The sequence below is a fragment of the Kingella bonacorsii genome (genome assembly GCF_016623605.1).
Taxonomy (GTDB): Bacteria; Pseudomonadota; Gammaproteobacteria; order Burkholderiales; family Neisseriaceae; genus Kingella_B; species Kingella_B oralis.
Genome location: NZ_JAEHNZ010000002.1, coordinates 168,829 through 281,309 on the forward strand (window position 1 = coordinate 168,829; position 112,481 = coordinate 281,309).

Annotated in this window: 121 protein-coding genes and 4 tRNA genes (2 of these 125 only partly in view); 40 read left to right on the top strand and 85 right to left on the bottom strand. The window is 53.7% G+C overall.

Annotated elements, in window-relative coordinates:
* Positions 1-247, top strand: partial view of a bifunctional demethylmenaquinone methyltransferase/2-methoxy-6-polyprenyl-1,4-benzoquinol methylase UbiE gene (gene ubiE, locus JDW22_RS05640; RefSeq protein ID WP_200522247.1) — the final stretch only. Its footprint begins 491 nt before the window's first position; only the last 247 of its 738 coding nucleotides appear in the window; its start codon lies beyond the left edge, outside the window; the stop codon is at positions 245-247.
* A 193-nt stretch (positions 248-440) separates the two neighbouring features.
* A complete protein-coding gene (prmC, locus tag JDW22_RS05645; protein ID WP_200522249.1) occupies positions 441-1,268 on the top strand; it encodes a peptide chain release factor N(5)-glutamine methyltransferase in 828 nt (275 codons plus the stop codon).
* On the opposite strand, the gene JDW22_RS05650 is transcribed toward prmC, so the two are convergent.
* The gene (locus JDW22_RS05650; protein WP_200522251.1) at positions 1,230-1,418 is read right to left on the bottom strand and encodes a hypothetical protein; all 189 of its coding nucleotides are present in this window, start codon (positions 1,416-1,418) and stop codon (positions 1,230-1,232) included. The two genes, prmC and JDW22_RS05650, sit on opposite strands and share 39 nt — an antisense overlap.
* A 157-nt stretch (positions 1,419-1,575) precedes the next feature.
* Complete coding sequence (locus JDW22_RS05655; RefSeq protein ID WP_200522253.1) at positions 1,576-3,822, bottom strand: nitric-oxide reductase large subunit; 2,247 nt, start codon at positions 3,820-3,822, stop codon at positions 1,576-1,578.
* Positions 3,823-4,200: 378 nt separating this feature from the next.
* Between JDW22_RS05655 and nirK the strand changes: the two genes are divergently transcribed.
* The 3 genes from nirK to JDW22_RS05670 all read left to right on the top strand — a co-directional run bounded on the left by nirK (position 4,201) and on the right by JDW22_RS05670 (position 7,512).
* A complete protein-coding gene (nirK, locus tag JDW22_RS05660) occupies positions 4,201-5,730 on the top strand; it encodes a copper-containing nitrite reductase (protein WP_003798935.1) in 1,530 nt (509 codons plus the stop codon).
* Positions 5,731-5,867: 137 nt separating this feature from the next.
* On the top strand, positions 5,868-6,602 hold the full coding sequence (locus JDW22_RS05665; protein WP_200522255.1) for a formylglycine-generating enzyme family protein: 735 nt from the start codon (positions 5,868-5,870) through the stop codon (positions 6,600-6,602).
* 157 nt (positions 6,603-6,759) lie between these two features.
* Positions 6,760-7,512: a Nif3-like dinuclear metal center hexameric protein gene (locus JDW22_RS05670; protein ID WP_003798931.1), complete on the top strand. Its 753-nt coding sequence runs from the start codon at positions 6,760-6,762 to the stop codon at positions 7,510-7,512.
* A gap of 140 nt (positions 7,513-7,652) precedes the next feature.
* Here JDW22_RS05670 and JDW22_RS05675 read toward each other — a convergent pair whose 3' ends face one another.
* The 5 genes from JDW22_RS05675 to JDW22_RS05695 form a co-directional block, all read right to left on the bottom strand.
* Positions 7,653-8,711 (bottom strand): porin, encoded by a 1,059-nt coding sequence (locus JDW22_RS05675; protein ID WP_200522257.1) that lies wholly within the window; start codon positions 8,709-8,711, stop codon positions 7,653-7,655.
* A 364-nt stretch (positions 8,712-9,075) separates the two neighbouring features.
* Positions 9,076-10,089: a phosphate acyltransferase PlsX gene (plsX, locus tag JDW22_RS05680; RefSeq protein ID WP_200522258.1), complete on the bottom strand. Its 1,014-nt coding sequence runs from the start codon at positions 10,087-10,089 to the stop codon at positions 9,076-9,078.
* 212 nt (positions 10,090-10,301) lie between these two features.
* The gene (locus tag JDW22_RS05685) at positions 10,302-10,841 is read right to left on the bottom strand and encodes a phosphoribosyltransferase (protein WP_200522259.1); all 540 of its coding nucleotides are present in this window, start codon (positions 10,839-10,841) and stop codon (positions 10,302-10,304) included.
* A gap of 139 nt (positions 10,842-10,980) precedes the next feature.
* Positions 10,981-11,160 (bottom strand): 50S ribosomal protein L32, encoded by a 180-nt coding sequence (gene rpmF / locus JDW22_RS05690; protein WP_081446130.1) that lies wholly within the window; start codon positions 11,158-11,160, stop codon positions 10,981-10,983.
* Positions 11,161-11,197: 37 nt separating this feature from the next.
* Complete coding sequence (locus JDW22_RS05695; protein ID WP_200522260.1) at positions 11,198-11,698, bottom strand: YceD family protein; 501 nt, start codon at positions 11,696-11,698, stop codon at positions 11,198-11,200.
* A 59-nt stretch (positions 11,699-11,757) separates the two neighbouring features.
* Here JDW22_RS05695 and JDW22_RS05700 point away from each other — a divergent pair, with 59 nt between their 5' ends.
* Positions 11,758-12,342, top strand: coding sequence for a Maf family protein (locus JDW22_RS05700; RefSeq protein WP_200522261.1), 585 nt, complete (start codon positions 11,758-11,760; stop codon positions 12,340-12,342).
* A 546-nt stretch (positions 12,343-12,888) separates the two neighbouring features.
* Here JDW22_RS05700 and ribD read toward each other — a convergent pair.
* From ribD to JDW22_RS05715, 3 genes are all read right to left on the bottom strand, one after another.
* Positions 12,889-13,971, bottom strand: coding sequence for a bifunctional diaminohydroxyphosphoribosylaminopyrimidine deaminase/5-amino-6-(5-phosphoribosylamino)uracil reductase RibD (ribD, locus tag JDW22_RS05705; RefSeq protein WP_200522730.1), 1,083 nt, complete (start codon positions 13,969-13,971; stop codon positions 12,889-12,891).
* Positions 13,972-14,218: 247 nt separating this feature from the next.
* Positions 14,219-14,863 carry a hypothetical protein gene (locus tag JDW22_RS05710; RefSeq protein ID WP_200522262.1) on the bottom strand — a complete coding sequence of 215 codons (645 nt, stop codon included), beginning with the start codon at positions 14,861-14,863 and terminating at the stop codon, positions 14,219-14,221.
* 92 nt (positions 14,864-14,955) lie between these two features.
* On the bottom strand, positions 14,956-15,681 hold the full coding sequence (locus tag JDW22_RS05715; protein ID WP_200522263.1) for a YebC/PmpR family DNA-binding transcriptional regulator: 726 nt from the start codon (positions 15,679-15,681) through the stop codon (positions 14,956-14,958).
* Positions 15,682-15,952: 271 nt separating this feature from the next.
* On the opposite strand from JDW22_RS05715, the gene lptF reads away from it, so the two are divergent.
* The 6 genes from lptF (at position 15,953) to JDW22_RS05745 (ending at position 21,726) form a co-directional block, all read left to right on the top strand.
* Entirely contained in the window at positions 15,953-17,059 is a 1,107-nt protein-coding gene (gene lptF / locus JDW22_RS05720) for an LPS export ABC transporter permease LptF (RefSeq protein ID WP_200522264.1), read from the top strand.
* Between the two features lie 319 nt (positions 17,060-17,378).
* The gene (lptG, locus tag JDW22_RS05725; RefSeq protein WP_200522265.1) at positions 17,379-18,446 is read left to right on the top strand and encodes an LPS export ABC transporter permease LptG; all 1,068 of its coding nucleotides are present in this window, start codon (positions 17,379-17,381) and stop codon (positions 18,444-18,446) included.
* A 97-nt stretch (positions 18,447-18,543) separates the two neighbouring features.
* The gene (gene rsfS, locus JDW22_RS05730; protein ID WP_200522266.1) at positions 18,544-18,936 is read left to right on the top strand and encodes a ribosome silencing factor; all 393 of its coding nucleotides are present in this window, start codon (positions 18,544-18,546) and stop codon (positions 18,934-18,936) included.
* A 91-nt stretch (positions 18,937-19,027) separates the two neighbouring features.
* Positions 19,028-19,966 (top strand): tetratricopeptide repeat protein, encoded by a 939-nt coding sequence (locus JDW22_RS05735; RefSeq protein ID WP_200522267.1) that lies wholly within the window; start codon positions 19,028-19,030, stop codon positions 19,964-19,966.
* A gap of 203 nt (positions 19,967-20,169) precedes the next feature.
* Positions 20,170-20,640, top strand: coding sequence for a 23S rRNA (pseudouridine(1915)-N(3))-methyltransferase RlmH (rlmH, locus tag JDW22_RS05740; protein ID WP_003798892.1), 471 nt, complete (start codon positions 20,170-20,172; stop codon positions 20,638-20,640).
* Between the two features lie 51 nt (positions 20,641-20,691).
* Positions 20,692-21,726, top strand: a complete 1,035-nt coding sequence (locus JDW22_RS05745; RefSeq protein WP_200522268.1) for a TraB/GumN family protein — start codon at positions 20,692-20,694, stop codon at positions 21,724-21,726.
* Positions 21,727-22,067: 341 nt separating this feature from the next.
* On the opposite strand, the gene JDW22_RS05750 is transcribed toward JDW22_RS05745, so the two are convergent.
* Together JDW22_RS05750 and JDW22_RS05755 are read right to left on the bottom strand one after the other, a co-directional pair.
* Positions 22,068-23,711: a phosphatase PAP2 family protein gene (locus JDW22_RS05750; RefSeq protein ID WP_200522269.1), complete on the bottom strand. Its 1,644-nt coding sequence runs from the start codon at positions 23,709-23,711 to the stop codon at positions 22,068-22,070.
* Positions 23,712-23,729: 18 nt separating this feature from the next.
* Positions 23,730-23,816 (bottom strand) — tRNA-Leu (locus tag JDW22_RS05755).
* Positions 23,817-23,964: 148 nt separating this feature from the next.
* Here JDW22_RS05755 and tig point away from each other — a divergent pair.
* The 6 genes from tig to JDW22_RS05785 all read left to right on the top strand — a co-directional run bounded on the left by tig (position 23,965) and on the right by JDW22_RS05785 (position 29,804).
* Complete coding sequence (gene tig, locus JDW22_RS05760; RefSeq protein ID WP_200522270.1) at positions 23,965-25,272, top strand: trigger factor; 1,308 nt, start codon at positions 23,965-23,967, stop codon at positions 25,270-25,272.
* Between the two features lie 243 nt (positions 25,273-25,515).
* Entirely contained in the window at positions 25,516-26,136 is a 621-nt protein-coding gene (clpP, locus tag JDW22_RS05765) for an ATP-dependent Clp endopeptidase proteolytic subunit ClpP (protein ID WP_200522271.1), read from the top strand.
* Between the two features lie 365 nt (positions 26,137-26,501).
* Complete coding sequence (fba, locus tag JDW22_RS05770) at positions 26,502-27,566, top strand: class II fructose-bisphosphate aldolase (RefSeq protein ID WP_200522731.1); 1,065 nt, start codon at positions 26,502-26,504, stop codon at positions 27,564-27,566.
* A 253-nt stretch (positions 27,567-27,819) separates the two neighbouring features.
* Positions 27,820-28,221 carry a hypothetical protein gene (locus JDW22_RS05775; RefSeq protein WP_200522272.1) on the top strand — a complete coding sequence of 134 codons (402 nt, stop codon included), beginning with the start codon at positions 27,820-27,822 and terminating at the stop codon, positions 28,219-28,221.
* 368 nt (positions 28,222-28,589) lie between these two features.
* Entirely contained in the window at positions 28,590-28,769 is a 180-nt protein-coding gene (locus tag JDW22_RS05780) for a hypothetical protein (protein WP_200522273.1), read from the top strand.
* Positions 28,770-28,880: 111 nt separating this feature from the next.
* Positions 28,881-29,804 (top strand): ankyrin repeat domain-containing protein, encoded by a 924-nt coding sequence (locus tag JDW22_RS05785; protein WP_200522274.1) that lies wholly within the window; start codon positions 28,881-28,883, stop codon positions 29,802-29,804.
* Positions 29,805-29,899: 95 nt separating this feature from the next.
* Here JDW22_RS05785 and ubiG read toward each other — a convergent pair whose 3' ends face one another.
* Complete coding sequence (gene ubiG, locus JDW22_RS05790) at positions 29,900-30,616, bottom strand: bifunctional 2-polyprenyl-6-hydroxyphenol methylase/3-demethylubiquinol 3-O-methyltransferase UbiG (RefSeq protein ID WP_200522275.1); 717 nt, start codon at positions 30,614-30,616, stop codon at positions 29,900-29,902.
* A 67-nt stretch (positions 30,617-30,683) separates the two neighbouring features.
* On the bottom strand, positions 30,684-31,178 hold the full coding sequence (locus tag JDW22_RS05795; RefSeq protein ID WP_040559199.1) for a disulfide bond formation protein B: 495 nt from the start codon (positions 31,176-31,178) through the stop codon (positions 30,684-30,686).
* Between the two features lie 92 nt (positions 31,179-31,270).
* On the opposite strand from JDW22_RS05795, the gene queC reads away from it, so the two are divergent.
* A complete protein-coding gene (gene queC / locus JDW22_RS05800; protein ID WP_200522276.1) occupies positions 31,271-31,927 on the top strand; it encodes a 7-cyano-7-deazaguanine synthase QueC in 657 nt (218 codons plus the stop codon).
* A gap of 201 nt (positions 31,928-32,128) precedes the next feature.
* Here queC and JDW22_RS05805 read toward each other — a convergent pair whose 3' ends face one another.
* The 26 genes from JDW22_RS05805 to JDW22_RS05930 form a co-directional block, all read right to left on the bottom strand.
* Complete coding sequence (locus JDW22_RS05805) at positions 32,129-33,292, bottom strand: 3-phenylpropionate MFS transporter (protein ID WP_200522277.1); 1,164 nt, start codon at positions 33,290-33,292, stop codon at positions 32,129-32,131.
* A 44-nt stretch (positions 33,293-33,336) separates the two neighbouring features.
* Positions 33,337-33,777: an SMI1/KNR4 family protein gene (locus JDW22_RS05810; protein ID WP_200522278.1), complete on the bottom strand. Its 441-nt coding sequence runs from the start codon at positions 33,775-33,777 to the stop codon at positions 33,337-33,339.
* A gap of 249 nt (positions 33,778-34,026) precedes the next feature.
* Positions 34,027-35,478 carry an NADH-quinone oxidoreductase subunit NuoN gene (gene nuoN / locus JDW22_RS05815; RefSeq protein WP_200522279.1) on the bottom strand — a complete coding sequence of 484 codons (1,452 nt, stop codon included), beginning with the start codon at positions 35,476-35,478 and terminating at the stop codon, positions 34,027-34,029.
* 8 nt (positions 35,479-35,486) lie between these two features.
* The gene (locus JDW22_RS05820) at positions 35,487-36,989 is read right to left on the bottom strand and encodes an NADH-quinone oxidoreductase subunit M (RefSeq protein WP_200522280.1); all 1,503 of its coding nucleotides are present in this window, start codon (positions 36,987-36,989) and stop codon (positions 35,487-35,489) included.
* Positions 36,990-37,060: 71 nt separating this feature from the next.
* Entirely contained in the window at positions 37,061-39,070 is a 2,010-nt protein-coding gene (nuoL, locus tag JDW22_RS05825) for an NADH-quinone oxidoreductase subunit L (RefSeq protein ID WP_200522281.1), read from the bottom strand.
* Positions 39,071-39,182: 112 nt separating this feature from the next.
* Complete coding sequence (locus JDW22_RS05830; RefSeq protein ID WP_200522282.1) at positions 39,183-39,593, bottom strand: VOC family protein; 411 nt, start codon at positions 39,591-39,593, stop codon at positions 39,183-39,185.
* Positions 39,594-39,705: 112 nt separating this feature from the next.
* Entirely contained in the window at positions 39,706-40,077 is a 372-nt protein-coding gene (locus JDW22_RS05835; RefSeq protein ID WP_200522283.1) for a hypothetical protein, read from the bottom strand.
* 97 nt (positions 40,078-40,174) lie between these two features.
* Positions 40,175-40,480, bottom strand: a complete 306-nt coding sequence (gene nuoK / locus JDW22_RS05840) for an NADH-quinone oxidoreductase subunit NuoK (RefSeq protein ID WP_200522284.1) — start codon at positions 40,478-40,480, stop codon at positions 40,175-40,177.
* Entirely contained in the window at positions 40,477-41,130 is a 654-nt protein-coding gene (locus tag JDW22_RS05845; RefSeq protein ID WP_200522285.1) for an NADH-quinone oxidoreductase subunit J, read from the bottom strand. Before JDW22_RS05845 ends, nuoK begins: the two co-directional genes overlap by 4 nt.
* Positions 41,131-41,185: 55 nt before the next feature.
* The gene (locus tag JDW22_RS05850) at positions 41,186-41,725 is read right to left on the bottom strand and encodes an Sbal_3080 family lipoprotein (protein ID WP_200522286.1); all 540 of its coding nucleotides are present in this window, start codon (positions 41,723-41,725) and stop codon (positions 41,186-41,188) included.
* Positions 41,726-41,815: 90 nt separating this feature from the next.
* Complete coding sequence (locus JDW22_RS05855) at positions 41,816-41,968, bottom strand: hypothetical protein (RefSeq protein ID WP_200522287.1); 153 nt, start codon at positions 41,966-41,968, stop codon at positions 41,816-41,818.
* Positions 41,969-42,010: 42 nt separating this feature from the next.
* Positions 42,011-42,304: a YciI family protein gene (locus tag JDW22_RS05860; RefSeq protein ID WP_200522288.1), complete on the bottom strand. Its 294-nt coding sequence runs from the start codon at positions 42,302-42,304 to the stop codon at positions 42,011-42,013.
* 61 nt (positions 42,305-42,365) lie between these two features.
* Positions 42,366-42,725, bottom strand: coding sequence for an EthD domain-containing protein (locus JDW22_RS05865; RefSeq protein ID WP_200522289.1), 360 nt, complete (start codon positions 42,723-42,725; stop codon positions 42,366-42,368).
* 30 nt (positions 42,726-42,755) lie between these two features.
* A complete protein-coding gene (gene nuoI, locus JDW22_RS05870) occupies positions 42,756-43,235 on the bottom strand; it encodes an NADH-quinone oxidoreductase subunit NuoI (RefSeq protein WP_200522290.1) in 480 nt (159 codons plus the stop codon).
* Between the two features lie 112 nt (positions 43,236-43,347).
* Positions 43,348-44,424 (bottom strand): NADH-quinone oxidoreductase subunit NuoH, encoded by a 1,077-nt coding sequence (gene nuoH / locus JDW22_RS05875; protein WP_200522291.1) that lies wholly within the window; start codon positions 44,422-44,424, stop codon positions 43,348-43,350.
* Positions 44,425-44,426: 2 nt separating this feature from the next.
* Entirely contained in the window at positions 44,427-46,703 is a 2,277-nt protein-coding gene (gene nuoG / locus JDW22_RS05880) for an NADH-quinone oxidoreductase subunit NuoG (RefSeq protein WP_200522292.1), read from the bottom strand.
* A 164-nt stretch (positions 46,704-46,867) separates the two neighbouring features.
* Entirely contained in the window at positions 46,868-47,053 is a 186-nt protein-coding gene (locus JDW22_RS05885; protein ID WP_289006643.1) for an AbrB/MazE/SpoVT family DNA-binding domain-containing protein, read from the bottom strand.
* 143 nt (positions 47,054-47,196) lie between these two features.
* The gene (nuoF, locus tag JDW22_RS05890) at positions 47,197-48,492 is read right to left on the bottom strand and encodes an NADH-quinone oxidoreductase subunit NuoF (RefSeq protein WP_200522293.1); all 1,296 of its coding nucleotides are present in this window, start codon (positions 48,490-48,492) and stop codon (positions 47,197-47,199) included.
* Between the two features lie 48 nt (positions 48,493-48,540).
* Positions 48,541-49,014 (bottom strand): NADH-quinone oxidoreductase subunit NuoE, encoded by a 474-nt coding sequence (gene nuoE / locus JDW22_RS05895; RefSeq protein ID WP_003798846.1) that lies wholly within the window; start codon positions 49,012-49,014, stop codon positions 48,541-48,543.
* A complete protein-coding gene (gene nuoD, locus JDW22_RS05900; RefSeq protein ID WP_200522294.1) occupies positions 49,014-50,270 on the bottom strand; it encodes an NADH dehydrogenase (quinone) subunit D in 1,257 nt (418 codons plus the stop codon). Before nuoD ends, nuoE begins: the two co-directional genes overlap by 1 nt.
* On the bottom strand, positions 50,263-50,850 hold the full coding sequence (locus tag JDW22_RS05905; protein ID WP_200522295.1) for an NADH-quinone oxidoreductase subunit C: 588 nt from the start codon (positions 50,848-50,850) through the stop codon (positions 50,263-50,265). Before JDW22_RS05905 ends, nuoD begins: the two co-directional genes overlap by 8 nt.
* Before the next feature lie 9 nt (positions 50,851-50,859).
* Complete coding sequence (locus tag JDW22_RS05910; RefSeq protein ID WP_003798841.1) at positions 50,860-51,339, bottom strand: NuoB/complex I 20 kDa subunit family protein; 480 nt, start codon at positions 51,337-51,339, stop codon at positions 50,860-50,862.
* Positions 51,330-51,698 (bottom strand): NADH-quinone oxidoreductase subunit A, encoded by a 369-nt coding sequence (locus JDW22_RS05915; protein ID WP_200522296.1) that lies wholly within the window; start codon positions 51,696-51,698, stop codon positions 51,330-51,332. Before JDW22_RS05915 ends, JDW22_RS05910 begins: the two co-directional genes overlap by 10 nt.
* Before the next feature lie 326 nt (positions 51,699-52,024).
* Entirely contained in the window at positions 52,025-52,441 is a 417-nt protein-coding gene (locus tag JDW22_RS05920) for a GFA family protein (protein ID WP_200522297.1), read from the bottom strand.
* A 57-nt stretch (positions 52,442-52,498) separates the two neighbouring features.
* A complete protein-coding gene (locus JDW22_RS05925) occupies positions 52,499-52,918 on the bottom strand; it encodes a bacteriohemerythrin (protein ID WP_200522298.1) in 420 nt (139 codons plus the stop codon).
* A gap of 37 nt (positions 52,919-52,955) precedes the next feature.
* Positions 52,956-53,654, bottom strand: a complete 699-nt coding sequence (locus JDW22_RS05930; protein WP_200522299.1) for a bacteriohemerythrin — start codon at positions 53,652-53,654, stop codon at positions 52,956-52,958.
* 244 nt (positions 53,655-53,898) lie between these two features.
* Here JDW22_RS05930 and JDW22_RS05935 point away from each other — a divergent pair, with 244 nt between their 5' ends.
* On the top strand, positions 53,899-55,920 hold the full coding sequence (locus JDW22_RS05935) for a site-specific recombinase (protein ID WP_200522300.1): 2,022 nt from the start codon (positions 53,899-53,901) through the stop codon (positions 55,918-55,920).
* A 176-nt stretch (positions 55,921-56,096) separates the two neighbouring features.
* On the opposite strand, the gene JDW22_RS05940 is transcribed toward JDW22_RS05935, so the two are convergent.
* Positions 56,097-56,567: a hemerythrin domain-containing protein gene (locus JDW22_RS05940; protein WP_200522301.1), complete on the bottom strand. Its 471-nt coding sequence runs from the start codon at positions 56,565-56,567 to the stop codon at positions 56,097-56,099.
* Positions 56,568-56,677: 110 nt separating this feature from the next.
* On the opposite strand from JDW22_RS05940, the gene JDW22_RS05945 reads away from it, so the two are divergent.
* Complete coding sequence (locus JDW22_RS05945; protein WP_200522302.1) at positions 56,678-56,875, top strand: hypothetical protein; 198 nt, start codon at positions 56,678-56,680, stop codon at positions 56,873-56,875.
* 25 nt (positions 56,876-56,900) lie between these two features.
* Here JDW22_RS05945 and JDW22_RS05950 read toward each other — a convergent pair whose 3' ends face one another.
* The 16 genes from JDW22_RS05950 to JDW22_RS06025 form a co-directional block, all read right to left on the bottom strand.
* The gene (locus JDW22_RS05950) at positions 56,901-57,407 is read right to left on the bottom strand and encodes a TlpA family protein disulfide reductase (protein ID WP_200522303.1); all 507 of its coding nucleotides are present in this window, start codon (positions 57,405-57,407) and stop codon (positions 56,901-56,903) included.
* Positions 57,404-57,799, bottom strand: a complete 396-nt coding sequence (locus JDW22_RS05955) for an acyl-CoA thioesterase (protein WP_200522304.1) — start codon at positions 57,797-57,799, stop codon at positions 57,404-57,406. The genes JDW22_RS05950 and JDW22_RS05955 overlap by 4 nt, the downstream gene beginning before the upstream one ends.
* Positions 57,800-58,144: 345 nt before the next feature.
* Positions 58,145-58,507, bottom strand: coding sequence for a VacJ (locus tag JDW22_RS05960; RefSeq protein ID WP_200522305.1), 363 nt, complete (start codon positions 58,505-58,507; stop codon positions 58,145-58,147).
* 5 nt (positions 58,508-58,512) lie between these two features.
* A complete protein-coding gene (locus JDW22_RS05965; protein ID WP_200522306.1) occupies positions 58,513-59,313 on the bottom strand; it encodes an MlaA family lipoprotein in 801 nt (266 codons plus the stop codon).
* Positions 59,298-59,579 (bottom strand): STAS domain-containing protein, encoded by a 282-nt coding sequence (locus tag JDW22_RS05970; protein ID WP_200522307.1) that lies wholly within the window; start codon positions 59,577-59,579, stop codon positions 59,298-59,300. Before JDW22_RS05970 ends, JDW22_RS05965 begins: the two co-directional genes overlap by 16 nt.
* A complete protein-coding gene (locus JDW22_RS05975) occupies positions 59,579-60,193 on the bottom strand; it encodes an MlaC/ttg2D family ABC transporter substrate-binding protein (protein ID WP_200522308.1) in 615 nt (204 codons plus the stop codon). The genes JDW22_RS05970 and JDW22_RS05975 overlap by 1 nt, the downstream gene beginning before the upstream one ends.
* Positions 60,194-60,327: 134 nt before the next feature.
* The gene (gene mlaD, locus JDW22_RS05980) at positions 60,328-60,825 is read right to left on the bottom strand and encodes an outer membrane lipid asymmetry maintenance protein MlaD (protein WP_200522309.1); all 498 of its coding nucleotides are present in this window, start codon (positions 60,823-60,825) and stop codon (positions 60,328-60,330) included.
* Between the two features lie 94 nt (positions 60,826-60,919).
* Positions 60,920-61,330, bottom strand: coding sequence for a hypothetical protein (locus JDW22_RS05985; RefSeq protein ID WP_200522310.1), 411 nt, complete (start codon positions 61,328-61,330; stop codon positions 60,920-60,922).
* Between the two features lie 79 nt (positions 61,331-61,409).
* Positions 61,410-62,183, bottom strand: a complete 774-nt coding sequence (mlaE, locus tag JDW22_RS05990; protein ID WP_200522311.1) for a lipid asymmetry maintenance ABC transporter permease subunit MlaE — start codon at positions 62,181-62,183, stop codon at positions 61,410-61,412.
* Positions 62,184-62,214: 31 nt separating this feature from the next.
* Positions 62,215-62,928, bottom strand: a complete 714-nt coding sequence (locus JDW22_RS05995) for a hypothetical protein (protein WP_200522312.1) — start codon at positions 62,926-62,928, stop codon at positions 62,215-62,217.
* Positions 62,929-62,966: 38 nt separating this feature from the next.
* The gene (locus JDW22_RS06000; protein ID WP_200522313.1) at positions 62,967-63,689 is read right to left on the bottom strand and encodes a hypothetical protein; all 723 of its coding nucleotides are present in this window, start codon (positions 63,687-63,689) and stop codon (positions 62,967-62,969) included.
* Positions 63,690-63,731: 42 nt separating this feature from the next.
* Positions 63,732-64,028 (bottom strand): hypothetical protein, encoded by a 297-nt coding sequence (locus tag JDW22_RS06005; RefSeq protein WP_200522314.1) that lies wholly within the window; start codon positions 64,026-64,028, stop codon positions 63,732-63,734.
* A 75-nt stretch (positions 64,029-64,103) separates the two neighbouring features.
* Positions 64,104-64,625: a hypothetical protein gene (locus JDW22_RS06010; protein WP_200522315.1), complete on the bottom strand. Its 522-nt coding sequence runs from the start codon at positions 64,623-64,625 to the stop codon at positions 64,104-64,106.
* Positions 64,626-64,675: 50 nt separating this feature from the next.
* Positions 64,676-65,485 carry an ABC transporter ATP-binding protein gene (locus JDW22_RS06015; RefSeq protein ID WP_200522316.1) on the bottom strand — a complete coding sequence of 270 codons (810 nt, stop codon included), beginning with the start codon at positions 65,483-65,485 and terminating at the stop codon, positions 64,676-64,678.
* A gap of 263 nt (positions 65,486-65,748) precedes the next feature.
* A tRNA-Asp gene (locus JDW22_RS06020) sits at positions 65,749-65,825 on the bottom strand.
* A gap of 35 nt (positions 65,826-65,860) precedes the next feature.
* Positions 65,861-65,936 (bottom strand) — tRNA-Val (locus JDW22_RS06025).
* Positions 65,937-66,207: 271 nt separating this feature from the next.
* Here JDW22_RS06025 and JDW22_RS06030 point away from each other — a divergent pair.
* Complete coding sequence (locus JDW22_RS06030) at positions 66,208-67,386, top strand: efflux RND transporter periplasmic adaptor subunit (RefSeq protein ID WP_200522317.1); 1,179 nt, start codon at positions 66,208-66,210, stop codon at positions 67,384-67,386.
* A 231-nt stretch (positions 67,387-67,617) separates the two neighbouring features.
* On the opposite strand, the gene JDW22_RS06035 is transcribed toward JDW22_RS06030, so the two are convergent.
* The 3 genes from JDW22_RS06035 to rtcR all read right to left on the bottom strand — a co-directional run bounded on the left by JDW22_RS06035 (position 67,618) and on the right by rtcR (position 70,462).
* A complete protein-coding gene (locus JDW22_RS06035) occupies positions 67,618-67,803 on the bottom strand; it encodes a hypothetical protein (RefSeq protein WP_155803243.1) in 186 nt (61 codons plus the stop codon).
* Between the two features lie 33 nt (positions 67,804-67,836).
* Positions 67,837-68,496 (bottom strand): metallophosphoesterase, encoded by a 660-nt coding sequence (locus JDW22_RS06040; protein ID WP_003798799.1) that lies wholly within the window; start codon positions 68,494-68,496, stop codon positions 67,837-67,839.
* 358 nt (positions 68,497-68,854) lie between these two features.
* On the bottom strand, positions 68,855-70,462 hold the full coding sequence (rtcR, locus tag JDW22_RS06045) for an RNA repair transcriptional activator RtcR (protein WP_200522318.1): 1,608 nt from the start codon (positions 70,460-70,462) through the stop codon (positions 68,855-68,857).
* An 86-nt stretch (positions 70,463-70,548) separates the two neighbouring features.
* Between rtcR and JDW22_RS06050 the strand changes: the two genes are divergently transcribed.
* The 9 genes from JDW22_RS06050 (at position 70,549) to JDW22_RS06090 (ending at position 77,662) form a co-directional block, all read left to right on the top strand.
* Positions 70,549-70,824: a hypothetical protein gene (locus JDW22_RS06050; RefSeq protein ID WP_200522319.1), complete on the top strand. Its 276-nt coding sequence runs from the start codon at positions 70,549-70,551 to the stop codon at positions 70,822-70,824.
* Positions 70,816-70,959, top strand: a tRNA-OTHER gene (locus JDW22_RS06055). The genes JDW22_RS06050 and JDW22_RS06055 overlap by 9 nt, the downstream gene beginning before the upstream one ends.
* A 521-nt stretch (positions 70,960-71,480) precedes the next feature.
* Positions 71,481-71,978 carry a hypothetical protein gene (locus tag JDW22_RS06060; protein ID WP_200522320.1) on the top strand — a complete coding sequence of 166 codons (498 nt, stop codon included), beginning with the start codon at positions 71,481-71,483 and terminating at the stop codon, positions 71,976-71,978.
* Between the two features lie 15 nt (positions 71,979-71,993).
* Complete coding sequence (locus tag JDW22_RS06065) at positions 71,994-72,296, top strand: hypothetical protein (RefSeq protein ID WP_200522321.1); 303 nt, start codon at positions 71,994-71,996, stop codon at positions 72,294-72,296.
* Positions 72,297-72,336: 40 nt separating this feature from the next.
* A complete protein-coding gene (locus tag JDW22_RS06070) occupies positions 72,337-73,911 on the top strand; it encodes a VWA domain-containing protein (RefSeq protein WP_200522322.1) in 1,575 nt (524 codons plus the stop codon).
* Entirely contained in the window at positions 73,880-74,428 is a 549-nt protein-coding gene (locus JDW22_RS06075; protein WP_200522323.1) for a hypothetical protein, read from the top strand. The genes JDW22_RS06070 and JDW22_RS06075 overlap by 32 nt, the downstream gene beginning before the upstream one ends.
* Positions 74,429-74,932: 504 nt before the next feature.
* Positions 74,933-75,634: a DUF6988 family protein gene (locus tag JDW22_RS06080; protein WP_200522324.1), complete on the top strand. Its 702-nt coding sequence runs from the start codon at positions 74,933-74,935 to the stop codon at positions 75,632-75,634.
* A 66-nt stretch (positions 75,635-75,700) separates the two neighbouring features.
* On the top strand, positions 75,701-77,179 hold the full coding sequence (locus tag JDW22_RS06085) for an RNA ligase (protein WP_200522325.1): 1,479 nt from the start codon (positions 75,701-75,703) through the stop codon (positions 77,177-77,179).
* A 120-nt stretch (positions 77,180-77,299) separates the two neighbouring features.
* A complete protein-coding gene (locus tag JDW22_RS06090) occupies positions 77,300-77,662 on the top strand; it encodes an ACP-like domain-containing protein (RefSeq protein WP_200522326.1) in 363 nt (120 codons plus the stop codon).
* Between the two features lie 128 nt (positions 77,663-77,790).
* Here the strand turns inward: JDW22_RS06090 and rpsI are convergent, their stop codons facing one another.
* The 7 genes from rpsI to JDW22_RS06125 form a co-directional block, all read right to left on the bottom strand.
* Positions 77,791-78,183, bottom strand: a complete 393-nt coding sequence (rpsI, locus tag JDW22_RS06095; RefSeq protein WP_003798774.1) for a 30S ribosomal protein S9 — start codon at positions 78,181-78,183, stop codon at positions 77,791-77,793.
* 11 nt (positions 78,184-78,194) lie between these two features.
* Positions 78,195-78,626 carry a 50S ribosomal protein L13 gene (gene rplM, locus JDW22_RS06100; RefSeq protein WP_003798772.1) on the bottom strand — a complete coding sequence of 144 codons (432 nt, stop codon included), beginning with the start codon at positions 78,624-78,626 and terminating at the stop codon, positions 78,195-78,197.
* Positions 78,627-78,669: 43 nt separating this feature from the next.
* The gene (locus tag JDW22_RS06105) at positions 78,670-79,464 is read right to left on the bottom strand and encodes a glycosyltransferase family 2 protein (RefSeq protein ID WP_003798771.1); all 795 of its coding nucleotides are present in this window, start codon (positions 79,462-79,464) and stop codon (positions 78,670-78,672) included.
* Positions 79,465-79,469: 5 nt separating this feature from the next.
* Positions 79,470-79,643, bottom strand: a complete 174-nt coding sequence (locus tag JDW22_RS06110) for a protein MIGRI (protein WP_003798769.1) — start codon at positions 79,641-79,643, stop codon at positions 79,470-79,472.
* A gap of 144 nt (positions 79,644-79,787) precedes the next feature.
* A complete protein-coding gene (locus tag JDW22_RS06115; protein WP_200522327.1) occupies positions 79,788-80,279 on the bottom strand; it encodes a hypothetical protein in 492 nt (163 codons plus the stop codon).
* 91 nt (positions 80,280-80,370) lie between these two features.
* Positions 80,371-80,583 (bottom strand): hypothetical protein, encoded by a 213-nt coding sequence (locus JDW22_RS06120; RefSeq protein ID WP_200522328.1) that lies wholly within the window; start codon positions 80,581-80,583, stop codon positions 80,371-80,373.
* 73 nt (positions 80,584-80,656) lie between these two features.
* Positions 80,657-81,472 carry a symmetrical bis(5'-nucleosyl)-tetraphosphatase gene (locus JDW22_RS06125; RefSeq protein WP_200522329.1) on the bottom strand — a complete coding sequence of 272 codons (816 nt, stop codon included), beginning with the start codon at positions 81,470-81,472 and terminating at the stop codon, positions 80,657-80,659.
* A gap of 174 nt (positions 81,473-81,646) precedes the next feature.
* Here JDW22_RS06125 and JDW22_RS06130 point away from each other — a divergent pair, with 174 nt between their 5' ends.
* From JDW22_RS06130 to JDW22_RS06140, 3 genes are all read left to right on the top strand, one after another.
* On the top strand, positions 81,647-81,895 hold the full coding sequence (locus JDW22_RS06130) for an NAD-dependent epimerase/dehydratase family protein (protein WP_200522330.1): 249 nt from the start codon (positions 81,647-81,649) through the stop codon (positions 81,893-81,895).
* Positions 81,896-82,342, top strand: coding sequence for an NAD-dependent epimerase/dehydratase family protein (locus JDW22_RS06135; protein ID WP_200522331.1), 447 nt, complete (start codon positions 81,896-81,898; stop codon positions 82,340-82,342). It abuts the gene before it with no gap.
* Between the two features lie 193 nt (positions 82,343-82,535).
* Positions 82,536-82,718 (top strand): hypothetical protein, encoded by a 183-nt coding sequence (locus JDW22_RS06140; protein WP_200522332.1) that lies wholly within the window; start codon positions 82,536-82,538, stop codon positions 82,716-82,718.
* 18 nt (positions 82,719-82,736) lie between these two features.
* Here the strand turns inward: JDW22_RS06140 and JDW22_RS06145 are convergent, their stop codons facing one another.
* The 11 genes from JDW22_RS06145 to JDW22_RS06195 all read right to left on the bottom strand — a co-directional run bounded on the left by JDW22_RS06145 (position 82,737) and on the right by JDW22_RS06195 (position 89,415).
* Complete coding sequence (locus JDW22_RS06145; protein WP_200522333.1) at positions 82,737-83,576, bottom strand: NAD-dependent epimerase/dehydratase family protein; 840 nt, start codon at positions 83,574-83,576, stop codon at positions 82,737-82,739.
* A 338-nt stretch (positions 83,577-83,914) separates the two neighbouring features.
* A complete protein-coding gene (locus tag JDW22_RS06150) occupies positions 83,915-84,403 on the bottom strand; it encodes a DUF6636 domain-containing protein (protein ID WP_200522334.1) in 489 nt (162 codons plus the stop codon).
* A gap of 333 nt (positions 84,404-84,736) precedes the next feature.
* On the bottom strand, positions 84,737-85,129 hold the full coding sequence (locus tag JDW22_RS06155; protein WP_040559172.1) for a toxin-antitoxin system YwqK family antitoxin: 393 nt from the start codon (positions 85,127-85,129) through the stop codon (positions 84,737-84,739).
* A 70-nt stretch (positions 85,130-85,199) separates the two neighbouring features.
* Entirely contained in the window at positions 85,200-85,388 is a 189-nt protein-coding gene (locus JDW22_RS06160) for a hypothetical protein (protein ID WP_200522335.1), read from the bottom strand.
* A 351-nt stretch (positions 85,389-85,739) separates the two neighbouring features.
* Positions 85,740-86,222 (bottom strand): DUF2269 family protein, encoded by a 483-nt coding sequence (locus JDW22_RS06165; RefSeq protein ID WP_200522336.1) that lies wholly within the window; start codon positions 86,220-86,222, stop codon positions 85,740-85,742.
* Positions 86,219-86,593, bottom strand: a complete 375-nt coding sequence (locus JDW22_RS06170; protein ID WP_200522337.1) for a DoxX-like family protein — start codon at positions 86,591-86,593, stop codon at positions 86,219-86,221. Before JDW22_RS06170 ends, JDW22_RS06165 begins: the two co-directional genes overlap by 4 nt.
* Positions 86,580-86,978 (bottom strand): hypothetical protein, encoded by a 399-nt coding sequence (locus JDW22_RS06175; RefSeq protein ID WP_200522338.1) that lies wholly within the window; start codon positions 86,976-86,978, stop codon positions 86,580-86,582. The genes JDW22_RS06170 and JDW22_RS06175 overlap by 14 nt, the downstream gene beginning before the upstream one ends.
* 109 nt (positions 86,979-87,087) lie before the next feature.
* Positions 87,088-87,549, bottom strand: a complete 462-nt coding sequence (locus JDW22_RS06180) for a hypothetical protein (RefSeq protein WP_200522339.1) — start codon at positions 87,547-87,549, stop codon at positions 87,088-87,090.
* A gap of 9 nt (positions 87,550-87,558) precedes the next feature.
* Positions 87,559-88,077, bottom strand: a complete 519-nt coding sequence (locus JDW22_RS06185; RefSeq protein ID WP_200522340.1) for a GbsR/MarR family transcriptional regulator — start codon at positions 88,075-88,077, stop codon at positions 87,559-87,561.
* Between the two features lie 132 nt (positions 88,078-88,209).
* The gene (locus JDW22_RS06190) at positions 88,210-88,860 is read right to left on the bottom strand and encodes an NAD(P)-dependent oxidoreductase (protein ID WP_200522732.1); all 651 of its coding nucleotides are present in this window, start codon (positions 88,858-88,860) and stop codon (positions 88,210-88,212) included.
* 63 nt (positions 88,861-88,923) lie between these two features.
* The gene (locus tag JDW22_RS06195; protein WP_200522341.1) at positions 88,924-89,415 is read right to left on the bottom strand and encodes a nuclear transport factor 2 family protein; all 492 of its coding nucleotides are present in this window, start codon (positions 89,413-89,415) and stop codon (positions 88,924-88,926) included.
* A 223-nt stretch (positions 89,416-89,638) separates the two neighbouring features.
* Between JDW22_RS06195 and JDW22_RS06200 the strand changes: the two genes are divergently transcribed.
* The gene (locus tag JDW22_RS06200; RefSeq protein ID WP_200522342.1) at positions 89,639-89,983 is read left to right on the top strand and encodes a winged helix-turn-helix transcriptional regulator; all 345 of its coding nucleotides are present in this window, start codon (positions 89,639-89,641) and stop codon (positions 89,981-89,983) included.
* Positions 89,984-90,134: 151 nt separating this feature from the next.
* Positions 90,135-92,183, top strand: a complete 2,049-nt coding sequence (locus tag JDW22_RS06205; RefSeq protein WP_200522343.1) for an AAA family ATPase — start codon at positions 90,135-90,137, stop codon at positions 92,181-92,183.
* A gap of 291 nt (positions 92,184-92,474) precedes the next feature.
* Here JDW22_RS06205 and edd read toward each other — a convergent pair whose 3' ends face one another.
* The gene (gene edd / locus JDW22_RS06210; protein ID WP_200522344.1) at positions 92,475-94,304 is read right to left on the bottom strand and encodes a phosphogluconate dehydratase; all 1,830 of its coding nucleotides are present in this window, start codon (positions 94,302-94,304) and stop codon (positions 92,475-92,477) included.
* Between the two features lie 209 nt (positions 94,305-94,513).
* Between edd and JDW22_RS06215 the strand changes: the two genes are divergently transcribed.
* Complete coding sequence (locus JDW22_RS06215; RefSeq protein ID WP_200522345.1) at positions 94,514-94,873, top strand: GNAT family N-acetyltransferase; 360 nt, start codon at positions 94,514-94,516, stop codon at positions 94,871-94,873.
* A 317-nt stretch (positions 94,874-95,190) separates the two neighbouring features.
* Complete coding sequence (gene zwf / locus JDW22_RS06220; protein ID WP_200522346.1) at positions 95,191-96,627, top strand: glucose-6-phosphate dehydrogenase; 1,437 nt, start codon at positions 95,191-95,193, stop codon at positions 96,625-96,627.
* Between the two features lie 68 nt (positions 96,628-96,695).
* On the opposite strand, the gene JDW22_RS06225 is transcribed toward zwf, so the two are convergent.
* The 3 genes from JDW22_RS06225 to JDW22_RS06235 form a co-directional block, all read right to left on the bottom strand.
* Entirely contained in the window at positions 96,696-98,192 is a 1,497-nt protein-coding gene (locus tag JDW22_RS06225; protein ID WP_200522347.1) for a pentapeptide repeat-containing protein, read from the bottom strand.
* Between the two features lie 69 nt (positions 98,193-98,261).
* A complete protein-coding gene (locus JDW22_RS06230) occupies positions 98,262-99,287 on the bottom strand; it encodes a lipoate--protein ligase (protein WP_200522348.1) in 1,026 nt (341 codons plus the stop codon).
* 91 nt (positions 99,288-99,378) lie between these two features.
* Positions 99,379-100,752, bottom strand: a complete 1,374-nt coding sequence (locus JDW22_RS06235) for a chloride channel protein (protein WP_235965218.1) — start codon at positions 100,750-100,752, stop codon at positions 99,379-99,381.
* Positions 100,753-101,032: 280 nt separating this feature from the next.
* Between JDW22_RS06235 and JDW22_RS06240 the strand changes: the two genes are divergently transcribed.
* Positions 101,033-101,428 carry a hypothetical protein gene (locus tag JDW22_RS06240; RefSeq protein ID WP_200522349.1) on the top strand — a complete coding sequence of 132 codons (396 nt, stop codon included), beginning with the start codon at positions 101,033-101,035 and terminating at the stop codon, positions 101,426-101,428.
* Here JDW22_RS06240 and JDW22_RS06245 read toward each other — a convergent pair.
* From JDW22_RS06245 to JDW22_RS06255, 3 genes are all read right to left on the bottom strand, one after another.
* The gene (locus JDW22_RS06245) at positions 101,419-108,777 is read right to left on the bottom strand and encodes a beta strand repeat-containing protein (RefSeq protein ID WP_200522350.1); all 7,359 of its coding nucleotides are present in this window, start codon (positions 108,775-108,777) and stop codon (positions 101,419-101,421) included. The two genes, JDW22_RS06240 and JDW22_RS06245, sit on opposite strands and share 10 nt — an antisense overlap.
* Positions 108,778-109,298: 521 nt before the next feature.
* Positions 109,299-110,219, bottom strand: a complete 921-nt coding sequence (gene ppk2, locus JDW22_RS06250) for a polyphosphate kinase 2 (protein WP_200522351.1) — start codon at positions 110,217-110,219, stop codon at positions 109,299-109,301.
* A 59-nt stretch (positions 110,220-110,278) separates the two neighbouring features.
* Positions 110,279-110,575 carry a hypothetical protein gene (locus JDW22_RS06255; protein ID WP_200522352.1) on the bottom strand — a complete coding sequence of 99 codons (297 nt, stop codon included), beginning with the start codon at positions 110,573-110,575 and terminating at the stop codon, positions 110,279-110,281.
* Positions 110,576-110,843: 268 nt separating this feature from the next.
* Between JDW22_RS06255 and secA the strand changes: the two genes are divergently transcribed.
* Positions 110,844-112,481: the 5' portion of a preprotein translocase subunit SecA gene (secA, locus tag JDW22_RS06260; protein ID WP_200522353.1), read on the top strand. 1,107 nt of this gene lie beyond the right edge of the window; the window shows 1,638 of its 2,745 coding nt (coding positions 1-1,638); it begins with the start codon at positions 110,844-110,846; its stop codon lies off the right edge, out of view.

Genomic DNA, 112,481 nt, shown 5'->3' on the forward strand with positions numbered 1-112,481 from the left:
GGAATTTTCCAAAGTGTATGAGCCGCTGAAACCTGCTTACGATTTTTATTCGTTCAAATTTTTGCCGCTGATGGGCAAATACATCGCCAAAGATGCTGATAGTTATCAATACCTTGCCGAAAGCATCCGTATGCACCCCGACCAAGAAACGCTGAAACAGATGATGATGGACGCAGGCTTTGACCGCGTGGACTACCACAATTTGAGCGCGGGGATTGTGGCGCTGCACAAAGGCGTGAAATATTGATTGAAACACACAGGCAGCCTGAAACGGGAAAACCGGTTTTCAGGCTGCCTGAGTTCATTCCGTTTCAACTTATGCGCGAACCGCCCTCTCCCATACCCTTGTTAAAGGCAGCCTGAAAACGTATCCGCAGGCTGTTGCCACGTTAAAAACCATCCACCCCCGCAGCCCTTTTTTCAGGCTGCCCAACCCCGCCATGCCCACCATCGCCCAAATCCTGCAAACCGCTCCCATCCCGCGCAACGAAACCCGCCTGCTGCTGCAACACATCACAGGCTACACCGCCAGCCAGCTCATCACGCGCGACCGCGAGCCGCTGCCCGAAGCCCAAGCCGACCAATTGCACCGCCTTATCGCACGGCGCAGCGCGGGCGAACCGATTGCCTACCTCATCGGCACGCGCGAATTTTACGGGCGCGCCTTCGCCGTTTCCCCCGCCGTGCTCATCCCGCGCCCCGAAACCGAACACCTGCTAGAAGCCGCGCTGCAACGGCTGCCTGAAAACGGCGTGTTGTGGGATTTGGGCACCGGCAGCGGCATCATCGCCGTCAGCGCAAAATGCGAACGCCCCGATGCCCGCGTGTTTGCCAGCGACATCAGCGCCGAAGCCCTGGCCGTCGCGCAACAAAACGCCGCCGCGTGGTGCGCCCCCGTTTCATTCGCACAAGGCGCCTGGTTTGCCGCCAACCAAGTTTTCAGGCTGCCGCAACACAGCGTGCACGTTATCGCCTCCAACCCGCCCTACATCGAAGCCGACGACCCGCACCTGCAACAAGGCGATTTGCGCTACGAGCCGCCCGCCGCGCTCACCGACTTTGCCGACGGCTTGGCGCACATCCGCCACATCGCCCAACACGCGCCCGCCTATCTGCGCCGCCACGGCTGGCTGCTGCTGGAACACGGCTACAACCAAGGGCAAGCCGCGCGCGATATTTTGGCGCGATTTGGTTTCTGCCAAATTGAAACGCAGCAGGATTGGGCGGGGCTAGACCGCGTAACGCTCGGGCGGGTTGAGGCAGCCTGAAAACCGATTTGCCCAGCCCGTTTCAGGCTGCCTCTGCATGGTAGCAACACACTGCAATCCAGTCGGCAACCTAATAGCGCGGCGACTCGCCGACATCGCGGTAACAATCCGCACAACACCCCGCTTAGCGGCAAGCCACAGCCGCGCCATCACTGAAATCTTTACCCCAAAGGCAGCCTGAAAACCCCTTTACCCGTTTTCAGGCTGCCTCTGCATCGCACCACCACACCCGCGCATTCAATCCACACAAAAAAGGCAGCCTGAAAACGCATTCAACTACGTTTTCAGGCTGCCTCATTCAAGCTATTTACGCCGCTTTATCACGACTAATCGACATTTTAATCACTTGCCATGCAAACAAGCACGCGCCGCCGATGAAGGTGAAATCCGCAATCGTGCGAATCCAGCGGAACAGCACCAAGTAATCCTGCTGCATGAACGCTTCGCTGCGCGCATACCACAAACCTTGGCTAATCGACGCATAGCCTTGAATAATGCCAATCGGCAACAAGCTAGACACAATCATCAACGCCAAGCCGCCGTTAAGCAGCCAGAAGCCGATGGTCATGTATTTGGCGTTGTAGGTGTAGTTTGGCTTGATGTAACAGCCCACCAGCAACACAAAGCCTAGAGCCAAGAAGCCATACACGCCGAACAATGCGCCGTGCGCGTGCACCGCAGTGGTATTCAAGCCTTGCAAGAAGAACAAGGTAATCGGCGGGTTAATCAAGAAGCCGAACACGCCCGCGCCCAGCATATTCCAGAACGCAACGGCGGTGAAGCACATCAAAGGCCAGCGCAAACGTTGCATCCAAGGCGCAGCGTGTTGGTGAGACCAATGCTCATACGCCTCATGGCCGAGCAGCACCAAAGGCACCACTTCCAAAGCAGAGAACGAAGCACCCGTTGCCATAACAGGCGTGGTAGTCCCCGTGAAATACAAGTGGTGGAACGTACCGGGCACGCCGCCGACCAAGAACAAGCTGCCGGCCACCAAAGAAGCGGCGGTTGCCGATTTGTAGCTCACCAAGCCCAAGTTGTAGAACACAAACGCCAAAGCGGCTGTGGCGAACACTTCAAAGAAGCCTTCCACCCACAAATGCACCACCCACCAACGCCAGTATTCCATAACAGGCACAGGGCTGTGCTCGCCGTAGAACAAGCCGGGCGCATAGAACGCACCCACGCCCACAATCGAAGCCACGAAAATCGCCAGCAGGTTTTTGTCGCCGCCTTGTTTGAACGCAGACACGGTGCAGCGCAGCATCAAGAACAGCCACAACAGGAAGCCCACTGTGAGCAACACTTGCCAGAAGCGGCCCAAATCCAAGTATTCATAGCCTTGGTGGCCAAACCAGAAATTGGTTGAGCCAGACATTTTGTTCAATACGAGCGAAACAAAATTGCCGGCATAAGAACCCGCCACCACGATAAACAAGGCAACGTATAACAAGTTCACGCCCAAGGCTTGGAATTTAGGGTCTTTGCCGCCGTTGATAATCGGCGCAACAAACAAACCCGCAGTCAAGAAGCCCGTTGCAATCCAGAACAGCGCAGATTGCAAGTGCCAAGTACGCGCTAGCGAGTAAGGCAAAATTTTAGACATTTCAATGCCGTAGAATGTTTGACCTTCCACGGTGTAGTGCGCCACCAAGCCGCCGAGCAAAATTTGCACGATGAACAAAATCACCGTAAGCGCAGCATATTTCCACAACGCTTTTTGCGATGGAGTCAAAGTAATTTTGGCTAATGGATCGGAAGCGGGGGCTTTGGGCGTATCGTCGTGCGAACGCAAGAAATGATAGCCCCACACCAAAAAGCCAATACCCGCCAACAAGAACACAAACGAGGCAAACGACCACATATAGTTTTCGGTGGTCGGCACGTTGTTGATTAAAGGCTCGTGCGGCCAGTTGTTGGTGTAAGTCGCTTCGGTGTTCGGGCGGTTGGTGGAAGCGGTCCACGCCGTCCAAAAGAAGAAGTTAGTCAGTTTTTGACGCGCTTCGGCATCGGGCAGGGTGTTGGTGCGCATCGCAAAGTGTTCGCGCGACTTGTTCAACGATGGCTCATCGCCATACAAACCGATGTAGTAAGGCGCAACGCTTTCAATCGCTTTGATGCGCGTATCCGACAGCTTCACGCTGCCGTCTTCCTGCACGCCGCTGTTAAAGCGGTATTCTTGAATCATTTTGGCGCGCACGGTTTCTTGTTGCACTTTATCCAGCTCGGCGTATTTTTTGCCGAAATCAGCCTGCGCGGTTAAATCCAACCATGCTTCCAATTCGCGGTGTAACCAATCGGCCGTCCAGTCGGGGGCTTGGTATGCACCGTGCCCCAACACCGAACCCAGCTCCATGCCGCCTGTGCTTTGCCATGCGGATTGACCTTTGAAAATATCGTCTTTGGTAAGCAAAACTTTGCCATCCGCCGAAACGAATTTTTCAGGAAACGGAGGCGACTGGCGATAAACTTCAACGCCAAGATACCCCAGCAGAGTGAACGTTACGGCTAACACGCCAATGAGCATGTACCATAACTTTTTATATTGTCCCATTTTGTGCTCCTTAAAAAAGTTAAATTGGACGTGGTTAAAAATTCATTATTATTGAATGTTAAAAATTGTAACACGAATAGCGCCAAAATAAGTAGCGATTTTTTCAGGCTGCCCTTATCGCGCCAAATTGAGATAGTTTCTTATCTTTCAAAGTGTTTACTTTAAACAACGCGCCATTCTCAAACCGTTCGCTTTTTTTGATTTACCGCAAATATTTTTAATAGAAAATTCAGCAAATATGAACTTTTTTATTTTTGTTGATTTATGTCAAGATGCGTTAATCCGCCTTAACTAATAATGCTTTCTAACAACAAGGCACCGCCAAAATAAGTAGGCAGCCTGGAAATAATTTTAAACCCGTGTTAAGGACACAACACCATGAAACGTCAAACTCTTGCGATGCTCATCGCTTCTGCTTTCGCTCTTTCCGCTTGCGCGCCACAGCCTGCGCCTGAGGACAAACCCGCTGCCGGCAGCGCGCCTGTTGCAGCAACTTCTGCTCCCGCCGCCGCTTCTGCGCCCGCTGCGTCTGCCGGTGCCGAAGCCGAAGTGCCTGCCAGCGAATTGCCTGTTATCGACGCTGTTTTAACCAAAGCACCCGAAGTTCCCCCTGCTATCGACCGCGACCACGCGGCTCGCGTGAAAGTGAACATCGAAGTGCAAGAAAAAGTAATGAAAATGGCAGACGGCGTGGACTACAAATATTGGACGTTCAACGGCGATGTGCCCGGTTCGTTTATCCGCGTGCGCGAAGGTGACCAAGTGGAAGTGCATTTCTCCAACCGCTCTGATTCCACTGTGCCGCACAATATTGACTTCCACGCTGCAACCGGCCCGGGCGGCGGCGCGGCGGCTTCGTTCACTGCCCCTGGTCATACCAGCGTATTCAGCTTTAAAGCATTGCAACCTGGTTTGTATGTTTACCACTGCGCGACTGCGCCTGTGGGCATGCACATCGCCAACGGTATGTATGGCTTGATTTTGGTTGAACCCAAAGAAGGCTTGCCCAAAGTGGACAAAGAGTTCTATGTGATGCAAGGCGATTTCTACACCAAAGGCGAATACGGCGCACAAGGCTTGCAACCGTTTGACATGAAAAAAGCGATTGATGAAGACGCGGATTACGTTGTATTCAACGGACACGTTGGCGCGATTGCAGGCGATAACGCGCTCAAAGCCAAAGTGGGCGAAAAAGTGCGCTTGTTTGTGGGCAATGGCGGGCCCAACCTCGTTTCTTCTTTCCACGTGATTGGCGAAATTTTTGACCGCGTGGTGGTGGAAGCTGGCACGGTAGAAAACCACAACGTTCAAACCACGCTTGTTCCCGCAGGCGGCGCGGCGATTGTGGAAATGAAACTGGATGTACCCGGCAGCTACACTGTGGTTGACCACTCCCTCTTCCGCGCGTTCAACAAAGGCGCGTTGGGTCAATTGGTTGCCGAAGGGGCGGAAAACAAAGACATCTTCTCAGGCAAAACGCAAGACTTAGTGTACCAAGGCGAGGGCGGCACCATCCAAACCGCGCCGCTCACCGCCAGCGAAGCCTCACAAGTTGCCGCAGGCGCACCCAAAGCCGCATCCAAAGAAGAGCGCATTAAAGCAGGCGAAAGCGTGTATCAATCCACCTGCTCGGCTTGCCACGGCGCAGAAGGCAAAGGCGTTGAAGGCGCGTTCCCTCCGTTGGCAGGCTCTGATTACCTGAATGCCGACCCCAAACGCGGCATCCACGCCGTTGTGAAAGGTTTGAGCGGCGAAATCACGGTAAACGGCAAAAAATTCAACAGCGTGATGCCCGCGCAAGCCTTGGATGACGAGAAAATCGCCAACGTGCTGACTTATGTGTTGAACAGCTTCGGCAACAAAGGCGGCGAAGTAAAACCCGAAGACGTTGCCGCCGCGCGTAAATAAAGCGTAGTTTTGTGAGAGATTGGCTGCCTGATGTGTGTATCACGATTCAGGCAGCTTTTTTAACGAAGGACGTTTGAGGCAGCCTGAAAATTGCGTAAAATCCACTTTCAGGATGCCTTATCACAAGGAACATCATTATGCGAACCCAACACATCATTCTCGCTATCCTATTTTCAGGCTGCCTCAGCGCGCACGCCGTGGAAATGGCAAACATCCCCGGCGGCTCTTATCGCCCGCTGTACCTCAAAAAAGACACGCCCATGATTAGCGTGAAGCCGTTTCAAATTGACAAAACGCCCGTAACCAATGCCGAATTTGCCCAGTTTGTGAAAGCCAATCCCAAATGGCAGCGCGGCAACGTGAGCGTGAAACAAGCCGAGTCAAACTACCTGAAACAATGGGACAAAAACGGCCCCAAAGCCGCCGATGCCAACAAACCCGTAACCAACGTTTCATGGTTTGCCGCCCATGCCTACTGCGCCGCGCAAGGCAAACGCTTGCCCACCAACGACGAATGGGAATTTGTGGGGCTCGCATCCGAGCTGCAAGCCAACGGCAGCAACGAACCGAGCTACAACCGCACCATTTTGAGCTGGTATGAAAACGGCAGCAAAGGGCTAAAAAACATCCGACAAAACAAACCCAATTTCTACGGCGTGTACGATATGCACGGCTTGATTTGGGAATGGACATCCGATTTCAACAGCAGCCAAATCACATCAGGCACGCTTAAAGCCGCTGATTTTTGCGGTTCAGGCGCAGTAAACAGCAGCGATCCCAGCAACTACGCCGCCTTCCTGCGTTATGGCATCCGCACCAGCTTACAACCCAATTTTGTCTTGCACAATATGGGGTTTCGCTGCGCCAAATAGTTTTCAGGCTGCCTGAAACACTTTTTCAGGCTGCCTGAACTTGTCGCATAGGTTTCAGCCCACGCGCTCAGATTGAGTAACCGCGTGGGCTTAGCTTCGCAACTCCGCTTCGCTACGCAGGCTGCCTCAACACCTCCACTCACACAAGGAACAAACCATGCCCCCACGCCAAACCCTGCTCAACTGGTGCGACCAAACCCTGCAACCCCAGCTATTCAAAGACGGCGCACCCAACGGCTTGCAAATTGAAGGCAACGACCAAATCCGCCACATCATCACCGCCGTAACCGCCAGCCAAGCCGCCATCAACCACACCATTACCCAAGGCGCAGACACCTTACTCGTGCACCACGGCTTATTTTGGCGCAGCGAACCCACCGCCATCATCGGCTGGAAAAAACAACGCATCGCCGCCCTACTCGCCCATAATATCAACCTGATTGGCTACCACCTGCCGCTCGATGCCCATCCCACGCTTGGCAACAACGCCCAACTCGCCGCCAAACTCAACTGGCAGCCTGAAAACACATTCGGCGAACAAAATCTGCTCAACATCGGCACATTGCCCGAAAACCAACGCACGCTCGCCCAGCTTGCCCAAGCTATTGAACAAACGCTGGGCAGAACACCCACCATTATAGGCAACCCCAAACAGCCGCTTACCCGCATCGCATGGTGCACAGGCGGCGCGCAATGGTATTTTCAGGCTGCCATAGATGCAAACGCAGACGTGTATCTCACAGGCGAAATCTCCGAAGCGCAATATCATCTTGCCAACGAAACAGACACAGCATTCATCGCCGCAGGGCACCATGCCACCGAACGCTACGGCATCCAAGCATTAGGTAAGGCACTCGCACAACAGTTTGATGTGAAAGTGCAGTTCTTTGATGAGCATAATCCAGCATAACAAAATGAACAAAAAGCAGCCTGAAAACTGATAAATGAAGTTTTCAGGCTGCTTTTTTATAAGAAGGTTTTACTTACCAAGTAAAAAACTCCCCACCTTCGTAGGGAGTTTTAGCATTCTAAATCCGAGGCAATATCAGATTAGAATTTGTGTTTCATACCAATGCTAACTACGTTAGCTTTCAGTTTGTCATCGCCTTTACCAGATTGCAGGTAGCCGTATTGACCATTAACGATAGTGCGTTTAGACAATGCGTAGTCAGCACCTACCAAACCTTGGTAGTATTTGCCATTACCAGCAATTTTGTCACCATTAATGTCTTTGATACCGAAACCGTAAGCAAAAGTACCTTTCAGAGTCAAAGCATCATTAAGAGTGTAAGCACCAGACAACGCCAACTCGTTTACTTTATCAGCATCAGCATTCAAAGTAGAATTAGCACGTTCTACACGTTGTGAGCGTTGGTAAGCCAAACCAGCCAACCATTTGTCGCTCTCGTAACCTGCTTGTACCAATGCTTGGTAACCGTCTTTTTTACCAGCAGCAACAGCAGCAGTAGTACCGCGTGCATATACACCAGCAACATCAGCAAAGAAACCAGAGTTTTTGTAGCTTGCGCTCAAACCATAAATGCCTTTGGCTTTATTTTTGTGCGCACCCAATGCGTCAGTGCTTTCGCCGTTTTCTTGCTCGCTAGGTGAGTAGTAAGCTTTTGCAGTGAAACCAGATAAATCAGGAGTTTCGTAGCTAACTGCAGTCGCACGACGGCTAGCGTCAGTACCACGAGTAAATGTTCCCAAACCAGCAACAGAAGAATCATATTCCCATTGGTCCAGTTTGCCATTCAACTCTTTGATTGGAGTTTGTTGGTAACCTACTTTAACAGTACCGAAGCCACCTTTCAAACCAATGAAAGAATCGCGAGTACCGAATGTACGACCGCTACCACCACCGATGTCTACTTTAGATTCAACTTGCCAAATAGCATCCAAGTTGTCAGTCAGGTGTTCATGACCTTTGAAACCGATACGTGAACCGTAATCAACGATTTGGGTAGTTGTACCTTTGTTTTTGTCTTGACCTAATTTGTTACCAAAAGTAGTTTCAACACCACCTTTGATTTGACCGTACAAAATCACATCGGCCATAGAAGCAGTTGACAATGAAGCCAAAGCCAAAGCAATCAGAGTTTTTTTCATTTCTGTATTCCTTATGTTTACTTAAACAAGTTTTGAAAAGAATTAAATGTGCTCACAATAAAACACTTTTAACCCCTGTTAAGCCCAAAATCTTATTGAGCCTTGCAGTTCGCAGTCGTTAATATAGCTATTTTGCGAAAAAAAAACAAACTTATTTTTTGTTTTTATGCTGAGCGTACTTTGGGATTTTTGGTTTTATTTTGACTATTTTGTCTTATTTTGTTGTTTAATAAAGCAATTTATAAGAATAAAATAGTGTTGTTTTTTTGCAAATTTATTTTTGCAGTGTTGCTTTTTTGTGGAATGAATGGGCGGCAGCTTGGTGTTTTCAGGCTGCCTTTGGTAGCAAGCCATTGCCTTCCAATTAGGCTGCGGCTAGTTTTTCGCTGATGCCTTGCTCAATTTTGGCCAGACTGTCGGCTTGGGCTTCTTGGTAGGCTTCTTCTAGCGCAAAGGCAAAACCTGTGGCATCGGTGCCGCCATGGCTTTTCACTACGATGCCACGCAAGCCGAGAAAGATTGCGCCGTTGTAGCGGCGTGGGTCTAGGCGGCGCTTGAAGCTGTTGAGCACGGGCAGGGCGGTGAGTGCGCTGAATTTGGTGTAGAGGTTGCGTTGAAATTCTTGTTTGATGATGCCGCCCATAAAGCCTGCTGTGCCTTCTATGGTTTTGAGTACGATGTTGCCCACGAAGCCGTCGGCTATCACAACATCAATTTGGTTGCTGTATATTTGGTTGGCTTCTATGTTACCGATGAAATTGATGGGGCTTTGTTGAAGAAGCTGAAAGGCTTGTTTGACGGTTTCTGTGCCTTTGATGTCTTCTGTGCCGATGTTGAGCAAGCCGATTTTGGGGGTGTTGTGGTTGGGATAGAGGGCGCGATAGAGTTCGTTTCCCATAATGGCAAATTGATGGAGTTGCTCGGGCGTACTGTCCACGTTGGCGCCTAGGTCTAGCATTAGGGTGAGATGGTCGTTTTCGGCGGGGAGAAATTTGGCGATGGCGGGGCGGTCTATATGGGGCAGGGTTTTGAGTACGAAGCGGGCGGTTGCCATAAGCGCGCCTGTGTTGCCTGCGGAAACGGCGGCTTGGGCGTTGCCGTCTTTCACTTGTTGGATGGCAACGCGCATGGATGAGTGTTTTTTGTTTTTTAGGGCGTACTGCGGAGCTTCGTCCATGCCGACGACTTCGCTTGCGTGAATGATGCTGATGCGCGCCATTGGGGCGTTGGCTTGTTGCAAGGCGGTTTGAATTTGGGCTTGGTCGCCTACCATGATGAGTTTGGCATCGGGGCGGCGTTGCAGGAAGTTGGCGGCGGCGGGGGCGGTTACGGCGAGACCAATGTCGCCGCCCATGGCATCTACGGACAGGGTTATCATGTTGAAGGTTTCCTTGGTGAGGGTTGGGCTTGGTGCGAGGCTGGCGCACTCGTTTTCAGGCTGCCTTTGGCGTTAGCCCTTGGTGTTTGCGGGTTACCCAGTATTCAAAGCAGGTATTGTAAAACGGTTTCAGGCTGCCTGAAACGCTTTTTGGGGGTTTCAGGCAGCCTGCGGAGCGTAGCGGAGTTGCGAAGCCAAAATGGTTTGCCGCTTTATTCTTCGTCTGAATGAACGCCTGCGGCGGCGCGGCAGTTGTGCGCTTCGATGTCGGTGGCATCCCACGGGTAGTTTATCCACCAATCTTCAATTTCTACGCCGCTAAAATAGGCAACATCATCGGGCAGCTCGGCGGTTTTGGGTTTGAGCTTGTTGTGAATTACGGCGACGCCGATTTTTTTGAAGCCGTCGCGTTCCAGCTCATCCAGCACAAAACGCATGGTGGTGCGGCTGTCGTCCACTTCGTCCACCACCAAAACGTTTTTGCCTTGCAATTCGGCCGGAATCGGGTCCAGCCATTGGATTTTCTGCACCGCATCGGTGGTTTGGCTGTCGGTTTCGTTCAGATAATAGGCGGTGGTTACGGCGTAGATGGGGATGTCAAGAAAAGTGCGCAGCATTCGGGCGGGGATAAAGCCACCGCCGCCAATGGCTATCATGGCATCGTATTTGATGCCTGCTTCGTTGATTTTTTGGGCGATGTGTTTCACGGTGCGATGGATGTCGTCGTAGGTGTACCAAATTTTTTGTGCCATGGGAATGCTCGCTTTTCTGTGATGGGATGGGATGTTTCAGGCTGCGTTGGCGTGAGAGTGGGCAGCCTGAAAATGGTTGGTACGAAAAAGCCAGCCGATATTGCTGTTGCTCAATCGCTGGCTTTTTGCGCCGCTGTGCTTATTCGCCTTTGGCTTTGGCTACTTTGCGACCACGATACATGCCGTTTGGCGAAATGTGGTGTGGGCGGTGTACTTCACCTGTTGCGCTATCTACTGACAATGCTGGGGCAGTCAACGCATCGTGTGAACGGTGCATGCCACGGCGTGAAGGTGATTTTTTATTCTGTTGAACGGCCATTTTGAACTCCTGTTAATTTAATATAAAAGATAAAAAGTTAGCCCGATTTTTTCAACCCTGCCAATGCGGCAAAAGGATTGGGTTTGCTTTGATTATTCGCTTCTAGCTGGGCGTTGCCGCATTGTTCGTGCTTGGGAGAAAACGGCAAAGCCATGAGGATTTGGTCTTCGATGAGCGAGAAAACGTCTATTTCGGGTTCTTGCAACATACCTTCGAGATCTTCGTCGGCGAGCATGGCTTCATCTAGCGTTTCTTCGTTTTCAAACAGAACAATTCGCACGTTTTCGTTTAACGCAAATCCTGTGGGTTGCATACAGCGTTGGCATTGGAGAGGTAGGCAGCCTGAAAGGGTGAGCGTTAAATAGGGGCGTTGCCATTTATCTATGCCGCCTGTTAGGGTGTAGGCGATGGATGATGACAAATCGGTGAAATCGCGCGTCCAAACGCGTTCGTCTAGTTGGTTGAGTAAGACGTTGCCTTGCAGGGTTTCTTGCTTGGCGGTGAACGCTTGGGAATCAATCAGTATTCGGTTTAACATAAACGGCGCATGATATAATTTTGTATTTGTTTCGTCAATATTTTTAAGGGAGGGGCGCGATGGCGTTGCCTGTTGTTTTGGGGTCTTCTTCGGTGTTTCGGCAGCAGCAGTTGGCGGCTTTGGGATTGGATTTTGCGGTGGGCAAGCCTGTGTTTGATGAAGCGCCTTTGGCAGGGGAGTCGGCGCGGGAAACGGCGCTGCGTTTGGCGATGGGCAAGGCAAAATCGTTGGCGGGGCAGTTTCCTGCGCATTTGATTATTGGGGCGGATCAGGTGGCGTGGTGCGATGGGCGGCAACTGGGCAAGCCGATGTCGGTTGAAAAGGCGGCGGCGATGCTGGCGGAGCTATCGGGGCGGGAGATTGTGTTTTACAGCGCGGTTTGCGTGTTGGATTCGGTTTCAGGCTGCCTTAAATCGCACGTTGATGAAACGGTGGTGCGGATGCGGATGTTGTCGGCGGGGCAGATTGCGCGTTATTTGGCGCGCGAGCCTGATGCGATTTTTTGCGCGGGGGCGGCAAAAAGCGAGGGCTTGGGGGCGGCGTTGTTGGAGCGGGTGGTGTGTTCTGACCCGAATGCGTTGATTGGGCTGCCGATTTTTTGGTTGGTGGGGGCGCTGGGGGCGTTTGGGGTGGAGGTGGTTTGAGGGGGGAGATGGATGGGTTGAGGCAGCCTGAAATGAGGAAATGGTGTTTTCAGGCTGCCTTTGGTGTGTGTTGGGGCAGTTGTGTTGTTTATAGGCAGCCTGAAAATCATGCAAGGAAGGGTTGATGCTGCGTGGGGAGCAGGGGCTTGCCCCTGCTCGTGGTAGGCGGCGAAACGCCTGCACGGGCGATGTTGAATGATGGTGGGTTATGCGGCGGAATGGGGGGTAATAATAATGAGCGAATGGGTGGTTTCTTGGGGATGGGCTGTTGTTTTATTGGCGTTTCAGGCTGCTTTGTTAGCTGCGTGCGCAGCGAAGCTGCACACCCTACGATTTGTTGCTTTTATTGCGGCAACATTGTTAAGTTGAAATTATTTAAGCGTTTTCAGGCTGCCTTGATTGCATATTAAGGCAGCCTGAAAATGTTAAATGGCGTGATGAATGCTATTGCTGATTAAATGTTGTCCACGGTGGGCAAGCGAGTTGCCCACTCTGCGTTTTCAGGCTGCCTTATGCTGTAAACAGGGTGAGGCAGCCTGAAAATGTTTACCGCTTGCGCTGCAACACCCATTTGATGTCGTCGCCCAACGTTTCTACGCTGGTGGTTTGCCATTGCGGCGGCTGGGTGAGCGTGGCTTCGTTTTCAGGCAGCCTGAAAATACCGCGTGCGCTGTCGCCGAGGATTTTTGGGGCTTGGTAGTACACGATTTCGTCCACTAAATCGGCTTGGATAAAGGCGGTGGCAAGGGTGCTGCCTGCTTCTATCATCAGTTCGCCGATTTGGTGCTGCTGGGCGAGGTGGGCGAGCAGGCGGGCGAGGTCGTTTTCAGGCTGCCTATCTATTTGCACGTTGGGACAATCGGCAAAGGGGTTAGCGGCTGTTGTGTTTTGCGTGCAAATTAGGGTATTGCCGCCGTCTTGGATGATGTGGCTGCAGGCGGGGGTGCGCAATTGGCGGTCTAGCACGATGCGCAGGGGCTGGCGGATGGTGGGGATGCGAACGTTGAGCTGGGGGTTGTCGGCAAGGATTGTGCCAATGCCTGTGAGCACGGCGCAGCTTTCGGCGCGTTGGATTTGCACGTCGGCGCGGGCGGCTTCGCCTGTTATCCATTGGCTTGCGCCGTTGGCAAGGGCGGTTTTGCCGTCTAGGCTGGCGGCGATTTTGAGTTTGACAAACGGGCGCTGGCGTTCAATGCGCGATAAAAAGCCGCGATTGAGCGCACGCGCTTCGGCTTCGCACAATCCGCTGGCAACTTGGATGCCTGCTTGGCGCAGGATGGCGAGCCCTTTGCCTGCCACGAGGGGGTTGGGGTCTTGCATGGCGGCGATAACGCGCGATACGCCTGCGCGAACAAGGGCTTCGGCGCAAGGGGGCGTGCGCCCGTGGTGAGCACAGGGTTCTAGGGTAACGTAAGCCGTTGCGCCGCGTGCCAGCGCGCCTGCTTGGGCAAGGGCGTGGACTTCGGCGTGCGGCGCACCTGCCTGCACATGGTAGCCTTGCCCAACGATTTGGCTGCCGTGCACGATGACGCAGCCGACGCGCGGGTTAGGGCTGGTGGAAAAGCGTCCTTGCCATGCGAGGGCGAGGGCGAGTTGCATGTGTTGGGTGTCTTGGGGGGTGAAGGGCATGGTTGGATTGGATGAGTGGATGGAAATAGAGGGCGGGTAGGCAGCCTGAAAACATTTTTTGGATACGGTTTTCGCTTCGCTCGTTTTCAGGCTGCCTGATGCAAACAAGAAAAACCATTTGACGTGTGTAAACAAAAATATGCGCCCTGCTCTATTGAATAACATTGAGGCAGCCTGAAAACGTGTTTACGGCTTCGCATAAAGCCAAACCCCGTTTTCAGGCTGCCTTTATTATATAGGTGTGCGCTTAGTTAAACTTCACGCTGCTTGCCAACAAGTCTTTCAACTCGTTGGCAGACATTTGCCCGCTGGTGGCGCACACCACGGCGAGTTCTTTATCGGCAGACAAATGGGCGATGCAGCTTTCGCGGGTGGTGGTGTTTTCGTTGGCTTGGGTGTAGCGGTATGCCACGCTGTCGGCGGTGGCGGCATCCACTTGCGCGTCTTTCACGCTTTGGTCGCTTTCAATTTCTTTTTTCAAATCGGCAAACAGTTTGTCGGCGGCTTTGTCAGTTTTGCCCGTTTGCACCACGGATAGGGTTAAATCGGCATCGTCGTTGTGCTGCAACAGGGTTACTTGCTCGGCGGGCACGCCTTCGGGCAGCAGGTTGCCATCGGCGAGCTTGTCTTCGAACGCGCCGCTGATGTTTTGCGGGATAACGAATTGCACTTTGTTGTCTTTGCTCGATAGCGTGGTGCCGGCGGCTTCGGATGCGCCGGCGGCGGATGCGGCGGATGCTTCGGAAGCGGATGCGGGCGCGGCGGGCGTGCTAACGGCGGCGGGCGTGGATGCGGCAGGGTTTGCAGGTTGTTGGTCGCCGCACGCCGCCAAACCGATAGCGGCGGCGATAAGCAGGGCTTGCTTTTTCAATGAAATAATTTTGGATGACATGGATGTTGTCCTTGGGGTTGTTATAAAAGGGATGGGCAGCCTGAAAACGGAAAACGCGGTTTGCGCTGTTTGTTTTCAGGCTGCCTTGGGGCTTAACCTAAATCCAACACGGCGGAGGTGTACACGTTTTGCACGTCGTCCAGGCTTTCCAGCGCGTCGATGAGTTTTTGCATTTTTTCGGCATCGGCGCCGCTCAATTCGGTGGTGTTTTGCGCGCGCATGGTTACGTCGCCGTCTTCGGATTTGAAGCCTGCTTGTTCCAGCGCGGCTTTGATGGTAGCCCAATCGTTGGGCGCGGTGATGACCTCAATAATGCCTTCGTCGTCCACAATCACATCTTCCGCGCCCGCTTCCAGCGCGGCTTCCATCAGCGCGTCTTCATCCACATTGGCAAACACCAAATAGCCTTGGTGCACGAAATTAAACGCCACGCAGCCGTCTGTGCCCAGATTGCCGCCGTTTTTGGTGAACGCGTGGCGCACATCGGCAACGGTGCGGGTTTTGTTGTCGGTCATGCAGTCCACCATCAGGGCTGCGCCGCCGATGCCGTAGCCTTCGTAGCGCAGTTCTACATAATCCACGCCTTCTAGGTTGCCTGTGCCTTTATCTATCGCGCGTTGCACGTTGTCTTTGGGCATATTGGCATCCCATGCTTTGTCCATAGCAAGGCGCAGGCGGGGGTTGGATGCGGGGTCGCCACCGCCTTGCTTGGCGGCTACGGTGATTTCTTTAATCAGTTTGGTAAAAATTTTGCCGCGTTGGGCATCGACGCGGGCTTTTTTGTGTTGGATATTCGCCCATTTGCTGTGTCCAGCCATGTTGGTCTCCGAGAGATAATTGCTTCAAAACGCGTGATTTTATCATAGAACCTTTTTTTACTGTGATTGGGCGAGACAAACTGGATTTTCAGACTGCCTTGTGGTGCTGGGGCAGCCTGAAAACGTGTAAACAAAATGCCAAGCCGTTGCCGTTTTCAGGCTACCTTAATCTGCCACCCGCGCCATCATGCCAGCAATCCTGTAAACAAAGGCAGCCTGAAAAGCCAAATTCCCGTACAATTGCCCCCATGCAAAACAGCTTACACATCCCATGATTTATCACCGTCAATTCATCAAAGAAACCACGTTCACCGCCATCGCCATCTTTTTTGTAGTACTGGCGATACTGGTGTTTACCCAAGGCATCAATATGCTCGGGCGCGCCGCCGACGGGCGCGTTGCCGTGGATGCCGTTGCCACGCTGATTGGCTTTTGGACGCTGGGCATGACCCCGTTGCTGCTCGTTTTAACCGCCTACATCAGCACGCTCACCGTGCTCACGCGCTATTGGCGTGACAGCGAAATGGCGATTTGGTTATCCAGCGGCTTGGGGTTAAGAAAATGGATACGCCCCGTGCTTACTTTTGCCCTGCCGCTGGCGTTGCTGGTGGCGGCGATGCAAGTTGCCGTGTTGCCGTGGGCGGAATACCGCAGCCGCGAATACGCCGAAATCTTGAAGCAAAAGCAAAATTTATCGCTGGTGCAAGCGGGCACGTTTAGCGAATTGGGCAAAAAAGACGGGCGCGTGTATTTTGTGGAAACGTTTGACACCGATGGCGGCATCATGAAAAACCTGTTTATCCGCGATATAGACGAAACGGGACGCGACAGCGTGGTGTTTGCCAAGGAAGGGCGTTTTGATTTGTCGGGCAACAAGCGCACGCTGGTGCTGAACAACGGCTATCGTTACAGCGGCATCGCAGGGCGCGGCGATTTTGACCAAGTGTCGTTTCAAGAGCTCAACCTTATCATCAACACCACGCCCAAAGTAGTGGATCCGATTGACCACCGCCGCACCATTCCCACCGCGCAGCTCATCGGCAGCAGCAATCCGCAATACCAAGCCGAGTTGATGTGGCGCGTGTCGCTGCCGATAACCGTGTTGCTGCTCAGCCTGCTGGCGGTTCCGCTGTCGTATTTCAACACGCGCTCGGGCAATTCGTATCATGTGTTGCTCGCTGTGGGCTTCTTTTTGGTGTACCAAAACGGCTTAACCCTGCTGCGCGACGCGGTGGAAGACGGCAAAATTAACTTTTGGCTCGGCTTGCTGCCGATGCACTTGCTGATGATTGCCTGCATTTGGGTGCTGCTGCGTATGCGCTCCATGCCCGCGAAGCCGTTTTGGCAGGGGCTGAAAGCGGCGGTGTTGGGGCGGTAGCTGCCCTAATCTGCCCAAAGGCAGCCTGAAACGACTGCTAAACTCGTTTTTAGGCTGCGCTATTCCCTCCATCCCTTTTTCAGGCTGCCTTACTCTATGCCATGAAACAGCCCCCAGAAGCAGCCTTGCCCCTTTGTCCAAATCTTTGATTTGGGTATCAGTGAGCATCTAAATCTTTGATTTAGCCATGCGAACTTATGCAAAGCCAAAGAGGTATACCGCAGCGCAACGCGCAAGGTTGAAAACCCTTTAACCCATCCACTCAACCCCATTTTCAGGCTGCCTACGCTTAAAACGCAGCCTGAAAATCCAAACCACCATGAACCTCATCACCCGCTATCTCATCAAACGCCTCGCCATCGCCTCGTGCTACGCCCTGTTCGCCATCCTCGCGCTATACAGCTTTATTGACCTCATCAGCGAAACCAGCGTGGTGGGGCAAAACCAATACACGCTTTGGGTGGCAACCCAATACATCCTGATGCAAATGCCCGCCCGCGCCTATCAGCTGATGCCGCTTGCCACGCTCATTGGCGGGCTGGTTGCGCTCAACCAGCTTGCCAACAACAGCGAGCTTGCCGTCATCAAAACCAGCGGTCTATCCACCGGAAACATCATCGGCATCATCATCAAATTCAGCGCCATTTTCGCCATCGCCACCGTGTTGCTGGGCGAATGGCTCGCACCCGAGCTTAGCCGCCGCGGCGACGAAATGAAAGCCAACGCCCGCGCGGGGCACATTGCCGCCGCCCACAACGGCATCTGGATTAAACAACCGGGCAGCATGATAAACGTTGCCTCCATGCTGCCCGACAACACCCTAGTCGGCATCAAAATCTGGCACTACAACGACCAATTCCAGCTCACCGAAGCCATCAGCGCCGAAAAAGCCACCGTTGCCAGCGACAAATGGCAACTGCACAACGCCCACAGCACCACCCTTGCCAACAACCGCGCCCAGCCCCAACAGCAAGCCGAGCGCGAATGGCAAACCGACATCGGCAAGCCCCTGCTCAACGTGTTATTAGTTAAACCCGAGCAAATGAGCTTCACCGCACTCACGCAATACATCCGTTATCTCAAAGAAAACCACCAGCAAACCCAAGCCTACGATGTCGCATGGTGGAACAAACTCATCTATCCCGTCGCCACGATGGTGATGGCACTCGTTGCCCTCGCCTTCACCCCCAATTCAGGGCGGCACAGCAATATGGGCTTAAAACTCTTCGGCGGCATCTGCCTCGGGCTGCTGTTCTTCTTCACAGGGCGGCTATTTGGCTTCACCACCCAGCTTTACGGCGTGCCCGCCATGTTTTCCGCCATCCTACCCACCGCTGCCTTTGGCTGCTGGGCAATGTATCTGATTCGCAAACAAGAGCGGCGATAGGCATACAATAGGCAGCCTGAAAATGGGTTTCAGGCTGCCTTAATCCCCCCAAATTCAGTATAATTCCCCCATTTTTCCAACCCCATAAAGACACAACATGACCGAACAAGAACAGCAAAACCTAGAACAAATGACCGCCATCGCCGTCAATGCCCTAGAAGACATCAAAGCCAAAGACATCATCGTGCTCAACACCAGCGACAAAACCTCCCTTTTCGCCCGCATGATCATCGCCAGCGGCGATTCCACCCGCCAAGTCAAAGCCCTTGCCAACAACGTCGCCGTCGATTTGAAAGAAGCAGGCTACACCATCCTCAGCAGCGAAGGGCAAGACAGCGGCGAATGGGCGCTGGTGGATGCCGACGATTTAATCGTCCACGTGATGCTCCCCGCCGTGCGCGATTACTACGACATCGAAGCGCTCTGGGGCGGCGAAAAACCCCAATTCCACACAGGCGCAAGCAAACCATGGCACGCCGCCGATAACTAATAACCTATATTCACTATTTTCAGGCTGCCTAAACACACATAGGCAGCCTGAAAACACTCTTAACCACTCGCTCGCACAAGCGATGCCCGCCATGACCCCACACCAACTCAAAACCCAACAACAACGCCATCGGCAGCAAATCCAAAACTACCAACACCAACAGCTCGCCCAAGAGCTGCAAGACACCCACGACTACACCCAACACACCCACGGCGAAACCAGCCCCCAACACGCCCAAAGCCTGCTCAACCTCGGCGCATGGCACACCGCCAACGGCGATTACGCCGCCGCCGAACCGCTGCTCAAACAAGCCGTGCACATCCAACGCCAACACAACCACCCCAACGCCCTCGCCCAAGCCCTCAACCAGCTTGCCATCAACCAACTGCACACCGCCCAAGCCGGCAAAGCCCAACGCAACCTCGAAGAAGCCCTAACCCTCGCCACCGAAGCCGACTTAACCGCCCAAATCCACGACGACCTCGGCAATGCCCTCTACACCCAAGAAAACCTTGCCCAAGCCCTGCACCACTACGAACAAGCCGCCGCCCGATTTGAACAGCTACACGGCATGCACCACCCCAAAACCGCCCAAGCCTACACCCACGCCGCCGCCGTCTACCGCCAGCAAGAGCACGCCCAAGAAGCCCTGTCCATCCTGCAACACACCGCCCAAATCCTAGAAACCACCGCCCCCGCCCACCACCCGAGCATCGCCCTCGCCCACTGCGAACTCGCCGCCGCCCACGACGCGCTCAAACACTACCTCCAAGCCGCCGAACACTACCGCCAAGCCGCGCAACACCTCGCCCGCAGCGTCGGCACCGACCACCCGCTCTACGCCAAATACCTCTGCCGCCACGCCTACCACCACCTGCAAACCCACCGGCCCGAGCAAGCCCTCACCCAGCTCCACCAAGCCCTGCTCATCTTCATGAACACCTACGAAGACGACCACCCCATCATCCACAACACCATCCAAAACATCGTCTTGCTCATGATGATGACCGGCAACGACCACCCGGATTAACCCAAAGGCAGCCTTGCCCCTTTGTCCAAATCTTTGATTTGGGTATTAAAGGGGTATACCGCAGCGCAACGCGCAAGGTTGAAAACACAACACAAAATGGCATGGCGACGGCTCGTCGCCATACATATACATAAATGTTTACCGCAACCACAGTAAGCCAACCCCGTTTTCAGGCTGCCTCATTCCCACCCCGACACCCAAACATGAACATCACCATCCTAGCCGTCGGCACCAAAATGCCCCGTTGGGTAACCGAAGCCGTCAACGAATACAGCAAACGCTTCGGGCGCGACATCCACTACACCCTAAAAGAAATCAAACCCGAAAAACGCGGCGCAGGCACCAGCAGCGCGCAAGGCATGGCCGCCGAAGAAAAACGCATCCTCGAAGCCCTGCCGCCCAACGCCCACATCATCGCCCTAGACGAGCGCGGCAAAGCCCCCACCTCCGTGGAACTTGCCGAACACCTGCGCGGCTGGCAGCAAAACGGCGCCCACCCCTGCTTCATCATCGGCGGCGCAGACGGCATGACCGACAGCCTCAAACAACGCGCCCACCTGATGCTGCGCCTGTCCAGCCTCACCCTGCCGCACGGCATGGTGCGCGTGCTGCTCACCGAACAGCTCTACCGCGCCGTCTCCATCCTCAACAACCACCCCTACCACCGCGAGTAAACCCCAAAGGCAGCCTGAAAACAGGTTTGCCCATCCCCCAAAACCACACCCATGAACAGCAAACACCTCAAACTGCTTATCGCCCTCATCGCCCTGCTGGTTCTCGCCAACATCGGCATCCAATTCTGGCAACCCCATCCCGCCACCGCCCCCCAACCGCCAAAAATCCCGCGTCAAACCACCCTCCCCGCACCCAAACAATACGCCCAAACCCCGTTTGACTGGCACAGCGTCAAGCTGGAAAGCAACCTCTGGAAAATCAGCAAAGCAGGGCAACCCGATTCCTACCTGCTCGGCACCATCCACATCGGCAAAGCCAGTGCCCGCATCAGCCCCGCCCTCGCCCAGCTGATTACCCAAAATCAAAAAATCATCACCGAAGTCGCCGACGACATCCCCGAAAGCACGCGCCAAAGCCTCGTCCAAGCCATGCTCAGCGACACCCCGCTCTCGCAGAAAATGGGCAGCCGCGCGTTTAACGCCCTCAAACAACACATCCGCAGCTACCCCAACGCCGAACCGCTCCTGCAAAGTCTGGACCAACTCCACCCGTGGGCGGTCCTGCTCAACACCCTGAGCCTGCGCGAAACCGACGAAAGCAACGAAACAGGCGCAGACAAGCTCATCACCGCCCAAGCCACTCAGCAGCACAAACCGCTCGGCAGCTTGGAAAGCCACATTGAAGCGCTCGCCTACTTTCACATCCTGCCCGAAGAGCTCATCATCGCCGGGCTGAACGACTGGGCGCAACGCCCCAAAAAAGACAACGACAAAATCATCTTCGAAGCCTATGCCCACGGCGATTTCGCCCGCATCCCCGCCCTGCTGCAAAAAGACACCGAATTCAACCCCGAAAGCAGCCTTTCCCCCGCGCAGCAGCAACAATTTGCCGACTGGTTCGTGCAACAGATGATTGTTGCCCGCAACCGCAACTGGCTACCCAAAATCCAAGCCGAAGCCGCCAAACAGCCCACCCTGTTTGCCGTTGGCACCGCGCATCTGGTGGGCAACCAAGGCCTGATTATGCTGCTGCGCCACAACGGCTACCAAGTTGAGCCGATGCCCAAGCTCGCCGTGTGGCAATAAGCATCGGCAGCCTGAAAACGAGCGCAGCCAAAACAAATGAAATGGGTTTCAGCGCAGCCAAACCCGCCGCCACAACGGCGCATCCGATGGCCTGCCCCAACGCATCAAAGGCAGCCTGAAAATCCCATCATGGGTTTCAGGCTGCCTTTGTTTGCACGCGGTTTACACATTTTGAAAAGGGAAACGGCTTGGCTGTCTTCGTTCCATTGAGCCGCGTTTCAAGTTGAAACCTTTACGAACTTGCCACCCATAGAACAGGCGCGCCGACATCCCGCCAACGCCTGATTAAACAAACTGTTTGACGGCAAACCGCCGCCGCGCCATTTGGCTTTCAGGCTGCCTTATCCCCCGCCGAACCGCTTGGGATAGCGTTTTTCGGCAAACCGCCACACCGAGCGCGCAAACAGCCGAATGATTTTCGCCGCAGCGGGGTCTTGCCGCTTGATTTGCGGCAGCCTGAAAAACAGGTCGCGCAGGTCTTGTTCGGCGTGTTGCTTTTGCCGTGCGAGCCACGCGGCAACGGCGGGGTTTTGGCTGGCCACGCGCCCGTTGCGTTCATCGGGCACAAGTCGGGCGGCGTGCCACACTTCGGCGGGGATGTTGATGATGCCGCAAGCGAGGTCGGCATCCCAATCGCGCATAGCGGAACACCATGCCAGCGCGCGCACCAGCTCGGGAAGGTGTTCGGCGCGGGTGGCGCATTGCTGGGCGCAAAACAGCAGATTGAGCGACGAGGCAAAGGTTTGGCGCATATGCTGCTGCAACTGCGCTTGCGGGTAAAGCAGGCGGGCGGGGGCACGGACGGCATCGGCCTGCATCAGCCGCAGCAGGCGGGCCACTTCCGCGTGGGCTTCGACGTAAGCGGGCAGTCGGGCGAGCTGGCGGTTGAACAGGCAGGCAAGTTGCGGCAGATCGGATAACGGCTTGGATGGAATTTCAGGCTGCCTCATATCCGCCGCGCTGTTTGCGGCAGCCTGAAACGCGCCATGTCGGTTTTCAGGCTGCCTTTGCGCGGGTTGAGCATAGCTTTGCCATTGTCGGATGATTTGCGCGGCGTGTTGCGGCGGCGTGAGCGCGTGTGAGGCTGTGCGGCAATCGGCAGCATTCGTTTTGGTTGCACTCGTTTTCAGGCTGCCGTTGAGCGGGCGGTCGCCGTCCATAATGTCGTCGTAGGCCTGCAAAAAGCAGTAGCCCGCAATCATCAGTTTGCTGCGCTTGGGATGGAACGGATATTGGCTGTACAAAATCAGGCTGACGAGCGCATAGCGCGGATGGCGGCGGGCGAACCGAGCTTGGTTGTGCAGCCAAAGCAGATGCGTTTGGTAGCCGGGCAAAGTGGCGCGGGCAAGGCGGCGGATGGGTTGCCAAAGCAGCAGCACCAACAGATTGCCCGCCACCAAATCCAGCCAGTGATGGGCGTGGATGGTGAGCGTGCTGATGTTGATGGCGGCAGCATACAGCCAAATGACAGCGCGCGCGGGGCGCGAAACATGTCGGTGCAACAGCGCGGCGGCCGTGGTGGCAAACGCGCAATGCAGCGAGGGCAGATAGTTGTGGCTCATGCCGATGGTGTGCGCAAGGCGCAGCAGCGTTTGCCCTGCGCCTTGCGGGTTTTCAGGCTGCATAAAATGAACGTGAACGGGATAAAGCTGAAATGCGATACTGGCAACCACCAGCTCGCCGGTGAGCAGCAAAAAGAAACGCCATTGCGCGGCGATGTTGAGCCGACGGGCGGCGCAAACCAAAAACAGTGGCAGGCTCAAATAAAGCCATGCGGTGGCGGGAATAAGCGGCACGGTGCTGTTTAACACCAGCGCGGGCGCGGGGTTGCGATAAGCGGCAAGGCAGCTGCTGCCGCCAAACAACAATATGAACAGCAGGGTAAACAGCAGGATAAGCGCATAAGCAGAGGTTCGGTTCATGGCGGCAAAGGCTGGGGCAGCCTGAAAATCAGGTTTCAGACAAACAAAAAGGACTGCTCGCAAAAGCAGTCCTTCAAAATTTGGTGCCCAGAAGAAGACTCGAACTTCCACGTCCTTACGGACACTAGTACCTGAAACTAGCGCGTCTACCAATTCCGCCATCTGGGCAAAGAAGCGCGCATTATAGCGGTGCAACCGGCAATGCGTCAAGCGGTATATCTGCAAACGGCGCAAAACAGATGCGAAAAGCCCAACCTTGTGCTACACTCGCGCGTTTTATTTATCCCGTCAAAAATCAACGAAAGAAAGACCAGCCATGAGCGCAGCAGTTGAAACATTAGAAAAATTGGAACGTAAAGTCATCGTATCTTTGTCTTGGTTAGACATCAACGAAGCCACCGACAAAGAGCTGAAAAAAGCGCAACGCCGCGTGAAAATCGACGGCTTCCGCCCCGGCAAAGCCCCTTTGAAAATGGTTGCCCAAATGTATGGCGCGGGCATTCAAAACGACGTGTTGAACGATTTGGCGCAACAAGCGTTCAACAAAGTGGCGCAAGAGCAAAACCTGCGCATCGCCGCCGTCACCAAAATTGAGCCCGTTGAAGGCGAAGAAAGCGCCGACGCTTTGAAAGTGGCGTTCACCTACGAAACCTTCCCCGAAATCAAAATCGGCGATTTGTCTGCCTTAAACATTGAAAAAGTGAGCGCCGAAGTGGGCGACAAAGAAGTGGACGACACCGTTGAAATCTTGCGCAAACAACGCACCCGCTATAACCGCGTGGAGCGCGCCGCGCAAAACGGCGACCGCGTGATTATCGACTTTGAAGGCAAAATCGACGGCGAGCCTTTTGCCGGCGGTTCGTCTAAAAACTATCCTTTCCTGCTGGGCAACGGCGAAATGCTGCCTGAATTTGAAGCGGGCGTGCTGGGCTTGAAAGAAGGCGAAAGCAAAGACGTGGAAGTGAACTTCCCCGAGGATTACCACGGCAAAGAAGTAGCAGGCAAAACCGCCGTGTTCACCATCACCGTGCACAATGTTGCCGAGCCTATGTTGCCCGAAGTGGATGCCGATTTTGCCAAAGCCTTGGGCATTGCCGATGGCGATGTTGCCAAAATGCGCGAGGAAATCAAGAAAAACGTGGCGCGCGAAGTGAAACGCCGCGTAGATGCGCGCAATACCGATGCGGTGATGAATGCCTTGCGCGGCGCGCATTCGTTTGATTTGCCACAGGCTTTTGTGAAAGACGAAGCGCAACGCTTGGCAGATGAAATGAAACAAAACTTCGCGCAACAAGGCTTGGATGCCGCCAACTTTGATTTGCCTGCCGATATGTTTACCGAACGCGCCGAGCAGCGCGTGGCATTGGGCCTGCTGCTGCCCGCTTTGGTGGAAGAATTCAAACTGCAAGCCACCGACGAGCAAGTGAAAGCGATTATCGCCGATGTTGCCGACAGCTACGAAGACCCGCAAGAAGTGATGGATTGGTATTTTGCCGACCGCAGCCGCCTGGCAGGCCCGACCAATTTGGCGGTGGAAGCCAATGTGGTGGATTATGTACTGGGCAAAGCCAACGTTACCGAAAAAGCATTGAGCTTTGAAGAGGTGATGGGCGCAAACGCTTAACCGCATCATCAAAAAGCACCAAGGCGATTGATTGCTTGGTGCTTTTTTGTTAGCCGCTTGGGCAGGGGTTTTGGCTTGGCTGAACCCGTTTTACCCGTTTTCAGGCTGCCTATTCTAATGTAGCTTGCCGCAAAGGCAGCCTGAAAACGCAGCCGAGCGCCTTATCCAAAAATCCATCGTTTCGCGATACGCCTGTTTTCAGGCTGCCGATTCGTTTTAACCATTCAAACCTGAGGAAAAACCATGTTAGCCGATATTCAAAACAACACCTTAATCCCCACCGTGATTGAGCAAAGCGGGCGCGGCGAACGCGCGTTTGACATTTATTCGCGCCTGCTCAAAGAGCGGATTATCTTTTTGGTGGGCCCCGTGAATGACCACACCGCCAACTTGGTGGTGGCACAGCTTTTGTTTTTGGAAAGCGAAAACCCCGACAAAGACATTTATTTCTACATCAACAGCCCCGGCGGAAGCGTTACCGCAGGCATGAGCATTTACGACACGATGAAGTTCATCAAGCCCGATGTGCAAACGCTGTGCTTGGGGCAGGCGGCGAGCATGGGCGCGTTTTTGCTGTCGGCGGGCACAAAAGGCAAACGCTTTGCCCTGCCCAACAGCCGCGTGATGATTCACCAGCCTTTGATTAGCGGCGGCTTGGGCGGGCAGGCTTCGGATATCGAGATTCACGCGCGCGAGCTGTTGAAGCTGAAAGAAAAATTGAACCAAATGCTGGCGGAACACACGGGCAAATCGCTGGAACAAATCGAGCGCGACACCGACCGCGACAATTTTATGTCTGCCCAAGAAGCGGCGGATTACGGCTTGATTGACAAAGTGATTACCACCCGCGCCGATGCGGCGTAGCGTTTTTAGGCTGCCTTGGATGGGATGCTTCGGCAGCCTGAAATGCTTGGGGCGACACGCCTGCGCTGCACACAAACACAGGCAGCCTGAAAATGGATTATCCCGTTTTCAGGCTGCCTCAATCATCGCACCCTGCGCCTGAAACGATGTCGGGCGGACACGGCAACACCAATCGGTTGCCGATACCGGCTAAAACAAACGTAGCATCATGTAGCGCAAAAGGCAGCCTGAAAACCGCAAAACGGCGTTTCAGGCTGCCTTTCGCACGGGCAAATGCCCGCCTGCCATTGTTTTCCTGCTTTCAAGCACTTATAATTGCGCCCGCATTTTCCTACATCCAACTACATTTTGAAGGAGCAAAACCCATGGCACTCGTATCCATGCGCCAATTATTGGACCACGCCGCCGAACACAGCTACGGCTTACCCGCATTCAACGTCAACAACTTGGAGCAAATGCGCGCCATTATGGAAGCCGCCAACCAAGTAAATGCCCCCGTTATCGTGCAAGCATCCGCAGGCGCGCGCAAATATGCAGGCGCGCCGTTTTTGCGCCATCTGATTTTAGCCGCCGTGGAAGAATTTCCGCATATCCCCGTGGTGATGCACCAAGACCACGGCGCATCGCCCGATGTGTGCCAACGCTCCATTCAGCTCGGCTTCAGCTCGGTGATGATGGACGGCTCGCTGCAAGAAGACGGCAAAACGCCATCTAGCTACGAATACAACGCCGAAGTAACCCGCCGCGTGGTGCAGTTTTCCCACGCTTGCGGCGTGTCGGTGGAAGGTGAAATTGGCGTGTTGGGCAATTTGGAAACGGGTGAAGCGGGCGAGGAAGACGGCGTGGGCGCGGAAGGTAAATTGAGCCACGACCAAATGCTCACCAGCGTTGCCGATGCCGTGCGCTTTGTGCGCGACACCAATGTGGACGCGCTGGCGATTGCGGTGGGCACCAGCCACGGCGCATATAAATTCACCCGCCCGCCCACAGGCGAAGTGCTGCGGATTGACCGCATCAAAGAAATCCACGCCGCGCTGCCCAACACGCATATCGTGATGCACGGTTCTAGCTCCGTGCCGCAAGAATGGCTGAAAATCATCAACGAATTTGGCGGCGACATTGGCGAAACCTACGGCGTGCCCGTGGAAGAAATTGTGGAAGGCATCAAACACGGCGTGCGCAAGGTGAACATTGACACCGATTTGCGCCTTGCCAGCACGGGCGCAATCCGCCGCTTTATGGCGCAAAACCCCAGCGAGTTTGACCCGCGCAAATATTTGAGCAAAACGGTGGAAGCGATGAAGCAGATTTGTTTGGCGCGTTATCTGGCGTTTGGCTGCGAGGGCATGGCGGATAAAATCAAGCCCGTTTCGCTGGAAAAAATGGCGAGCAAATATGCCAAAGGCGAGTTAAATCAGATTGTGAAATAGCAAGCACAGGCAGCCTGAAAACCGTTTTCAGGCTGCTTTAATCAACGGAGCGATACATGAAATTCAACCGCGACACACGTGATTTCCGAACCCCAAAGGCAGCCTGAAAAAACCCAAAGCCGTCTGGACGCAGCATGAGAATTTTGCAAGCAATCTCCCAAATGTCAAAGAGCGCGTGCGTGGCAGAGCCGCACACCCTACCCATGCAGGCTACGTTTGCTCTTTGAGATATGGGAAGAATTAGGAAAGCCAAATGTCAAATAAATTATTAATTCAAGCTCTGCAAGAGCACAACTTACCAGTTTGGGATAAACTTCACATCATCTTAGATTTAGCAGAAAAAAAGAATAATGAAATTTATCCTATTATCTTAAATTTTATGGAACAACCAGAGTTTGAAAGGTGTAAGGGCACATTAATTTATGCGCTAGAAAATTATCCTCCAGAACCTCTGTTTGAAAAAGCGATTGATTGGTTAATACATGGAGGATTTGAAGTTGCTCATGGAGCATTTAACATCATTAACAAAATATCAAAACTATCAGGTGATCAAGTTGATAATGCATATGAAACCATAAAAACCTTTTCTACAAATCATCAAAATGAGAAATGGAGAACTGAATTATTGAACGAAGTTTTAGATATGTTTGAGTAAAAATATAGCAATAAAATATCCTGAAAAATTTGATTTATACATAATCTTTACCATTATTAATTTCTTCTACTCATCCCGTCTACTTCTCCTGCCGCCCCATTCCCGCCAGTATGCCAACCGCAAGATAGCAAGCCGTAGCCCGCACAAAACCTCCAATCCCGACGTAGGGTGTGTGCGGAACGCACGCACGCGGTTTCTGTTCAAACGAACTCAGTCCCGACGCGGGGTGAGCGTCCCCTTCGGGCTACCTGAAAAAATGCAGCAAGCGTAGCGTGGATCATCGCCCAAGCGATGCACGCGCTTTCTGAACAACAAAGGCAGCCTGAAAGTGGGTTTTCAGGCTGCCTAATTATCAACATGAGACTACCATGCCCAAAAAGAAAACCCTACCCAAAGACTTCGCCGAACTGTGCCACCGCAGCAACCTAACCGAATTTGCCGCACTATTCGCCACCACCGACACCAACGCTACCGAACGCGGCAGCCTGAAAAAGCCCGCCCTCTCGTTTGCTGAGCTAACGCCCGAACAAATGCGTTGGCTACTGTAACACGGCGCAGATACTGAACAATGCGCCCGTTTCGGCGAAACGCCGCTGATTGCTCATGCAAATTACGCAGCAAGTGAACAATCCCATCAAAAACTATTTTATGAAGAAGGGTTGCGTTTTGACAACACCCCGCAGCAGTCGCTGGAAAAAATCGCCTTGCTTTTAGCCAGCCATGCCCATATCCACGCGCAAAATCATGCAGGCGATACTGCGCTACACACCGCCGCCATTCACCCCCAAGCTATCCAATTATTACTCGCGCACGGTGCGGACATTCACACCCGCAATAGGCAAGGCAACACGCCATTGCATCAAGCCTGCTTCTACCCCGAAGCTCTGCGCGTTTTACTGGAACACGGCGCTGACCCCACGCTGCCAAACCAAATGGGCGACACCCCGCTGGAAGCCGCGCTACGCGAAACGGGTTATACCAACGCTGCGTATATCGTGCCGAGTGCCGAAATTTTGCTTGCCGCGGGCATCGTGCCCAATGACAAAAGTCGGGAATTAGTGCGCCGCATCAGCGCAGATTTTGAATTTCGCCGCGCTGCCCCCGCCGCTGCGCCCCATATCGCACGCAACGAAACCGCCGTATTGCGGCTATGCGAATTATTCGGTGTTCAATCCGCGCCAGCCCGTATCCTGCATAACGGCTGTTCGCCCATTGTGCTGCAAGGCGACGATTGGGAAGCACGCTATGATTATGCTTGGCAGTTGCTCGTTCCTGCTTCCGGTCATGCCGCCACCGTGCAAGGCGAAGCCATTCGCGTTGCCGACCGCATTCGCAGCGAACTCTACCGCAACGGTAAAATGAATTGGCATCACGGCTACTCCGCCATGCTCGCCGCTCTGCCAAACTACTTGCGCCAAGGCAACCCGCTGCCCGATAGCGAACTGGCGGAAGCCGAAAATATTTGCCGCACAATCAGCGAAACTGACGACACGCTTGCCAACCGCTTGTGCGAACTGGCTATCCGCTGGGTAGCGCAAAATCCTGAACCGATTGCGTTGAAATCTGTGCCATACGATATTTGAATGCCCAACCGTTTTCAGGCTGCCTAAAACCCAGCCCAAAGCAAAACCGTGTTTCCCCTTATCAGAAACACGGTTCTTTATCGCCCATCCATTTTTCAGGCTGCCACCTTACACGCCACCATATAATTCACGCTCACATCATCCTGCAAAAAATACTGCCGCGTGAGCAAGTTAAACGACATTCCGCGCGTGTCCACCACGTCCAGCCCAGCCAGCCGCGCCATGCGTGCCAATTCGGATGGCGTGATGAATTTTTGCCAATCGTGCGTGCCTTTGGGCACAAGGTTGAGCACATATTCCGCGCCCAACACGGCGTGCAGATACGATTTGGGATTGCGGTTAATCGTGGAAAAAAACACCCAGCCATCAGGCTTTGCCAGCTTGGCGCAGGCGCGGATGATGGATGTAGGGTCGGGAACGTGTTCCAACATCTCCATGCACGTTACCACATCAAACGAATGCGGTATCTCCGCCGCCAAATCTTCCACGCTCACGCAGCGATAGGCGATGTTGTCCACGCGCTCGGCATCGGCGTGCGCCTGCGCGGTGTTTAGCGACTGCTCCGCCATGTCCACGCCCAACACGCTTGCCGCGCCGCGCCGCGCCATGCTTTCCGACAATATGCCGCCGCCGCAGCCCACATCCAGCACCGTCTTGCCCGCCAAGTGGGCGTGTTGGTCAATATAGTCCAAGCGCAGGGGGTTGATGTCGTGCAGCGGTTTGAACTCGCCCGTTTTGTCCCACCATTTATCGGCGATTTGGCTGAACTTGGCGATTTCGTTGGGGTCAACGTTGATGGTTTCGTTGGTCATTTTGGTTTCCTTGTTTAGGTTGAGGCAGCCTGAAACGCAGTAAACCCACTTTCAGGCTGCCTCACAATCATTGTTTACGCGTCCGCAGCCACATCGCCCACACAATCAGCAACACCGCCGCAAAAAACATCACGCTCCACACCGGCAGCGGCACGCCCAACACCTTATACACCTCGCCGCAAAAGCCCGAATCCCCGCGCAACAGCGGCTCATACAATTTAAACAACGGCTTGTTTTTCAAAACGAACGACAGCGGCGCACCGCAATCGGGCTGCTCGGCAGGCGGCAGCGACTGCAAATGAATCTGCTTTGCCGCCACCCAAGCGCCAAACGCCGCAGGCGCGGAAATCAACACCGCCGCCAGCGTGCGCCCAATCAGCTTGCGATGCGGCAGCGCGATGCAAACCAACGCCAGCAACATCGTTGCCACCAACGCCAAACGCTGCTGGATGCACATCACACACGGATTCATTTTCAGCACATATTGCCCAAAAAACGAGCCGCACACACCGCCCGCCGCCACCAAAAACACCGCCAACACCGTTAAACGATAGCACGGCATCGCCCGCAATTTGTTTACCAAACTCATGTTGTCGTTCCAAAATCCATAAAACGGCGAAGTATAATACCAATTTTCCCACAAGGCAGCCTGAAATGTCTCCCAACACAGCACTCGTTATCTTCTCGGGCGGGCAAGATTCCACCACCTGCCTGTTCCAAGCCATCGCCGACTGCGGCGCGGGCAACGTGCAAACCATCAGCTTCCAATACGGGCAACGCCACGCCGTCGAGCTGCAACGCGCCGCGTGGATTGCCCAAGATTTAGGCGTGCCGCACACCGTGTTGGATTTATCCGCCATTGGCAACATCACCCACAACGCTTTGATGGACAGCAGCGCGCCCATCCAGCAAGCGGGCAACACGCCCAACACTTTTGTGGACGGGCGCAACGCCCTATTTTTGCTCTACGCCGCCATCCACGCCAAAGCGCAAGGCATCCACCGCATCTACACAGGCGTATGCGAAACCGATTTTTCAGGCTATCCCGACTGCCGCGACGTGTTCATCAAATCCATGAACGTAACGCTCAACCTCGCCATGGACTACCCGTTTGACATCCGCACCCCGCTGATGTGGCTCACCAAAAAACAAACATGGGCACTCGCCGACCAACTGGGCGCGTTTGACTACATCCGCGAGCACACCCACACCTGCTATATGGGCGTGGCAGGCGGCTGCCACCAATGCCCCGCCTGCATCTTGCGCGAACGCGGCTTGCAGGAATATTTGGCGGAACGCGATAAGGCGTAGCGTTGCCCGTTGCCTTATCGCCGAAAGCCCAAAGGCAGCCTGAAAAACAAAACCGCTTGGTGTGCTGCCACGCGGTTTTTTGTCGGATAACTTGGTTTTAGCTTCGCAAGCTCCGTTTGGCGAAGTAAAGGAAGTGCCCCGCTGGCACGAAGCGCATGGTTAAAGCGACACCCAAAGCCAACCACAAAGCACAAACCATTTTCAGGCTGCCTCTTCCCCCGCCCTTTTCGGCAACACCCACAACGCCGCCAGCGCAAAAGCGCCCATCACCCCAAACGCCCAAGCGGGCTGCACCCGATACACCCATCCCGCCAGCAAAGTCAAAACCGCCACCGCCGCGCAACTCGCCAGCCCGATATACAACGCCTGCAACTTCGCCATATCCTTTTCAGGCTGCCGCACAATAAACCGCACCATCGCAAAATGCGACAAGCTAAACCCCGCCGCGTGCAACAGCTGCACCACCAGCAAGCCCGCAAAATTCAGCGTTGAAGCCATCAGCAGCCAGCGCGCCAGCGTCAGCACCGCCGAAATCCGCATCAGACGCGCAATCTCCGCGCCACCCAGCCACCACCGCGAAAAGAAAAACAACACAATCTCCGCCGCCACCGCCACGCTCCACAGCCCGCTAATCTGCTGCGGCGCAATCCCCGCCGCCTGCCAATAAATCACGCCGTAAGTGTAATACGCCGCATGGCTGCCCTGAATCAGCGACACCGCCAGCAGCATCCCCCGCGTTTCAGGCTGCCGCAACAACGCCGCAAACCCCAACGATTCCCCCTGCGCCGCCGATGCCCGATTATGCAACGCAGGCACCGCCCGCGGCAGCTGCATCAGACCATGCAACAGCAACAACGCCGCCATCAAATACACCAACCACACCGCGCCCAACTGCGCCACCACCCAGCCCGCCAGCAACGTCCCCAAAATATACGCCCCCGAGCCAAACAAACGCACTCGTCCATAATCCAAGCCAATCTGCTTTTGCCACGCACTCGCCGCCGTCTCATTCAACGGCATCTCACCGCCATTCAACGCAAAAAACAACCAAATCAACGCCACCAACAACCACGCCGCCCCCGCGCTCGCCGCAGCCACCAACAACGCCAACACACCACCCCACGTTGCCAGCCGAATTGTTGGCAACAACAAATCCAGCCGCCGCACCCGTTTGGACAGCCACAAGCCCCCCAAAAACCGAAACAAATAAGCCGACGACATCACAAACGCAATAAAAAATTCCGAATAATGATGACTCTGCAACCACAGCGGAAAAAACGGCTGTATCACGCCAAACGCGCAGTAATAGCCCAAGAAATTTAATGCCAGCCAAGAAAAAGCAGGGATTTGGAAAGATGGCTTCATGGTAAAACCTTGTTTGCAAAATTAAATTTAAATTTATTTATTCACTAGCCTTTACAAGTAAGCATCTCAATAAAATCATACAAATCAAATGACACAATATATTCACGCAAATAATCTATTGACCATATTTCCGTCTTATTAAAACATTCAGTATTGATAAAATAATAAGTATCCATTCCATCATGCGATATGGGAATAAACATCTTATTCTCAGCACCTATTTGGTTATTTTTTCTTAATTTCTTTGCGATGGTAACAACGTTTTGCCAATATGGGCATTGAGATGCTTCCTGATGTGGTAATCCATAAATTTCAAATCCATAACCAACAACCGCGCCAAAGTTCGCTAAAAATTCTCTGTATTGATAAGGAAAAATAACTTCCAGCTCTTGCTCTGCCATCTTGATGGTTTGCTCATCTACTGCGCCAAATTTGTCGCAATCTTTTAAAAGCAAATTAACTTTCTCATCATTAGCCTGATTCATGGTTTATCTCTATGCAAAAAATAGGTTAATGCACCAAAGGCAGCCTGAAACGAAATTCAACAAAACTAAATGGGAAATCAGTGGCTCGCCAACATCTTGCTTACTACCCTTACGGACAACAAACCATCGTCAAAACCATGATCGCCATTCAGATTAAGTTTTCAACTGCCCCACTCTACCCTGTCGCCTGCCCCAAATAAACTTTCAGGCTGCCTCATCACAAAAGGCAGCCTGAAATCCACTCTTCAATCAAAACGCGCGTTCCACCGCCGTTTTAATCCATTCCGTCAAATGCGCGGGCATTACGCCCCACACCAGCAACAGCAGCGCATTAACAGACAGCACCCACTTCGCCGCCAGCGTGCCGCTCATCGGCTCGTGTTGCGTAGCGTCTTCAAAATACATCACGCGCACCACGCGCAAATAATAGAACGCGCCAATCAAACTCATCACCACCGCAAACACCGCTAGCAGCGTTGCCCACGGATAAGGCGCGGCAACCAAGGCTTTGAGCACGGCAAATTTGGCGTAAAAGCCCGCCAGCGGCGGAATGCCCGCCATGCTAAACAGCGCCAACAGCATCAAAAACGCATACCACGCATGGCGTTGGTTCAAGCCCGCCAAATCGCTGATTTGGTTGCATTCGTGGTGCTCGTTGCTCACCGCCATCAGCACGCCGAAGCCCGTTAGGCTCATCAGCGTGTAAATAATCGCGTAGAACACGGCAGCCTGAAAACCAATCTGCCCGCCCACAAAGCCGAGCAACACAAAGCCCATGTGCGACACCGTAGAAAAACCGAACATCCGCTTCACATTGGTCTGCATAATCGCCGCCAAATTGCCCACCAGCAGCGACAGCACCGCCAGCGCGGCAAACAGCAACTGCCAATCGCCCTTGTTCAACACCAAGCCGCTCACCAGAATGCGGAAGGCAAAAAGGGTGGCGGCGATTTTGGGCACCGAGCCGATAAACGCGGCCACCGAAGTCGGCGCACCCTGATACACATCGGGCACCCACATGTGAAACGGCACCGCGCCAAACTTAAACGCCACCGCCGCCACGATAAACAACACGCCCAGCTTCAATAGCCAGCCGTTCACGTCGCCGCTTTGGGCAGCCTGAAAAATCTCGGCGAAATTCAGGCTGCCTGTTGCGCCGTAAACCATAGACGTACCGTATAACAAGATGCCCGAAGCCAGCGCGCCGAGTACAAAATATTTCAGCGCGGCTTCGGCAGCACGGGCGGAATCGCGTTGCAGCGCAATCATGGCATACAGCGACAGCGACAGCAGCTCCAAGCCGATATACGCCGTCAAAAAATGCCCCGCACTCATCATCACGCTCATGCCCACGCAGGCAAACATCGCCAGCGTGTAATACTCGCCTTTGAAAATACCGCGCAGCTGGTTATACGGCTTGGCGTAGACAAACAACGCCGCCGTCGCCAGATACACCGCCAGCTTGGCGGCTTGCGCGATGCCGTCGGCAATATAAAAACCGTTGAACGCGGTAACAGGTCCGCTTGTCCACACCGCCAATTGCGCGCCCGCCGCCGCCAGCATGGCGACAATGCTCAGCCCGTGCGTGATAAAGCGGTTGCTATCGCTTATCCACAAATCCAGCAGCAGCACGCCAAACAGCCCAATCAGCAGCACGATTTCAGGTGTGGCTGCACTCAAATTCAAACTTGTCCAATCCATGTTTCACCTCAAATCTTGCTGTGCGCGATTTGCGCCATTAGGTTGTCTGCCGCTTGGTGGATGACCGCGATAAACGGCTCGGGCAGCAAGCCCATGCCCAGCACGGCAACCGCCAAAATCGCCAAAATCGCAAATTCACGCGCGTTGATGTCTTTCATTTCTTTAACGGCAGGATGGCGGATGTCGCCGAAAATCACGCGCTTATACATCCACAGCGTGTAGCTCGCGCCCCAAATCAGCGTGGTCGCCGCAATCGCGCCTATCCACAGGCTGTAATGCGTTGCGCCCATAATTACCATAAATTCGCCCACAAAACCCGAGGTGGCGGGCAAGCCTGCGTTTGCCATGCCAAACAGCATCATAAACGCGGCAAACTTCGGCATCACGTTTACCACACCGCCGTAATCGGCGATGTTTCGCGTGTGCAGGCGGTCGTACATCACGCCGATGCACATAAACATCGCGGCGGAAACAAAGCCGTGCGAAATCATCTGCATAATCGCGCCCTTGAACGCCCAGCTTTCAGGCTGCCCATTGTGCATAAACAGGAAAAAGCCGAGCGTAACAAAACCCATGTGGCTAATTGACGAATACGCCACCAGCTTTTTCATATCGGTTTGCACCAGCGCAACCAAGCCAATGTACACCACCGCAATCAGGCTCAACACAATCACCACGGGCGCAAAATAGCGCGAAGCATCGGGCAAAATCGGCAAAATAAAGCGCAAAAAGCCATACGCGCCCACTTTCAGCGTAATCGCCGCCAGCACCATAGAGCCGCCGGTGGGCGCTTCAACGTGGGCATCGGGCAGCCATGTGTGCACGGGGAACATCGGCACTTTCACCGCAAACGACAAGAAAAACGCAATAAACAAAAGCTGTTGCACGCCCACCGGGATATGCTTAATCGCCTGCAAATCGGCAATCGCAAAGCTGCCACCCGCTTGATACGACAGATAAATCAACGCCACCAGCATCAGCAGCGAACCGAGCAGTGTGTAAAGAAACAGCTTCATCGCCGCATACATTCTGCGCTGCCCGCCCCACATACCAATAATCAGATACAGCGGAATCAGCATGCCTTCAAAGAAGGTGTAAAACAAAATGGCATCTTGCGCGGCAAACGCGCCGTTAATCAGCCCGCTCATGATGAGAAACGCCGCCATATACTGCGCGGGGCGTTTTTGTATCACTTCCCAGCCTGCCAGTACCACCATCAGCGTGATAAACGCATTCAAAATAATAAACAGCACGGAAATGCCGTCCACGCCCAGCGCGTAGTTCAAATTAAGCGCAGGTATCCACGCATGCAGCTCGGTAAACTGATAGCCGCCGCTGGCGCGGTCAAACTGGGTAAACAGTGGCAAGGTGATGACAAAGCTCGCGGCTGCGCCCACCAGCGCGAGTATGCGCGCCAACGGGGCTTTTTCGTCTGAACCCGTTGCCAGCACCAGCACGCCCGCCAATATCGGCAGCCAAATGGCTAAGCTGAGTAAGTTGTTGAAAAACATAGTATCGCCTGTTTTCTCTTATTGAATTTGAAAGGTTGAAAGGGGTTTGTGTTAGGAAGGCAGCCTGAAAATCACTTGAACCACAGCCCCCAAAAGAACGCGGCAACCATCACCAGCAGCCCGAACACCATCACCGCCGCGTAGGTGTAAATAAAGCCTGTTTGCGCTTTGCGCACTTGCGCCGCCACCGCACCAACCAGTTTTGCCGAGCCGTTTACGATGCCGTTGTCAATAATCAGCGTGTCGCCCACTTTCCAGAACAAATTGCCCAACACGCGCGCACCGCGAGCAAACACATTGAAATAAATCGTATCCAAATAATATTTATTATCCAGCAGCGTATAAACGGGTTTAAAGGCAGCCTGAAACTTGGCAGGCAGATTGGGCTTGGCAACATACAACAGCCACGCCGCCGCCACGCCCGCAATCGCCAGATACAACACGGGCGAAGCAAGGCTGTGCGACACCATCGCCATCGCGCCGTGAAATTCCTCTTTCATGTGGTGCATCACGGGGTGCGCTTCGTGGTTCACAAAAATCACGCCTTTAAAGAAATCGCCATACAGCAGCGGCTCAATCGTCAATGCGCCGATGATGACAGACGGAATCGCCAAAAACACCAGCGGAAACGTTACCACCCAAGGGCTTTCGTGCGGATTATCGTTGGGCGACAAGCCGTGATGATGTTCGTCGCCATGATGCGCATCGTGCTTGGCTTCGCGCCACCGTTCTTTGCCATGGAACACGATAAAGTATTGGCGGAACGCATAAAACGCGGTAACAAACACGCTCGCCAACACGGCGAAATAGGCAAAACCGCTGCCCGCCAAATGGCTCATTTTCACGGCTTCAATAATGCTGTCTTTGGAATAAAAGCCCGAGAACAACGGTGTGCCAATCAGCGAGAGATTGCCCAGCAGCATGGTGAGCCAAGTAATCGGCATATATTTGCGCAAGCCGCCCATGTTGCGCATATCTTGGTCGTGGTGCATGCCGATGATGACGCTGCCCGCCGCCAAGAACAGCAGGGCTTTGAAAAAGGCGTGCGTCATCACATGGAACATGGCAACCGAATACGCCGACACGCCTAGCGCAACGGTCATATAGCCCAGCTGCGACAAGGTGGAATAGGCAATCACGCGTTTAATATCGTTTTGGATGGTGCCGAGCAAGCCCATAAACAGCGCGGTGATTGCGCCAATAATCATAATCACCGACAGCGCGGTGGTGCTCATTTCATACATCGGCGACATACGCGACACCATAAACAAACCCGCCGTTACCATTGTTGCGGCGTGAATCAGCGCGGAAATGGGCGTTGGGCCTTCCATAGAATCGGGCAGCCAAACGTGCAGCGGGAACTGCGCGGATTTACCCATCGCGCCGACAAACAGCAGCAGGCAGGTTACGGTAATCAAATCCGTGCCCAGAAACTGCATGCCCGCCACATTGGGCAAATAGGCGAACACATCTTGATAGCGCAGGCTGCCGCCAAAATACGCCAGCACCAACCCGATGCCGAGCAAGAAACCGAAATCGCCCACGCGGTTCAACAAAAACGCTTTCAAATTGGCAAAAATGGCAGACGGTTTTTTGAAATAAAACCCAATCAGCAGATACGACACCAAGCCCACGGCTTCCCAGCCGAAAAAGAGTTGGATAAAGTTGTTGGACATAATCAGCATGAGCATGCTGAATGTAAACAAGGAGATATAGCTGAAAAAGCGTTGGTAGCCGACTGCTTCGTCGTGCATATAGCCGATGGTGTAGATGTGCACCATCAGCGACACCACGGTTACGACTACCATCATCATGGCGGTGAGGCTGTCCACCAAGAAGCCCACGGAAAAATCTACGCCGCCCATGATGAGCCATGTGTACACGTTTTCATCGAACTTGGCGCGCGTGCCCGTGGCAAAGCCGTAGATCACATAGAGCGACAGCACGGCGGAAACGGCAACGCCCAAAATGGTGGCGCTATGCGCGCCTGCGCGCCCGATGCGGTTGCCGAACAATCCTGCCAGCAAGCAGCCTGCTAGGGGGGCTAGGGCGATGATGAGGTATAAAGTCATGTCGTTCATGGTGAACCTTTTTGTTTCAAATGGGTTGGGTGTTTTAGCTTTGCAACGCCGCTTCGCTACACAGGCGGCTTTGGGTTTGGCATAAGGCTGATTAATTCGTTTTCAGGCTGCCTTAGCGCAATTTTTGTAAAAAGGGGTTGTAAGCAATTTCCCATAAAAAGCCGTCTGGGTCGGCGATATAGCCGCTGTATCCGCCCCAAAACACTTTTTGCGGAGCTTTTATAATGTTCACGCCGCGTGCGGCAAAATCGGCAAACAGCGCATTGACTTCGGCTTCGCTGCTCACATTGTGCGCCAATGTGAAACGGGGAAATCCGCTGGGCGATGCGGCGGAAAGATGTGCATCTGCCGCCAAGCTATCGCGTGCAAACAGCGCAAAAACTAATGCACCGCCTGTTTGAAAAAAGGCGATATGTTCGTTGCTGTTTTCGTTTTCTTGCCAGCCAAACACTTCGCGATAAAACCGCCGCGATGCGGGTAAATCGGATACGCCAAGTGTGATGTAATTGATGTGCTGTTCCATAGCTGTTCCATAATGGAGCTTTCAGGGTGAGATTACGTTTTCAGGCTGCCTGAAACAATCAATCTATTCGCTATCATGCTTTTTCAGGCTGCCTTTGGCTTGGCGCAACCCTTTATTTCGCCTGATGCAGTTTCCAGCCGCGTTTGCTTTTTTGCAGGCGGATTTTGCCGTCTGCGCTGGCGTAGCCGTGTTGGGTTTTACGCAAAATGGTGTTTTCGGCGATATCTGCGCCAAACAGTTCTACTCGCGCTTTGTTGGCGGATTGAATGCCGTAAATGGCGAGCGTGTCGTTGTTGGGGTCGGTGAGTTTGATTTGGGCGACATCAAACACTTGCACGCATTTTTTCAGCAGGAAAGAGTAGCTTGCGCCTGTGGACGGTTTGCAGCCGTAAGCATCGGTGTCGTTGCCTACCATAGGGGTGTCGGCTTGGGCGTAGGCGGCTAAGCTTAGGGTGAGTGCGGCGGCGGTGAGTAGTTTTTTCATGGGGTTGTCCTTGTTAATCAATGGTGTTGGGGGTTTTAGCTTCGCAACTCCGCTTCGCTACGCAGGCTGCCTTTATGCTGTTTAGGCAGCCTGAAAACTACCCTTTCAAACTATCCAAATCGCTAATATTGATGCTGTTGCGGTTGCGGAATACCAGCACCATAATCGCTAAGCCAATCGCGCTTTCGGCGGCGGCTACGGTGAGCACGAAAAACACGAACACTTGCCCTGCGGTGTCGCCGAGATATTGCGAGAAGGCGATAAAGTTAAAATTCACCGCCAGCAGCATCAATTCAATAGACATCAGCAGCACCAGCACGTTTTTGCGGTTCATAAAAATGCCCATGGCGCTGATGCCAAACAGCAAGGCGGCGAGTACCAGATAATGCGTGAGCGTAATCATGCTTGGGTCTCCTCGGTGGTTTCGGTTTCAGGCTGCGTGCGCGGGGTTTGCACTTCGGCGGGCATGGAAACGAGACGCATACGCCCTTCATTGGGGTTTACCCGTACTTGCAAGGCGGGGTCCATGTATTTGGTGCGGGTGGATTTGCGATGCACCAGCGCAATCGCCGCCACCATGCCGAGCACGAGTAACACGGACGCGAGTTCAAACGGCAGCAGGTAAGTGGTATAAATTTGTGTGCCCAAATCGCGCACGTTGCTGTAATCGGCGGGAATGTCTTTCATCGCGCCAAAGGCGGCAAGGTTGGTGTCGGGCGCGACAAAAATCATAATCAGCAACGCCGCCATCAACACGCCCACGGTGAGCGCGGCGGGCGCGTGTCGCCAAAAGCCTTGGCGCATGGCTTCTATGTCAATGTTGAGCATCATCACCACAAACAGGAACATCACCATCACCGCGCCGACATACACCACCACCAGCGTGATGCCGAGAAATTCGGCTTGCATCAGCAGCCATGTTATCGCGCTCATGCAAAACGTGAGCACCAGCCACAGCGCGGCGTGCACGGGGTTTTTGGCGGTTACGGTTTTCAGTGCGCCAAACAGGATGATGGCGGCCAGAGTGTAGAACAGGATTAGTTGGAAGCTCATAATGGGGTTTTCCAGTTGGGGGTTAGGGTTTTCAGGCTGCCTGAGCCCTGATTTGTTAATTTGATTCGTTCGGTTTTAATTCATGCTCTTCGCCACTATCCACCGATTGAGAATAGCTAATTTGGGGTTGTTGAGATGAAATCTGTGGCTGCCCTGTATTAGAAACAGATATACCCAATAATTTATCAACTACTGGATTCATTTTGGTTTCAACAGACTGCCATTTCATTAACGAAAGCCCACCTTTACCAATTAAAGAATATTCCGCATTAGCCACCAATCGGTTGTGATTAAAGAGATTTAGCTCCGCCCATGACAGATAAGTAGTTATATCCCAACTACGCCTAGCAGAGTAGCGCAAAAAGTAAGAACAATTGCTGATATTGTTTTCTGCAACCCTTCTCGTTCTAATGCTATGAAAAGCAAATCGCCTTTCTAAAACAGGTACAAACTCACCAATAGTAACGGCGGGGTTATTCACTATGCACACTTCTTGTATTTTTTGTCGCTCAGCTTGCCCAACAGGGCTAACTTTGATTGAAGTGCAAGCCGATAAACCAAATGCTGCAACAACAAAAAAAATTGATTTAAACATTTCTTATCCAATTATTGTTATTAACTAATCTCGCCATTCTCATCTATGCGATGAATGGCAAATTTTTTGCAGTTTTCAGGCTGCCTATGCTTATTGAAACAGATGCCGCAAAAATAGCAGCAGCATCAAAAACACAGTAGTCAGCAACACAGTTTCGGTGTTATCAATCACGCGATACGCCCGCAAGCCAAACAACGCCAGCACAAACACGCCGATGCCCAGCCCTGCGATTTTTGGAAACATAGCCTAATCCTTGTGTTGGCGCGGGGTAGTTTTCAGGCTGCCTTACAATGCCACGCGGTATTGCGCCAAGCCCTCCGCCGTTTTGGTGGGCAGAAATTCGGTGATGCTGTATTGCGCCAACCCCGCCTGATGAAACGGGTCTTCGGCGATAATCTGCGCCACTTGCTCGCGGCTGTCTGCCTGCATCACAATCACGCCACCCGTGCGCGGTTCTTTGCGCCCCGACAGCAGAAACGTGCCCGCGCGGTAATGCCGTTCCAAATAGGCGATGTGTTCGGGCAGCGCGGCTTCAATCTCGGCAAGTGGGCGGATGTATTCCAGCGAAACGATAAACATGGGTGCTCCTTTGGGTTTTAGCTTCGCAACTCCGCTACGCTACGCAGGCTACCTTAGGGCATCAAAGCACCCGCTCTTCTTCGCCAAACCACATCACAGAATGCTGCAAATCCACGAACGCGGCTTCGTCTTCCCGCAGCGCAGCCAATGCCGCCTGCCCTGCTTCGGTTTCGCGGGCGCGTTGAAAATCTGCGCGGCTGTCGTACCACAGCTCGCCCATCGCATCAAATTCAAACGGCAGCGTGTCGCGCTGGGTGGCGGGCTGCCCGCTGGCTTGGAGAGGCAGCGTTTTGGTGTAATGGCGGATATTCAACACGTCTTTAAAGCCCAGCACTTTTTCGGAGTGTTGCTGCCAACGGGCGATAAAGGCTTCGGTGCTGAGTTCGGGTTTCTTTTTCACCAGCATAATGATTTTAAACATTTTATTTTCCGTTCCGTGTTTTCAGGCTGCCTACCGATATGGCGCATCAGCCGCTTTGCGTTTAGCAATTTCGGCTTCGTATTTATCGCCAATCGCCAGCAAAATCGGCTTGGTCATGTGCAAATCGCCTTTTTTCTCGCCGTGGTATTCAAAAATATGCGTTTCCACAATCGCATCAGTGGGGCAGGCTTCTTCGCAGAAACCGCAGAAGATGCACTTGGTCAAATCAATATCGTAGCGCGTGGTGCGGCGGGTGCCGTCTTCGCGCTCTTCACTGTCGATGTTAATCGCCATCGCAGGGCAAACGGCCTCGCACAGTTTGCAGGCAATGCAGCGTTCTTCGCCGTTGGGATAGCGGCGCTGGGCGTGCAGGCCGCGGAAGCGTACCGACTGCGGGGTTTTCTCTTCGGGGAAGTAGATGGTGTCTTTGCGGGCGAAGAAGTTTTTGAGCGTTACGCCCATGCCTTTGACGAGTTCGCCGAGCAGGAAGGTTTTGACTAGGTTTGCCATTTTGGGTTGTATTCTCTTGTTTGTTGTTGGGTTTCAGGCTGCCTATTGCGCCTGTACTTTAATCTTGCCGATGATGGAACAAGCCTAAATTTGCATTTTCAGGCTGCCTCAATCACTTCCACAAACTCAACGGCGAAGCCATCCACGCGCCGTAAAACACAATCGCGGCAAAGCCCACGGGAATCAGCACTTTCCAGCCCAAGCGCATGATTTGGTCGTAGCGGTAGCGCGGGAAGGTGGCGCGTATCCACAAATAGCCATACAGCACAAACGCCATTTTGCCAAACATCCAAATTGCGCTTGGCGTGCCGATGATGCCCCAGCTTTGTGGAAACGGCGAGAGCCAGCCGCCCAAGAACAGCAGCGCGGTGAGCGCGCCCACCAAAATCATAAAAATGTATTCGGCAAGGAAAAACAGCGCAAAGGCAAAGCCCGAATATTCCACATGATGCCCCGCCACAATTTCGCTTTCGCCTTCGGCCACATCAAACGGGGCGCGGTTGGTTTCAGCAACGGCAGAGATGAGATACACCAAAAACACCGGAAACAGCGTAAACCAGTTCCACGAGAAAATTGAGCCGCCCGCAATGCCCGTGGCTTGCGCGGCAACGATTTCTTTAAAATTCAGGCTGCCTGAAACCATCATCACGCACACCAGCGCGGCAGACATGGCGATTTCGTAGGAAATGGTTTGCGCGGAAGCTCGCATTGCGCCGAGCATGGCGTATTTGGAGTTGGATGCCCAGCCCGCAATAATCACGCCGTACACCGAGAGCGAGGTAATCATCAAAATATACAGCAGGCCCGCGTCAATATTGGTCAGCACCCATGTGTCGTTAAACGGAATCACCGCCCATGCGGCAAACGAAGGCGCGAGCGAGAGCATCGGTCCGATATAAAACAGATAGCGGTTGGATGCACTGGGGCGGGTTACTTCTTTAAACAGCAGTTTGAGCACGTCGGCAAACGGCTGAATCAAACCCCAAGGCCCGGTTACGTTGGGGCCCACGCGCAGCTGCATAAAGCCGATGACTTTACGTTCAAAGTAAGTCAGATACGCCACCGTTAAAATCAGCGGAATCAAGATGATGACGATTTTGACAACAATCGCCACCACCAAGCCGATGTCGCTGCCGAGCGCGCCCATGCCGAGCGTTTGGGCAAATAGAGATTGAAACCACTCTTGCATTTTCAGGCTGCCTTTCTTAATTCAATCACGTTCATCATGCCGCCAAGCGGAGCGTTTATCGGGTGTTCGGGCAGGAAAACCACGTTTTCAGGCAGCGTTTCATCGGCGCAAACGGTTACAAATACTTCGCTGTGGTGATTGCCGCGCGTGGCGATGGCGATTTCGCCGTCTGCCAAGCCTAGATTTGCCAGCGTTTTCGGATGCACGCCCGCGCGCGGTTCGGCGGCGTGGCTGGTTTGTTGCAGCGATGCGGCGCGGCGCACGATGGGGTCGGTGTAGTAAATGCCGGTGCCGCCCACGCGCACCAGTTCGTTTTTGCCCGATTGCAGGCGGCTGGCTTTGGCAGACAAATCGCTGTCGTTGTTCAGTTTTCCGGGTAGCGCGGCGGGGTCGCCCAAGGCTTCCGCCAACACGTCGGCGCTGGTTTCAAAGTCAAAGCCGTTCAGTTCAAACACATTGCCCAGCACGCGCAACACTTTCCACAAGGGGCGGCTGTCGCCCAAGCCTTTGACCACGCCGTGGAACGACTGCAAACGCCCTTCCATGCTGATAAAGCTGCCCGAGGTTTCGGTGAACGGCGCAATCGGCAGCAACACGTCTGCCACGTCCAGCAGCGTTTCGCTTTCATACGCGCTAAACGCCAGCACGCTGCCCGCTTGTTTCAGCGCGGATACGGCTGCTGCGCCGCCTGCGATGTCGTGCTCGGGGTCGATATTGAGCAGGATAACGGCTTTTTTCGGCGCGGCAATCATGTCGCCAATCGCGGCGCGGTTGATGCCGATGATGTCTGCGCCCACGCTGTTGGCGGCTTGCGGCAAGATGCCCAAAATTGCACCTGTTTCGCGTGCCAGCTTTTGCGCGGCAAGGTAGATGTTGCCAAAATCGGGATGGTTTTGCGCTTCTGCGCCCAGCAAGATGGCAGCGCGTTCGGCGTTTTTCAGGCTGCCTGAAACGTCGTGCGCCATGTCTTGGGCGGCGGTGTTCAGGTAATTCGCCCATTCGCTGGGGTGCAGCACGTTTTGCGCGCGCAGCGGCATGTGCAGCGTTTCGCGGCTGCCGGCGAGGATGTCCACCGCCATGCCCGCTTTGGCAGCGCGGCGCAAACGGGCGGTTAAAAGCGGCTGCTCTTGGCGCAAGCGCGCGCCCACCACCAACACCGCATCGCATCCGACAAGCTGTTCAATGCTCTGCCCCAGCCATGCCGCGCCTTTCAGGCTGCCTGAAACGCTGTTATCCGCTGCGCGAAGCTGCGCGGTGGTGTGGGCGATGTTTAAGCCTTGTGCCAGCTTGTTTGCCAGATACAGCTCTTCCACCGTGTTCATGGGGTTTGCCCACAGCGCGATTTTGTCCGCGCCATATTCTTTGGCAACGCAAGACAAGGTGTGGCGCACATATTCCAGCGCGGTTTGCCAATCTACGGTTTTCCATTCGCCGCCATGTTTGATTTTGGGCGCAACAAGGCGGCTTTCGTGGTTTAAGCCTTCGTAGGCAAAGCGGTCTTTGTCGGACAGCCAGCATTCGTTAATCGCCTCGTTTTCCAAGGGCAGCACGCGGCGCACGGTGTGTTCTTTGGTTTGCACTTCTAAATTAGTGCCCAAAGCATCGTGCGCAGAAATGGATTTGCGGCGGCTCAGCTCCCAAGTGCGCGCGTTAAAGCGGAATGGCTTGCTGGTGAGCGCGCCCACGGGGCAAAGGTCAATCACATTGCCTGATAGCTCGGTTTCCACCGCACGCCCGATAAACGGCAGAATTTCCGACCATTCGCCGCGGTTGGCGATGCCGATTTCTTGCTCGCCCGCGATTTCTTCGGTGAAACGCACGCAGCGCGTGCAATGGATGCAGCGCGACATTTCCTGCGTGGAAATCAACGCGCCCATGTCTTTGGGCTTCACCGCGCGTTTTTCTTCAATGTAACGGCTGGTGGTTTTGCCGTAGCCCACCGCCAAGTCTTGCAACTGGCATTCGCCGCCCTTGTCGCACACAGGGCAATCCAAAGGGTGGTTGATGAGCAGAAACTCCATCACACCCGCTTGGGCTTGTTTTGCCATGTTGGAATGCGTGTGCACCACCATGCCGTCGGTTACAGGCGTGGCGCAGGCGGGCAGCGGTTTGGGGGCTTTTTCCACTTCCACCAAGCACATGCGGCAGTTGGCAGCGATGGATAGTTTTTTGTGGTAGCAAAAATGGGGAATGTATGTGCCCAATTCGTGCGCGGCTTCCATAACGGTTGCGCCTTGGGGTACGGCGATTTTTTTGCCGTCGATTTCTACTTGTAACATGGGTTTGTTCCGTTACGTTTGGTATTTAAAATTTTGTGCTATGGATTATTCGCGCCACCAATTTTCTAGGCGCAATCCGCTTACTCGTTCAAATTCTTTTATATTGTTTTCTATGGACTTGCGCTTCATGGCATAAATGCAGGTATTGGTATCCAACAGATATTTCATTGGTCAAAGCTCTCGCGCTCTTGGGTTTCAGGCTGCCCACGCTCATTCAAAAAATCATCTGTTAGCCGCGATGGCTGCTGCGCCCACACGCGCCAACGTTCGCCCACGGGCGTTAAGATGCGTGTATTGCCCACCACAATCACTTCCACTTGCTTGCTTAATGTATTCAGGAAACGCCACATCGTGTGGTAACTGTATGGCTTGCTCTTGATTATGCTTAATAATATTGGCAGTCAGCATGGGACGCTCCTTTCGTTTTGTTCTCTCATCATTTTAAGGCAGCCTGAAAACCATTTTGGTTTTCTCGTTTTCAGGCTGCCTCAAATCAGCTCCACTTATGCGCCTTCATCGGCACGCCGTGTTCAATGTAATGGACAAACTCTTCACGGAAATGTTTGGTAAAGCCACGCACGGGGAACACCGCTGCATCGGCTAACGCGCAAATGGTGCGCCCCGCCATGTTGTTGCCCACGCTGTCCAGCAAATCCAAATCTTCCATACGCCCTTTGCCGTTGGCGATGCGGTGTACAATGCGATACAGCCAGCCCGTGCCCTCGCGGCAAGGCGTGCATTGTCCGCACGATTCCTCTTGATAGAAATAGCTCAACCGCTCCAAGGCTTTGACCATGCACACGTCTTCGTCCATCACAATCACCGCGCCCGAGCCGAGCATGGAACCTGCTTTGGCGATGCTGTCGTAGTCCATGTTCAGCCCCATCATAATTTCGGCGGGCAACACGGGTGCGGACGAACCACCTGGTATCACGGCTTTCAATTTTTTGCCGCCGCGCACGCCGCCTGCCATTTCCAACAATGTGGCAAACGGCGTGCCAAGTGGGATTTCGTAGTTCCCTGGGCGTTCAACGTGTCCTGAAATGGAAAACAATTTGGTGCCGCCTGCTTTTTCTATGCCGATGTCGGCAAAGGTTTGCCCGCCATCGCGCACGATAAACGGCACGGATGAGAAGGTTTCGGTGTTGTTGATGGTGGTGGGCTTGCCATATAAGCCAAATGAAGCAGGGAACGGCGGCTTGAAGCGCGGCTGCCCTTTTTTGCCTTCTAGGCTTTCCAGCAGCGCGGTTTCTTCGCCGCACACATACGCGCCGTAGCCGTGATGAGCAAACAATTCAAACGAAAAATCGCTGCCCAAAATATTTTGCCCCAGCAAATTGGCTTCGCGCGCTTGCGCCAATGCCGCTTCAAAGCGTTGATAGCCTTCAAAAATTTCGCCGTGAATGTAGTTATAGCCCGCAGACGCACCCATGGCGTAGCCACCGATGATCATGCCTTCAATCAGCGCGTGTGGGTTAAACATAATGATGTCGCGGTCTTTGAATGTGCCCGGTTCGCCCTCGTCGGTGTTGCAGACAACGTATTTTTGTCCGTCAAACGCGCGTGGCATAAAGCTCCATTTCAAGCCTGTGGGGAAGCCCGCGCCGCCGCGCCCGCGCAGGTTGGATGTTTTGAGTTCGTTGATGATGTCGTCTTGTGGCGTTTTTTCGCTGATAATTTTGCGCAGGGCTTGGTAGCCGCCGCGTTTGATGTATTCGTCTAGCGTCCAGCAGCTGGGGTCTTGGGTGTTGACATCTTTAAAAATAACACCTGATTGGTAGATTGCCATGTGTTTTACCTAACTGGGTTTTGTTTGTTTTAGGCAGCCTGAAACCGCTTATTCCAGCTCCGCCAATTTCTTTTCAATCGCATCCGCATCCATAAAGCTGCACATGCTGTGATTGTTCACCAGCATCACAGGCGCATCGCCGCACGCGCCCATGCACTCGCCCTCCACCAGCGTAAATTTGCCATCTGCCGTGGTTTCGCCGTAGTCAATGCCCAGCTTCTCTTTCAAATACTCGCCCGCGTCCACGCCGCCGCGCAAGGCGCAGGGCAAATTGGTGCACACGGTGAGCTTATATTTGCCCACAGGCTGCAAGTCATACATATTGTAAAACGTGGCGACTTCGTAGGCGGCAACGGGCGCGATGCCGATGTATTTCGCCACAAATTCAATGGTTTCGGGCGCAAGATAGCCTTTTTCCACTTGGGCGATGCGCAACGCGCTCATAATCGCGCTGCGGCGCTGGTCGGCAGGGTATTTTGCCAGTTCAATGTCAATTTCTTTTAGCGATTGTGCGGACAGCATTATCTATCTACCTCTCCGAATACGATGTCTTGCGTGCCGATAATGGCGACCACGTCGGCAAGCATATGCCCGCGCGCCATTTCGTCCATGCCTTGCAAGTGGGCAAAACCGGGGGCGCGGATTTTCAGGCGGTAGGGCTTGTTTGCGCCATCTGAAATGATGTACACGCCAAATTCGCCTTTGGGGTGTTCAATCGCGGTGTAGGTTTCGCCCTCGGGAACGTGCATGCCCTCGGTGAACAATTTGAAATGGTGGATTAAGTCTTCCATGCCCATTTTCATTTCAGTTCGCTTGGGCGGCGCGACTTTGTGGTTATCGGTAATCACGGGCAGATTAGGATTGGCGCGCAACCAGTCGGCGCATTGCTTGATGATGCGAACCGATTGGCGCATTTCCGCCATGCGGCAGAGATAACGATCGTAGCAATCGCCGTTCACGCCCACGGGAATATCAAAATCCATTTCGTGATACATTTCATAGGGTTGTTTTTTGCGCACATCCCATTCCACACCCGAGCCGCGCAGCATCACGCCGGTAAAGCCTTTTTGCAAGGCGCGTTCAGGCGACACCACGCCAATGCCCACGGTGCGCTGTTTCCAAATGCGGTTGTCGGTAAGCAGCGTTTCCAGCGTGTCTATGTTTTTGGGGAAACGTTCGCAAAATGCATCAATAAAATCCAGCATACTGCCTTCGCGCGAAGCATTGAGTTCCTTCAACACTTTTGCGCTGCGGTATTTGCTGGCTTCGTACTTGGGCATAAAGTCGGGCAAATCGCGGTACACGCCGCCCACGCGGAAATACGCGGCATGCATGCGCGCGCCTGATACGGCTTCGTATAAATCCATCAATTCTTCGCGGTCGCGGAACGCATACAAAATCGCCGTCATCGCGCCAATATCCAGCGCGTGCGAACCCACGCCCATCAAGTGGTTCAAAATACGCGTTACTTCGGCAAACATGGTGCGGATGTATTTGGCGCGAATCGGCACTTCCAAGCCCAGCAGTTTTTCAATCGCCAAGCAATAGGCTTGCTCATTGCACATCATGGAAACGTAGTCCAGCCTGTCCATATACGGCAGGGCTTGCAGATAGGTTTTGCTTTCAGCGAGCTTTTCCGTGCCGCGGTGCAGCAAGCCGATGTGGGGGTCGGCGCGGACGATGGTTTCGCCCTCCAACTCCAAAATCATGCGGAGTACGCCGTGGGCGGCGGGGTGTTGCGGCCCGAAGTTGATGGTGTAGTTTCTTAATTTAGCCACCGTAGGTCTCCTCACGAACAACGCGCGGGGTAATTTCACGCGGCTCTATGGTTACAGGCTGGTAAATAACGCGTTTTTCAGCTTCGTCGTAGCGCATTTCCACATAGCCCGACACAGGGAAATCTTTGCGGAAGGGATGCCCCACAAAGCCATAGTCGGTCAAAATACGGCGCAAATCGGGGTGCTCGTTAAAAATAATGCCATACATATCAAACGCTTCGCGCTCATACCAATCGGCGCTGTTATACAGCGATACCACAGAGGGCACGATGGGCATATCGTCATCATCCGCCCACACGCGCACGCGGATGCGTTGATTGTTTTTAATGGAAAGCAGTTGGCTCACGGCGGCAAAGCGTTTGCCTTGCCAGGTTTCGTTTTTATAGGTGCTGTAATCCACGCCGCACAAATCCACCAATTGCTCAAAGTGCAAGTCGTCGTGGTCGCGCAGGGTTTGCATCAGGGAAAGATAGTTTTCAGGCTGGCATTCAAGGGTTATTTCGCCGTATGCCAAGATGATGTTGCTGGCTTTGTCGCCCAACAGGGTCGCGCAGGCAGCCTGTAAATCGGTAACGTGCATTTTCGCTCCTTATGCGCGGGCGATGGTGTAGGTGCGTTTGATTTTGCCTTGCAGCTGGATTAAGCCGTATAACAAGGCTTCTGCTGTTGGCGGGCAACCAGGCACATAAACATCAACGGGCACAACGCGGTCTGCGCCGCGCACCACGGAATAGGAATAGTGGTAGTAGCCACCGCCGTTGGCGCACGAACCCATCGACAGCACCCAGCGCGGCTCGGCCATTTGGTCGTACACGCGGCGCAGGGCGGGCGCCATTTTGTTGGTAAGCGTGCCGGCCACAATCATCAAATCGGCCTGACGGGGCGACGGGCGGAAGATAATGCCGAAACGGTCAAGGTCGTAGCGCGCCATACCGGCGTGCATCATTTCCACGGCGCAGCACGCCAGCCCGAAGGTTACCGGCCACAGCGAGCCTGTGCGTACATAGTTCAACACCGTATCCGCGCTGGCGGTTACAAAGCCTTTATTCAAAACACCTTCTATTCCCATTCCAGCGCACCTTTTTTCCATTCGTAAACAAAGCCCACCGTGAGCACCACGATGAACACCAGCATCGACCAAAATGCGTATGCGCCCGTGCTGTGCATCAGGTCTTTATAAACCACTGCCCACGGCACCATAAAGGCGACTTCCAAATCAAACAAAATAAACAAAATGGCGACAAGGTAATAGCGCACGTCAAACTTCATACGCGCGTTTTCAAAGGCTTCAAAACCGCATTCAAAGGGCGCGTCTTTTTCGGCATAGTGGCGTTTGGGCCCGAGCAGCGTGCCCAGCCCGATAAATACGATGCCTGCCACGATGCCGATGATGGCGAAAATGAGTATGGGGAAATAGTTGGCTAACATAGCGAGACCTTAATATTCCGCAATTTAAAATAGGCGGGCATTTTAACGAATTTTGATGTTGTTTAGAAGTTGTAAACGAGGAGAATGTTTGTAAAAGTTCCATATTTTCAATATGTTTTTGATAGTCATTCTTGTTTGCGATGGTTTTTTGTAAAGTTATTTAAAGCGGGAAGCTGATGGTGTATTTGGGGGATGGATGATTGGTGCTGAGGCAGCCTGAAAATGGGTAAACCGTGTTTTCAGGCTGCCTTATTGTTTGTCCGATGCGATGCAATAAAAAAGGAACGTTGGGTAACGTTCCTTGGGGTTTGCGTTTTCAGGCTGCCTTATGCGGCTGCGCCCACCATTTCTAAAAACTGCTGCTCCGTGAGCTTAACGGTGTCGTCTGCCAAGTGGTAATACGGCGCTTGGCAATCGGTAAACATTTGCAGTGTCAGGGCGAAATCGGCGTTGTCGGCGAACAAGCCTGCGTTCACATACCATGCTTCGTCCATGCCGCTTTCGGGCAACAGGTGGAAATAAAGCTGCGTGCCACATTGTTTGCAAAAGGTGCGCTCCGCCCAGTCGGATGAGCGATAGCTGCCAATGTGTTCGCTGCCGCTGATATGCGGTTTGCCCTCGGCGGTTAATACAAACGATGCGCCGCCCGCGCGTTGGCGGCATTTGCCGCAATGGCAGGCGTGGACTTGGTGGTTGTGGCTGACTTCAAGGGTTACGCAGCCGCATTGGCATTGTGCTTGCATGGTTTGCTTCTTTCTTGGTGATGCGTAAATCGTTTTAATTTTGCTGAAACGGCGTTTTCAGGCTGCCTTATGGGCGGCGTTGGCTTGGGCTTTTTTCACGTCTTCCACAAAGCCCATATCGTTGATGCGAATATGGCGGAACAGCCAGCCTTCCAATAGTTGCAACATATCTTGGGCAACGTCTTCGCCTGCGTCAAAGCGTTTTTGAAATTCCAACACTTTGTTTACAAAATTTAGATGCACTTTTTTGTGTTGCTCAACCAAGCGGTAGTGCGCTTCTTCCAGCATGCGCTCTTCGTAGGCGAAGTGGTCGGCGGTGTAGAAAATCAGCTCTTCCAGCACTTTGCCCACTTCTTCGCGGTCGCCCTTTTCTTGGTCGGCATACAGTTGGTCTAGGCATTCGACGAGATGGCGGTGTTGTTCGTCGATGTCGGGGAAGCCTGTTTCAAGGTCGTGCGTCCAGTAAACGTATGCCATGGTTGTGTCCTTTTTTTGTTAGCGGGGGTTAGAATTTTTAGAATTTCCAGTTGCCGCTTGCCCAGCCTCTTGGTTCGTCGTCTTCGGGTTCTTTGTTTTGTGGTTGGGTGGCGGGCTGGGGGGTGGGGTTGTTTTGCGGCGCGGGCGCGGGTTTGGGTTCTGCTTTGGGCTGCGTGGGGGCGGCTTGCGCTTGTGGCGCGGGGCGCGGGGCGGGCTTGGGCTGCACGGGCTGTGGCGCAGGTTTGGGTTGAGGTTCTGGTTCGGCGACTTCGCCATACTCTTGCATTTGCGCGGCGCGGGCGGCGACAAGGTTTTCGTGCATGGCTTGGTACACGCCTGATTCGTTTACGCTGTTGGTGTAGCCTTTGTCGTTGATGCGGATGTGGCGGAACAGCCAGCCATCTAGGCTGTCAATCAGCAGCACGGCGATGTCGTCGGTGGTTTCCATGGTTTGCAGTTTTTCATGCAAATTCATCAGTTTGTCAATGAAGTTTTTGTGCACGCGGCGATGGGGTTCCAGCAGGGGGTATTTGGCTTGTTCCATCAGCGCTTCTTCGTATTGGAAGTGCGCAAGGGTGCTGTTAATCAGGTCAAACAATACGATTGACATGCGGTCTTTGTCTTTGGCGTTCGCCGCTTCATAGAAGTCGTTGATATGATGCAGCATTTGTTTATGCTGCTCATCAATATCGGGGATGCCTGTGTTTAAATCGGGGGTCCATTCTACGATTGTCATGTGCGGTTTTCCTTATCCTTTTTGTTTGGTGTGTGGCTGTGTGAATTAAACGGTTATTATAAACGTAGACAGTAAAGCTTTGTTAATGATTTACGCGGGCTGCACCGAGTGTGTTGCGTTGCAAACATAAGCTAAGGCAGCCTGAAAATGCCCAAGTGCTATAATCCGCATCTTTACAAAAACACACATTAACGGCAGCCTGAAAACCTACCGTCCCGTTTTCAGGCTGCCGCACGGAATACTTATGATTGCCCCCAAAGACCACACCCTATCCGAATTTCTCGCCGAGCAGGTCGCCCGACACAATGCGTTCAACCTGCTGCAAGGCTTGGCGATTTGGCTGCGCCAGCGCAAAGGCAAGCGCGCCCAAGAGCGCATCCATCTGCTTATCACCACCTTGCAGCAAGACCCCGAGCTGTGCGCCAAAACCGCCGAGCTGCTGGCAAAATGGCTGGGCAGCTTGCGGCTTTATCCCCTGCTGATTAGCGCGGGGATTTTCTCGCGCAAAGGCTTTCGCGACGAACTCATCGCGCGGCTGTATGAACATTTCAACCCTGCCTACAAAGACCCCAACGACTTGCGCGATGTGTTCGCCCTGCTGCTGGTAAACGAGCGCGATGCCCGCTGGCTGCGCGAAGTGCCCGAGCAAACATGGCTGCAATTATTCCACCTGATTTGGCAAAAAACGCCCGCCCACCAGCTAGACACGCTGCGCCGCTATGTGCGCTGGGAGGGCTTTCACGCCATTGAAATGCTGTCGATTTGGATTGCCGCCGAAGCGCTGGAACCCGATTTGGTGCGGCTAGACCCCAAGCTGTTAGACCGCGATTCGGCATTTGTCGCCTTCAAGCGCGAAACCCACGCTTGGCTAGCGGCGCACGTTCAACACCAAGCCTTTGACGACAGCCATTTGCAAGTGATGCTGCAACAATGCCGCGACAAAGTAGAAAAACTGCGCAAACTCGGCACCGGCTCGGGCGCGGGCGCGGGCGCGTCTATGGACGTGGCGCATCTGCTGGAACGGCTAGACCAAACATTTAACCGCATCGTACTGCTGCTGACCACGTTTGCAGACGAAAAACCCAAGCTCGCCAACCTATTGCATTTAACAGGCATCCTCGCCTGCGCCACCGCCGAGCAGCAAAGCGTGTCGCGCCTGTGGAAACGCAGCGTGGGCATGCTCGCCCGCAGCATCACACAAAACACCAGCGACCACGGCGAACACTACATCACGCGCAGCAAAAAAGAATACATGGGCATGGTGCGCTCCGCAGCGGGCGGTGGCGTGTTGATTGCGCTGATGGCGTTGTTCAAAATTGTGTATGTGGGGCGGCACATCACCAACCCGTTTGCCTACGGCGTTGCCGCAGGGCTGAACTACGGCTTGGGCTTCGCGCTGATATTTATCTTGCACTTCACCGTTGCCACCAAACAGCCCGCCATGACCGCCTCGCGCTTTGCCGCCGCCGTGGAACGCAGCGAATCAGGGCACGCGGTCAATCAAAAACTCGCGCAGCTGCTGATTGACGTGGTGCGCTCGCAAGTCGCCGCTGTGGCGGGCAATGTGGTCGTTGCCCTCACGCTTGCCATGCTGATTGCGCTGGTTTACCGCTTCACACAAGGCGTGCCGATACTCACCGAAGCCGAAGTCGCCTACCAAATCCATTCAGTAAACCCTTGGGGCGCAACGCTTTGGTACGCCGCCATTGCAGGCTTGTGGCTGTTTTGCTCGGGCATTATTTCGGGCTTTTTGGACAACCGCTGCGATTACCTCAACCTGCGGATGCGCCTGCGCCAACACCCCGTGCTCAAACGTTTGCTGCCCGAAAAGCTGCGCGGCAAAGTCGCCGATTATCTCCACGCCAACTACGGCAGCCTGATGGGGAACGTGTGTTTCGGGATGCTGCTGGGCATGACGGGCTTTGTGGGGCACGCGCTGGGGCTGCCGCTGGATATTCGCCACGTTGCCTTTTCGTCTGCCAACATCGGCTATGCGGCGGTGGCGGGGCATGAGGGGCTGTGGGTGTTTATTCAAAGCGTGGTTTTTGTGCTGCTGATTGGCGTGGTGAATTTGATTGTGAGCTTTATGCTCACCCTATGGGTAGCGCTGCGCTCGCGCGAAGCCAAGATTGATAGCTGGCTGGGTATTTTCCAATGCGCATGGCAGCAGATTCGCGCGCAGCCGATGAATTTGTTTTACCCGAAAGATTTGCCTGCCGATGCGAATGAGCAGGGGCAGGGGCAGGCGGAGAAGCATGGGCATTAGACTGAAACCTTTGCAAAACCTAAGTAGGTCGGGCATTTATGCCCGACGTTTTAGTTGTGGCGTATTTTAAGATAAATAAATCATTGTTTGTTGGGCATAAATGCCCGACCTACTAATAAACAAAAGGCAGCCTGAAAACACCAACTACTGTTTTCAGGCTGCCTTTCTATCGCGGTTTACTCATTCAATGCGCGGGGGAACAAAATGGTGTTTTCCAGCTCAATATGGTCGTTCAAATCGTCGGCAAAGGTTTTCAAATCGGCGTAAAGCTGTTGCCAACTGCTGCACGCATCGGCGGGCGCGGTAAAGTTATCCGTGGTCGCCAGCAACTGTGCCAGCGCGGCTTCGTGTTCTTCGTGTTCCATCATCATCACGCGGATGGGCATGCCCGCGTTGCGCCCCATGCCGTTTTTTATCATCGGGAACAGCATGCGCTCTTCTTTCATCATGTGGCTGCTTAGTTCCGCTTCAATGGCTTGGATTAAATCCACCAAGCCGCTGGGGAAGGTTTCGTGGCGGGCGGCGACTTTGGCGGCAAGCTGCGCGGCATCGGCAAGCTGGCGGCGGTGCGTGGCGTGGTAGCGTTCAAGCACGTGGTCCACGGTGTTGGGCAGGCTAGCGGTTTGCCAGAGGGAGAGGTCGGTCATGGTGGGGTCCTTTAATGTGATTTTGTTATGTTGGCTGCGCTGAACTGGTTTCAGGCTGCCGCTAAAAGTTGCATATTTTAGGAAAGTTCAAAGCAAAAGGCAAAGCGGGCATGAAAAAAGGGCGCGTGATGCGCCCTTGCGGTTGGCTGGATTTTCAGGCTGAAACCTTTGCCAAGCCTACAACCGATGGAGCGTCGGCGACCCGCCGACATCATCTTGCCCGCCCGCAAAGCCTGCCGCTTGGCAACGAGCCGTCACCGTTCCATTTTGGTTTTCAGGCTGCCTATACTGCGCCCGCAAGACAATAGGCAGCCTGAAAACGTATGCCCTGCCCTATTTCGCCATTTCGTCATCCACCACGCGATACAGCGCGGCAAAATCAGGCTCGCCCACAAAGGTTTTCAGCACTTCGCCCTTTTTGTTAAGCAACACGCTGGTGGGGTAAAGCTCGGTTTTCAGGAATTTTTTGGCAACGGCTTTGTCGCCATCAAACATCACTTCAAACGGAATGCCTTGTTTGGCAACATAGTTTTTCACCCCGTCCAAGCTGTCGGCGGGGTTGGACGTGGGCTCGGCGATGCCGAGAATTTGGAACTCTTTGCCCTGATAGTCGCGCGCCATGCGGATGAGCTTGGGCATTTCGCTCACGCAGCCGGGGCAGGTGGGAAACCAAAAGTTAATCAGGGTTACTTTGCCTTGCAGGTTTTGGTTGCTCACGGCTTGGTTGTGCAGATTGGCAAGCCGGAAGTCGGGCGCGGGGTTGGCGGGCGCGCTCAATAATGTGAACGCGGCAAGGGCAATGATGGCGATGGCGGCAAGCGCGGCGAGGGTTTTTTTCATGATAACGAGGTGAGTTGTTGAAAGGCGGCGAGCAGCGGTTCAGGCAGCCTGAAAACGCGCCCTTGGCTGTCGGTGGGCATCAGCGTTACTTCGGCCTGCACGCAAAGCTGCTCGCTGTCGGCAAACAGGATGCGCTGTTCAACGACAAATTGGCGCGATTGGGCTTGGGTAAGCTGGCTGTGGATGTGCAGAATGTCGCCGAGTTTGGCGGCGCGGCGATAGCGGATGTCCATGCGGGCGACAACCAGCTGGGCTTGTTGCAGGCTGCCCAACGGCATCCGTTGCTTGAAATAATGCCAACGCGCGGCTTCTAAAAATTCAAGATAGCGGGCGTTGTTGACATGGGCGTAGCCGTCTAGGTGGTAGTTCAGGATTTCTTGGGTGTAGGGCATTTTGGGTTTTGGGAGTGGAGGGGCAGATAGGCAGCCTGAAATCTAAGAATGGAGCGGCGAAGGCTCGTCGCCAAATAGCGTGTTCAACAGAACTTTACTGGTTGGCAAAATGTCGGTGAGCCGCCGACGCTCCATCGGTTGTGGGTTTGCCAAAGGTTTCAGGCTGCCTTGAATAACGTAACACGGCTTCAATCCCGCCTTGCGCGCGACGCATGAAACAGGCGGATAAACTATCCGCCGTATCTTGGCTTACATCATTGAGGCAGCCTGAAAACTATTTAGCTTCGCTCGTTTTAGCTTCGCAACTCCGCTTCGCTACGCAGGCTGCCTCTGCCATCTCGCCCGTCAATCAAACTCAATCGCGCCGAACGTTTCGCGTTGCAAAGGCTCGCTGCTCAAATCGGTTACGATGCTGGATAGCTCGATGTCAAACCATTCGCGGAAGATGTCGGGGTGCAAATCGGGCCACAGACTTTCGTCTTCGCACCAATCGCACAGCTCGGCGGCAAAAATTTCTTCCACGCGGTTTTCGATTTCCTCCCACAGCGCGTCGGCGTTTTCGCAGGCATCCACCAGATAGGAATTGGCATCGTCTTGCAAGTCTTCGAGCGTGATGCCGGACAAATCGCTGTCGGGCAGGCTGTTGAGCCAATACCAAAAAGGTTCGTTGGGGATAACGATGAATACGCTGCGGTTCACTTCATACATAATGCTTACTCCTGCGCGGGGGTGGTTGGATTTTCAGGCTGCCTTTGGGCTGCGGGCAGGGCGATTTTCGGCTCGCCGCTTGCGGGCGCGGAAGCGGCTTCGGGGTCGGTTAAGCCGTCTTCGGGTTGGATGGCGGCGCTGCCCAGCTGTTTGTTACGCAACGCCATGTAGGCATCGCGGGTGGCAACGTATTTGTCCAACGCCATTTCGTTGAGCGTGTCGGTAGTGTCCAGCAATTTTTCGCGCCCATCTCCCGCGTTTAACCCTGTGAGCGAATAATTGGCAGTACGGTCATGGATGATTGCGCCCTGCGGCGAATAAGCCATGCTCACACCCTCGCCCACGGTGTCGCGCACGGTGCTCGACCCAAACAGCGGCATCACAAAATAATTGCTGTTTTTCCAGCCCCAAGAAGCCAGCGTGTCGCCAAACGTGGTTTTGTGGTTGGGCATATTGGCTGCGCTGGCGATGTCAATTAAGCCGCCGATGCCAAAGGTGGTGTTAACCGCCACGCGCATAAAATCGCCGCCTGCTTTGCCGATGTGTCCGCGCAAGATGTTGTTGCCCATGCTTTTTACATCGCGCAGATTGTTGAAAAAATTGCCCACGGCGGTGCGCACGGGCTTGGGTGTTACTTTGCGATAGCCGCGTGCCACGGGCGTGAACACATATTGGTCGGCTTTGTCGTTAAATTTAAACATCGCGCGGTTGTAGCGTTCGTAGGGGTCGGGCGTGCCTTCTGCGTGGCTGTGGAAACTGATGGCGAGCAGCAGGCAAGTAAGCCCCATTTTCAGGCGGTTATCCATTCTTCTATCTCGTAAAGTTGCGCCAAATCGCGCACGCTGGGGGGCAGATTGTGTATTTTCAGGCTGCCTTGTTCGCGTTGGCGTAAGGCGGTGAGCAGCAGCGATAAGCAAGCGGAATCGGCGCGGGTGATTTGGCTTAAATCGACGGCGTGGATTTCAGGCTGCCTACATTGCTGCGTAAACTGGGCAAGCGCGGCTTGGTTTACCGTTTGCACGCTCACTTCGCCTGCCACATACACGATATTGTCGCGGATTTCGCTTTGCATTATTTGCTGCCGTTTTTGGCTTTTAAATCGGCGATTAAGCCGTCTATGCCTTTGCTGTCTAAAATGGGTTTGAATTGCTGTTTTTGGCTTTGCACAAGGGCAAACGCGCCTTCAAACACCACGTTGAACACTTTGTATTTGTTGCCGTCTTGATAGGTGCTGAACACGGCTTCCACCGGCTGCTGCCCGGGGTTGGTGATGGTGGCGCGTACGTCAATTTGCTCTTTGCTGGGCAACAGGCTGCTGGGCTTGGCAACGGCGTTTTTCACGGTTACCTGCGCGTTTTTGTAGTTCAGCATTTGACGCGAGTAGGTGCGAATCAGCATGGTGCGGAACTCGTTGACCAGCGTTTGTTTTTGCGCGGCAGTGGCTTTGTTCCACGGCGCGCCCACGGACAGGCGGGTCATCAGCGCGAAGTCAAAATAAGGCAGGGCGTAGTTTTCGGCTTGTTTGCGCACGGCAACGTCGTTTTTGCCGTTGGCCTGCTGCAAAATTTTGAGCATTTGCACGGAGTTTTCTTTGATTTGATTGGACGCGTCTTGCGGCGCGGCGAAGGCAAGGTTGATGCTTAACGCGCTGATGGCAAGGGCGGCGAGGATGGACGGTTTTTTCATGTTGTGTTCTCTCTGTATTTTGGTTTGCCCGTTTATCGGGGGCTGGCAGTTTAGCGGATTGTGAGGCGGCGTGGCAACGTGTGGGATTGTAAAACAGGATGCGCCCGTGCGTTTTCAGGCTGCCCTTTTGCGCTTTATTTTGTATTGGGCTCGGCGGGCGTGCTTTGGCTGTCTTTGTTCATAAAATTGCTGACGAATTTGCCAATCAGGTTTTCCAACACCAGCGCGGAGGTGGTTAAAGAAAGGGTGTCGCCGTTTTTCAGTTTTTCTTCTTCGCCGCCTTGGGTTAAGCCGATGTATTGCTCGCCGAGCAAGCCCGAAGTCAAAATAGCGGCGTTGGCATCCACGCTGTATGCGTATTTTTGCTCAATTTGCATGCTCACTTTGGCTTGGAAAGTTTGCGGGTCTAGCTGGATGTCGCTCACGCGCCCCACCAGCACGCCGGCGGATTTTATCGGTGCTTGCACTTTCAGGCTGCCGATGTCGTCAAACTGGGCGTACACGGTGTAGGTGGCGGATGGCGCGCCGAAGCTGTCGCCGCCGTTGGCAACGCGAAAGGCGAGGATGCCCAGCGCGGCGAAACCGAGCAGGACGAACAGTCCGACCCAAAATTCTAGGATGGCTTTTTTCATGATGTGTCCTTTGCTAAGGCAGCCTGAAAATTAGGCTGCGGTTGTGTTTGATTGGATGGGGCGAGGCGGGAAAGGCGTTTTCAGGCTGCCTTAATTAGTCTGTTTGTTCCCATTGTTTGGTTTGGAAATCATAGCGGTAGTAATCAAATATGATGTAAGGCACTTTGTAAACCAAATAAACTTGGTTGGTGTCTTTAATTTTGCCATAGCGCGCGTGTTGCATATCTTGTTTGACTTGCGTGCCCGTATCGGCGAGCTGGTCGGGGTATTTGCCATGTTGCGCGCGGTAGCGTTCTATATCGGCGACGACTTGGCGCATATCTTGTTCGGCGGCGTAAACATAATAAGCGTTGATGGCAAAACACGCCGCCAGCCCAATCAGCCACGCTGCGCCGATGATTTTATGCCGCCGCCAGTTTTCAGGCTGCCTAATCGCCCATATCGCCTTGATAGCCCACCAAAGCAGCGCCATCGCAGCAGGGAAAAACATCATAAAACCGAACATGGGCTGGCTGCAAACCGCGCACCAAATCCAAATCGCCAGCACCGCGCCGTAGGGGGATATTGTTCATTTTCAGGCTGCCTTAGGTAAACATAAACGCGGTCAAAATAAAATCTAACGCCAACACAGTCAGCGCAGACGACACCACCGTGCGCGTGCTGGCGCGCAGAATGCCTTCCGCTGTGGGCGTGCAATGAAAGCCTTGATACACGGCAATCAGCGCCACCGCCGAGCCGAAAATCAGCGATTTGGTTAAGCCGTTAAACACGTCATACGACCAGTCGATATTGTTTTGCATATTGGACCAAAACACGCCCGTGTCCAGCCCCAGCCATTGCACGCCCACCAAATAGCCGCCGTAAATCCCCGCCACGTTGAAAATACACGCCAGCAGCGGCATGGAAACCACGCCTGCCCAAAAGCGCGGCGCAACCACGCGGGCAACGGGGTTTACCGCCATCACATCCATCGCTTCAAGCTGCTCGGTGGTTTTCATTAAACCGATTTCGCTGGTCATTGCGCCGCCTGCGCTGCTGGCAAACAAAATCGCCGCCAGCACAGGCCCAAGCTCGCGCAGCAACGAAGCCGCCACCATAAAGCCCAGCACATCCGCCGATTTGAATTTTGCCAGCTGCGTGTAGCCCTGCAAGCCAATCACCATGCCCACAAACAGCCCCGACACGGCAATAATCAACACGGATAACACGCCCGAAAAATACATTTGGCGGATGGTGAGCCGCGCGCGCAGCAGGGTTTGTGGCAACAGCAGCAGGATTTGGAGCAGGAATAAGGCGTTTGCGCCCAGTGCTTGAATAAAGGCTAGGGTTTTTGCGCCTGTGGATTGGATGATGTTCATAGCGGGTTCGGATTGTGTTGAAACAACGGTTTCAGGCTGCCTTTGGGGCAGACCATGCGGGGATGCGCACGCCTTGCGCAAAGGCGAATTTTAATTCGTCTGCACCGGCAAACGAGTCGTCTTGCGGATTGGGAGGGATTTGGTTTTCTAAAGTCTGGTAGAGCGCGATAAGGCGTTTGGCGGATTTGGGATTATCGGCGGCATATTGCTGCCAAAAGCGGGCGGCTTGCGCGGGCGTGCCAAAGCATAAAATGTAGTCCGACAGGCGCAGATTATCGTTTTTCAGGCTGCCGTTAAAGCGCGTGCCGTGTTGCTGCAAGAAGTTTAACGCCGCATCGGGTTGGCAAAACAATTCAAAAATCGGCAGCGCGTATTGCTGCAATTCGCTCACGATTTGACGCACGCTGTGCGGCAAGCTCGCGCCTGCCAGTTGCCAGCCGAAATCGCGATGGGCTTGGCGCGGGGTAAACGCGCTCAATTCGCCCTGCAAGAGGCAGCCTGAAACGTGCGGGCTGCCGTGCGCGGCTTGCCATTTTTGCAACGCTTTGGAATGAAGGCTGAAATGCACTTGGGTGGTGATGTCGCAGGCAAAATTGCGCCGATTGGCTTGGAAGTGGATTTGGCATTCTATGCTTTTATCGGGCGAATGCTTTTTCAGCGTTTGCCCTTTTTGCAACACGCGAAAGCCATCTAATTGCGCGGCAACTTCGTTGCACGCTTGCAGGAAAATTACTCTTGGGGGCATCGGCTCGGGCTCCGTCAAAACGGCATTTTCAGGCTGCCTTATTTAAATTCCAACGGTTCGTCGTCTTGCTCGGCGGGTTGCCGCCCGTAGGCAAAGGGGTTGGCGGCTGGGGCGTTTTCGTGATTTTCGTTGCCTTCGGCATTACCAAACACAGGCTCGTTAAACGGGTCGGCGGCGGCGTTTTCAGGCTGCCCATTGGGCTGGAAGGAAGGCTCGTTCAAGATGATGGTGTTGCCCGAATCGACGGGATACTCGGCGGGCGTGGCGATACAGTGCTCAATGTATTTTGCCAAGCGTTTCATGATGTTGATTTCGCCCTCGTCGGCGCTGTGCAGGCGCAAAACGGCGCGCTCGCCCTCGCGGTTTTTTATCACCAGTTCCGCGCCCTTACCCGCGCTGTGCACGACAAATTTGCAGCCTTTGAGCGCAATCGTTTCCGCGTCGCGCCCGTTTTCAATGTAGCACTCGTTGTCATACAAATCCAACGACACGCTGGTGCCCATCTCGTCTTGATACGACACATACCACAAGCCGCCGAACGCGGCGGTTAAAATCAGGCTTATCCACGGCTGCCAGGTAAACAGCGACAAGCTCAACACAACCGCCAGCGCAAACGCCGCATTGGGCAGGCGCACTGCGGTTTTAAACAGCGTAATGGGATACAAAAACCACGCCGGCGTGCCCGCATTGGGCGCGTTGTAGTTCAGCGCCCATTCCAGCTCGCGGTCTTCGTTTTGGATGTGGTGTTTCAATACGTTCATGGTGGTACTCCTTTCAATATAAGGCAGCCTGAAACGGCTTAATCAGCCCGCGATGGCAAAACGCACACCCAAACTGTCAGTATATTGTGAAAAATCAAGATTATACACCAATAGACCTTTTACCCACGCCACAAATTCGGCAAACATCGGCGCGTCCGCCTCGCCCAGCTCAAACACTCCATTATGCTGATGCGAGATTTGGATGTGCTGCAACAGCGCCGGCTGCTGCTGGATTTCGGCAAGCGGAATTTGCCACAACCACCGCATCAACGCGCACTGGTCGGCGAAATGGAGAATTGTGGGATAGCTTTGCCATTCGTGATACAGCGCAATCGGCATGGTTTGCCTTTCTTAAAATCCATTTTTAGGCTGCCTTATCATTTGAGGCAGCCTGAAAATGCGTTGGCGTGCTGGCTACATATCGGATTGATAAAAAAACACATACACCAAATGAAAACACACCACCGCCGCGCCCCAAAGCTGCAAAAAAGATACAACAAACACTGCCAAATAATCCACAATCGTTGCGCTGGCGAGCGGCAAAAATTCAAAATACACGCCCACACACGCCAAGTTCCACAATATAAACCACAAATAAATCGCGCTCACGCCAAAAGGCTTGCCCGAATCCATACGCGGTATTTCAATCGGAAACAAATAGCCAAAAAATTCCTTTTTCTCTTCGTGGTCTAACTTCATTAACACCATTGCGACCGCCCCCATAGCGATAACCAAAGGCGTAAACAAAAACACCGCCGCAAGCGCACCATACATATTCTTTTGCAACAAAATAAAGCCCATCGCACACAGCAAAAAATGCGCCATGCAGGCTATTTTAATTATCGGGCGCAGGGTTTTGCTTATATCCGATGCTTTAAACCGTGCCAGTTTGCTTAATTGGCTCATCATGCAACTCCATGCAATACAAAAATCCATTTTCAGGCTGCCTTATCATTTGAGGCAGCCTGAAAATGCGTTGGTGCTTTTCACGATTTTGCCGCCCACAAATCCTGCTGCAAACTCGTTTTCGCGGGATAACGAAACGCCACTGGTCCATTCGGCTCGCCGCGCACAAACTGCCGCACCCAAGCCGAATCGCTGTTTTCCATCTCGGCAGGGCTGCCTGAAAACACAATCTCGCCGTGCGCCAAGAAAATAATCTGATCCACCAAATTCAGCGAATGCCCCACATCGTGCGTAACCATAATGCTGGTGGAGCGCAGCGCCTTGGTTACGCGATGAATCAAATGCGCAATCACGCCCAGCGAAATCGGGTCTAGCCCTGTGAACGGCTCGTCAAACAGCATCAGCTCGGGGTCTAGCGCAATCGTACGCGCCAAAGCCACGCGGCGCGCCATGCCGCCCGATAATTCCGCGGGCATCAAACTTTCCACGCCGCGCAAGCCCACTGCATTGAGCTTCAACAGCACCAAATCGCGGATCACGCTTTCAGGCAGCTCTGTTAATTCGCGCATCGGAAACGCCAAATTATCAAACACATTCAAATCAGTAAACAACGCGCCCTGCTGAAACAACACGCCCATGCGGCGGCGGTGTTCGTTTAATTCGTGCGCCGAAAACGCGCCCAAATCGCGCCCGTTGAGCAAAACCTTGCCCGTGCTGGGGCGAAGCTGCCCCGTAATCAAGCGCATCAGCGTGGTTTTGCCGCTGCCCGAGCCGCCCATAATCGCGGCAAACCGCCCTTGCGCCACCGCAAAACTCACGTTTTGCAAAATCGGACGCGCGCCATAGGCAAAGGCAACGTTTTGAAATTCAATAAAAGGGACGTTTGTCATGAGATGGAAATAAACAAAGAATGGAAAAGAAAAGGATTGTATGTGCTTTGAAAGACGGGGAAAAGCAGATTTTGGCTTTCAGGCTGCCTTGGGCTGCGTGTTGTATCGCCATTTATTCGTTGCAAAACAGATGATTATGTTTTCAGGCTGCCTGATAGGCAAAAAAATAACTCTTTGGGAAAGGAGACCAAAGAGTTATACAGGTTTAAATCAAACCAAAGGATTTACGAAAGGATACATGATGAAACTTTTTATGAAATTTTTGGCGCGGTGGACGGGGCTCGAACCCGCGACCACCGGCGTGACAGGCCGGTACTCTAACCAACTGAGCTACCACCGCGCATGACAACTGCCGTTAAAGCACCTGCCAAAAACTGGTGGGTGATGACGGAGTCGAACCGCCGACATTCTGCTTGTAAGGCAGACGCTCTACCAACTGAGCTAATCACCCGCATCGCTGCGTTGCGAAAGCGTGAATTAAACCAGCTTTTCTTAACTATCGCAAGGGCTTTGTTTGCAAAAGTTTTACACTCGTTAATATTTGTTTGTTTATATTGGTAATTTTGTTACAAAGCGTTTTCAGGCTGCCTGAAAATTTGTGTAAACGTGTGCAGCGATTTTGCCTTGTTTTCAATTGTTTGCCGTTGCTGCAAGGGCGCGGCTGCTTGGATTTGGGCGGTTTATCCTTTATGATGCGCTGTCTTTAACATTACACGCAAAAAATGATGAAAAAAGTGTTTAAATGGGTTGCCGCATTGGTGATTTTGGCTGGATTGGGTTGGTATGGTTATCAAAAAATGCAGCCCAAAAATGAGGCAACTTTTATTACGGAAGAGGTGAAACGCGGCAAAATCGCGCAAACGGTGTCAGCTACGGGCGAGATTGCGGCGACAAATTTGGTGGACGTGGGCGCGCAGGTGTCGGGGCAAATCAAAAAGATGCACGTTAAAATCGGCGATGTGGTGAAAGAAGGCGATTTGATTGCGGAAATTGACGATGTTACCCAAGTGAACGAAGTCAACACGCGCAAGGCGCAGTTGCAAACTTATCAGGCGCAGTTGGAATCGGCGCAGGTGGCGTTGAAAATTGCGCAGCGCAAATACAGCCGTTATAAATCGCTAGCCAGCGCGGATGCGGTTTCCAAAGAAGAATTTGAAGCGACGGAAGACAGTTTGGCAACTAATCGCGCAAAAATCAAAGAGTTGCAATCATCCATTCGCCAAACGCAAATTGCGATTAACACGGCGGAAAAAGATTTAGGCTACACGCGCATTACTGCGCCTTCTGCGGGCACGGTGGTTTCGTTGGTGGTAGAGCAAGGGCAAACCATCAATGCCAGCCAAACTTCGCCTACTGTGGTGCAGATTGCGGATTTGACGAGCATGACCAACAAAATGCAAATTGCGGAGGGCGATGCAACCAAGGTAAAGGCGGGGCAAACGGTGAATTTTACGATTTTGTCTGAGCCTGATACGCCGATTAGCGCGAAGTTGGACAGCATTGACCCCGGTTTAACCACGATGTCGCAAGGTTCATACAGCCGCTCAACCGACACCACTTCCAACGCGATTTATTACTATGCGCGGGCGACGGTGCCTAATCCTGAGGGCAAGCTGGCGATTGGGATGACCACGCAAAACACGGTGGAAATTGCTTCGGCGGATAATGTTTTGATGGTGCCGACTGTGGCGATTAAAACCAAGGATGGCAAGAAATTTGTGCGGGTGCTGGGGGCGAACAATCAGGCATCGGACCGGGAAATCCAAACGGGCTTGAAAGACAGCATGAACACGGAAGTGAAATCGGGCTTGAACGAGGGCGAAAAGGTGGTGATGTCGGAAATGGGGGCGGCGGAAAAAGCAGAGGCGGTTGAAAGAGAGATGGCGGGGCCTCCGCGATAGTTTGAATATGATTGAGGCAGCCTGAAAATGGGTTTATACCGTTTTCAGGCTGCCTTTTTTGTGGGCGATGGGGGTGTTATTTGGTTTTTAAGGCGGGGGTTTGCTGAATGCGCCATTCATCAAGAAATGCCATTTTTATGCGGGAATGACGGCGTTATTTTCAGGCTGAAACCTTTGCAAAACCTGCAACCGATGGAGCATCGGCGGCTCGCCGACATTTTGGCAAACCAGTCATGCTCTGTTTGTAGCCATTTGGCGGCAAGCCGCCGCCGCTCCATTTTGAGTTTCAGGCTGCCGTTTGTATTTCGCAAGGGCAGCCTGAAAATGAAACAGCGAGAGATGATTGCCCAATGGCGTGTTGAAACTAAACAGGCGTGCGCTTGTGAACAGGATGTCGGCGAGCCACCAACGCACCATTGGTTGCGGGATTAACAGCGTTTTCAGGCTGCCTTATGCGTTGAACTCCGCCAGTTTGGCGCGGATTTGCGCGGCGGCATCGTTTACATCGCTGCCTGCGATGGTGTTGGCGCGGTCGTCAAAGCGTTGGATGGCGGGCAGCGCGCGCAGATAGCCGTCGATGTCTTGCGCAGTGAGGAAGCGCCCGTGCAAATCCCAGCCCACATTGAGCGCGCGCCCCGGCATTTGGGCAACGCGGTCGTGCAAATGCCCGTATAGGTGATACCAGCCTTTGTGGCAGCCGTCCCATTCGTTAATGGGATAGTGAAACAAAATCAAGGAGTTGTTGATTTCGGGCAGTTTGATTTTTTGGTAGCTGCGGATGGTGGACAGCATGGGATGGCCGTCGGCTTTGGGCGTGTTCAAAAAGCGTTTTTTGTTGCGGCTGATGAGGTCGTCGTGGTTGCCGAGGATTAGGTGGTGCTGCCCGTTGAGGCGGCGCAAAATGGCTTCTATTTTTTTCAGGTCGTGGGCAAAGGATACGTCGCCGAGGTTGTACACGGTGTCTTCGGGCTGCACGGTTTCGTTCCAACGAGCAATCATGTATTCGTCTAACTCTTCCAGCGATGGCGCGGCGGGACGAAATTGCGGGCAGAATTTGGCGATGTTTTTATGCGAGAAATGCAGGTCGGAGGTGAAATAGATTTGTGGCATGGTGGGGCTTTCGTGATGGTCGAGGCAGCCTGAAACAAACGAAGTGGGTTACCAAAACAAAATGGGCTGCTGTGTTTTTAGGGTAAAATTTGGGTCGCAATATGGGCATTTGGATTTTCAGGCTGAACCCTTTGCAAAACCTAAAATAAAACAAGAAATAATCACATCCGTCATTCCCGCGCAGGCGGGAATCTTGCTTGATATTCATAAATGATTGTAAAAACAATCTGTTGTTTAAGTCCAACCAAGATTCCCGCCTGCGCGGGAATGACGGCATTTCTTATTTTTAGCTTCGCAACTCCGCTTCGCTACGCAGGCTGCCTCTGGGGTTTTGCAAAGGTTTCAGGCTGCCTCTGCTTTACGCCACCGCATCCGCCCATGTTAAACCAAATCGCGCCAAATATTTCCGCAGCCTGTCGCTGTCGTTGGGCGTGCTGCGGCTGTTGCGCGATACGTTGAACAGCGCGCGCCCTGCTTCTGCCATGTTTTTGCTTTGGTGGCAAACCGCCAGCACGTTTTCCAGCTGCTGCAAATCAAACAAATCCCATTCTTCGCGGCGGATGCTTTCAGGCAGCCTGAAAACGGGTTTTGCGGTATGGTTATCGTCGTCTTCCACCCATAAATACTGCAAACGGGCGATTTCGGCGCGAACCAAATCAGTGGAAATTCTGCCCTGCGGCGCCAGCGTTGCCAAGCGCATGATGCTGGCGGCTAAATCGCGGAAATTGCCGCGCCACAGCGATTGACGCGACAGGGCAAAGTCCAAATACAGCGCGTAGGCTTCCTTGTTGAACCGCGTGGCGCGACCAAGCTCCTGCGCGGCAAGGGCAAGCTGGTGTTCAATATTGGGCGCGATGTCTTCGCGGCGATCGGCGAGCGCAGGCAGCGTGTAATGCCAAATATTGATGCGGGCGAACAAATCTTCACGAAACCGCCCCGCTTGCACTTCGCGGCGCAAATCGCGGTTGGTGCCAGCAATGAGCTGAAAATTGCTTTTCACTTCGCTGTCGCTGCCCACGGGGTAAAACTGTTTCTCTTCAATGGCTTTGAGCAACATAGCTTGCTCATCCAAGCCCAATTCGCCAATTTCGTCTAAAAACAACACGCCTTTATCGGCGGTTTTCAGCCAACCATCGCGCTTGTCTGCCGCGCCTGTAAACGCGCCTTTTTTGTGTCCAAACAACGCCGATGCCGCGCCATCGCCGCGCAAGGTGGCGCAGTTCACATCCACAAAATGCCCTGTAATCAAGTGTCTGGCTTTTTTCAGCTCGTAAATCCGCCGCGCCAGCATGGATTTGCCTGCGCCCGTTGCCCCGCTTAACAAAATGGGCGACGGCGAATTGAGTGCCACTTGCTCTATCTCGGCAATCATGTTGTTAAACGATTGGTTTTTCGTGGCGATGCCGCTTTTCAAATAGCGCACCGCATCATCGCGCACGGCGGCGAGCCGCTCCGCCAACACGTCATACCGCGCCAAATCTAGGTCTATCACATCCAAGCCGCCCACATCGCCTTGTTCCATGCTGCGTTTTTGGTTTTTCGGCGGCGCGGTTTGCAGCAGCACGCTGGGAATTTGGCGGCTTTCCACCAGCAAAAACAGGCAAATTTGGGCAACGTGCGTGCCCGTGGTGATGTGGGTGTAATAATTTTCGGCTTCGGTATCAAAGGGATAGGACGCCGCCCAGTCGTGCAGCTTGGTATAGACTTCGCTGAAATCCCAAGGGTTTGCCAGCTCCATGTTCACCAGATTCACTTGGGTGTTGGGGCGCAGCGCGCCAATATCGTCGCACACGCGCTTGGCAAGCGGGCGGTATTTTTCGTTGTAAAACAGCTCAATGCGGTTGAAGCCGATGTCAGCGTGTTGGTGCAGAGCGATGTTGGGTCGCCATTTTTGCCAACGCGCTGACCCGAAGCCGTTGTCTAGTACCGTGCCGAGAAAGGAAATGGCAACTTGGGTTTTGGGCATGATGGTTGTCCTTTTTGGGGTTTTCAGGCTGCCTTTGTGGGCATGGCATTGCGCTATTTCATTCTTGCGCAATAGGCAGCCTGAAAATGGATGTGCAGGAATTTACGCGCAAGATTATAAGCTATTTAGCTAGCTTGTTGGATAGTTTTTATGGATTATTCAGGCAGCCTGAAAACGGGTTTCAAAAATATATTCTCTTTGTTTTCATGTTATTACAAATTATTTTGCGCTGTTTTAGCATCGCTGGAACGTTGTTTGCAATATACCCCGCAAGCACGATGCAAATGCCGAAGGAATTACAGCCTATCACGCTCGTGGTCGCGGGTTCGAGTCCCGTCTCTGCCGCATCAATGGCAGAGTAGCTCAGTTAGGTAGAGCACGATTATTTCTTCATCTTTTGTTGCAACGTGCGCCCCTTTCGGGTGAATGCTGGCTGGTTTACAGGTAGAGCAACGGCTGAAACCGTAGGTCTCGGGTTCAAATCCCGATGGCGTGCAAACGTTATAGCTCAGGAAAAACAACCAGCCGATTTAGTCGCCCACCTTTTACGGCTTATGGCGCAACAGGCAAATGCCGAAGGAATTACAGTGAATAACTCATGGGTCGCGGGTTCAAGTCCCGTCTCTGCCGCATCAATGGCAGAGTAGCTCAGCTGGTTAGAGCAATGAATAGATTTCTTCAAAACCTTGTTGCCTAATGCGCCGCCCTTTTCGGGCGAATGCGAACAAGATTACATCGGTTCTCGGGGTTCGAATCCCCGCCGCGTTGCCAAACGCGAGACATCTTGTTGTTCTGGTCGCCCACCTTTTCGGCATCGCAGCAGATGCCGTAGGAATTACATTTCCCAAGACTGTGATGCGGGTGCAACCCCCGCCGCTGCTGCCAAAACGTAGCGTAGTTTAATTTTGAAAATACAGTATGTTGATTTCTACACCCTCTTGCTGCTGCGCTGCCGCCTTATTTCAGGCTGCCTCAACGGTTTTCAGGCTGCCTCAAACACGATACCCAAGGAAAAACCATGAGCCATTACGACACCATTGGATTTACAGGCATCACCAGCAAAGAAACACTATCTGCCCTAATCAACCAAGTTTCGCCACACGCGCAAATGATTGGCGATTATGCGGTTTACCGCGATGCCAGCGGCGCGGCGCTGTGGATAGGCATCAATCAAGACAACAAATTTTTCTCGGCTGAGCCGTATTTTTCAGGCTGCCTCCAATCGGTGTGGGTAAGCCATGTTGCTGCCAATCAATATGATGACGGTTTTGACGATGGCACAGGCTTTGCCCATGTGTGGCAAAACGGCAGCGCATCGGAAAACGGCGAATGCGTAGATGGCGACTATCCCTTTATTGTGGATATTCCCGACATCGCATCGTTTCCGCAAACCACCGTTGGCACAGCGCAAAAAATCGCGGTGTGCGCCTTTGCCGAATCGGCAGAATCATTTGCCAGCGAAGCCGCGTTTGCCGCCAGCCAAGAAGCGCAGGAAATGAAATGGGCAGCGCAATGATTTATCCCCAGCGGGATGTTTCTAAGCGAAAACGCGCCCGAGGGCGCACGCCCCGCAGCCCGCGCCTTGTTTACAGGCATCGTGCGCAAGGCAGAAAAACGGCGCAACGCCGTTACCCACAGCTCATTTTATTACTGCGAAATCGCAACCTACGGAGGCGTGTGGTCGGCGGTTTACCCTACCGAAGCCTTTGCCGATACGCCGCAAATCGGCAATGTGATACAGGGCGAATATTGGCTAACGGGGCGGCTTGCTGATGCGCCCGCGCCTCAAACCCCAGCCAAACAAGGCTTTTGGCAAAAACTGATAGGCAAATAGTTTTCAGGCTGCCTAATGAATATTACTGATTAAAAAGGAAATGAAAATGGCAAATACCAACTTGTTCCAATCATTCAAACAAAAACTCTTCCACGCCGACACGCGCAACGAAGCGGGCGGCTTGGCGTACACCCTTTCCCCCAAACAGCAGCTCGCACAGCTGGCGGCAACAGGCTGCCTGAACAGCACCTTTTATGCGAGCGCGGAAAACCAGCTTGAACAAGTGCTTGCGCTGGCAAACGGTTTGGATGCGGAATTTATCGCCAAAACCGCGATATACGCGCGTGAACACGGACACATGAAAGATATGCCCGCGCTACTGTTGGCGGTGCTGGCGCAGAAAGACATTGCCATGCTGGCGCGGGTGTTTGACCGCGTGGCGGACAACGGCAAAATGCTGCGCAACTTCGCACAGATTGTGCGCAGCGGCGCGGCGGGTCGCAAATCGTTTGGCTCGCGTCCGAAAAAACTGGTGCAGCAATGGCTGTTGTCGGCAAGCGAACGCCAGCTTTTGAACGCGGCGGTGGGCAACAATCCTTCGCTTGCCGACATCGTGAAAATGGTGCATCCGAAACCGCGCGAAGCGTGGCGTGCCGCGTGGTTCGCATGGCTCATCGGCAAGCCTTACGATGCCGACGCGCTGCCGACGCTTACGCAGGCGTTTGAACAGTATAAAAAAACCCGTTCAGGCTGCCTGCCCGATGTGCCGTTTCAAATGCTGACCGCGCTGGATTTGGACGCGGCTGCTTGGGCGCAGATTGCGGCAAACGGCTCTTGGCAGCAGGTGCGCCAAAATCTGAATACGTTTCAACGACACGGCGTGTTTGCCGACCAAGCCAACGTGCGCCTTGTTGCCGACAAACTGCGCGATGCCGAGGCGATTGCGCGGGCGCGGGTGTTGCCCTATCAGCTGCTGACCGCGTTTCAGGCTGCATCATACGATATGCCGCACGCCATCCGCGACGCGCTGCAAGACGCGATGGAGTTGGCGGTGAAAAACGTGCCGAGAATTCAAGGCAATGTGGTGGTGTGCCCCGATGTTTCAGGCTCGATGAGCAGCCCCGTTACCGGCTATCGCGGCTCGGCGACCAGCGCGACAACGTGCGTGGACGTGGCGGCGTTGCTGTCCGCCGCCATGTTGCGCACCAATCCACACGCGCAGGTGCTGCCGTTTGAAACCCGCGTGGTGGATGTGCGCCTCAATCCGCGCGACAGCATCATGACCAATGCGGAAAAACTCGCCCGCATTTGCGGTGGCGGCACAATGTGCAGCGCGCCCTTGGCGGAGCTGAACCGCAAAAAAGCAGAGGTGGACTTGCTGATTATGGTGTCGGACAACGAAAGCTGGGCCGACCGCGAGCAGCATTGGAACAGCAAAACCAGCCTGATGCAGGAATGGGACGCGCTCAAACGCCGCTGCCCGCGCGCCAAACTGGTCTGCCTCGACATCCAGCCCTACACCACCGCGCAGGCGCAAAACCGCAGCGATATTTTGAATATCGGCGGTTTCAGCGACAGCGTGTTCAGCCTCATCGGCACGTTTGCCGAACACGGCATGAGCGCGGATTTTTGGGTGGACGAGATTGAACGCATCGCGCTGCCCGAAGCCATGTAAACACGCGCAATCGTCGCAAAACGGCTTGCCCGATGGTTTCAGGCAGCCTGAAAAGCCATTTTGGCAGAACGTTTTTTCTTCAACCCGCCGCGCTGGGCAGCTTAAGCGCAACAAAGGCAGCCTGAAAACCAAATGGCACGCACCACCCGTTTTCAGGCTGCCTATCCAAAGGAAATCCCCCATGACCCTATGGCAACCCATTGCAAGCGCGTTTCTGCTGCTTGCCGTTTACATCATCATCGCCATCCGACGCGAAAACCGCCGCGTGGAACAGCTCCGCGCCCAATCGCTCCCCGCCGCGCAAGATGCCGTTAAAATCCGCCCCGATATGCGCTACCAAATCAAAATGTCCGACGGGCAAATGTTTGACAACGTCGCCATCATCGGACAAATCCGCGGCGAGAATAACCCGTTCGGCGGCTGGGACGGCTTGTTCGTGCTGCGCCTGCCCGACAACCGCCGCGCATTCGTGCGGCAAAGCAGCGTGCGCTATATTTTGGAAACAGCGGCAGCCTGAAAACCAAAATACTGCTCCATGCCCGTTTTCAGGCTGCCTAAATGCTAGTTTGACTAGCCATAAAGCTAGATTTATCCGATTGCAAAAACCACCCAAAGGCAGTCTGAAAACTATTTTCCAAGCTATTTCAATCCATTAGTCCATATCCAAACTGCTTGGCACATCGCTTGCAATAAACAACACACGGGCGCGCTGGCACCGAAGGGAGCGCCGCTGCCAAAAATGTTTTAAGTACAGCTAGGCAGTCTGTGTAACAGCAGGTAGGGCAGATAGAACCGCTTGGTTTGAAGTAGGTCTGTCGGCACGGTTGAGGATGCAGGTTCGCAGCTCCGATGACGGGTTGCAACTGGCGCGCGTTTCCAACGGCAGGCTTGGCTTGGGGTAATGCCTAAGTTGCCCTATTGATGCGGGTTCGAATCCCGTCGCGTCCACCAAATTCATTGCAAATTCATTTTTCAGGCTGCCTGAAACGGCACAACCAACACCATCCACATAAGGAACATTATGACCCCCATAATGCAACAATTTCTTGCCAAATCTGCTGATTTTCGCGGTGCAATGTATCGAGAAATCAAAACAATTCCATTTACGAAAGAAACCGAATATCGTGTATTGGCTACTTTAACTATGGCAGATATCTCATCAGAGCACTGGTTAGCCATCCATACACTTGCTTATGCGGAAAATTTTATTTCTGCCGTTAGCTTACTGCGATTGCAATATGAAGCTCTTTTGCGCGCTCACTGGCTGTATTACTGTGCCAAAGATGAACAGATTAAAGACCTACATCAACCGCTTGATGAAAAAAATATTCGTACCATAGAAAATAGAATGCCCAATATTAGTGAAATGATTACCGACTTAGGCAAATCTGTTGAGGCAGGAATAATAGATGATAAATTAGCAATTCTACTTCAAGAATTTAAAGAAACTCATGTTCGCCCAACTAACTCATTTATTCATAGCGGAATGCATGCATTCAATCGCCAGCGAGATGGCTATATAGAACCCATGCTTATTCAGATTGTTCAAAATTCAAATGGTTTAGAAGCATTAAACGCCATGTTACAAGGCTTGCTTTGTGATAGTGAAGGTTGGTTAACTCTTTATATTGTTCGTTTACAACACCAATATTTAGACTGTCTACCTATGCAAATAGATGACATTATTAAACAGTTCTATTCAACAAATGCACCATTTATATAAACCCAAGCAGCCTGAAAAACCGTTTTCAGGCTGCCGCAACACCCAAACCACAAAGGGAACACCATCATGCAAAAATTCATACTCTTGCGCGGACACCAAGGCTCAGGCAAATCCACCTACGCCGCCGAACTAATCGTCCAATTCAAAAACGAACACCCCAACGCCCAAATCGTACACATAGAAAACGACAAAGAGCTCACCAACGCCAACGGCGAATACCAATGGAGCAGCGAAGCCCTTGCCGCCGCGCAAGAAAAAGGACGCGCCATGATGAGAAACGCGCTCAAACGCGGGCAACAATCACCGCAGCAAGCCCTGCTCATCATCAATTCCAACACCAACCAAAAAGCCACCAACTGCATCCAAATGCTGCAATCCGCCCGCAACCACGGCTTCCAAACGGAAGTCTATCGCCTGCACAACTTCTATCCCAACCACCACAACGTCGCCCAAGACGGTGTATTAGCCGCCTACATCAAGCTCAACCAAAACCCCCTGCGTGATGAAATCCACGTCCCCGCCGTGCAAGCCATGTCGCCCGAACAACACGCCCAAATCCAAGAAATGACCCAATTCAAAAACCGCGCCCCGCAATACGACCCCGCCCGCCATACCCACATCACCGAAGACTACCTGCGCCTGGGGCAACGCGATTTCAGCATCAAACCCAGCAAAAAATATCCCCAGCTCTCCGTGCTCAAATACGCCCGCAGCGTGTTCTACGAAAACCGCTTTGACAACGCCCTGCTGGAAATGCGCGGTATCGTGCTAGACCCGCACAATCAAATCATCATCCGCCCCTTTAACAAAGTGTTTAACTACTCCGAACGCATCGCCGCCAACAGCCGCTACCCCATCCACATCGCCGACGACCACCGCTTAACCGCCGTAGTCAAAGTAAACGGCTTTCTCGGCTGCTGCACCTATGTGAGGCTGCCTGAAAACCACCCCAGCCACGGCGCAGATTTTGATAACCAAATCCTCTATTCCACCACAGGCTCGCTGGATAGCGACTTCGCCAAACTCGTGCAACGCCATTGCGCCCAATATCAAGCCCTGTTCCAAGCCTACCCCAACCACACCTTTATGTTTGAAATCACTGACCCCAGCGATGTGCACATCATCCGAGAAACCTTTGGCAAAACCCTAATCGGCATCCGCAACGTTGCCACAGGCGAGCAGTTTACCGAAGATGAACTAGACCAAATCGCCCAACAGCATGGCATCGCCCGCCCGCAAACCCTCAGCAACATCACCTTTGGCGAACTCAAAGCCTTGCTCAAAACCGTGGAACACGAAGGCTTTATGGTGTTTGACGCCGACACGGGCGAAATGCTGTTCAAGCTCAAATCGCCGTATTACCTGATTTCCAAATTTCTCGGGCGCAGCAACGAGGGCAACCTCGGGCGCAAACTGGACAAACGCCACGTGGACGAAGAATACTACCCCCTAATCGACCACATCCGCGAACACCAAGCCACGTTTAACGCCATGAGCGAGCACGAAAAGATTGCGTTTATTCAAGCGTTCTTGCGCGAATTATGACCAGAACGGTTCAAATTTGTTTATTACACAGGATTACACCCCCAAAACCCAAACTAACACCCCCCCGCGTAAGATGCACGCCTTCCCAGTCGGGATGCAAACAAACACAGGAGATTTACCATGAACAAACTCGCTGCAACGCTTATCGCTGCTGCAACCTTAATCGCTTCCGGCACGGCATTTGCCATGACCCCCAAAACCGTGCACTACAACTGCCAAGGCGACAAAACATTGGATGTAACCTATTCATTCAACAAACAAAATCTGCCTACCAAAGTCGTTGCCAAAATCAACGGCAAACGCCGCACCCTGCCCATCAATCTAGCCCATTCCGACATTGCCGGCACCAAATTCGGCAAAGTGGGCGGCTACATGATTGACACGGCGTATGTAGACACAACCACATACAACCAAGTAACCATCGGCACGGTAACCGCGCCGAACAACAGAATTTTGTATAAAGAATGCCGCCCTGAGAATTAAGGCGTAAACAATAAAGCAGCCTGAAAACGCAAAATGGTTTTCAGGCTGCTTTTTTATTCGGCATTTCCACGCGAGATAATCCGAAAAACAAAAAACACCCCGAAGAGTGTTTTTTGGATAAACGCAGATTAACGTTTTGAGAATTGTTTTGCGCGACGTGCTTTGCGCAAACCTGCTTTTTTACGTTCCACTTCGCGGGCATCGCGGGTAACGAAGCCTGCTTGCGAAAGGGCGGGTTTCAATGCTGCGTCATAGTCAATCAAAGCACGGGTAATGCCGTGGCGAATCGCGCCTGACTGTCCTGTTTCGCCGCCGCCCACTACGTTTACTTTGATGTCAAATGCTTCAACGTTTTCAGTCAAAACCAAAGGTTGGCGCACCACCATGCGGCTGGTTTCGCGTGAAAAGAATTCATCAATGGGACGACCGTTTACGATGATTTCACCTTTGCCTTTTTGCAAGAACACGCGGGCTACTGAGCTTTTGCGGCGACCTGTGCCGTAGTAATATTTACCGTTCATTTGTCGTGTCCTTATTTGATTTCAAGTACTTTGGGTTGTTGCGCGGCATGTTGGTGTTCTGCGCCTGCATAAACTTTGAGTTTGCGAATCATGGCGTAACCCAAAGGCCCTTTGGGCAACATGCCTTTTACGGCTACTTCTAATGCGCGACCGGGTTGTTTTTCTTGCATTTGGCGGAAGGTGCGCTCATACAAGCCGCCGGGGAAGCCTGAGTGGCGGTAGTATTTTTTGCCTTCAAATTTGTTGCCTGTTACGCGCAGTTTGTCGGCGTTGATGACGATGATGTAGTCGCCTGTATCAACGTGCGGGGTGTATTCTGGTTTGTGTTTGCCACGCAAACGGCTGGCGACTTCGGCTGCTACGCGCCCAAGCACTTTGTCTGTGGCATCAATCACAAACCATTCGCGTTGCACTTCATGCGGTTTCGCTGAAAAGGTTTTCATAAAATGGTTTCCAATAAATATTAGATAAAAGAAACGGCGGATTTTAGTGGGTTTCGGGGGGGGTGTCAATGTGTTGTTGGCTTTTTATTGCGCGGTTTCGTTCGTTGAGTTTGGCGTATTTGTAGTATGAGCCTGCGGCTTGGGTGAGGCAGATGGTGAGCCCGTCTGCGCCGTGTTTCCAGCCGCTTTTGAGAAGGTAGCTGCGGATGAAACTCCACGCGCCGTGCATTAAGGCAGCAAGGGGGCTGCTGGTTTTTTGCCCTGCGTTTTGCTCGGCATATAGGCTGCTGTATTGTTGCATTTTGCTAATCAGGGCTTCGATGCTGTCGTAGGTGTAGTGGTTGAGATTACCTTGCAGCAGTTGGGGGCGGATGCCTTGGGGGATGATAAGGGCTTCGTGGACGGCGCGTTGGTTGTATTGAGTGTGGGTGCGGTTGTAGAGGCGGGGGATGATGTCGGGCGACCAGCCGCAGCCTGTGATGGGGCGGCGTTGGTAGTGGTTGATGCGGTTAAGGGCGTAGATGTTTTCAGGCTGCGTTAGGTCGGCTTGTTGGATGCTGGCAAGCAGCTCGGGGGTGATGATTTCGTCGCTGTCTATGTTGAGTATCCAGTCGTTTTTGGCGAGGGCGGCGGCGCGGTTTTTCATGTTGCCAAAGCCGTCGAATGGGTGGTGGTGGAGGGTTACGTTGGGGTATTGGGCGGCGATGGTGAGGGTGTTGTCGGTGGAGTCGTTGTCTAGCAAGAGCACTTCGTTGAAGCTGGCGAGGGCGTTGAGGGCTTCGGCTAGGCAGCGTTCGGCGTTTTTGACGAGCATGGTTACGGTGATGGGGGTGTTCATGGCGTTCAGTCTTTGAGCAGGGTGTAGGCGGCGGCAATCAGGCTGCCCATCAGGAGGATGGCGGCGATTTGTTTGGCGGTGGCATCGATGGCGCGTTGTTGCCGTCGGGTGAGCAGGTTGCGGATGATGACGACGATGAGGACGAATACGCTGACAAGGGTGAGATAGCGGGTGAGCATGGCGGGTGTGATTGAGGCAGCCTGAAAGGGAACGGGTTTTCAGGCTGCCTTGGGATGCGGGGAAACGGGGCAGCCTGAAAACGGGCGAAGCGGGTTTCAGCGAAGCTAAAACGCGCATCTGAAAGTTTTCAGGCTGCCTTGGGATTATTTGTTGAGTTTGGCGGTGGCGGCTTTGTCTAAGCGGCAGTTGTCGGCAATGACGCTTTGTTGTGCGCCTGCTTTTTCGGCTACGGAGAGTTTGCCGCCATCCACTTGGGTGAGTTTGCTGGCATCGGCGGGCATGGTGGTCCACACGGTGGTGCGCTCGGCGGGGTCGTTGCTGATAAAGCGGTTGAGTAGATTGAAGCTGGTGTCGCGCCACATGCCGGGGGTGATTACGCCGTTGATGCGCACTTGGGCGACGATGGGTTGGTTGTTTTTGATGCCATACATGGCGGTGAGTTTGATGTTTTGCAGTTTGTTGTCTTGCAGGATTTGGCAGGTGTAGGCGACTTCTTTTTTGCTGTCAATTTCGCTTTGGGTTGAGGTTTGGCTGTTGGTGGTGGGGGTGAACTCTTGCTCGCCTTTGGGGGCGGCTTGGGCGGTGAGGATGGTGGTTGCGAGGATGGCAGTGGTTAGCATGGGGATGAGTTTCATGTTGTCTCCGTTTCGTTGGGGTGGCGGTTGCCACGACTGGGCGCGATTAGACTGCTTTTGGGTGGGGTTGTCAAATGGGTTTGCGTTTGCTTTACATGTTGGGCGGGGGTGAGGTAGCCTGAAATGGGGGTTGGGCGGGGGAATGGCGTGTGAATGGGTTTTCAGGCTGCCTATTGTTGGGATGCGGGATTAAGGCAGCCTGAAAGCCAAAATGGAATGGCAACGGCGCATCGCTCAATAAGAACCTGTGTTCAAGCGGAGCTTTACGGGTTGGCGTGATGTCGGCGAGCTGCCGACACTCCATCTGGTTGTGGGTCGTACAAACATTTCAGGCTGCCTCGATGGCGTTCATTTGAGGCAGCCTGAAAATGGGTTAGTCAAAATTGTTTACGCTGAAAGCTGGGCTGGGTAAAGCGTTCGCCTGTGTGGATATTAACGGCGGTAAGTTCTTCGCCCCACAGCGCGCCTGTGTCCAGCGCCCAGATGTGTTTTTCGCGGCGGTAACCTAGCGCCGACCAATGCCCGAAGATGATTTCGTGGCTGGTGTGCTGGCGGTGGGGCGCGTCAAACCATGCGCGTTTGGGCGCGGGGATGTGGTCGTAGGTTTCTTTGTAGTCGTAGTCTAGGCTGTTGTCGGGGTTGAGCACGCGCATTCGGGTGAACACGTTGGTGATGAAGCGCAGACGGTCTATGCCTTGGCTTTCAGGCTGCCATTGGCTGGGGTGGTTGCCATACATTTGCGCGAAAAAGGCGCGGGCTTGGCTGCCTGCAATCTGCGCGGCAACTTCGTTGGCAAGCGCTTGCGCTTGGGAAATTGTCCACTCGGGATGGATGCCTGCGTGCACAAGGGCGTGGCTGGCGGTGTGGTGCATCAGCGGCTGTTGGCGCAGCCAGTCGCGCATTTGCGGCATTTGCGGGTGGTTAAGGATGGGGGCGAGGGTGTCGCGGTGTTTGAGCTTGCCGTAGCCGTGCATCAGGGCGAGCAGGTGTAGGTCGTGGTTGCCGAGCACGATTTGCACGCTGCTTTCGTGCCGCATGCAGTATTGCAGGCATTCAAGCGATTGCGGCCCGCGATTGACGATGTCACCCACCAGCCATAAGGTGTCGCGGCTGGGGTTGAACTGGATTTGGTTGAGCAGGGCGGTGAACTCGGCGTAGCAGCCTTGTAGGTCGCCAATGGCGTAGTGGGACATGGTTTTTGGTGAACAAGAATAATGGGAACGGCGGGATTGTAAGGCAGCCTGAAAAGCCGTGGCTAGGTTTTTCAGGCTGCCTTTGATGGTTTAACCGCTTGGCGCGGCACATCGCATATAATCCGCGCTCTTTTAACCCTTATCCGAGGAAACGAAAATGGCGCAGAAACAAAAATGTTCGTAGCGGGCGCAAGCGGCGTGATTGGCTTGCCGTTGTGCAAAATGCTGCTGGTGGCGGGGTATGAAGTGTATGGCACCACGCGCAGTGCAGCCAAAGCCGAAATGCTGGCGGCGCAAGGCATCAAGCCCGTGGTGGCGGATGCGTTTGATGCGGAGGGCTTGCTGAAAACTGTGGGCGAAATCCGCCCCGATGTGGTTTTCCACGAGCTGACCGCCCCGCCCGACGGCTTGGCTGCCGACTAAATGGAAGCGGCGCTGGTGCGCAATGCGCGCATCCGCGACGAGGGCACGCGCAATTTGGTGCGCGCGGCAAAAGCGGCGGGCGTGAAAAAAATCATCGCGCAAAGCATTGCGTTTGTGTATGCGCCCGATGCGCCGCTGCTGGATTTTGCCGAGCCTGCTTACGGCGAAACCGCCCGCGCGGTGCACAGCTTGGAGCAGCAAATCACCGCCGACCCTGCGTTTATCGGCATTGTGCTGTGCTATGGCTGGCTGTATGGCGCGGGCACGGGCTTTGATACGCCTGTGGATTTTGCCCCGCCCGTGCACGCGGAAGCGGCGGCGCACGCGGCGGTGTTGGCGTTGCAATGCGAGCAATCGGGCATTTACAACGCGGCAGACGATGATGCACGGCTGTCCAGCGAGAAGGCGAAACGCGAGCTGGGGTTTGACGCGGGGTTTCGGTTGTGAGGATTGATTAACGATTTTTGTTGTTTATCAATGCGTTAATGGTTTTCAGGCTGCCTTATCGGGGATGATGAGGCAGCCTGAAAATGCTTGGGCGAACGGGTTAGGCGTTTGTTTGATAACGGGGTTACAAGAGGCAGCCTAAAACGGGGAAATTCTGTTTTCAGGCTGCCTTTGCGATGCAGAAAGCCCCACCATGCGACAAGCTAATGGCGAACCCTATCTCGCCGCCCTCACCCAAAAACACGCCCACGCGGCCCCGCTCACAGCGGACGAAATTCGCGCTATCTATTTCCAACTCAACGCCTTAGGCTTGCAGCAAAACAGCGTTTATGTGGGCGATGTGGTGGCGTTGTTTGCCGCGCGATATATGCCGTAGCCCGTTTCAGGCTGCCTTTTACGGATACCGATAAAACCCCTCCGCCCCCAACGGCTCGCGCCCCAACACTCGCGCAAAATCCCCCGTATCCGCCACCGAGCCTTGCGCCAGCAATTTCAGGCTGCCTGACGACAAAAAGCCATTGCTCAACACATTCGTCAACGGCAACACAGGGCGCAGCAACCCCATCGGCAACGCCCACACCGCAGGCGCAGCACGATGATGCAGCGTTTGCCGCAAAATCGCCAAATAACCCGCCAACGTGGTTTTCAGGCTGCCTGCCATGTTCACCACCGCGCCATGCGGCAACGGCTGCTCCACCATATTCGCCAACGCCTCCGCCACATCATCCGCGTGCACAGGCTGCAAATCAAACCGCCCGCCCGCAGGCAACACTAGCACCGGCAATCGCGCCAGCTTAATAAACAGCTCGCAGCTCGCCCCGCCGCGCCCAAACACCACACTCGGGCGGGCAATGTTCACCCGCAAACCACTGGCACACACCGCCGCATCGCCACGCCCCTTGCTGCCCACAAACGCCACCTCATGCGCCGCGTCCGCGCCCAATGCCGACAACTGCACCCACGTTTGCACGCCCGCCGCCCGCGCCAAATGCGCCAACTGTTGCGGCGCGTGATGATGCACCTGCTCCAACACATCGGCATGGCGGCTCATCACGCCAACGCAGTTCACCACGCAATCTTGCCCGTGCAACAAGCGTTGCGCCGCGTCCAAATCCAGCCGCATCAAGTCCAGCTCGGCGTGCGATGGCGTGGTTACGTTGTGCTGCCGTTCACGCAGGATTTTGGCTACGCGGCTGCCGATAAAGCCGCTGCCGCCGAGGATAAGAATGTTCATTTTGTATTATTCCTTATTGTTGCTGATTGGATTGTTGAGTTGAGACGGTTTTTGCGAACAGCAAAGGCAGCCTGAAAACCTTTGCACAAGCCCCAAGGCAGCCTGAAACACAACAACTGCCGTCATTCCCGCGTAGGCGGGAATCTTGTTTTACGTTTAGAAAAAATTTTAAAAACAATTTATTATGAAAATTTAGCCAAGATTCCCGCCTGCGCGGGAATGACGTTGCTTTGGGGTTGGGCATTTGACAAAGATTTCAGACTACGGCGTTGCTCAACCCCAAAGGCAGCCTGAAACCTCATTCGGCGAAGCCACTCCCCTACTTCAACTCACCCTTTTCAGGCTGCCTTGGCAACGCAAACGCGCCCATAATCAAGCCACCGACTGCGCCACCGCAGAGCAGATATTTGATGACGAGTGAGCGTGAAGCCGTGTTTGTCGGCGTTTTGGCAGGTGATGCCGTGCGGCTGGCTGGTGCATTGCCAGTTTTTTCTACGCTGGGTTGCGCCGTTTGCCAGCGGGGTTGTGCCGAGGGAGTGGAGCGTGTCGTCCACGCAAAAGGCGCGGGCTTCGCCATAGTCGTCTAATGCGAAGCGGTAGCCCCAATCGCGTTTTTGGCAGGCTTCGGGGCGGGCGATGCGCGGCTGAATGTTGTCGGTGCGTTGGTAGATTTCGCAGACCACGCCGCTACCGTATTGCGAATAGCCGCCGCATTGGATATTGCCGTTGTCGCTGCTGAACCAGATGTCGGGGTGGATAACGAGGGCGTGCGCGGGGGCGAGTGTGATGCTGAGTAGAATTGCGGCGAGGGGTGCGGTGGGTTTCATTGTTGTGCCTTTGGGGTGGGGATTTTGTGGGTTTCAGGCTGCCTTTGGGTTGATTGAAGGCAGCCTGAAAACCTTTTGCAAAACCGACAACCGATGGAGCATTGTCGGCTCGCCGACATCTTGGCAAAGCAGTCATACTCTGTTTAATCAGCCATTTGGCGGTAATCCGCCGCCGTTCCATTTTATAGTCGCTCCAATTAAGCCTTATACAGCGTTGGCTCGTCTTGCTGTACTACTTGTACTATCTGCGACTCGCCGCCTTGTATAAGACTTAATTGGAACGACTATAGATTTCAGGCTGCCTTTGATTGATTTAGGGCAGCCTGAAAACGTTTATTTCTGCGCACTCGGGCATTCGGCATCGTGGCAATAGTGCGTGGTGGTTTGCAGCGTGCCGTCTGCGGCGTAGCTTTGGGCTGCGCCGTGTTTTTCACCGTTTTGGTAGGCGGTGCTGGTTTTCAGGCTGCCGTTGGAATAATAGGTTTTGCTGATGCCTTGTTCGCGCCCTTGGGCATCGTGTTGGCTTTCGCTGGCGAGATTGCCTGAATTGAGCCAATAGCGACGGCAGGTTTGCCCGCCGTCGGGGCGGGGGCTGCATTGGGCGGAGGAGGCTTTGTCTATGGGTGGGTTGTCTATGCTGGTGTCCACGCAGGATATGGGGCGCGGCTCGGCAAGCGCGGGGCTGGCGATGAGGGCAAGCGTGGCGATTAGGGCTAGGGGTTTCATGGGGGTTCTCGGAAAATGGGCGGAATGGGGCGTGTGGCGCAAGGCGATTGCTGCGCCACACGATTACGCGCTATTTGCTAGCGGGTGCGCTGGCTTCTGGCGCGGGGGTGGCTTTGCTGGGGTGCGTCCATTGTTGCGCGGCGGGGGCGGCGGTTGATGATTGCTCGGGCTGCGGATAGAAGCGTTTGGGTGGCTGATGGCAGGCGAGCGCGGCGGTGCTGGCTAGGGCTAGCGCGGTGAGTAGGATGGATTTTTTCATGTTAGGTCTCCTTGTGGGATTGGTTGATAAGGCAGCTTGAAACGCGGGCACGGCAGCTTGGGCTACGGGATACGTTCCCCGCGCCTCGGGTGTGTTGGCATTCAACTTTTGCTGCGGATTTTGCGTCAGAAGGCGGTAGATGCAAGGCAAAAATACGAGCCTATGCCATTCATAGGCGAGTGTTTTTAACGCGGCAGATGCCGTCTTATGGCGCAAAAGCCGCCAAAATGTTGATTGCCGACACGCCCTTTGGCTTGCTTGCAAGCCGTGCGCTGGCAAAACCAAACCTTGCGCTTCGCCAAACTGCTTTTTCAGGCTGCCAAAATTGTAATCCAACCGCAATTAGCCTTGTTAAATCGGTTTCATTACCATTAAAAAATAAATCACCACAGTGGCGCAAAACGCGGGGTAGCCGAGCAGCTCCCAGCAAAGCTGGCAACGCCGATAACGCGCGGGCAGGCGTGTTTCCCCCGCCGCCCAAGCCGCTGCCGACAGCCGCGCCATTTGAATTTGCAGCCACACCACAGGCAGCCAGCACGCGCCCGCCAGCGCGTACAACGCCAGCGTCCATTTCACCCACAGCCAAGCCCCGCTCCACGACAGCGGCATGCCCATTTGATGCAGCAGCCACAAGCCCGACAGCGGCTGAAAAATCACCGCAGGCGTGGTAAACCACCAATCCGCCTTCATCACCCACCGCCCCACCACCGCTTGCGCCGCCACCGAGCCCGAGCGGTTTGCCCAAAACAAATAAAACGCCGTGCCAAAGCCCGTGCCCACCATCAGCGTTGCCGACAAAATATGCAAAGTTTTTACAATTAAATACGCATTCATGGCTGCGCCCTCCTGTTTGCATCACACAAATAAATCAATACTGCCAAAATCGGCACATTTTTCACCAACGGCGCAAACGGGTGCGCCCACATTTCAGGCAGCCTGAAAGCAATAATCACGCTATACCCCAGCACCACCGCCGCCTGCGCCACCCAAAACCACGCGCAATCACGCAAACGCGTGCAACAGCCCAGTCCAAAAAACACGTCCAACGCGCAAGATAGCGCGAACATGGGCAAACAATAGGCAGCCTGAAAACCAACCCGCGCCAGCAAATCCAACGACTGTGGCAGCGCAAACAACGCAGGCTGAATCCCGCTCCACAGCCACAAAAACGCCATGCTGTACACCAAGCAATCAAGCCGTTTCATCGCGCCCCTCCTCCGCAGCGGGCGCAACCAGCGGCGCAGGCAAAAAACACCACGCCGAAATCATCGCCGCCACCCCGCCCGACAACGCTACCCAAACCAGCCAATCCGATTGCGCCACCGATTTATCCAGCCACAGCGTCGCCCCCACCGCCACCGCTGTACACAAACCCACCGCGTGCAACCGCCCCCAGCGCGTGCCGCGCGTGCGCCATACCGCCAGCCAAATGCCACACGCCAGCGCAGGCAACCAACCATACAGCAGGCTCGCCAACACCACAGGCAGCATCAACACGCCCAGCGGCAGCCCCACGCCGAAGCCGAATAGAACGGGGGCAAGTAAGGTGTACAGCGCGATAACGCGGGCGGCGGGATAGGGGGCGTTCATTTGTTTTGTTCCTAAATTTCTGTTAAAAGTGAAATACATGGGGAAAAATTTTTGAGAAATTGGATTTCAGGCTGCCTTATCCTGCTTTTGAAGGCAGCCTGAAACGGCATTATTCTGCCTTGGGCAACACCAGCGCTGCCAAAATCGCCGCTGCCAACGCACCCACAAAACCACATAAAATCACCATGCCATCAGATGTCCACAGCAACGTAAACAGCACGCTTGCCACGCCGCCCACCAGCGCCGCCAAACCCGCGCTTTTCCACGAGCGCGTGCAACGCCGCCATGCCAAGATTAAGCCGCACAGCGTGGCAGGCAAGCAGCCGATTGCAGAGCCACCAACTATAAAGGCAATCATTATAAATAGCGGCATATCAAAATGCCCTCGCAACGCATCCACAACCATAGCGAACACAATAATCAGCAGCCCGCCCAGCCCACCGCCTAACAGCGTAAACGCACCAATCACCTGCCCATTCGGATATTCAGGCTGCCTTTTCGCCAAATGGCGATACCCAATAATCGCCAGCGCAATCGCCAACAGCGGCAGCATAATGCTCCATTCATTCATGCCCCGCTCCTAGCGCAAAAATTTCTGAATGCTCGCGCCCAGCTTCAACACCCGCGCCAGCGTGGCGGTGGACAGGCGCAGCATCTCGTTGGTCCAACTGGTGAGCGTGCCGATAAAATCACGCGTGTCGGTGATTTTTTGGCGCACCGCTTCGTTTTCCTGCGCAAATTCGGGGCTGTTTGCCAGCTCGTTCAAAAACGCCAAAGTCGGCTCGATTTCGCGGCGTTGGCGTTGCTCCACAATGGTACGGAACAGCGTCCACACATCGTCGGACGTGGCGAAATAATCGCGCCGGTCGCCCAAAATATGGGTAACGTGCACCAGCTGCAACGACTGCAACTCTTTGATGCTGTTGGAAACATTGGAACGCGCCACGTTCAGCGTTTCGCAAATTTCGTCGGCGTTCATCGGCTTGCCCAAAATGTAAAGCAGCGCGTGAATCTGCGCGACGGTGCGGTTCACGCCCCATTTGGTGCCCATTTCGCCCCAGTGCAAAATAAATCTTTCGGTTACGGGATTGAGTTTCATGTTTGGCTTTCGCTTGCACGGGTTGGAAAAATTTCGCACAGGTTAAATATTTTTTAAATTTCTGTCAATACAGAAATTAAAGATTTTAAAAGCAGCCTGAAACGGCTGGATGCGTTTTCAGGCTGCCTCAAATCAGTTCGCCACAGTAAAGCGTTGGAACAGATGCGCTTTTTGCTCCACATCATCCGCAATCGCCGCCGCCAAATCGGGCAGGGTGATGTCGGCGGGCGAGCCATCAGCGTTCAGCAATACATCGTCTTTCCCGATGCGGTACGCGCCTTGTTTCTCAAAGCTCACCTTGCCGCCAAACATGGCGGCGGGCGATAGGAACGCCCAGTTAATATCGCGGCGCGGGCGCAAATCATCCAGCAGCACGCGCAGGGCATCGGCAGTGGGGTAAACATCGGCAGGAAAATCGGGCGTGTCCACCAATTGCAGATTAGGGGCAACATTCAGGCTGCCTGCGCCGCCGATAATCAGGTAATACGGCAACTGCGCGGCTTTGAACGCGGCAAGCAAGTTGTCGTAGCCCGTTTTCACGTCTTGCGCCAAATTGGGGTTGCCCCAGCTCGCGTTAAACGCACTCACCACGGCATCCAAGCCCGCCAGTTTGCTGGCAAAATCGGGCACGTTCACATCGGCGGCAACGGCGGTTACATTGGGATGCTGCGCCACTTTGGCGACATTGCGGGCGAACGCGGTTACTTGATGCCCACGCGCGGCGAGTTCCAACACGGTGGCATTGCCCACCAAACCTGTTGCACCAATTACTGCAATTTTCATCATTAAACTCCTTGTGTTACGGTTAAAAATCGTTTTCAGGCTGCCTTTATGCGCCTCAAATTATCAAAACATACTTCTGCCGCTGGCGGTTTTCTCTTTGGGCACGGCTTGAATCACGTCCCAATGCTCCACAATTTTCCCATCCTTATCAAAGCGGAAAATATCCACCACCACCTCGCCTTTGTCTTCGGGCGAGAGCTGGCTGTGCACGTGCAACGCCACCAAATCGCCCTCGGCAATCACCCGTTTCACGCTGGCGCGCGACTGCGGGTTTTGTTTTAAAAACGGCGCAAACGTATCGATAAACGCCTGCCCGCCGTCTGCCACCATCGGGTTGTGCTGCAAATATTCCTTGCCCACATATTGGCGCACGGCGCGATTCAAATCGTGTTGGTTAAACGCCAATTCATAAAACGCCAGCGCGTTGGCTTTGTTGCGCTCTGCGGCGGATTGGGTTTGCGTCTGCGCGGATGCGGTTTGCGGCGCGCGGGGTGAAACGGGCGAGCAAGCGGTTAAAGCCAAGCGCAATGCGGCGGCGAATAAAGTGTGTTTCATGAGAACTCCTGATGCGGTGTTCAGGCTGCCTTTATATGTAAATGCAATGTTGTCCGCCATCCCGAGGCAGCCTGAAAAAAGGTTAAATGAAATGGTGTAAACAAACTGCGGTTTGCTTTCAAACCATGCCGCGCAATATAATGGCAGCACTTATTTTTAGTAAGTACTTACACTTTTGTAAGCATGGATTTTTTTGAAAACAGATTGTTTCGCAAGGATTTTTATGGAAAAAGGCAATGTTTTGGCCAGCGCCTGCCCCTCGCGCGAGATTTTGCGCCGTTTGACCAGCCGCTGGGGCTTGCTGGTGCTCATCGTGTTGCGCGGCGGCACGCATCGGTTCAGCGAGCTGCGCCGCGCGATTGACGGCGTGAGCGAGCGCATGCTCACGCAAACTTTGCAGCAGCTGGAACAAGACGGCATGCTGGTGCGCCAGTCGTTCCAAACCGTGCCGCCGCACGTTGAATACACGCTCACGGCGTTGGGCGAGGCGGCGGCGGAGAAAGTGGACGCGCTGGTGAACTGGTTGCAGGACAATCTGGACGACATCATGCGGCATCAGGCAGCCTGAAACAGAACACGACAGCGCCGCCATGCCCGCTCTCCCCTGCCGCAGCCCAAGCGTTTCAGGCTGCCTTTAAGCACCGCAAAGGCAGCCTGAAAGCCCCAAACTCGCTATAATCCGCCCCTTTCCCCATCAACCCCCAATCCGTCATCCCAATATGCAAAACACACTCAACACCCTGTTCCAACAATGGGCATGGGACATCCTCTACCCGCTCGACGGGCAAAACCAATTCATCGGCAGCGACGGCTTCGAGCGCAGCGAAATCGCCCGCCTCATCGGCGCGGATAGCTGGTTCAACGAAGAAAACCCCTACGACCCCGCCGCCGCCCGCCGCCGGCTCAAAGCCGCCTACGAAGCATGGCAGCAGCAACACGACTTCGAACACATCTGGCAAACCAGCCTGCCCGACACCCTGCGCCACAACCTTGCCCAATGGCAAGCCATGAGCCACTTCAACGAAACCGAAACCCGCCTGCTCACCTTCGGCATCCTGCTGCACAGCCAATCCACCCTGTCGCGCCTGTGCAACCTGCTGGGCGATTTAGACGACAACGCCTGCTGCGAAGCCCTCGCCCAACTCTTACGGCAGCCTGAAAACCAAATCACCGCCGCCCTGTCGCCCAAAGCCCCGCTCGCCAACATCGGGCTGATGCGCCTTGACCGCAACGACGAGTACTACATGAAAAGCAAAATCGACCTGCTCTCGCGCCGATTTGCCGACCTGATGCTCAACGCCCCCACCACCCCCACCGAAATCCTCAAACGCCACATTCTCCCCGCGCCGCAAACCCAGCTCACGCTTGGCGACTTCGCCCATTTGGGCGTGCTCGCCACCGCCGCCGAAGCCTATCTGCGCCAAGTGTTCGCGCAAAAACTTTCAGGCTGCAACATCCTCATCCACGGCGTGGCCGGCACCGGCAAAACCGAATTCAGCCGCGTGCTCGCCAGTGCGCTGGGCGTAGAACTCTACGAAATCTCGTGGACCAACGAAGACGACAGCCCCGCCGACCGCGACGACCGCATGAACGCCCTGCGCATGGCGCAAAACATCCTCGCCGGGCAAAACAGCATGCTGATGTTTGACGAAGTGGAAGACTTGTTTGACCGCGGGCAACACGATTTCAGCCTCAACAAAGCATGGCTCAACCGCTTTTTGGAAAACAACCGCGTGCCCACTATCTGGATAGGCAACAACGTAGAACTCATCGACCCCTCCGCCGTGCGCCGCTTTGACATCGTCATCGAAATGAAAGCCCCGCCCGTTGCCCGCCGCGCCGAACTCATCGCCGGCTACACCCGCGATTTTATGGACAAATCCCAAATCCGCAGCCTCGCCGAACACGAAGCCCTCGTGCCCGCCCTGCTCAAACAAGCCCACAAAGTAACCCAAGCCGCCGGCCAAGACTGGCAGCCTGAAAAACGCAGCGAGCTGTTCCAAAAGCTGCTGCACAACACCCTCAAAGCCCAAGGCAACTACCACGCCCTCAACAAAACCGCCAAGCTGCCCGACGTGTACAGCCTAGACTACCTCAACACCCCGCGCGACCTCCGCCAACTCGCCCAAGGCATCATCGCCGCAGGGCGCGGTACGCTGTGCCTATACGGCGCAGCAGGCACAGGCAAAAGCGCGTATGCCGCATGGCTCGCCGAGCAAGCAGGCAAACAGCTTATCTACAAACGCAGCTCCGATTTACTCTCCAAATACGTCGGCGAAACCGAGCAACTCATCGCCCAAGCCTTCGCCGAAGCCGAAGAAAACCAAGCCATCCTCGTGTTTGACGAAGTGGACAGCTTCTTGCAAGACCGCCGCGGCGCCAACCAAAGCTGGGAAATCACCCAAGTGAACGAAATGCTCACCCAAATGGAAGCCTACCAAGGCATCTTTATCGCCACCACCAACCTGATGCGCAACCTAGACCAAGCCGCCCTGCGCCGCTTTGACTTCAAGCTGGAATTTTCACCGCTGCACCCCGAGCAAGCATGGAAGCTGTTTCAAGCCCACTGCGCCCAGCTGGGCCTGCCCTGCCCCGACGAACTGCGCAGCGAAGTCGCCCGCATCAGGCAGCTGGTGGCAGGTGATTTTGCCGTCGCCGCCAAACAAGCGCGCATCACCCCGTTTGCCGATGCCCAAGCCCTGCTCGCCAGCTTGCAACTAGAATGCAGCCTGAAAGAAGGCGGCAAAGGGGTGATGGGGTTTGTGTGAGATGGGGCGGGTTGATTGAAACACGCACACTAAAGGCAGCCTGAAAACGAGCGCAGCGAGTTTCTGCGAAGCTAAAACAGCATAAAAAACCGTTTTCAGGCTGCCTTGCTTCCCATTAGCCGTAGAGCGTGCCGCTTCACTACACACGCAGTTTGCCCGCAGCCCCCAAGCCCTACAAACCCAAAAACAGCAAATTGCCCAAGCCTACCCCAACGTAAAGGCAGCCTGAAAACGTAAAATACCGTTTTCAGGCTGCCTCATTGTTTACGCCATTACCGCGCGTTTACCCCATCACGCAAAATCCCCGCCAAAGCTCATCGCTCCTGTTTCCGCGCTGCTGGTTTGTGCGCGAAAGCCTGCAAACAATTCGCGCCCGATGCCGTGCGTGTTTTTGCTTAAATCGGGCGTGGGGATGTCGCGCGCGTTCCATTCGGCTTCGTCCACCAACACATTCAATTCACCCGTTTTGGCGTTGAAGCGAATCATATCGCCTGTGCGGATTTTGCCGATGTTGCCGCCCATCAAGGCTTCGGGCGACATATGAATCGCGGCAGGCACTTTGCCCGATGCGCCCGACATCCGTCCATCGGTAACCAACGCCACTTTAAAGCCACGGTCTAGCAAAATCGCCAGCGGCGGGGTTAATTTGTGCAGCTCGGGCATCCCCATCGCGCGTGCGCCCTGAAAGCGCACCACGCACACAAAATCGCGCTCCAACTCGCCGCGCTCAAACGCCGCTAACACTTCGCGCTGGTCGTTGAACACGATGGCAGGGGCTTCCATTTCAAAATGTTCGGGTTTCATGGCAGACACTTTAATCACGCTGCGCCCGATGTTGCCGCGCATCAGGCGCAAGCCACCGTCGGGCGAAAACGGCGCCGCAACGGTGCGCAAAATCGCGGTGTCGCGGCTTTCGGCAACCGCGTCGCGCCATTGCAACTTGCCGTCAATCAAAAACGGTTCTTGCGTATAAGCCGCCATGCCATGCCCAACCACGGTGTCCACATCGTCATGCAGCAAGCCCGCGTCGCGCAGTTCGCGGATCACAAACGGCAAGCCGCCTGCCGCCGCAAAATGGTTCACATCCGCCTGCCCGTTGGGATACACGCGAATCAGCAGCGGAATAATGGACGAAATCTCGTCAAAATCATCCCAATTCAAAATCACGCCTGCCGCACGCGCCATCGCCACAAGGTGCATGGTGTGGTTGGTTGAACCGCCCGTTGCCATCAAGCCTATCATGGCGTTGATAAACGATTTTTCGCTCAACATTTCGCCCAGCGGTTTCAGGCTGCCTGATTGGATGCCCTGCACCATGTGCGCGCCCGCATAGCGCGTTAGGGCTTCGCGCATCGGCGTGTAGGGGTTGAAAAACGCGGCGGCGGGCAGATGCACGCCCATCAATTCCATCATCATTTGGTTGGAATTTGCCGTGCCGTAAAACGTGCAGGTGCCCGCGCTGTGATACGAGCCCAGCTCGCTTGCCAACAAAGCATCGCGCCCCACTTTGCCCTCGGCAAAAAGCTGGCGCGTGCGGGCTTTTTCTTTATTGCTGATGCCGCTTTCCATTGGGCCTGCTGGCACAAAAATGGCGGGCAAATGTCCGCATGACAACGCGCCTATCATCAACCCAGGGACGATTTTATCGCACACGCCAAACAGCAACGCGCCGTCAAACATCTGATGCGACAAACCCACTGCCGTGCTCATCGCAATCACATCGCGCGAAAACAGCGACAATTCCATGCCCTCATAGCCCTGCGTGATGCCATCGCACATCGCGGGCGTTCCGCCGGCCACTTGCGCGGTTGCGCCGTATTTTTGCACCTCGTCTTTAATCCAATCGGGGAAATCTTTAAACGGCTGGTGCGCCGACACCATGTCGTTATACGCGCTAATCATGCCGATATTGGGCACATTGGGCTGTTGCATTTGGATTTGGATGGTTTTGGGCATGGCGGCATAACCGTGCGCCAAGTTGGAGCAGCCGAGCCGGTCGCGCTGCACTTTGCCTTGTTTGATGTATTGCCGGATGCGCGCCAAATACGCTTCGCGCGTGGGGCGGCTGCGCTCGATGATGCGGCGGGTGATTTCGGCGAGTTTGGGGTGGAGAGGGGTCATGGTTTGCGTCTTTCATTTTGTTTTGTAGCTTAACTACAAAAATAATATTTTGCTGCGGATTTCAATCTTATCGCACGGGGCGGAATTATACCGAAAAATTGCTAATACGACTGTTTTAAATCAATTTTCGCGCACGCTGCCGAATAGACAAAACCCGTGCCGATGTGTAGGATTACTACGGTTTAAGGCAGCCTGAAAAAGGAATCCGCATGACTGATTTCATCATCCGAACCCCACGTCCCGATGAAGCCGCCGCTATGGCAGAAATTGAAGCCCTCGGCTTTGCCCCCGCCGAAGCGGCGAGCCTCGCGCAGATTACCGCGCGATTGGCGGTGTTTCCCGAGCAATTTTTTGTGGCGGAGCAAGATAACCGCGTGGTGGGCTTTATCAACGGCTGTTCGGCAGACACTCCGCATTTGCCCGATGAGTTTTACGCCGATGCCCGCCATCATCAGCCCAACGGCGCGTATGCGTTTGTGTTTGGCTTGGCGGTGCATCCCGATTATCAGCGGCGCGGCATGGCGGCGTGGCGGATTCGGAACACGGCGGCGCAGAATGGCATAAGATGACGCTGCTGTTTTAAGCGGGCGCTGAGGCAACCTGAAAATCATATTTACCCATTTCAGGCTGCCTATTGTATGGGAACCGCCCGTTGAGGCAGCCTGAAAACCAACATGAAGCAGCGACGGCTCATCGCCAAACGGCGTGTTCAATCAGGTTTTACGGGGCGGAACCCTGTCAGCGGGTTTTTGATGCGCCATCGGTTGTCGGTGTTAAACAATTTTCAGGCTGCCTATCGCGGCGTAAACCCCCTTTCAGGCAGCCTGAAAAGCCGCAAATCTTTTATAATGGCGCAATCATGCCCCCATAGAACAAGGAATCCGCTATGTCTCAAACCAATTTTGATATGGTTATCTTCGGTGCAACAGGCGATTTATCTATGCGCAAGCTGTTGCCCAGCTTGTATCAGGCGCACGCCGCAGGCTTGCTGCATCCCGATGCGCGCATTTTGGGCGTGTCGCGCAGCCAGTTTGACACCGCGCAATTTTTGGCAAAAGTGGAAACCGACAGCAAAATCCACATCAAACACCATTTCAGCGACGCGCTTTGGGCTTCGTTTATCAAGCGCATTCAATATTTGTCTTTAAACGTGAGCGAGCCCGAACATTTTGCCAAGCTGGGCGAAGCGGTCAAAGCGCGCAAAGAAACGGATAACGTGATTATCTATCTTTCCACCGCGCCCAAATTCTTCGCCCCCGCCTGTGAAAACCTCGCCGCCGTGGGCTTGAACGCGGATAACGTGCGCATTGTGTTGGAAAAACCATTGGGCACGGATTTAGCCTCGTCGCAAGCCATCAACGCCGATGTGGCGCGGTTTTTCAAAGAAGAGCAGATTTACCGCATTGACCACTACCTCGGCAAAGAAAGCCTGCAAAACGTGTTGCCGCTGCGCTTTGGCAATGTGTTCCTTGAACCGGTTTGGAATAAGGATTTCGTGCAGTCCGTGCAAATCACCATCGCCGAGCAGCTGGGCGTGGAAGAGCGCGGCGAGTTCTACGACATCACCGGCGCGTTGCGCGATATGGTGCAAAACCATTTGATGCAGATGCTGTGTTTTGTGGCGATGGAACGCCCCCAATCGCTGGGTGCGGATGATGTGCGCGATGAAAAATTGAAAGTGGTCGCCGCGCTCAAACCGATGACTTCTGCCGATGTGGATAAAAACGTGGTGCGCGGGCAATACACCGCCTCAGGCAGCCTGAAAGGCTATTTGCAAGAGCACAACGTGCCCGCCGACAGCCGCACCGAAACCTATGTTGCCATCCGCGCCGAAGTGGACACGCCGCGCTGGCAGGGCGTGCCGTTTTACCTGCGCACGGGCAAGCGTATGGCAGCACGCAGCGCGCAAATTGTGCTGAACTTTAAGCCCGATGCAGGCAGCTTGTTTGGCAACCACGTCAACCGCCTAATCATCAGCTTGCAGCCCGATGAAACCGTGTCGCTCAAATGGTGGGTGAAGCAAGTGGGCAGCGGCTTGGATGTTGCCCCCGCCGAAATGGTGCTGGATATGGGCAAGGCGGTGGCAGGTCGCCGCGCCGAAGCGTATGAACTGCTGCTGCGCGAAGTGATTGACGGGCGATTGGCTCTGTTTAACCGCCGCGATGAATTGGAAAAAGCTTGGGAATGGGTGATGCCGATTTTGGATAACTGGGCGACTTCGCCGATTGCGCCACATGGTTATCCTGCGGATAGCTGGGGGCCCGAGGCGGCGCGGGAACTGCTGGCGCGGGATGGGAATTTGTGGGTGGAAGAGCAGGGGTGATTGGGGCGGGTTGAACCGCTAATAAAGGTAGCCTGAAAACGGGAAAATGCGTTTTCAGGCTGCTTTTGTTATGGTTGTTGGCTGGTGGGTGGTAGTTCTTTGATTTTTATGTCCCAGTTGGCTTGGTTGAGTTCTTTGGTTTTTTGTTCGTTGAGCTGACAACCAAAAATTTTGTGTTCAATTCCATCCCCTCTTCTATTCCTTATTTTCTTAGTTGCAGTTAACTGGTAAACCTGTACAGAGGGTGATTCAACCAGCGACAAAACAATTAAATCATATCTTTGAGTTTGACTAATGCTACTGGGAAGTTGCTTACAATCACTTTCTGTCAATTGCGCCCCGAATAAATCAGCTCCTTCAAAATGAGCCCATTTCAAAAAATTAACCCTATTCAAATTAGCACCATTCAAATTAGCTTCTTTAAAATGAGCATCTGCCAAAATAGCCCCTTCAAAATAAGTATTTCTCAAATCAGTTACTTTCAAATTAGACTTTTCAAAATGAGCTAACACTAAATTAGCTCCTTCAAAATGGGCTTTCCGCAAATTAGCTCCTTCAAAATGAGCGTTCCTTAAATTAGTTACCTCCAAACCAGACTTTTCAAAATGAGCTAACATCAAATTAGCTTCTTCAAAATGAGCACCCTCTAAATTCGCCCCTTCAAAATGAGCTTCTCGTAATAATGCACCGTGCAAATCAATTCCTAGGCAGTTCTTGCCAACAAAAACCTTTGATGCTTTTTCACTCAACCCCGACATATTCAAATTCACAAAAGGCAAATAAAGATTAACAAGTAGGTGTTCGTATTTCGCTTCTGTGGAATAAACCAGTCCACCCTCCGCAAATAACACTTCCGTAATCGCCACCGCTAACGGTTGCTTCGCTAATTCCTGCCCTGTTTCTATATCATCCACTTTGCTAAACAAAGACAACCAAGCCGCAGTAAGCAGATTAAACGCGGGGCGGCGAAAGTCTTCACCGTGGTCGCCGCGATAAAACGGCAGCAGCATATAAACGGCGGCAATCTGCAAACCAACCGCACCGTCTTGTTTACTGAATGTGGTGATATTTTGCTTTTCAGGCTGCCTGCTGTATTCACGGGTAGTTTCTTGTTCTGTTGAACTCTCTTGTTCTGTTCTCTTTGAGATAGTTTTTGTTTTTTCGGTAAGCTCCTCCTCCACCAAATGCGCTCCACTTACCCATTCGGCAATTTTCTGAAACTCTTTCAGGTTCACATCTTTGCGCTGATTCGCAATTTGTTGCTGGGTATTGGCATCGCGAAAATGCCAAATTGCAAAAGCAATGGGTGAAGAAATAAGCAAAGTCATAAATGTCCAAATCCCTGGACTCTTAAAAAAGCTTTGGCAAAACTCTGAACAATTACTTATATCCATAACTGATTGACGAATATAAATAAATATTAGAATTTCAATTTCCAATGCGGCAATCAAGAAAATTAGTCGCGCCCTTGATTCTTTTTCAAACCAATCGCATAGCTGCCGCCATTTCTCTTGCATACCATCCCGTAATTTTTTTACCCGATTAGTTTCCAGTTGCTTACTCATAATTCACTCATTTAACTAAACAAAATACTGTTCATGCCAACAACGCATAGACTTATTTTTCAGGCTACCCTACTCATCATAGACCCCATCCACCAGCAACGCTGCCAACGCATCAGCTTCAATATTGCCAAAATATTGCTGTGCGTTCATGCGTTGGAACACGTTTAGCACGGCGTGTTTTTCGTACAGCGTGCCGATAAGGGCGCGTTCTAGGTCGCTGATGTCGCCTGTGCCAAAGAAATCGCCAAAAATGCGGATGGCTTTGATGCGCCCGTGTTCCACGTCTAATTTGTATTCCACCAAGCCTGCGGGGAATTTTTGGCAGTATTCCAGCGTGAACTCGGGCGATTTGCCGTAGTTCCAATCCCAGTTGGCAAAGCGTTCGGCGCGCAGGGCGTGCACTTTTTGCCAATCGTGTTCGCTTAACAGGTATTCTTTGATGTCGCTGCGTTGCGCTGCGCCAAAGATGCGCAGCAGCAAAATATCGCGAAATTCGGGCGTGGTGAGATTTTGGTATGGCGCGGACAGATAGGATTTGATGTTGGTTACGCGTTTGCGGATGGATTGGATGCCGTGCGATTCTATTTTTTCTTTGCGCGGTTTGAGCGCGTGGGTTACTTCGTCTAGGTTGGAGTCAAACAGGATGGTGCCGTGTGCGGTCATGCGTCCGCCGCGCACATACATGGCGTTGCCTGAGAATTTTTTGCCGTCTATTAGCAAGTCGTTGCGCCCTTGCAAGGCGGCGCCTGTTGCGCCTAAGTCGTGCAGCGCGGCTATAACGGGGCGGGTGAAGCGGTCAAAATCGCCGATTGAGCCGTCGTCGTCTTTGATAAAGCAGTAATTTAGGTTTCTTAAATCGTGATACACCGCGCCGCCGCCCGACATTCGGCGCACGACTTGGATGCCGTGTTCGTCCAGATAGGGCTGGTTGACTTCGGCGATGGTGTTTTGATGCCGCCCGATGATGATGGATGGGGAGTTGATGTAAAACAGCAGGATGGGTTCGTCCACTAGGCGGTTTTCTACCAGATAGGTTTCTAGGGCGATGTTGAGACTGGCATCGCGGATGTTATGGTTGGCGTTGATGAAATACATGATGGTTTCCTTTGTGGGTGATAAGGGCATGATGGTAAAGCGAAATAGGCAGCCTGAAATCCAACCCCCATTTTCCGGCTGCCTCACCCCGCTACCTCCCCGCCTTACACTCCTCCGCCACGCGCTGGCGAAACCGCGCCGCCGCCGCATGGTAAAACGGCTTGGGCGAAAACTGCCGCGACACCGCCGTCGCCACCAAGCCCCCCATCAGCATCCACACCAAAAGCTGCTGGCTGCCCGTCATCTCCATCACCACCACGCTTGCCGTCAGCGGCGATTGCGTTGCCCCCGACAAAAACGCCACCATCCCCAGCAACACCAACACATTCCCGCCCAGCCCCAAGCCCGCGAGCTGCGCCAAATCATGCCCAATCATCGCACCGATGGTTAAACACGGCGTAAAAATCCCGCCGGGGATGCCCGCCCAGTAAGAAAAAATCGTCGCCAGCCATTTCCACAGCGACATGCCAAACGGTGCGTGATATTGGTTGTGCAACGCCTCCAACACCTGCGCCGCGCCCGTGCCATAAGCATCCCCGCCGCTCACCGTGCCCACCGCCGCCAGCAGCAGCCCCATCAGCCCCGCCAGCAAAATCGGGCGGCGCTGCACCCAAGCCTTCCAGCCCGCCGACGGAATCACCCAGCCCACGCCCTTAAACAGCAAACGGCTAAACAAGCCCCCCATCACCCCGCACACCAACGCCACCGCCAGCACCCACAGCCACAAATGCTTCACCCCCGTGCCATAAGCATAAAAATTGCTGAAATACGGGTGGTTGCCCATAATCGCCACCTGCGCGAAGCCCGCCGCCAAAATCCCGATAAAAATCTGCCGCTCCCAGCGCAACATCACATCGCGCCCCAGCTCCTCAATCGCAAAAATCACCCCCGCCAAAGGCGCGTTAAACGCCGCCGCCAAGCCCCCCGCCGCGCCCGCCGCCAGCAAATCGTTATCCTGCAAGCCCGTAAACGCCAGATTGCGCTTTTTGCACCACCGCCCCCAGCTTGCCATCACCGCCGCGCCCACCTGCACCGAAGGCCCTTCCCGCCCAATCGACGCGCCGCACAGCATGCCAAAAAACGTCAGCGGCACTTTCAACAGCGTTTCCCGAAAGCCCACCGCCCGCTTTTTCGCCCGCCCATAAGGCAGCGCAATCGACGCAATCACCTGCGGAATGCCGCTGCCCGCCGTGTAAGGCGCGAACCGCCGCATCAGCCAGGCAATCAGCATCAGCCCAAGCGGCAATGCCACCCAAGCAAACCACGGATAAGTTTTCACCCAATGCCGATTTTGCTCCAAGGCAAATTCCGCCATCTGCGCAAAAACCATCGACACCCCCGCCACCAGCAGCGAGCCAATCAGCAAATAAAGCAGCGGCACTGATTTTCGCGACAAGCGCCGCATCTGCCGCCATTTTCTACGCGCCCAAAAACGGCAACGCCGCACAAAATTTATCCAAGACATGATGACCCCGTGTGATGATTGGAATGGATGGTTTGAAATGATTTTCAGGCTGCCCCAATGCACAAAAACCAGCCGCGGCAAGGCAGCCTGAAAACGCTGTTTGCGAAAATTCCGAATGCCCGATATTGTAAAACCCCGCCCCACTTTGCAAAAGGCAGCCTGAAAAGATTTCAACCGCCCGATACAAAAAACAGCCACATCGGGCGCATCTTGCAGACACATTGCGCCTGCCCTATTCGCTTTCCTTGTTTTCAGGCTGCCTGTGCGCAACCCGCAACCGATGGCGCATCCAAGGCTCGCCGATGTCGCCACGCCAACCCGTAAAGCCCTATTGAATATACCATTGGGCAACAAGCCGTCGCCGCTCCATTTTAGGTTTCAGGCTGCCTTTGGGGTTTCGCAAAGGTTTCGGGCTGCCGCCGCTTGCCATCAAGGCAAACCCTGCCTGGCCAGCAGCAATTGCCGTTCCCACCTGCCCGAAATAAAGCGCGGCAACAGCGACCCATTATCGGCGCGCTCAGCTTACGCTACACCAACTCCATGGCGCAGCAACCGCGCATTCAACAACAAAAGGCAGCCTGAAACAGAAAATTCCGTTTTCAGGCTGCCTTCGCTCCAAATAATTCAGGCTGCCCAAAGGCAGCCTGAAAGCTCAACTACATCAAATTACCACTGATAACCCGCGCCGATGGTCGCACCGAATTTGCCTTTGCTGTTGCCTGTGGCAATGCCTTTAACAATCCAGTTGCCGCCATCGTTGATGGCAGAGAAGCCCACCGCGTAACCTTGTTTACCGCGATAAGTGCTACCTGAAACGGCAACCATGCTCTTACCTGGCAAGTAGGCCTGTGGCAAGCCTGCGGCGGCCATCGCTGCGGCTGTGCCCGCATCGGCTTCATCCGCCACTTTGCCAATTTGCCCTGCCACGCCTTGCAGTTGCGATACGTTCACTGCATCGGTCGGCGCAACACCTGCGGCAACATTGTGGATGGTTACCGGCGCATTTTGGTCTGCGCCCACCATAGTAACGTGGTTGGTAGGCGTGCCGCCGTTGGGTTGCGCATTGCCGTTAGAGTATTGAACAATACCCGCCGCGCCTGTTTGCAACGCATTGATGGCGCTGTTGGTGGCATACAGTTGGCTACCGTTAATCGCATCGGTGCTGTCTGCGCTAATCAAACCAGCAGCAACATTTTGCACGCGGCGTTCCGCGCCCACATTGCCCACGCTCACTACGCCTGTTGGCGTTGCGCCCGCGTAGTTGTAGATCGTGCCGTTAATCACGCTGGAAGCGTAAGTGGTCGTGCCTGCGCTAGATGCAGTAGCTGCAGAAGTGGCGGCGGCATTGCTGCCCAATACCACAGAGTTCGCTACGTTGCTGGTGGAGTTGTTACCCATCACAAACGTATCGGTGGTGGTAATGGTGCTGCTGTTACCAATAATGCGGCTGCTGTCGCCGGTCAGCGTGTTGTTGTTACCAAACACGCCTGCTTCGTTCGCGCTAATGGTGCCGTTGTTGTTACCTACGCTGTATGTACCGCGGCCTGTGATGGTGGTTGGGTCGCCAATCGCACCAGAGCCTTCGCCGGTAACCACGTTGCCCGTACCAATCGCAATGGTATTTTTGCCCGTAGCTTGCGCGCCTTTACCAAATGCCACGCTGCTTTCGCCATCCGCTTTCGCTTGATAGCCCACAGCCGCGCCGTAGTTGCCTTTGGCAGACGAATCTTCTGGGTGGCTCAATGTACCTGCGGTGTTTTGCGTGCCTGTACCATCGTTCACGTGGAAGAACTTGATACCGCCAGTGTTCATGTTGTTAATCGCTTCAACCACGGTGTTTTGGTTGTCGGCAACGTTACCGTGTACATCGTATGTGGTGATGTTTGGTTTGTCCGTACCAATCACGTTGTTGGTGAGATTGTTCACATTGGTTTGCGCGGCTTTCAACTGACGCACGTTCACGGCATCGGTATCGTTCACGCCATCGCCCACGTTGGTAATGGTGTTACCACCGTTGTTCAAGCCGTTGCCTGTTAGGCTCACATTTTTGCTTGGGTCGGTTGGGTTAGTGATGGTGATACCGCCGTTATCCACTTTGGTGTTGCCCGCGGTAACGCTGTTCACATTCAAGTCTTTTTTCAGACCCACGGTTACTTCGCCATTCGCGCCCACTTGGGTTTGAATGTTGCTGCTGTCGTAATCGGTAAACGCGCCTGTGCCTGTGCCTTTAATGCTCAGCGTTTCGCCTGCTTTAATGGTTTCGTCCGCTGTGGTTACACCCGCCGCTTTGCTGTTGCCTGCAATGGTGAAGCCTGCGCCAGCAGAATTAGCGGCATTGGCTACGGCTAACAACTGGTCTTCAGTGGCGGCACGACCGCTGGTAATCGGCGTAGTGGCAGGATCCCAAGTGATGTTGGTCAAGCCTGTTACGGTGCCTGCTGTACCGTCAATTTTCACGGGTTTACCACCTGTTGCAGCATCGCCAATGGTAACGGTGTTGGCCAGTTTGAAGCCGATTTGATTGTTGCTTACGGTGGTAGTGATGTTGCCATCGCCCGCGTATTTAACGGTTTCACCCAGTTTCACGGTGTCCGCTGTGCCGTTATCAGCATCAATCTTGAAGCCGTTGTTCACCAGTTTTTGCACGCTGTTGTTCAAATCGCCTGCATTGACTGCACGATAAGCATTGGCTGGGTTGGTGATGTCGCCTGCGCTGGCCACGTTGTTCAGCGTTGTGCCGCCTGCCATGGTCATGATGCCGTCAGCATCTTTGGTAGCAGGAGTGGCGGTTGTTACGCCGTCTGCGCCTTGCATAGAGGCAATCACATCGCCAGCAGCCACTTGTGTGCCTGCGCCATTAGGTTGGTCGTAGAAGTTGCCGTCTGTGTGTTTGTACACTTTGCTGCCATCAGCTTTGGTGTACACCACAGGGGTTTGTGCATCTTGTACCACTTGTTGTGCATTAAGCGCATAGGTAAAGCTGCTGCCTGTTTGTTCTACGGTCAGTCCGCTGCCTGCTTTCAAGGTCAGGGTGTCGCCTGCTTTAATCAGCTCTTGCGTTGGTGCTGCGCCTGTGGTGTTACCACCCGCAGTAGCTTTAAAGCCGCTGCTGTTAATGGCGTTGGCAATATCGCCTGCGGTTACCAGTTTGCCTGCATCTGCGCCAGTAGGAACAGTTACTTTGCCCGCATCGGTGCCGGTGGCAGGTGCGGTCAGGGTAACGGTATTCACACCTACTTTATATGGGTCGGTGCTTGAACCTGTGCCCGTTACGGTTACAGGGCTGTTATCGGCAGCCTGAACTTTGGTTTTGGCAGCATTCAGCTGTGCCACGTTAACGGCATCGGTGTCTTTCACCCCTTCGGCAACATTGCCCAAGGTAACGGGTTTGCTTGGATCGCTACCCACCAGATTTACGGCATTGCTTGGCGTTGTGGTGTTGTTGCCTGCGGCATCAGCATAGCTCAATGGCGTATCAAATGTCACATCGGTTTTGCCGTTGGTGCTGGTTACCTTAGCTACCGTGCCTTGACCATTTACAAAGTTGATGGTATCGCCATGGGTAACAAAGTCTTTGTCTGTACCATTGCCTTGTACGGTAAAGCCTGCGTTCAATACGTCGTTAACGGTGGCGGCGTTGTTGCCTTTTTTACCTGCTGCCAAGGTAGCACGATCGTTACCGCTCGGATTGCCGGTGGCATTGCTCGTATCGGCAAGGTTGCCCTTCACGTTGGCCAATGTGGTCGGTTTAGTGGTGTCACCGGCTGCATTCTGCATGCTGGCAATCACGTTGCCGGCAGCCACTTGGGTACCGCCGCCGTTAGGCTGGGTGTAGAAGTTGCCGTCAGTGTGTTTGTACACTTTGTTGCCGCTGGCATCGGTGTACACCACCGGGGTTTGGGCATTCTGCACTACAGTTTGAGCATCCAATGCGTAAGTGTAGCTTTGGTTGCCATTGCCGTCCAACTCTTGTTTCACAGTCAAACCGTCACCAGCTTTCAGTGTCAGGGTGCTGCCGGGTTTGGCAGTGGTGGCAGTAGAAGTACCTACTACATTGCCACCAGCGTTGATGTTGAAACCGCTGTTGTTGATGGCATTGGCAATGTCGCCTGCTGTGGCCAGTTTGTTGGCATCAGCACCGGTTGGCGTAATCACCTTGCCAGCGGGATTGCCGCCAGTACCATCGCCTACGTTCAGCGTAGTGGTATCAGCTGCTACCGTGTAAGTCGTGCTGCCGGTAGTTGCATCCACGTTCGGGGTAACGCTAATACCGTTGCCGGCGGCTACCTTGCTGGTAGCAGCAGCCTGCGCTGCTTTCAGCTGATCTTCAGTCGCACCGCGTCCGCTGGTAATGTTGTTCGGATCCCAAGTTTTGTTGGTCAGTCCGGTTACAGTGCCGGCATTGCCGTCAATCTTAACCGGATTGCCACCGGTGGCCGGACCTACGGTGATGCTATCGGCCAGTTTGAAGCCGATTTCGTTGTCTTTAACGGTGGTGACGATGTTGCTGTCACCTGTGTATTTAACGGTTTCAGTCAGCTTAACGGTGTCGGCTGTGCCGTTGTCGGCTGCAATCTTGAAGCCGTTTTCTTTCAGATCGTGCAGTTGGCCGCCGTTAATGGCTTCTTTGCTGCCTGCAGCAATGTTGCCGTCCGCTATGTTACCCAAAGTCACCGGGCTGCCTGCAGTGCCGCCTACCAGGTTCACTTTGTTGCTCGGTGTAGCAGTCGGGTTACCTGATGCATCGGCATAGGTCATCGGGGTATCGAACTTCACGGTAGTCACTCCGCCTGCGGTGCTGACGTTGGCTACAGTGCCTTGGCCGTTGGCGAAGTTGATGGTGTCGCCGTGAGTGACGAAGTCTTTGTCTGCGCCGTTACCTTGTACGGTAAAGCCTGCGTTCAATACGTCGTTAACGGTGGCGGCGTTGTTGCCTTTGTTACCTGTTGCCAAGGTAGCACGATCGTTACCGTTCGGATTGCCGGTGGCATTGCTCGTATCGGCAAGGTTGCCCTTCACGTTAGCCAGTGTGGTCGGTGCAGTGGTATTGCCGGCTGCATTCTGCATGCTGGCAATCACGTTGCCGGCGGCTACTTGGGTACCGCCGCCGTTAGGCTGGGTGTAGAAGTTGCCGTCAGTGTGTTTGTACACTTTGTTGCCGCTGGCATCGGTGTACACCACCGGGGTTTGGGCATTCTGCACTACAGTTTGAGCATCCAATGCATAAGTGTAGGTCTGGTCACCGTTGGTAGCGTCCACATCCTGTTTTACAGTCAAACCATTACCGGCAGCAAAGGTAACCTTTTGGCCGGGTTTAACGGTAGTGGCGGTGGCCGTAGTACCGCTGGCCAGTCTGCCACCGGCAGTGGCTTGGAAGCCGCTGTTGTTGATGGCATTGGCAATGTCGCCTGCTGTGGCCAGTTTGCCTGCGTCGGCTGCGGCCGGCGGAGTAACTTTGCCGTCGTTAGCTACGGTCAACGGAGTGGTCGCTACGGCTGCTTTCAACTGATCTTCAGTTGCACCGCGTCCGCTGGTAATGTTGTTCGGATCCCAAGTTTTGTTGGTCAGTCCGGTTACAGTGCCGGCATTGCCGTCAATCTTAACCGGATTGCCACCGGTGGCCGGACCTACGGTGATGCTATCGGCCAGTTTGAAGCCGATTTCGTTGTCTTTAACGGTGGTGATGATGTTGCTATCGCCCGCGTATTTAACGGTTTCGGTCAGCTTAACGGTGTCGGCTGTGCCGTTGTCGGCTGCAATCTTGAAGCCGTTTTCTTTCAGATCGTGCAGTTGGCCGCCGTTGATGGCTTCTTTGCTGCCTGCAGCAATGTTGCCATCCGCTACACCAGTAATTTTGTTGCCGCCATTATTCAAACCATCCTTAGTTAGGCTAACCGGGTTACCTGAAACTGGAGTAATAGTGACACCACCAGCATTAGTTACTGTTTTATTACCTGCTGCGTCTTGGGTCGTTACACTAGCAAAGGTAGGTGCGTCTTTCATGCTGACGGTCACCGTAGTTTTACCTGTAGCTGCATCCTGAGTAACATTAGTTTTCAGATTGCTAGTAGAAGTAGCTTCTGTAGTATTGCCGGCAACAATTGCCAGCTCTTTACCCAATTGATGGGTTTTGAGGCTGTTATTATCGGCATTCACACCAAAGGAGCGCGTAGCAGAATTATTTGAAATCTGATCTTGCAATCCCTTAGCCACATAGAACAACTGGCTACCGTTAATGGCATCCGTACTAGCCGCAGTAATAGCGCCTGGCGCAACGTGTTTGATTTGGCGCTCGAAACCAGCCGAACCAACCGAAACTTGGTCACCGGGAACCACTTTGCCGCTACCGGCAAACGGGCTGGTCGCGCTGCCATAGGTAATTGAACCAATTGTAGCAGACGGCACATCAGTAGCGTTTGCTGCAGTTGTACTACCCGCACCCAAGGCAACAGCATTTGCCAAAGTGGCATTTGCCCCTACCCCGAATGCAACCGAATAATCACCCGTGGCATGGGATTTGGTACCTATCGCTGTTGCCAAATCTGCCGCCTTGGCAGAAACACCCACCGCAACGCCAGCCTGGCCGGTAGATGTGCCGATATAACGATTACCAGGCGTAAAATTAACCAAATTTTGACCTGTTAAGGCTCGATATTGCTGTGCCAGTGGCGTATCGTTATACGCATCATTATCCGCAGATGCAGAAGTTGTGCGATATACCGTGGAAGCGACAGAGTCCAAATCATCGCCACCAATTGCAACCGAAGAATCTCCCATTGAACGGGTATTCGCACCAAGTGCCACAGACTGGTCACCTGTTGCCTGAGCATCAAAGCCAAAAGCAACAGACTGTGATTTAGAAGCTACAGACTCAGCACCAAACGCAATCGTCTGCAAACCACCTGATCTTGCTTTAGTACCGATCGCGATATTATTCTCTGTCTTATCGGGAACATTTTTTATCCGGTAGTAAGTTGCAGAGTTGGTTTCCGTTGATGCCTCACTCCCCAACGAAATTGAATTTTTCCCGTCAGCCTTAGCATTACTGCCTGCGGCAAAAGCGTTGCCGCCATTAGCTTTAGCTTTTAAGCCGATTGCGGTTGCATGAGCTTCTGGAGCCTCTGCGCCTACCCCGATGGCAACCGCAGCAGAACCCTTCGCTTGCGACGCCATGCCAGCAGCAATCGCACCGTCTGCCTCTGCATGAGAATCTGCACCAAATGCCAAAGATGCTTTACCTGTTGATTGGCTCATATGTCCAATCGCAATAGAACCGCGCCCACTTGCTGTGGTGCTGGTAAAACCAATTGCGGGGTTGGAAGCATCTTTGGTGCTAACACCTTCTACGGTAATGGGTTGACCTGCGTAATTGCGCCATGCATTAGCACCAGTATATTTCCCTGCGGATGTTTTACTGTCATTATTGCCTAAGTCATCGCCACCAATAGCGATAGAGGCTTGCCCTGTGGCGTATACCTGAGCACCAACAGCAACAGATTGGCTATTTGCACGGCTGGATTCACCAATCACAACCTGCTGACCCATTGTGTTTGTGCCTGTATTAGGATTGGCATCTGATGATGCTTGAGCATCGTGCCCAATCAGAACAGCGGAGTCGCCGTTTGATTTATTAACAGCATCTTGCCCCACAGCAATGGTGTATTTGGTTTTGGCATCACTATTGATGCCCATTGCCATAGACCCTTCTCCCGGCGCTTTTGCCCCAGAGCCCCAAATTAAATCTGCATGTGCTGGCGAAGCCAATGCGCCCACTACGGCAACGCTTGCGGCAACCACTTTGGCTTTGCCTGATTTTCCTCGTGCGGTAGCAATCTCTGCCACAGCCACCCAAGTGTTGGTGCTTTCATTCCAAACAACGCGATATGCTGTATTCATAATTACACTTCCTACTACGTTAAAAAAACAAAAATCAACGATTATCGTATTTTGATTTACATCAATGATTGGTTTATTAACCCTTTGCGCCACCTTGTTTTGCACACGATAATGAGTATTAACAAACAAATTTTAATGTATATCAGTAGTTTATAAACTCTAAAACACGGATAACAGAATTCGCGCATCATACAAGAAATTAACAAACGCTACTAGTTGCTTGGCATATCTCATCCTAAATTTACGATTTGTTTACAACATTTTTGCCACACTACTTGGGTATCTCTTTCCCATAACGGAGAGAATGAATATGCTCACCTCAAAGGCAGCCTGAAAAGGCGAAAAAATGCCCTGAATCGTGTGTTTCAGGGGTAAAGAAGCCTGCAATAAATGGGGAGATGTGTTAATTTTTCAGCGTGGTTTGTAAAGCAAAAACACCGAAAGCAGGATGGCGAAAGTGATTGGCGTAATTCCATTTAAGCGTTGCGTGTTAAGCCATGGTTAAGCAGTTGGGAAATTTCGCCCGCTATGCCTTAATAAATAGGATTAAATCAGAAAACCTATTTTCAGGCTGCCTCAACCAATAAAGGCAGCCTGAAAACACAAAGGCAGCCTGAAAACTAACTTTCAGGCTGCCTCATCTTATCCCGCTAGCCGCGCTCTTGCGCCACCGCGTTCATATCGGGCTGCATCACCAAAAGTTCGTCCAGCTCGCCAATCGCGTCCCAATCCTTGTTTGGATAATCCAACGCATATAAGAAGTAGCGAATGCAATTAAGCCGCGCCCGTTTTTTGTCGTCCGATTTAATAATCACCCACGGCGAATTTTTGTTGTGCGTGTGGAAAAACATCGCGTTTTTCGCCTCGGTGTACGCATCCCAGCGGTCAAGCGATTGCACGTCCACAGGCGACAGTTTCCAATGCTTCAACGGGTCGGAATAGCGCGACACAAACCGCCGCAGTTGCTCCTCCCGCGACACCGAAAACCAAAATTTAAACAGATGCACGCCGCTATCAATCAGCATCCGCTCCAATTCAGGCGTTTGGCGCATAAACAACAAATATTCCTGCGGCGTGCAAAACCCCATCACACGCTCCACCCCTGCGCGGTTGTACCAAGAGCGGTCAAAAAACACCATCTCGCCCGCCGTGGGCAAATTTTGAATATAACGCTGAAAATACCATTGTCCGCGTTCCACTTCCGTAGGTTTTTCCAACGCCACAATGCGCGCGCCACGCGGGTTCAAATGCTCCATAAAACGCTTAATCGTCCCGCCTTTGCCCGCCGCATCGCGTCCTTCAAACAAGCTCACAACCCGCTGCCCGCTGTCTTTCACCCAGCTTTGCACTTTCAGCAGCTCAATCTGCAATTTCTCCTTTTCCGCTTCATACACCCGACGGCTCATCCGCTCATCATAAGGATAATCCGCAGGCAAAGGCGCGCGGTCGCTATCCTCTTGCGACACCGCCCCGCGATATTTCATTACTGCCTCTTCAAACACTTTCAAACTATCTTTCTTATCCCCCAAATCCACTTGCTCAAACGGCTGCAATTGATGACTAGCAGGCATAACGAAACTCCTTACAAAAATGGTTAAAAAAAGAAACTACAACTCACTACAAACCCATTTTAACGAAAACTAACAGAACAAGTTACCCCCAAGCCCAAAAAAATTTGCGCCAGCGCAAAAATGCCGCAAAAAATCATCCAAACAACCAATAACGCAACATAACGCCCCAAAGGCAGCCTGAAAACCTTGCCAAACGCCAGCAATAATCCGTATCGCGCAGCAAAATTGCCAAACCGCTTTTTGCCATTCTCGCGCGTTGCGCCGCGCACCACGCCACACAACCCCATGCGCTTTGCAAGACACGCCAATAGGCAGCCTGAAAATCCACTTTGGCATATTGTTGCCACGTTATCCATTTTTAGGCTGCCTGTTGCGCATAAATATAATAAGCATAAACGCAAGCCAGCGCACAGCCAGCCCAACAATGCCAGCCATCCAATCAACCCATTCGCGCACCATTTTCAGGTTGCCTTAAAGAGTAAAGAAACGTTAAACCCAGCATTTCTGCACTCCGCTTGCTTTAAACCCATCTTACCCATCCCCAAATGGGCAGCCTAAATGTGATAGAATCCGCCCCATTTGCCGCAAATCTAGCGTACCCAAACGCACAAAGGAAACCCATCAATGCTAACCAAAATCGCCAAAAAAATCTTCGGCAGCCGCAACGACCGATTGCTCAAACACTACCGAAAAATCGTCGCCAAAATTAACAGCTTGGAAGCAGAAACCAAAGCGCTAAGCGACGAGCAACTGCAAGCCAAAACCGCAGAATTCAAACACCGCCTTGCCAATGGTGAAACGCTTGACGACATCCTGCCCGAAGCATTCGCCGTGTGCCGCGAAGCCTCAGTGCGCGTGCTGGGCATGCGCCATTTTGACGTTCAGCTCATCGGCGGCATGGTGCTGCACGACGGCAAAATCGCCGAAATGCGCACAGGCGAAGGCAAAACCCTCGTCGGCACGCTCCCCGTTTATCTCAACGCCCTGTCGGGCAAAGGCGCGCACGTGGTAACCGTGAACGACTACCTTGCCGAGCGCGACGCAGGCATCATGCGTCCGCTTTACAACTTCCTCGGATTGAGCGTGGGCGTTATTCTGAGCAATATGGATTCATTCCACCGCCAACAAGCCTACGGCAGCGACATCACCTACGGCACGAACAATGAATTCGGCTTTGACTACCTGCGCGACAACATGGTGGACGACATCTACAACAAAGTCCAACGCGAGCTCAACTTCGCCGTGGTGGACGAAGTGGACAGCATCCTGATTGACGAAGCGCGCACGCCGCTGATTATTTCGGGGCAGGCCAATGACAACGTTGAGCTGTACCAAATCATGAACCAAGTGCCCGCTCATCTCACGCCGCAAGAAAAAGAAGACAGCCCCGAAGGCGACTATTGGGTGGACGAGAAAAATATGCAAGTCGTGCTATCCGAGCAAGGGCACGAACACGCCGAACAAATTTTGACGCAACTGGGCTTGCTGCAAGAAAACGAATCGCTTTACGCCTCAAACAATATCATGCTGATGCATCATCTGATGGCGGCATTGCGCGCCCACACCCTATTCCATCTTGACCAACATTATGTGGTGAAACCCAACGAAGAAGGGCAGCCTGAAATCGTGATTGTGGATGAACACACTGGCCGCCTGATGGACGGACGACGCTGGTCTGACGGCTTGCACCAAGCGGTAGAAGCAAAAGAAGGCGTGGAAGTGCAAAGAGAAAACCAAACCCTTGCCAGCATCACCTTCCAAAACTACTTCCGCCTCTACACCAAGCTATCGGGCATGACGGGCACGGCAGACACCGAAGCCTACGAATTCCAATCCATCTACGGCTTGGAAACTGTCATCATCCCCACCAACAAGCCCATCCAGCGCAAAGACTTCAACGACCAAATCTTCCGCACCGCCGAAGAAAAATACGAAGCCGTTGTCAAAGACATCAAAGACTGCTACGAGCGCGGACAGCCCGTGTTGGTGGGCACGACCACAATTGAAAACTCCGAACTCGTGTCGCATTTGCTCAAACGCGAAGGCTTGCCGCACAACGTATTGAACGCCAAAGAACACGAGCGCGAAGCCCTGATTGTCGCCCAAGCAGGCAAACCCAAAATGATTACCGTCGCCACCAACATGGCAGGTCGCGGTACAGACATCGTGTTGGGCGGCAACGTGCAGCACCAAGCCGATGCCATCCGCGCCGACGAATCGCTTACAGACGAGCAAAAACAAGCGCAAATCAAAGCGTTGGAA

Coding starts and splice junctions, on each gene's coding strand:
- lptF (WP_200522264.1), top strand. CDS start 15,953: ATGATTTATCACCGTCAATTCATCAAAGAAACCACGTTCACCGCCATC.
- JDW22_RS06065 (WP_200522321.1), top strand. CDS start 71,994: ATGTTTCTAAGCGAAAACGCGCCCGAGGGCGCACGCCCCGCAGCCCGC.
- nuoH (WP_200522291.1), bottom strand. CDS start 44,424: ATGCAAGAGTGGTTTCAATCTCTATTTGCCCAAACGCTCGGCATGGGC.
- rtcR (WP_200522318.1), bottom strand. CDS start 70,462: ATGCCCAAAACCCAAGTTGCCATTTCCTTTCTCGGCACGGTACTAGAC.
- nuoE (WP_003798846.1), bottom strand. CDS start 49,014: ATGCTGTCCGCACAATCGCTAAAAGAAATTGACATTGAACTGGCAAAA.
- ppk2 (WP_200522351.1), bottom strand. CDS start 110,219: ATGCCTGCTAGTCATCAATTGCAGCCGTTTGAGCAAGTGGATTTGGGG.
- nuoI (WP_200522290.1), bottom strand. CDS start 43,235: ATGGCAAACCTAGTCAAAACCTTCCTGCTCGGCGAACTCGTCAAAGGC.
- JDW22_RS05960 (WP_200522305.1), bottom strand. CDS start 58,507: ATGTATGAAGTGAACCGCAGCGTATTCATCGTTATCCCCAACGAACCT.
- JDW22_RS05925 (WP_200522298.1), bottom strand. CDS start 52,918: ATGGCATACGTTTACTGGACGCACGACCTTGAAACAGGCTTCCCCGAC.
- JDW22_RS05865 (WP_200522289.1), bottom strand. CDS start 42,725: ATGTTTAAAATCATTATGCTGGTGAAAAAGAAACCCGAACTCAGCACC.
- JDW22_RS06030 (WP_200522317.1), top strand. CDS start 66,208: ATGATGAAAAAAGTGTTTAAATGGGTTGCCGCATTGGTGATTTTGGCT.
- JDW22_RS05735 (WP_200522267.1), top strand. CDS start 19,028: ATGACCCCACACCAACTCAAAACCCAACAACAACGCCATCGGCAGCAA.
- JDW22_RS05795 (WP_040559199.1), bottom strand. CDS start 31,178: ATGCCGTGCTATCGTTTAACGGTGTTGGCGGTGTTTTTGGTGGCGGCG.
- JDW22_RS05810 (WP_200522278.1), bottom strand. CDS start 33,777: ATGAATCAGGCTAATGATGAGAAAGTTAATTTGCTTTTAAAAGATTGC.
- JDW22_RS05845 (WP_200522285.1), bottom strand. CDS start 41,130: ATGAGCTTCCAACTAATCCTGTTCTACACTCTGGCCGCCATCATCCTG.
- JDW22_RS06155 (WP_040559172.1), bottom strand. CDS start 85,129: ATGAAACCCCTAGCCCTAATCGCCACGCTTGCCCTCATCGCCAGCCCC.
- JDW22_RS06195 (WP_200522341.1), bottom strand. CDS start 89,415: ATGAAACACACTTTATTCGCCGCCGCATTGCGCTTGGCTTTAACCGCT.
- JDW22_RS05920 (WP_200522297.1), bottom strand. CDS start 52,441: ATGCAAGCACAATGCCAATGCGGCTGCGTAACCCTTGAAGTCAGCCAC.
- JDW22_RS05670 (WP_003798931.1), top strand. CDS start 6,760: ATGCCCCCACGCCAAACCCTGCTCAACTGGTGCGACCAAACCCTGCAA.
- JDW22_RS06000 (WP_200522313.1), bottom strand. CDS start 63,689: ATGAACGTATTGAAACACCACATCCAAAACGAAGACCGCGAGCTGGAA.
- JDW22_RS05700 (WP_200522261.1), top strand. CDS start 11,758: ATGGCGTTGCCTGTTGTTTTGGGGTCTTCTTCGGTGTTTCGGCAGCAG.
- JDW22_RS06040 (WP_003798799.1), bottom strand. CDS start 68,496: ATGCCACAAATCTATTTCACCTCCGACCTGCATTTCTCGCATAAAAAC.
- JDW22_RS05945 (WP_200522302.1), top strand. CDS start 56,678: ATGAAAAAAGGGCGCGTGATGCGCCCTTGCGGTTGGCTGGATTTTCAG.
- JDW22_RS06165 (WP_200522336.1), bottom strand. CDS start 86,222: ATGAATGCGTATTTAATTGTAAAAACTTTGCATATTTTGTCGGCAACG.
- JDW22_RS06105 (WP_003798771.1), bottom strand. CDS start 79,464: ATGAACACCCCCATCACCGTAACCATGCTCGTCAAAAACGCCGAACGC.
- zwf (WP_200522346.1), top strand. CDS start 95,191: ATGTCTCAAACCAATTTTGATATGGTTATCTTCGGTGCAACAGGCGAT.
- JDW22_RS06240 (WP_200522349.1), top strand. CDS start 101,033: ATGGCGCATCCAAGGCTCGCCGATGTCGCCACGCCAACCCGTAAAGCC.
- JDW22_RS06110 (WP_003798769.1), bottom strand. CDS start 79,643: ATGCTCACCCGCTATCTCACCCTTGTCAGCGTATTCGTCCTCATCGTC.
- JDW22_RS06170 (WP_200522337.1), bottom strand. CDS start 86,593: ATGAAACGGCTTGATTGCTTGGTGTACAGCATGGCGTTTTTGTGGCTG.
- JDW22_RS05965 (WP_200522306.1), bottom strand. CDS start 59,313: ATGGATAACCGCCTGAAAATGGGGCTTACTTGCCTGCTGCTCGCCATC.
- JDW22_RS05975 (WP_200522308.1), bottom strand. CDS start 60,193: ATGAAAAAACCGTCCATCCTCGCCGCCCTTGCCATCAGCGCGTTAAGC.
- edd (WP_200522344.1), bottom strand. CDS start 94,304: ATGACCCCTCTCCACCCCAAACTCGCCGAAATCACCCGCCGCATCATC.
- JDW22_RS06090 (WP_200522326.1), top strand. CDS start 77,300: ATGAACAAACTCGCTGCAACGCTTATCGCTGCTGCAACCTTAATCGCT.
- prmC (WP_200522249.1), top strand. CDS start 441: ATGCCCACCATCGCCCAAATCCTGCAAACCGCTCCCATCCCGCGCAAC.
- JDW22_RS05995 (WP_200522312.1), bottom strand. CDS start 62,928: ATGCCCCCAAGAGTAATTTTCCTGCAAGCGTGCAACGAAGTTGCCGCG.
- JDW22_RS05970 (WP_200522307.1), bottom strand. CDS start 59,579: ATGCAAAGCGAAATCCGCGACAATATCGTGTATGTGGCAGGCGAAGTG.
- JDW22_RS05820 (WP_200522280.1), bottom strand. CDS start 36,989: ATGTTTTTCAACAACTTACTCAGCTTAGCCATTTGGCTGCCGATATTG.
- JDW22_RS06145 (WP_200522333.1), bottom strand. CDS start 83,576: ATGAACATTCTTATCCTCGGCGGCAGCGGCTTTATCGGCAGCCGCGTA.
- nuoK (WP_200522284.1), bottom strand. CDS start 40,480: ATGATTACGCTCACGCATTATCTGGTACTCGCCGCCTTGCTGTTTGGC.
- JDW22_RS05685 (WP_200522259.1), bottom strand. CDS start 10,841: ATGGCACAAAAAATTTGGTACACCTACGACGACATCCATCGCACCGTG.
- clpP (WP_200522271.1), top strand. CDS start 25,516: ATGTTAGCCGATATTCAAAACAACACCTTAATCCCCACCGTGATTGAG.
- JDW22_RS06005 (WP_200522314.1), bottom strand. CDS start 64,028: ATGCCGATTGCGCTGTATCACGAATGGCAAAGCTATCCCACAATTCTC.
- JDW22_RS06085 (WP_200522325.1), top strand. CDS start 75,701: ATGCAAAAATTCATACTCTTGCGCGGACACCAAGGCTCAGGCAAATCC.
- nuoL (WP_200522281.1), bottom strand. CDS start 39,070: ATGAACGACATGACTTTATACCTCATCATCGCCCTAGCCCCCCTAGCA.
- JDW22_RS06230 (WP_200522348.1), bottom strand. CDS start 99,287: ATGTATTTCATCAACGCCAACCATAACATCCGCGATGCCAGTCTCAAC.
- JDW22_RS05860 (WP_200522288.1), bottom strand. CDS start 42,304: ATGTTTATCGTTTCGCTGGAATACATCCGCCCACTTGCCGAGATTGAA.
- JDW22_RS05835 (WP_200522283.1), bottom strand. CDS start 40,077: ATGAAAAAACTACTCACCGCCGCCGCACTCACCCTAAGCTTAGCCGCC.
- JDW22_RS06070 (WP_200522322.1), top strand. CDS start 72,337: ATGAAAATGGCAAATACCAACTTGTTCCAATCATTCAAACAAAAACTC.
- JDW22_RS06115 (WP_200522327.1), bottom strand. CDS start 80,279: ATGAAACTCATCCCCATGCTAACCACTGCCATCCTCGCAACCACCATC.
- JDW22_RS06130 (WP_200522330.1), top strand. CDS start 81,647: ATGTTCGTAGCGGGCGCAAGCGGCGTGATTGGCTTGCCGTTGTGCAAA.
- JDW22_RS06120 (WP_200522328.1), bottom strand. CDS start 80,583: ATGGAGTGTCGGCAGCTCGCCGACATCACGCCAACCCGTAAAGCTCCG.
- queC (WP_200522276.1), top strand. CDS start 31,271: ATGTCTCCCAACACAGCACTCGTTATCTTCTCGGGCGGGCAAGATTCC.
- rpsI (WP_003798774.1), bottom strand. CDS start 78,183: ATGAACGGTAAATATTACTACGGCACAGGTCGCCGCAAAAGCTCAGTA.
- JDW22_RS05955 (WP_200522304.1), bottom strand. CDS start 57,799: ATGCCCTACACCCAAGAAATCCTGAACTACCACCTAGACGGCTACGCC.
- JDW22_RS06205 (WP_200522343.1), top strand. CDS start 90,135: ATGCAAAACACACTCAACACCCTGTTCCAACAATGGGCATGGGACATC.
- JDW22_RS06010 (WP_200522315.1), bottom strand. CDS start 64,625: ATGGATTTTTGTATTGCATGGAGTTGCATGATGAGCCAATTAAGCAAA.
- JDW22_RS06035 (WP_155803243.1), bottom strand. CDS start 67,803: ATGGTGCGTTGGTGGCTCGCCGACATCCTGTTCACAAGCGCACGCCTG.
- JDW22_RS06175 (WP_200522338.1), bottom strand. CDS start 86,978: ATGAACGCCCCCTATCCCGCCGCCCGCGTTATCGCGCTGTACACCTTA.
- JDW22_RS05775 (WP_200522272.1), top strand. CDS start 27,820: ATGTCAAATAAATTATTAATTCAAGCTCTGCAAGAGCACAACTTACCA.
- JDW22_RS05655 (WP_200522253.1), bottom strand. CDS start 3,822: ATGGGACAATATAAAAAGTTATGGTACATGCTCATTGGCGTGTTAGCC.
- nuoN (WP_200522279.1), bottom strand. CDS start 35,478: ATGGATTGGACAAGTTTGAATTTGAGTGCAGCCACACCTGAAATCGTG.
- plsX (WP_200522258.1), bottom strand. CDS start 10,089: ATGATAACCCTGTCCGTAGATGCCATGGGCGGCGACATTGGTCTCGCC.
- JDW22_RS06125 (WP_200522329.1), bottom strand. CDS start 81,472: ATGTCCCACTACGCCATTGGCGACCTACAAGGCTGCTACGCCGAGTTC.
- JDW22_RS06185 (WP_200522340.1), bottom strand. CDS start 88,077: ATGAAACTCAATCCCGTAACCGAAAGATTTATTTTGCACTGGGGCGAA.
- tig (WP_200522270.1), top strand. CDS start 23,965: ATGAGCGCAGCAGTTGAAACATTAGAAAAATTGGAACGTAAAGTCATC.
- ubiG (WP_200522275.1), bottom strand. CDS start 30,616: ATGACCAACGAAACCATCAACGTTGACCCCAACGAAATCGCCAAGTTC.
- JDW22_RS05850 (WP_200522286.1), bottom strand. CDS start 41,725: ATGTTTAAATCAATTTTTTTTGTTGTTGCAGCATTTGGTTTATCGGCT.
- JDW22_RS05910 (WP_003798841.1), bottom strand. CDS start 51,339: ATGGGAATAGAAGGTGTTTTGAATAAAGGCTTTGTAACCGCCAGCGCG.
- ribD (WP_200522730.1), bottom strand. CDS start 13,971: ATGCCCTTCACCCCCCAAGACACCCAACACATGCAACTCGCCCTCGCC.
- JDW22_RS05665 (WP_200522255.1), top strand. CDS start 5,868: ATGCGAACCCAACACATCATTCTCGCTATCCTATTTTCAGGCTGCCTC.
- JDW22_RS05675 (WP_200522257.1), bottom strand. CDS start 8,711: ATGAAAAAAACTCTGATTGCTTTGGCTTTGGCTTCATTGTCAACTGCT.
- rplM (WP_003798772.1), bottom strand. CDS start 78,626: ATGAAAACCTTTTCAGCGAAACCGCATGAAGTGCAACGCGAATGGTTT.
- JDW22_RS05930 (WP_200522299.1), bottom strand. CDS start 53,654: ATGACAATCGTAGAATGGACCCCCGATTTAAACACAGGCATCCCCGAT.
- lptG (WP_200522265.1), top strand. CDS start 17,379: ATGAACCTCATCACCCGCTATCTCATCAAACGCCTCGCCATCGCCTCG.
- JDW22_RS06200 (WP_200522342.1), top strand. CDS start 89,639: ATGGAAAAAGGCAATGTTTTGGCCAGCGCCTGCCCCTCGCGCGAGATT.
- JDW22_RS05935 (WP_200522300.1), top strand. CDS start 53,899: ATGATTGCCCCCAAAGACCACACCCTATCCGAATTTCTCGCCGAGCAG.
- JDW22_RS05650 (WP_200522251.1), bottom strand. CDS start 1,418: ATGGCGCGGCTGTGGCTTGCCGCTAAGCGGGGTGTTGTGCGGATTGTT.
- mlaD (WP_200522309.1), bottom strand. CDS start 60,825: ATGAAAAAAGCCATCCTAGAATTTTGGGTCGGACTGTTCGTCCTGCTC.
- JDW22_RS06225 (WP_200522347.1), bottom strand. CDS start 98,192: ATGAGTAAGCAACTGGAAACTAATCGGGTAAAAAAATTACGGGATGGT.
- JDW22_RS06015 (WP_200522316.1), bottom strand. CDS start 65,485: ATGACAAACGTCCCTTTTATTGAATTTCAAAACGTTGCCTTTGCCTAT.
- JDW22_RS06255 (WP_200522352.1), bottom strand. CDS start 110,575: ATGGATAACGTGGCAACAATATGCCAAAGTGGATTTTCAGGCTGCCTA.
- JDW22_RS06140 (WP_200522332.1), top strand. CDS start 82,536: ATGCGACAAGCTAATGGCGAACCCTATCTCGCCGCCCTCACCCAAAAA.
- JDW22_RS05745 (WP_200522268.1), top strand. CDS start 20,692: ATGAACAGCAAACACCTCAAACTGCTTATCGCCCTCATCGCCCTGCTG.
- nirK (WP_003798935.1), top strand. CDS start 4,201: ATGAAACGTCAAACTCTTGCGATGCTCATCGCTTCTGCTTTCGCTCTT.
- JDW22_RS06050 (WP_200522319.1), top strand. CDS start 70,549: ATGGATGTGCAGGAATTTACGCGCAAGATTATAAGCTATTTAGCTAGC.
- fba (WP_200522731.1), top strand. CDS start 26,502: ATGGCACTCGTATCCATGCGCCAATTATTGGACCACGCCGCCGAACAC.
- JDW22_RS06135 (WP_200522331.1), top strand. CDS start 81,896: ATGGAAGCGGCGCTGGTGCGCAATGCGCGCATCCGCGACGAGGGCACG.
- JDW22_RS05915 (WP_200522296.1), bottom strand. CDS start 51,698: ATGTTAGCCAACTATTTCCCCATACTCATTTTCGCCATCATCGGCATC.
- JDW22_RS06235 (WP_235965218.1), bottom strand. CDS start 100,752: ATGTCTTGGATAAATTTTGTGCGGCGTTGCCGTTTTTGGGCGCGTAGA.
- JDW22_RS05950 (WP_200522303.1), bottom strand. CDS start 57,407: ATGAAAAAAACCCTCGCCGCGCTTGCCGCCATCGCCATCATTGCCCTT.
- nuoG (WP_200522292.1), bottom strand. CDS start 46,703: ATGTTACAAGTAGAAATCGACGGCAAAAAAATCGCCGTACCCCAAGGC.
- JDW22_RS05805 (WP_200522277.1), bottom strand. CDS start 33,292: ATGAAGCCATCTTTCCAAATCCCTGCTTTTTCTTGGCTGGCATTAAAT.
- JDW22_RS06190 (WP_200522732.1), bottom strand. CDS start 88,860: ATGAAAATTGCAGTAATTGGTGCAACAGGTTTGGTGGGCAATGCCACC.
- JDW22_RS05695 (WP_200522260.1), bottom strand. CDS start 11,698: ATGTTAAACCGAATACTGATTGATTCCCAAGCGTTCACCGCCAAGCAA.
- JDW22_RS06180 (WP_200522339.1), bottom strand. CDS start 87,549: ATGAATGAATGGAGCATTATGCTGCCGCTGTTGGCGATTGCGCTGGCG.
- rsfS (WP_200522266.1), top strand. CDS start 18,544: ATGACCGAACAAGAACAGCAAAACCTAGAACAAATGACCGCCATCGCC.
- JDW22_RS05985 (WP_200522310.1), bottom strand. CDS start 61,330: ATGTTCGGTTTTATGATGTTTTTCCCTGCTGCGATGGCGCTGCTTTGG.
- nuoF (WP_200522293.1), bottom strand. CDS start 48,492: ATGGCAATCTACCAATCAGGTGTTATTTTTAAAGATGTCAACACCCAA.
- JDW22_RS05830 (WP_200522282.1), bottom strand. CDS start 39,593: ATGGAACAGCACATCAATTACATCACACTTGGCGTATCCGATTTACCC.
- JDW22_RS06215 (WP_200522345.1), top strand. CDS start 94,514: ATGACTGATTTCATCATCCGAACCCCACGTCCCGATGAAGCCGCCGCT.
- JDW22_RS05940 (WP_200522301.1), bottom strand. CDS start 56,567: ATGACCGACCTCTCCCTCTGGCAAACCGCTAGCCTGCCCAACACCGTG.
- JDW22_RS06150 (WP_200522334.1), bottom strand. CDS start 84,403: ATGAAACCCACCGCACCCCTCGCCGCAATTCTACTCAGCATCACACTC.
- rlmH (WP_003798892.1), top strand. CDS start 20,170: ATGAACATCACCATCCTAGCCGTCGGCACCAAAATGCCCCGTTGGGTA.
- rpmF (WP_081446130.1), bottom strand. CDS start 11,160: ATGGCCGTTCAACAGAATAAAAAATCACCTTCACGCCGTGGCATGCAC.
- JDW22_RS06160 (WP_200522335.1), bottom strand. CDS start 85,388: ATGAAAAAATCCATCCTACTCACCGCGCTAGCCCTAGCCAGCACCGCC.
- JDW22_RS06080 (WP_200522324.1), top strand. CDS start 74,933: ATGACCCCCATAATGCAACAATTTCTTGCCAAATCTGCTGATTTTCGC.
- mlaE (WP_200522311.1), bottom strand. CDS start 62,183: ATGAACATCATCCAATCCACAGGCGCAAAAACCCTAGCCTTTATTCAA.
- JDW22_RS05885 (WP_289006643.1), bottom strand. CDS start 47,053: ATGTGGCGTTTCCTGAATACATTAAGCAAGCAAGTGGAAGTGATTGTG.
- JDW22_RS05855 (WP_200522287.1), bottom strand. CDS start 41,968: ATGTTTCCAAAAATCGCAGGGCTGGGCATCGGCGTGTTTGTGCTGGCG.
- JDW22_RS06060 (WP_200522320.1), top strand. CDS start 71,481: ATGAGCCATTACGACACCATTGGATTTACAGGCATCACCAGCAAAGAA.
- JDW22_RS05780 (WP_200522273.1), top strand. CDS start 28,590: ATGCCCAAAAAGAAAACCCTACCCAAAGACTTCGCCGAACTGTGCCAC.
- JDW22_RS05710 (WP_200522262.1), bottom strand. CDS start 14,863: ATGTCATCCAAAATTATTTCATTGAAAAAGCAAGCCCTGCTTATCGCC.
- JDW22_RS05905 (WP_200522295.1), bottom strand. CDS start 50,850: ATGCACGTTACCGATTTACAGGCTGCCTGCGCGACCCTGTTGGGCGAC.
- JDW22_RS05715 (WP_200522263.1), bottom strand. CDS start 15,681: ATGGCTGGACACAGCAAATGGGCGAATATCCAACACAAAAAAGCCCGC.